Annotated in this window: 83 protein-coding genes, 1 tRNA gene, 1 pseudogene and 1 CRISPR repeat array (1 of these 86 cut by a window edge); of the genes and pseudogenes, 55 read left to right on the top strand and 30 right to left on the bottom strand. The window is 68.8% G+C overall.

The genetic code is table 11. The features are described 5' to 3' along the window. From ACFPUZ_RS07795 to ACFPUZ_RS07820, 6 genes are all read left to right on the top strand, one after another. Nucleotides 1-467: the 3' end of an alpha/beta hydrolase-fold protein gene (locus tag ACFPUZ_RS07795; protein ID WP_377001297.1), read on the top strand. The gene continues 1,447 nt to the left of window position 1, outside the view; only the last 467 of its 1,914 coding nucleotides appear in the window; the start codon falls outside the window, past its left edge; the stop codon is at nt 465-467. Nucleotides 468-469: 2 nt separating this feature from the next. Then, on the top strand, nt 470-958 hold the full coding sequence (locus tag ACFPUZ_RS07800; protein ID WP_377001299.1) for a hypothetical protein: 489 nt from the start codon (nt 470-472) through the stop codon (nt 956-958). Between the two features lie 15 nt (nt 959-973). Beyond that, the gene (locus tag ACFPUZ_RS07805) at nt 974-1,882 is read left to right on the top strand and encodes a cutinase family protein (protein ID WP_377001301.1); all 909 of its coding nucleotides are present in this window, start codon (nt 974-976) and stop codon (nt 1,880-1,882) included. Nucleotides 1,883-2,054: 172 nt separating this feature from the next. Then, on the top strand, nt 2,055-3,926 hold the full coding sequence (locus ACFPUZ_RS07810; RefSeq protein WP_377001303.1) for a FadD32-like long-chain-fatty-acid--AMP ligase: 1,872 nt from the start codon (nt 2,055-2,057) through the stop codon (nt 3,924-3,926). 100 nt (nt 3,927-4,026) lie between these two features. Next, nucleotides 4,027-8,790: a beta-ketoacyl synthase N-terminal-like domain-containing protein gene (locus tag ACFPUZ_RS07815; protein WP_377001305.1), complete on the top strand. Its 4,764-nt coding sequence runs from the start codon at nt 4,027-4,029 to the stop codon at nt 8,788-8,790. A 3-nt stretch (nt 8,791-8,793) separates the two neighbouring features. Continuing rightward, nucleotides 8,794-10,344 carry an acyl-CoA carboxylase subunit beta gene (locus ACFPUZ_RS07820; RefSeq protein ID WP_377001306.1) on the top strand — a complete coding sequence of 517 codons (1,551 nt, stop codon included), beginning with the start codon at nt 8,794-8,796 and terminating at the stop codon, nt 10,342-10,344. Nucleotides 10,345-10,559: 215 nt separating this feature from the next. Here ACFPUZ_RS07820 and ACFPUZ_RS07825 read toward each other — a convergent pair whose 3' ends face one another. The 5 genes from ACFPUZ_RS07825 to trmB are packed head-to-tail and all read right to left on the bottom strand — an operon-like array spanning nt 10,560 to nt 15,590. Further along, nucleotides 10,560-10,916 carry a DUF3054 domain-containing protein gene (locus ACFPUZ_RS07825; protein ID WP_377001308.1) on the bottom strand — a complete coding sequence of 119 codons (357 nt, stop codon included), beginning with the start codon at nt 10,914-10,916 and terminating at the stop codon, nt 10,560-10,562. Further along, on the bottom strand, nt 10,913-11,842 hold the full coding sequence (locus tag ACFPUZ_RS07830) for a lysylphosphatidylglycerol synthase transmembrane domain-containing protein (protein WP_377001310.1): 930 nt from the start codon (nt 11,840-11,842) through the stop codon (nt 10,913-10,915). The genes ACFPUZ_RS07825 and ACFPUZ_RS07830 overlap by 4 nt, the downstream gene beginning before the upstream one ends. 1 nt (nt 11,843) lies before the next feature. Further along, a complete protein-coding gene (locus tag ACFPUZ_RS07835; protein ID WP_377001312.1) occupies nt 11,844-14,081 on the bottom strand; it encodes an MMPL family transporter in 2,238 nt (745 codons plus the stop codon). Nucleotides 14,082-14,092: 11 nt separating this feature from the next. Then, the gene (locus ACFPUZ_RS07840; protein ID WP_377001314.1) at nt 14,093-14,770 is read right to left on the bottom strand and encodes an NYN domain-containing protein; all 678 of its coding nucleotides are present in this window, start codon (nt 14,768-14,770) and stop codon (nt 14,093-14,095) included. A 49-nt stretch (nt 14,771-14,819) separates the two neighbouring features. Further along, nucleotides 14,820-15,590: a tRNA (guanosine(46)-N7)-methyltransferase TrmB gene (gene trmB, locus ACFPUZ_RS07845; protein ID WP_377001316.1), complete on the bottom strand. Its 771-nt coding sequence runs from the start codon at nt 15,588-15,590 to the stop codon at nt 14,820-14,822. Between the two features lie 120 nt (nt 15,591-15,710). Between trmB and ACFPUZ_RS07850 the strand changes: the two genes are divergently transcribed. The 3 genes from ACFPUZ_RS07850 (at nt 15,711) to ACFPUZ_RS07860 (ending at nt 19,067) form a co-directional block, all read left to right on the top strand. Further along, nucleotides 15,711-16,739, top strand: coding sequence for a hypothetical protein (locus tag ACFPUZ_RS07850; RefSeq protein ID WP_377001318.1), 1,029 nt, complete (start codon nt 15,711-15,713; stop codon nt 16,737-16,739). Then, a complete protein-coding gene (locus tag ACFPUZ_RS07855) occupies nt 16,740-17,117 on the top strand; it encodes a hypothetical protein (RefSeq protein ID WP_377001319.1) in 378 nt (125 codons plus the stop codon). It begins immediately after the preceding gene. Nucleotides 17,118-17,237: 120 nt separating this feature from the next. After that, on the top strand, nt 17,238-19,067 hold the full coding sequence (locus ACFPUZ_RS07860) for a phosphoenolpyruvate carboxykinase (GTP) (protein WP_377001321.1): 1,830 nt from the start codon (nt 17,238-17,240) through the stop codon (nt 19,065-19,067). Between the two features lie 65 nt (nt 19,068-19,132). On the opposite strand, the gene ACFPUZ_RS07865 is transcribed toward ACFPUZ_RS07860, so the two are convergent. Next, nucleotides 19,133-19,891, bottom strand: coding sequence for a class I SAM-dependent methyltransferase (locus ACFPUZ_RS07865; RefSeq protein ID WP_377001323.1), 759 nt, complete (start codon nt 19,889-19,891; stop codon nt 19,133-19,135). A 22-nt stretch (nt 19,892-19,913) separates the two neighbouring features. Here ACFPUZ_RS07865 and ACFPUZ_RS07870 point away from each other — a divergent pair, with 22 nt between their 5' ends. Further along, nucleotides 19,914-21,032, top strand: a complete 1,119-nt coding sequence (locus ACFPUZ_RS07870) for a glycosyltransferase family 4 protein (protein WP_377001325.1) — start codon at nt 19,914-19,916, stop codon at nt 21,030-21,032. Here ACFPUZ_RS07870 and ACFPUZ_RS07875 read toward each other — a convergent pair. Both ACFPUZ_RS07875 and ACFPUZ_RS07880 read right to left on the bottom strand, forming a co-directional pair. After that, nucleotides 20,977-22,419: an MmpA family trehalose lipid delivery protein gene (locus ACFPUZ_RS07875; protein ID WP_377001326.1), complete on the bottom strand. Its 1,443-nt coding sequence runs from the start codon at nt 22,417-22,419 to the stop codon at nt 20,977-20,979. The genes ACFPUZ_RS07870 and ACFPUZ_RS07875 overlap by 56 nt on opposite strands. Then, nucleotides 22,420-23,496 (bottom strand): porin PorA family protein, encoded by a 1,077-nt coding sequence (locus tag ACFPUZ_RS07880; RefSeq protein ID WP_377001328.1) that lies wholly within the window; start codon nt 23,494-23,496, stop codon nt 22,420-22,422. A 161-nt stretch (nt 23,497-23,657) separates the two neighbouring features. Here ACFPUZ_RS07880 and ACFPUZ_RS07885 point away from each other — a divergent pair. Continuing rightward, nucleotides 23,658-24,536 (top strand): annotated as a pseudogene (locus tag ACFPUZ_RS07885) (acyltransferase family protein); the annotation flags it as partial. On the opposite strand, the gene ACFPUZ_RS07890 reads toward ACFPUZ_RS07885, so the two are convergent. The 3 genes from ACFPUZ_RS07890 to ACFPUZ_RS07900 are packed head-to-tail and all read right to left on the bottom strand — an operon-like array spanning nt 24,527 to nt 28,350. After that, nucleotides 24,527-27,646 carry an alpha-(1->3)-arabinofuranosyltransferase domain-containing protein gene (locus ACFPUZ_RS07890; RefSeq protein WP_377001330.1) on the bottom strand — a complete coding sequence of 1,040 codons (3,120 nt, stop codon included), beginning with the start codon at nt 27,644-27,646 and terminating at the stop codon, nt 24,527-24,529. The pseudogene ACFPUZ_RS07885 and the gene ACFPUZ_RS07890 sit on opposite strands and share 10 nt — an antisense overlap. 3 nt (nt 27,647-27,649) lie before the next feature. Next, on the bottom strand, nt 27,650-27,847 hold the full coding sequence (locus ACFPUZ_RS07895; RefSeq protein WP_377001332.1) for a DUF2613 domain-containing protein: 198 nt from the start codon (nt 27,845-27,847) through the stop codon (nt 27,650-27,652). Nucleotides 27,848-27,858: 11 nt separating this feature from the next. Beyond that, nucleotides 27,859-28,350, bottom strand: a complete 492-nt coding sequence (locus ACFPUZ_RS07900) for a universal stress protein (RefSeq protein ID WP_377001333.1) — start codon at nt 28,348-28,350, stop codon at nt 27,859-27,861. A gap of 46 nt (nt 28,351-28,396) precedes the next feature. On the opposite strand from ACFPUZ_RS07900, the gene ACFPUZ_RS07905 reads away from it, so the two are divergent. The 3 genes from ACFPUZ_RS07905 to ACFPUZ_RS07915 are packed head-to-tail and all read left to right on the top strand — an operon-like array spanning nt 28,397 to nt 31,632. Beyond that, nucleotides 28,397-29,548 carry a glycoside hydrolase family 3 N-terminal domain-containing protein gene (locus tag ACFPUZ_RS07905; protein ID WP_377001335.1) on the top strand — a complete coding sequence of 384 codons (1,152 nt, stop codon included), beginning with the start codon at nt 28,397-28,399 and terminating at the stop codon, nt 29,546-29,548. A gap of 51 nt (nt 29,549-29,599) precedes the next feature. Further along, a complete protein-coding gene (locus tag ACFPUZ_RS07910; protein ID WP_377001336.1) occupies nt 29,600-31,297 on the top strand; it encodes a VanW family protein in 1,698 nt (565 codons plus the stop codon). Then, the gene (locus ACFPUZ_RS07915) at nt 31,297-31,632 is read left to right on the top strand and encodes a DUF2200 domain-containing protein (RefSeq protein WP_377001337.1); all 336 of its coding nucleotides are present in this window, start codon (nt 31,297-31,299) and stop codon (nt 31,630-31,632) included. The genes ACFPUZ_RS07910 and ACFPUZ_RS07915 overlap by 1 nt, the downstream gene beginning before the upstream one ends. Nucleotides 31,633-31,804: 172 nt before the next feature. Here the strand turns inward: ACFPUZ_RS07915 and ACFPUZ_RS07920 are convergent. Beyond that, a tRNA-Gly gene (locus ACFPUZ_RS07920) sits at nt 31,805-31,878 on the bottom strand. An 83-nt stretch (nt 31,879-31,961) separates the two neighbouring features. Here ACFPUZ_RS07920 and dcd point away from each other — a divergent pair. Both dcd and ACFPUZ_RS07930 read left to right on the top strand, forming a co-directional pair. Then, the gene (dcd, locus tag ACFPUZ_RS07925) at nt 31,962-32,531 is read left to right on the top strand and encodes a dCTP deaminase (protein WP_377001439.1); all 570 of its coding nucleotides are present in this window, start codon (nt 31,962-31,964) and stop codon (nt 32,529-32,531) included. A gap of 99 nt (nt 32,532-32,630) precedes the next feature. Next, nucleotides 32,631-33,953 (top strand): UDP-glucose dehydrogenase family protein, encoded by a 1,323-nt coding sequence (locus ACFPUZ_RS07930; RefSeq protein WP_377001339.1) that lies wholly within the window; start codon nt 32,631-32,633, stop codon nt 33,951-33,953. Here ACFPUZ_RS07930 and ACFPUZ_RS07935 read toward each other — a convergent pair. After that, the gene (locus ACFPUZ_RS07935) at nt 33,950-35,155 is read right to left on the bottom strand and encodes a YibE/F family protein (protein WP_377001341.1); all 1,206 of its coding nucleotides are present in this window, start codon (nt 35,153-35,155) and stop codon (nt 33,950-33,952) included. The two genes, ACFPUZ_RS07930 and ACFPUZ_RS07935, sit on opposite strands and share 4 nt — an antisense overlap. 33 nt (nt 35,156-35,188) lie before the next feature. On the opposite strand from ACFPUZ_RS07935, the gene ACFPUZ_RS07940 reads away from it, so the two are divergent. Next, nucleotides 35,189-36,160, top strand: a complete 972-nt coding sequence (locus tag ACFPUZ_RS07940) for an LLM class oxidoreductase (protein ID WP_377001343.1) — start codon at nt 35,189-35,191, stop codon at nt 36,158-36,160. Here the strand turns inward: ACFPUZ_RS07940 and ACFPUZ_RS07945 are convergent. Both ACFPUZ_RS07945 and ACFPUZ_RS07950 read right to left on the bottom strand, forming a co-directional pair. After that, on the bottom strand, nt 36,144-37,394 hold the full coding sequence (locus ACFPUZ_RS07945) for a pyridoxal phosphate-dependent aminotransferase (RefSeq protein ID WP_377001344.1): 1,251 nt from the start codon (nt 37,392-37,394) through the stop codon (nt 36,144-36,146). The genes ACFPUZ_RS07940 and ACFPUZ_RS07945 overlap by 17 nt on opposite strands. 16 nt (nt 37,395-37,410) lie before the next feature. Next, nucleotides 37,411-38,037 carry a DUF1707 SHOCT-like domain-containing protein gene (locus ACFPUZ_RS07950; protein WP_377001346.1) on the bottom strand — a complete coding sequence of 209 codons (627 nt, stop codon included), beginning with the start codon at nt 38,035-38,037 and terminating at the stop codon, nt 37,411-37,413. 117 nt (nt 38,038-38,154) lie between these two features. On the opposite strand from ACFPUZ_RS07950, the gene ACFPUZ_RS07955 reads away from it, so the two are divergent. Then, nucleotides 38,155-38,949, top strand: a complete 795-nt coding sequence (locus ACFPUZ_RS07955) for a CPBP family intramembrane glutamic endopeptidase (RefSeq protein WP_377001347.1) — start codon at nt 38,155-38,157, stop codon at nt 38,947-38,949. Between the two features lie 3 nt (nt 38,950-38,952). On the opposite strand, the gene ACFPUZ_RS07960 is transcribed toward ACFPUZ_RS07955, so the two are convergent. Continuing rightward, nucleotides 38,953-42,003, bottom strand: a complete 3,051-nt coding sequence (locus tag ACFPUZ_RS07960) for a (Fe-S)-binding protein (protein WP_377001349.1) — start codon at nt 42,001-42,003, stop codon at nt 38,953-38,955. Nucleotides 42,004-42,610: 607 nt separating this feature from the next. Here ACFPUZ_RS07960 and cas3 point away from each other — a divergent pair. From cas3 to ACFPUZ_RS08005, 9 genes are all read left to right on the top strand, one after another. Beyond that, complete coding sequence (gene cas3 / locus ACFPUZ_RS07965) at nt 42,611-45,391, top strand: CRISPR-associated helicase Cas3' (RefSeq protein ID WP_377001351.1); 2,781 nt, start codon at nt 42,611-42,613, stop codon at nt 45,389-45,391. Next, complete coding sequence (gene casA / locus ACFPUZ_RS07970) at nt 45,388-47,061, top strand: type I-E CRISPR-associated protein Cse1/CasA (RefSeq protein ID WP_377001353.1); 1,674 nt, start codon at nt 45,388-45,390, stop codon at nt 47,059-47,061. The genes cas3 and casA overlap by 4 nt, the downstream gene beginning before the upstream one ends. Continuing rightward, on the top strand, nt 47,058-47,699 hold the full coding sequence (gene casB / locus ACFPUZ_RS07975; protein WP_377001355.1) for a type I-E CRISPR-associated protein Cse2/CasB: 642 nt from the start codon (nt 47,058-47,060) through the stop codon (nt 47,697-47,699). The genes casA and casB overlap by 4 nt, the downstream gene beginning before the upstream one ends. Before the next feature lie 15 nt (nt 47,700-47,714). Beyond that, nucleotides 47,715-48,848: a type I-E CRISPR-associated protein Cas7/Cse4/CasC gene (gene cas7e / locus ACFPUZ_RS07980; protein WP_377001357.1), complete on the top strand. Its 1,134-nt coding sequence runs from the start codon at nt 47,715-47,717 to the stop codon at nt 48,846-48,848. Nucleotides 48,849-48,850: 2 nt separating this feature from the next. Continuing rightward, a complete protein-coding gene (cas5e, locus tag ACFPUZ_RS07985; protein ID WP_377001359.1) occupies nt 48,851-49,549 on the top strand; it encodes a type I-E CRISPR-associated protein Cas5/CasD in 699 nt (232 codons plus the stop codon). Continuing rightward, a complete protein-coding gene (cas6e, locus tag ACFPUZ_RS07990; RefSeq protein WP_377001360.1) occupies nt 49,546-50,196 on the top strand; it encodes a type I-E CRISPR-associated protein Cas6/Cse3/CasE in 651 nt (216 codons plus the stop codon). The genes cas5e and cas6e overlap by 4 nt, the downstream gene beginning before the upstream one ends. Nucleotides 50,197-50,199: 3 nt before the next feature. Next, on the top strand, nt 50,200-51,144 hold the full coding sequence (gene cas1e / locus ACFPUZ_RS07995; protein ID WP_377001362.1) for a type I-E CRISPR-associated endonuclease Cas1e: 945 nt from the start codon (nt 50,200-50,202) through the stop codon (nt 51,142-51,144). Continuing rightward, on the top strand, nt 51,141-51,476 hold the full coding sequence (cas2e, locus tag ACFPUZ_RS08000) for a type I-E CRISPR-associated endoribonuclease Cas2e (RefSeq protein ID WP_377001363.1): 336 nt from the start codon (nt 51,141-51,143) through the stop codon (nt 51,474-51,476). Before cas1e ends, cas2e begins: the two co-directional genes overlap by 4 nt. 66 nt (nt 51,477-51,542) lie before the next feature. Continuing rightward, nucleotides 51,543-55,233: direct repeats of the CRISPR family, unit length 28 nt; unit sequence GTGCTCCCCGCGCCAGCGGGGATGAGCC. A 78-nt stretch (nt 55,234-55,311) separates the two neighbouring features. After that, nucleotides 55,312-55,740, top strand: coding sequence for a pyrimidine dimer DNA glycosylase/endonuclease V (locus ACFPUZ_RS08005; protein ID WP_377001365.1), 429 nt, complete (start codon nt 55,312-55,314; stop codon nt 55,738-55,740). A 112-nt stretch (nt 55,741-55,852) separates the two neighbouring features. Here the strand turns inward: ACFPUZ_RS08005 and ACFPUZ_RS08010 are convergent, their stop codons facing one another. Both ACFPUZ_RS08010 and ACFPUZ_RS08015 read right to left on the bottom strand, forming a co-directional pair. Next, nucleotides 55,853-55,996, bottom strand: a complete 144-nt coding sequence (locus ACFPUZ_RS08010; protein ID WP_377001366.1) for a hypothetical protein — start codon at nt 55,994-55,996, stop codon at nt 55,853-55,855. 185 nt (nt 55,997-56,181) lie between these two features. After that, nucleotides 56,182-57,582, bottom strand: coding sequence for an FAD-dependent oxidoreductase (locus tag ACFPUZ_RS08015; protein WP_377001367.1), 1,401 nt, complete (start codon nt 57,580-57,582; stop codon nt 56,182-56,184). A 325-nt stretch (nt 57,583-57,907) separates the two neighbouring features. Here ACFPUZ_RS08015 and ACFPUZ_RS08020 point away from each other — a divergent pair, with 325 nt between their 5' ends. Genes ACFPUZ_RS08020 through ACFPUZ_RS08050 form a run of 7 tightly spaced genes read left to right on the top strand, consistent with a single transcriptional unit; the run spans nt 57,908 to nt 64,325 of the window. Further along, entirely contained in the window at nt 57,908-59,581 is a 1,674-nt protein-coding gene (locus tag ACFPUZ_RS08020; protein WP_377001368.1) for a nitrite/sulfite reductase, read from the top strand. After that, entirely contained in the window at nt 59,578-59,826 is a 249-nt protein-coding gene (locus ACFPUZ_RS08025) for a hypothetical protein (RefSeq protein WP_377001370.1), read from the top strand. Before ACFPUZ_RS08020 ends, ACFPUZ_RS08025 begins: the two co-directional genes overlap by 4 nt. Continuing rightward, a complete protein-coding gene (locus ACFPUZ_RS08030) occupies nt 59,823-60,587 on the top strand; it encodes a phosphoadenylyl-sulfate reductase (RefSeq protein WP_377001372.1) in 765 nt (254 codons plus the stop codon). Before ACFPUZ_RS08025 ends, ACFPUZ_RS08030 begins: the two co-directional genes overlap by 4 nt. Further along, a complete protein-coding gene (cysD, locus tag ACFPUZ_RS08035; protein WP_377001373.1) occupies nt 60,584-61,498 on the top strand; it encodes a sulfate adenylyltransferase subunit CysD in 915 nt (304 codons plus the stop codon). Before ACFPUZ_RS08030 ends, cysD begins: the two co-directional genes overlap by 4 nt. Beyond that, nucleotides 61,498-62,766 (top strand): sulfate adenylyltransferase subunit 1, encoded by a 1,269-nt coding sequence (locus ACFPUZ_RS08040; protein WP_377001375.1) that lies wholly within the window; start codon nt 61,498-61,500, stop codon nt 62,764-62,766. Before cysD ends, ACFPUZ_RS08040 begins: the two co-directional genes overlap by 1 nt. Further along, the gene (locus tag ACFPUZ_RS08045) at nt 62,766-63,407 is read left to right on the top strand and encodes a sirohydrochlorin chelatase (RefSeq protein ID WP_377001376.1); all 642 of its coding nucleotides are present in this window, start codon (nt 62,766-62,768) and stop codon (nt 63,405-63,407) included. The genes ACFPUZ_RS08040 and ACFPUZ_RS08045 overlap by 1 nt, the downstream gene beginning before the upstream one ends. A 9-nt stretch (nt 63,408-63,416) precedes the next feature. Further along, a complete protein-coding gene (locus ACFPUZ_RS08050) occupies nt 63,417-64,325 on the top strand; it encodes a sulfite exporter TauE/SafE family protein (protein ID WP_377001377.1) in 909 nt (302 codons plus the stop codon). A gap of 81 nt (nt 64,326-64,406) precedes the next feature. On the opposite strand, the gene cobA is transcribed toward ACFPUZ_RS08050, so the two are convergent. Beyond that, on the bottom strand, nt 64,407-65,135 hold the full coding sequence (gene cobA, locus ACFPUZ_RS08055; protein WP_377001379.1) for a uroporphyrinogen-III C-methyltransferase: 729 nt from the start codon (nt 65,133-65,135) through the stop codon (nt 64,407-64,409). Then, entirely contained in the window at nt 65,132-65,644 is a 513-nt protein-coding gene (locus ACFPUZ_RS08060) for a hypothetical protein (protein ID WP_377001380.1), read from the bottom strand. The genes cobA and ACFPUZ_RS08060 overlap by 4 nt, the downstream gene beginning before the upstream one ends. Nucleotides 65,645-65,773: 129 nt before the next feature. Here ACFPUZ_RS08060 and ACFPUZ_RS08065 point away from each other — a divergent pair, with 129 nt between their 5' ends. The 4 genes from ACFPUZ_RS08065 to ACFPUZ_RS08080 all read left to right on the top strand — a co-directional run bounded on the left by ACFPUZ_RS08065 (nt 65,774) and on the right by ACFPUZ_RS08080 (nt 70,436). Beyond that, the gene (locus tag ACFPUZ_RS08065; protein ID WP_377001381.1) at nt 65,774-67,372 is read left to right on the top strand and encodes an AbgT family transporter; all 1,599 of its coding nucleotides are present in this window, start codon (nt 65,774-65,776) and stop codon (nt 67,370-67,372) included. A 15-nt stretch (nt 67,373-67,387) separates the two neighbouring features. Further along, complete coding sequence (locus ACFPUZ_RS08070; protein WP_377001383.1) at nt 67,388-68,740, top strand: M20 family metallopeptidase; 1,353 nt, start codon at nt 67,388-67,390, stop codon at nt 68,738-68,740. Between the two features lie 290 nt (nt 68,741-69,030). Continuing rightward, nucleotides 69,031-69,846, top strand: coding sequence for a hypothetical protein (locus tag ACFPUZ_RS08075; protein WP_377001385.1), 816 nt, complete (start codon nt 69,031-69,033; stop codon nt 69,844-69,846). Between the two features lie 11 nt (nt 69,847-69,857). Beyond that, nucleotides 69,858-70,436, top strand: coding sequence for a nucleosidase (locus ACFPUZ_RS08080; RefSeq protein WP_377001387.1), 579 nt, complete (start codon nt 69,858-69,860; stop codon nt 70,434-70,436). Here ACFPUZ_RS08080 and ACFPUZ_RS08085 read toward each other — a convergent pair. The 3 genes from ACFPUZ_RS08085 to ACFPUZ_RS08095 are packed head-to-tail and all read right to left on the bottom strand — an operon-like array spanning nt 70,393 to nt 75,660. Further along, a complete protein-coding gene (locus ACFPUZ_RS08085) occupies nt 70,393-70,974 on the bottom strand; it encodes an FAD-dependent oxidoreductase (protein ID WP_377001388.1) in 582 nt (193 codons plus the stop codon). The two genes, ACFPUZ_RS08080 and ACFPUZ_RS08085, sit on opposite strands and share 44 nt — an antisense overlap. After that, a complete protein-coding gene (locus ACFPUZ_RS08090; protein WP_377001389.1) occupies nt 70,974-72,383 on the bottom strand; it encodes an AI-2E family transporter in 1,410 nt (469 codons plus the stop codon). Before ACFPUZ_RS08090 ends, ACFPUZ_RS08085 begins: the two co-directional genes overlap by 1 nt. Before the next feature lie 7 nt (nt 72,384-72,390). Continuing rightward, entirely contained in the window at nt 72,391-75,660 is a 3,270-nt protein-coding gene (locus ACFPUZ_RS08095; RefSeq protein ID WP_377001391.1) for a bifunctional proline dehydrogenase/L-glutamate gamma-semialdehyde dehydrogenase, read from the bottom strand. Between the two features lie 407 nt (nt 75,661-76,067). On the opposite strand from ACFPUZ_RS08095, the gene ACFPUZ_RS08100 reads away from it, so the two are divergent. The 7 genes from ACFPUZ_RS08100 to exaC all read left to right on the top strand — a co-directional run bounded on the left by ACFPUZ_RS08100 (nt 76,068) and on the right by exaC (nt 84,200). Beyond that, nucleotides 76,068-77,015 (top strand): hypothetical protein, encoded by a 948-nt coding sequence (locus ACFPUZ_RS08100; protein WP_377001393.1) that lies wholly within the window; start codon nt 76,068-76,070, stop codon nt 77,013-77,015. Nucleotides 77,016-77,044: 29 nt separating this feature from the next. Next, nucleotides 77,045-78,103: a DUF4272 domain-containing protein gene (locus ACFPUZ_RS08105; RefSeq protein ID WP_377001394.1), complete on the top strand. Its 1,059-nt coding sequence runs from the start codon at nt 77,045-77,047 to the stop codon at nt 78,101-78,103. Between the two features lie 177 nt (nt 78,104-78,280). After that, nucleotides 78,281-80,146 (top strand): molecular chaperone DnaK, encoded by a 1,866-nt coding sequence (gene dnaK, locus ACFPUZ_RS08110; RefSeq protein ID WP_377001396.1) that lies wholly within the window; start codon nt 78,281-78,283, stop codon nt 80,144-80,146. Further along, nucleotides 80,146-80,805, top strand: coding sequence for a nucleotide exchange factor GrpE (grpE, locus tag ACFPUZ_RS08115; RefSeq protein WP_377001398.1), 660 nt, complete (start codon nt 80,146-80,148; stop codon nt 80,803-80,805). The genes dnaK and grpE overlap by 1 nt, the downstream gene beginning before the upstream one ends. A gap of 111 nt (nt 80,806-80,916) precedes the next feature. Continuing rightward, entirely contained in the window at nt 80,917-82,110 is a 1,194-nt protein-coding gene (dnaJ, locus tag ACFPUZ_RS08120; RefSeq protein WP_377001400.1) for a molecular chaperone DnaJ, read from the top strand. 24 nt (nt 82,111-82,134) lie between these two features. Next, complete coding sequence (locus ACFPUZ_RS08125) at nt 82,135-82,548, top strand: heat shock protein transcriptional repressor HspR (protein ID WP_377001402.1); 414 nt, start codon at nt 82,135-82,137, stop codon at nt 82,546-82,548. 131 nt (nt 82,549-82,679) lie between these two features. Then, on the top strand, nt 82,680-84,200 hold the full coding sequence (exaC, locus tag ACFPUZ_RS08130; protein WP_377001404.1) for an acetaldehyde dehydrogenase ExaC: 1,521 nt from the start codon (nt 82,680-82,682) through the stop codon (nt 84,198-84,200). Here exaC and ACFPUZ_RS08135 read toward each other — a convergent pair. After that, on the bottom strand, nt 84,170-85,330 hold the full coding sequence (locus ACFPUZ_RS08135) for an alpha/beta hydrolase (RefSeq protein ID WP_377001405.1): 1,161 nt from the start codon (nt 85,328-85,330) through the stop codon (nt 84,170-84,172). The two genes, exaC and ACFPUZ_RS08135, sit on opposite strands and share 31 nt — an antisense overlap. After that, nucleotides 85,330-85,569, bottom strand: coding sequence for a hypothetical protein (locus ACFPUZ_RS08140; RefSeq protein WP_377001407.1), 240 nt, complete (start codon nt 85,567-85,569; stop codon nt 85,330-85,332). Before ACFPUZ_RS08140 ends, ACFPUZ_RS08135 begins: the two co-directional genes overlap by 1 nt. 91 nt (nt 85,570-85,660) lie before the next feature. On the opposite strand from ACFPUZ_RS08140, the gene ACFPUZ_RS08145 reads away from it, so the two are divergent. Continuing rightward, nucleotides 85,661-86,464 carry a carbon-nitrogen hydrolase family protein gene (locus tag ACFPUZ_RS08145; protein WP_377001409.1) on the top strand — a complete coding sequence of 268 codons (804 nt, stop codon included), beginning with the start codon at nt 85,661-85,663 and terminating at the stop codon, nt 86,462-86,464. On the opposite strand, the gene ACFPUZ_RS08150 is transcribed toward ACFPUZ_RS08145, so the two are convergent. Further along, nucleotides 86,447-87,601 (bottom strand): FAD-binding oxidoreductase, encoded by a 1,155-nt coding sequence (locus ACFPUZ_RS08150; protein ID WP_377001411.1) that lies wholly within the window; start codon nt 87,599-87,601, stop codon nt 86,447-86,449. The genes ACFPUZ_RS08145 and ACFPUZ_RS08150 overlap by 18 nt on opposite strands. Nucleotides 87,602-87,791: 190 nt before the next feature. Between ACFPUZ_RS08150 and ACFPUZ_RS08155 the strand changes: the two genes are divergently transcribed. After that, on the top strand, nt 87,792-88,604 hold the full coding sequence (locus tag ACFPUZ_RS08155; protein WP_377001412.1) for an IclR family transcriptional regulator domain-containing protein: 813 nt from the start codon (nt 87,792-87,794) through the stop codon (nt 88,602-88,604). On the opposite strand, the gene ACFPUZ_RS08160 is transcribed toward ACFPUZ_RS08155, so the two are convergent. Both ACFPUZ_RS08160 and ACFPUZ_RS08165 read right to left on the bottom strand, forming a co-directional pair. Next, nucleotides 88,597-89,997 (bottom strand): amidase family protein, encoded by a 1,401-nt coding sequence (locus tag ACFPUZ_RS08160; RefSeq protein ID WP_377001414.1) that lies wholly within the window; start codon nt 89,995-89,997, stop codon nt 88,597-88,599. The two genes, ACFPUZ_RS08155 and ACFPUZ_RS08160, sit on opposite strands and share 8 nt — an antisense overlap. Further along, nucleotides 89,990-91,339 (bottom strand): MFS transporter, encoded by a 1,350-nt coding sequence (locus tag ACFPUZ_RS08165; RefSeq protein ID WP_377001416.1) that lies wholly within the window; start codon nt 91,337-91,339, stop codon nt 89,990-89,992. The genes ACFPUZ_RS08160 and ACFPUZ_RS08165 overlap by 8 nt, the downstream gene beginning before the upstream one ends. A 268-nt stretch (nt 91,340-91,607) precedes the next feature. On the opposite strand from ACFPUZ_RS08165, the gene ACFPUZ_RS08170 reads away from it, so the two are divergent. The 5 genes from ACFPUZ_RS08170 (at nt 91,608) to ACFPUZ_RS08190 (ending at nt 95,136) form a co-directional block, all read left to right on the top strand. Then, complete coding sequence (locus ACFPUZ_RS08170; RefSeq protein WP_377001418.1) at nt 91,608-92,030, top strand: RidA family protein; 423 nt, start codon at nt 91,608-91,610, stop codon at nt 92,028-92,030. Between the two features lie 85 nt (nt 92,031-92,115). Then, a complete protein-coding gene (locus ACFPUZ_RS08175; protein WP_377001440.1) occupies nt 92,116-92,922 on the top strand; it encodes an ABC transporter ATP-binding protein in 807 nt (268 codons plus the stop codon). Next, nucleotides 92,919-93,563: an ABC transporter permease gene (locus ACFPUZ_RS08180; RefSeq protein WP_377001420.1), complete on the top strand. Its 645-nt coding sequence runs from the start codon at nt 92,919-92,921 to the stop codon at nt 93,561-93,563. The genes ACFPUZ_RS08175 and ACFPUZ_RS08180 overlap by 4 nt, the downstream gene beginning before the upstream one ends. Then, complete coding sequence (locus tag ACFPUZ_RS08185; RefSeq protein ID WP_377001422.1) at nt 93,560-94,225, top strand: ABC transporter permease; 666 nt, start codon at nt 93,560-93,562, stop codon at nt 94,223-94,225. Before ACFPUZ_RS08180 ends, ACFPUZ_RS08185 begins: the two co-directional genes overlap by 4 nt. Next, entirely contained in the window at nt 94,222-95,136 is a 915-nt protein-coding gene (locus ACFPUZ_RS08190) for an ABC transporter substrate-binding protein (RefSeq protein WP_377001424.1), read from the top strand. Before ACFPUZ_RS08185 ends, ACFPUZ_RS08190 begins: the two co-directional genes overlap by 4 nt. A gap of 145 nt (nt 95,137-95,281) precedes the next feature. Here the strand turns inward: ACFPUZ_RS08190 and ACFPUZ_RS08195 are convergent, their stop codons facing one another. Both ACFPUZ_RS08195 and ACFPUZ_RS08200 read right to left on the bottom strand, forming a co-directional pair. Further along, nucleotides 95,282-96,349, bottom strand: a complete 1,068-nt coding sequence (locus tag ACFPUZ_RS08195; protein ID WP_377001425.1) for an LLM class flavin-dependent oxidoreductase — start codon at nt 96,347-96,349, stop codon at nt 95,282-95,284. After that, nucleotides 96,346-97,509, bottom strand: coding sequence for an NAD(P)-binding domain-containing protein (locus tag ACFPUZ_RS08200; RefSeq protein WP_377001427.1), 1,164 nt, complete (start codon nt 97,507-97,509; stop codon nt 96,346-96,348). The genes ACFPUZ_RS08195 and ACFPUZ_RS08200 overlap by 4 nt, the downstream gene beginning before the upstream one ends. A 147-nt stretch (nt 97,510-97,656) precedes the next feature. Between ACFPUZ_RS08200 and adhP the strand changes: the two genes are divergently transcribed. The 3 genes from adhP (at nt 97,657) to ACFPUZ_RS08215 (ending at nt 101,932) form a co-directional block, all read left to right on the top strand. After that, the gene (gene adhP, locus ACFPUZ_RS08205; RefSeq protein WP_377001429.1) at nt 97,657-98,688 is read left to right on the top strand and encodes an alcohol dehydrogenase AdhP; all 1,032 of its coding nucleotides are present in this window, start codon (nt 97,657-97,659) and stop codon (nt 98,686-98,688) included. A gap of 39 nt (nt 98,689-98,727) precedes the next feature. Then, the gene (locus tag ACFPUZ_RS08210) at nt 98,728-100,071 is read left to right on the top strand and encodes a sodium/glutamate symporter (protein WP_377001431.1); all 1,344 of its coding nucleotides are present in this window, start codon (nt 98,728-98,730) and stop codon (nt 100,069-100,071) included. A 127-nt stretch (nt 100,072-100,198) separates the two neighbouring features. Further along, nucleotides 100,199-101,932: a hypothetical protein gene (locus ACFPUZ_RS08215; protein ID WP_303377245.1), complete on the top strand. Its 1,734-nt coding sequence runs from the start codon at nt 100,199-100,201 to the stop codon at nt 101,930-101,932. Nucleotides 101,933-102,221: the final 289 nt, after the last annotated feature.

Consider the following 102,221-nt stretch of genomic DNA (forward strand, 5'->3'; position numbering starts at 1 on the left):
CCACCATGGCCGCCTGGGGCACCGCCAACTGGGAGCGCGGCCCGCTCGGCTACCCGACGGGCGCCCCGCGCGACGTCAACGGCGGCCAGGTGCAGGAGTTCCAGAAGGGCGCGGTGGTGACCAACTCCACCGGCCGGGCGAACCTCGTCCACGGCGCCATCGGCGCGAAGTACAAGGAGCTCGACACCGTCTCCTCCCCGCTGGGCTTCCCGAAGGGTCCGGAGCGCCCGATCCGCGGCGGCGCCTTCCAGGAGTTCGACAACGGCAACATCTACTGGTCCGCCGCCACCGGCGCGCACTACATCAAGTACGGCGACATCTTCCGTCACTGGGGCGGCCAGGGCTACGAGCAGGGCAAGTTCGGCTTCCCCACCGCCGACCACGCCGCCATCCCGGCCGGCGGCGAGATCGTCGAGTTCCGTAACGGCACCATCAGCCAGGTCAACGGCACCATCAAGGAGGGTTAGGCATGCGTCACGGAATGCTCGCCGCCGTCCTCGTCGGCGCCCTCGCGCTCACCGCCTGCGGGGACGCCACCGTGGACAACAACACCACCACCGCGACCTCCGTCCCGCCGCTCACCCGGGCGCCGAAGGAGAGCGCGTCGACCGAGACGTCGACAAGCAAGGAGACCACCACGCGCCCGCGCCCGGCGGACCCGCAGCCGCAGGACCAGGGTGCCCGCGAGATCGACGAGGTGCCGGAGGTGGCCGTGCCGCGGACCGCCGCCGACGTGAACTACCTCGGCGAACTCAGCGACGCCGACATCGACGTCAAGGGAGTCGAGGACCAGCTCATCGGCACCGCGGGTACCGTGTGCGAGGGCGGGGACAGCGAGCTCAACCGGGCCACGCTGCCCGCCGTCGCGGGCCAGCTCATCGAGCAGGGCCGCACGGACAAGAGTGTCGAGGAGGTCGCCGACATCATCGAGGCCGCCGCGACCAACGCCTACTGCTAAACGGAAGTTCTCCCCATGCGCAAGATCCTCACCATCCTGGCGGTACTGATCCTGGTGCTCCTCGTCGGCGTCGGAACCTTCCGGTTCCTGCAGTCCGGCAAGGACGTGCCGCTGCCGCCGGGCGTGCCGCAACCGACGGAACTGCTCCAGCCGGAGTGGTGCCCCGACGTTGAGGTCATCGCCGCGCCGGGTACGTGGGAATCCGCCGCCGGGGACGACCCGATCCACCCGACGGCGAACGAGTGGAGCTTCATGCTCTCGATCACCCGGCCGCTGCAGGAGCGATTCCCCGCCGAGGACGTCAAGGTGTGGACCCTGCCGTACACCGCGCAGTTCCGCTCCATCCAGGCGCAGCACGAGATGACCTACGACGATTCCCGCCAGGAGGGCCAGTCCGTCCTGGAGACCGAGATGGTCACCATGCACGACGAATGCCCGTACACCGACTTCGTCCTCGCGGGATTCTCGCAGGGCGCGGTCATCCTCGGGGATGTCGCGCACCAGATCGGCCAGGGCAGCGGCGTCGTGCCGGCCGACCGCATCAGGGGTGTCGCCCTGGTAGCGGACGGCCGGCGCGAGCCGGGTGTCGGCCAGGTGCCCGGCACCCAGGTCGCCGGGGTCGGGGCCGAGGTCGCGCTCCAGCCGCTCAACCTGCTCGTGCAGCCGATCGTCCCCGGGGCCACCATGCGCGGCCCGCGCGTGGGAGGGTTCGGTGAACTGCAGGACCGCGTGTGGGACATCTGCGCCCCCAACGACAGCATCTGCGATGCCCCCCGGCAGATCGGCAACGCACTCGAGAGGGCGCAGGCACTCGCCTCCGCCAACGGCGTGCACGCCCAGTACGCCTCCAACCCCGACGTCATCCCCGGGACCACCACCAACGCCTGGATCACCCAGTGGGCCACGGATCTCATCAACCGGTGATCCCGTGCCCCGGTTCGGGTGGCCCCACGGTACGCTGTTTGGTAACGGAACCATCACGAACCGAGACTAACTAGACATGTGCCTGCTCTGTTAGGTTTGGCACGAAGAGATACAGCGCACACACACTTCCACCCGCGGACCCTCCAACCCCGGGTAGACCACGAGGAGAAGCATGGACCTGCAAGCGGCGATGAACCAGTTCTTCAACGACAAGGGCGAGATCGTTCTGGCACCTCAGCTGACCCTCGCGGGTCTGGCGGAGCTCATGTATCAGGGAGACCTCCAGCTCGGTGGCGGAGAACGACAGTGCCTGCGTTTCTGGGACTTCTCCGAATCCCGCGAGGGGACCCCGGTCGACTTCACCCGCACCGAGATCAACACCCGCATCAAGGCCGTCGCCGCGCGCCTGCAGCAGGTGGGCAAGATCGGCGACCGCGTCGCCATCCTGGCCAACAACTCCCCGGAGTACATCTTCGGCTTCATCGGCGCCCTCTACGCCGGCATGACCCCGGTGCCGCTCTACGACCCCTCCGAGCCGGGTCACGCGGACCACCTCAAGGCCGTCTTCGCCGACTGTGAGCCCTCCTTCGTGCTCACCAACACCGGATCCGCCGCCGCCGTGCGCGAGCACTTCGCCGAGATCCCCTCCCGCGAGCGCCCCCGCATCCTCTCCGTGGACTCCCTCCCGGACACGCTGGCCTCCTCCTACATGAACCCGATGATGACCCTGCAGGGCCAGCAGCTCATGGCGTCCATGTCGACCATGCCGGTCGATCAGCCCGCCTTCCTGCAGTACACCTCCGGTTCCACCCGCGTGCCCGCCGGCGTGCAGCTGACCAACCGTTCCATCCTCACGAACGTGCTGCAGATCTTCACCGCCGCCCGCCTGCGCATGCCGCTGCGCCTCGTGTCCTGGCTGCCGCTGCACCATGACATGGGCATCATCCTCGCCCTCTTCGTCACCATCCTCGGCCTGCCGAACGAGATCATGGCCCCGCGCGACTTCATCCAGCAGCCCAAGCGCTGGGTCGACCAGCTCAACCGCCGCGATTCGGACGAAGGCGTGTCCGTCTACACCGTCATCCCGAACTTCGCGCTCGAGCTGGCCGCCCGCTACGGCCGCCCGCAGGAGGGCGAGACCCTCGACCTCTCCGCCATCGACGGCGTCATCATCGGCTCGGAGCCGGTCACCGAGAAGGCCCTGACCACCTTCACCGAGGCCTTCGGTGAGTTCGGTCTCAAGTCCAACGTCCTGCGCCCCTCCTACGGGCTGGCCGAGGCTTCCCTCCTGGTCACCACCCCGCAGGCCAAGGAGCGCCCGATCGTCTCCTACTTCGACCGCGAGCAGCTGGCGGCCGGTGTCGTCGAGCTGGTGGAGAAGGATTCGGAGAAGGCCGTCGCCTTCGCCTCCAACGGCCAGGTCGTGCGCCCGCAGTACCTCACCATCGTCGACCCGGAGACCCGCGCCGAGCTGGCGGACGGCCAGATCGGCGAGCTGTGGATCAAGGGTGAGAACCTCGCCGCCGGTTACCTGGGGCGCGAGGCGGAGACCGCCGAGACCTTCGCCAACACCCTCGGTGAGCGCCTGCCGGAGTCCCGCGTCGACGCCGACACCCCCGACGAGGGTTGGCTGGCCACCGGTGACCTGGGGGCGATCGTCAACGGCGAGACCTACATCACCGGTCGCCTCAAGGACCTCATCGTCATCGCGGGCCGCAACCACTACCCGCAGGACATCGAGTTCACCGTCATGAACGCCTCCGATCACGTCCGCCCGGACTCCCTGGCAGCGTTCTCCGTCACCCCCGACGAGGACGCCGCGGACTCCACCGAGCAGCTGGTGCTCGTCATCGAGCGCGACGACCGTGCGGACGCCTCCGGCGATGCCGCGGCCGTCGAGAAGATCCGGGGCGCGGTCACCGCGGCCCACGGTGTCACCCCGGCGGACATCCGCTTCGTCGGCCCCAACGAGATCACCCGTTCCACGGCCGGCAAGATCGCGCGCCGCGTCATCCAGAAGGCCTACCTCGCCGAGCGCGCCTAATTCCCGGCCTCCGGGTGTAACAGAAAGGGCCACACTGTCGATAGAAACCAGTACGTCCTGACAGTGCTGGACCAATAACAGGAAAAGGAATACCGCATACATGTCTGAGAGCCAGGCCTCCGCGACGATGAGCGTCGAGCAGCTGCGCGGGTGGCTCCGCGACTGGGTGGTGGGAGTCACCGGGCTGGCGCCCGAGGAGATCACCGACACCAAGCCGATGGAGAACTTCGGGCTCTCCTCCCGCGATGCGGTCGTCCTCTCCGGCGAACTGGAGAACCTGCTGGGCGTCCAGCTGGATGCGACCATCGCCTACGAGTACCCGACCATCCAGGCCCTCGCCCAGCGCCTGGCCGACGGCGAACCCGCCGCCCGCACGCGGCCCCGGGTCCGCTACACCGGCGGTACCGAGCAGACCCCGGGCACCCACGACATCGCCATCATCGGCATGGCGGGGCGTTTCCCCGGCGCCGAGAACCTGGCCGAGTACTGGGCCATGCTCGTCGAGGGCCGCGACGGCACCGGCGAGCTGCCCATCGGCCGCTGGTCGGAGTACGCCTCCGAGGAAGTCATGGCCGCGAAGATGGCGGAGCAGACCCTCACCGGCGGCTACCTCACGGACCTCTCCACCTTCGACGCCGAGTTCTTCGGCCTCTCGCCGCTCGAGGCGGCCAACATGGACCCGCAGCAGCGCATCATGCTCGAGGTGGCCTGGGAGGCGCTGGAGAACGCGCACCTGGCGCCGAACTCCCTGCGCGGCGAATCGGTCGGCGTCTTCCTCGGTTCCTCCAACAACGACTACGGCATGCTCATCACGGCCGACCCGGCCGAGGCGCACCCCTATGCGCTGACGGGCACGGCCAGCTCGATCATCCCGAACCGCATCTCCTACGCCTTCGACTTCCGCGGCCCCTCGGTCAACATCGACACGGCCTGCTCCTCGTCCCTCGTCGCGGTCCACCAGGCGGTGCGCGCCCTGCGCGACGGCGACGCCGACGTCGCCCTGGCCGGTGGCGTCAACATCCTCGCCTCGCCCTTCGTCACCACCGCCTTCGGTGAACTGGGCGTGCTCAGCCCCACCGGGCACATCCACGCCTTCTCCGATGACGCCGACGGCTTCATCCGCTCCGACGGTGCCGGCATCGTCGTGCTCAAGCGCGTCGCCGATGCGCTCGCCGACGGGGACGAGATCCGCGCGGTGATCAAGGGTTCCGCCGTCAACTCCGACGGACACTCCAACGGCCTCACGGCCCCGAACCCGGACGCCCAGATCGACGTCCTCGCCCGCGCCTACGCCGACGCCGGGGTGGACCCCCGCGACGTCGACTACATCGAGGCCCACGGCACCGGCACCATCCTCGGCGACCCCATCGAGGCGACCGCGCTCGGCGCCGTCCTCGGCGAGGATCGTGAGATGTCCCGCCCGACGCTGCTGGGCTCCGTGAAGTCCAACATCGGGCACTCGGAGTCCGCGGCAGGTGCGGCCGGCCTCATCAAGGTCGTCCAGGCCATCGGCGAGGGCGTCATCCCGCCGTCGCTGCATTTCGACGCCCCCAACCGCTACATCGACTTCGACGCCGAGCGCCTCGAGGTCGTCGAGGACCCGCGCGAATGGCCCGAGTACTCCGGCCGTCGCATCGCCGGTGTCTCCGGCTTCGGCTTCGGCGGCACCAACGCCCACGTCGTCGTCGCCTCCTTCGACCCGGCGGACTATGAGGACGCCCCGGCCCGCGAGGCCCAGCTGCCCGGCGATTCGGTGCTGCTGCCGGTCAGCGGCCTGCTGCCGTCTCGTCGTCGACAGGCGGCCGCCGACCTGGCCGAGTTCCTGGAGGAGCGTACCGACGCCGACCTCGTGCCGCTCGCCCGCTCGCTGGCGCGCCGCAACCACGGGCGGTCCCGCGCCGTCATCACCGCGGCCACCGTCGAGGAGGCCTGCAAGCGCCTGGGCCAGGTCGCGGAGGGCAAGGTGTCCATCGGCATCGCCGCCGCCGACGCCCCCGCCGCCGCGGGCCCCGTCTTCGTCTACTCCGGATTCGGCTCCCAGCACCGCCTCATGGCCAAGGAACTCGTCGCCGCCTCGCCGCTGTTCCGCGCGCGCCTCACGGAGCTCGACGAGCGCGTCCGTTTCGAGTCCGGCTGGTCGCTGCTCGAGCTTATCGACGACGACGAGCAGACCTACGACACCGAGACCGCGCAGGTCGCCATCACCGCCATCCAGATCGCGCTGACGGATCTGCTCGCCGCCTTCGGCGCGCGTCCCGCCGCCGTCATGGGCATGTCCATGGGTGAGATCGCCGCGGCCTACGCCGCCGGCGGGCTCAGCGCCGAGGACGCCCTGCAGATCGCCTGCCACCGCGCCCGCCTCATGGGCGAGGGGGAGAAGTCCCTGCCCGAGGACCAGCTCGGGGCGATGGCCGTCGTCGAGCTGTCCACCGAGGAGCTCGCGGGCCTCAACGCGGAGGAGTTCTTCGCCGACATCGAGCCGGCCGTCTACGCCGGGCCCGGGATGACCACCGTGGGTGGACCGCGGGACCAGGTGACCGCGCTCGTCGAGAAGCTCGAGGAGGAGGGCAAATTCGCCCGCCTGCTCAACGTCAAGGGCGCCGGACACACCTCGGCCGTCGAGCCGCTGCTCGGCGAGCTCGGATTCGAGACCGCGGGCATCAGCCCGCATCCGCTGCACACCCCGCTCATCAGCTCCGTCGACCGCGGTGTCATCCACCAGCCGGGCGCGACCGTCCACGACACCGACTACTGGCTGCGCATGACCCGCCAGGCCGTCGAGTTCCAGGCCGCCACCGAGCAGGCCTTCGCCACCGGCCACACCACCCTCGTGGAGATCGCCCCCAACCCGGTCGCGATCATGGGCATGATGAACACCGCCTTCAGCGTCGGCCGCCCGGACGCGCAGCTGCTCTTCGCCCTCAAGCGCAAGGTGAGCGAGGTCGAGTCGCTCCGCGACCTGCTGGCCAAGCTCTACGTCGAGGGCGCGCCCGTCGACTTCACCCTCATCCACGGCGCGGGTCCGGTCCTGCCGGCCCCGTCCATCACGTGGAAGCACCAGCGCTACTGGACCAACGCCCGTCCCGCCAGCCACCGCACCGCGGATCTGCCGGGCCAGCGCGTCACCCTGCCCAACGGCGTCGTCGCCTACTCGACGACCGCCGACCTCGTGCCCTCCGCCCTCGCCCTGCTGGAGCGGGCCGCCGAGGCGGTGCAGCCGGGAGCCCAGCTCGTCGCGGCCGAGGAGCACCAGATGCTGCCGGTCAACGGGGAGATCACCACCGTGGTGGACCGCAGCATCGGCGGCCTCACCATCACCGTCCACGGCGTCAGCGACACCGGCGCCACCACGCTGCTCGCGGAGGGCTTCGCCACCGCCCTGGCCCTCGGCGCCCCGAGCACCATCCCGGGCGTGCAGGCCCCGCAGGCCGCCGAGCCGGAGGCCGAGCTGGAGATCGAGGAGGTCCGCTGGGACCCGAGCTCCGGCGAGAGCGTCGAGGACCGCCTGCGGGCCATCGTCTCGGAGTCCATGGGCTACGACGTCGATGACCTGCCGCGGGAGCTGCCGCTCATCGACCTCGGGCTCGACTCCCTCATGGGCATGCGCATCAAGAACCGGGTGGAGAACGACTTCCAGATCCCGCCGCTGCAGGTGCAGGCGCTGCGCGACGCCTCCGTCGCGGACGTCGTCCGCATCGTCGAGGAGGCCGTCGCCGGGCAGCAGAACAGCACCCCGCTCATCACCGCGCCCGTCACCACCCCGAGCGAAAACGACGACGCCCCCCAGGGCGTGGGCGTGGCCCCGCGCGATGCCGCCGAGCGCATGGTGTTCGGCACGTGGGCGAGCATCACGGGCAAGGCCCCGGCGGGTGTCACCAGCCCGCTGGCGTCGATAAGCGAGGACACCGCGCGGCAGATCGCGGAACGACTCTCGGAGCGCGTCGGCGCGGAGATCGACCCGGCGCTCGTCGCCGAGGTGGAGACCCTCGAGCCGCTGGCCAACATCATCCGCGAAGCCCTGGAGACCGAGGTCGAGGGCAACATCCGCGTCCTGCGCGCCCGCCCGGAGGGCTCGACGAAGCCCGCCGTGTTCATGTTCCACCCCGCAGGCGGCTCCTCCGTGGTCTTCCTGCCGCTGGCCCGGCGCCTGCCGGAGGACGTCCCCGTCTACGGCGTCGAGCGCCTGGAGGGCACGCTCGAGGAGCGGGCCGCCGCCTACCTCGATGAGATCCGCGAGTTCTCCGAGGGCCACCCCGTCGTTCTCGGCGGCTGGTCCTTCGGCGGCGCCCTGGCCTACGAGGTCGCGCACCAGCTCAAGGACACCGACGTCGAGATCGCCTACATCGCGCTGCTCGACACGGTGCAGCCCTCCGAGCCGATCCCGGACACGATGGAGGAGACCCGGGCGCGCTGGCAGCGCTACAGCGACTTCGCCAAGAAGACCTACGGCCTCGACTTCCCCGTGCCCTTCGAGCTGCTCGAGACCGCCGGGGAGGAGGCCATGCTCGGCATGCTCGAGCAGTTCCTGGCCACCACCGACGCCTCCGAGCACGGCCTGGCCGCCGGCGTGCTGGAGCACCAGCGCGCCAGCTTCGTGGACAACCGCATCCTCGACCAGCTCGACTTCGCCCGCTGGGCGGAGGTCAAGCTGCCGGTGCTGCTCTTCCGCGCGGAGGGCATGCACGAGGGCGCCATCGAGCTGGAGCCGCGCTACGCCCACATTGACCCCGACGGTGGGTGGTCGGCTATCGTGGACGACCTTGACATCGTCCAGCTCAAGGGCGATCACCTCGCCGTCCCCGACGAGCCGGCCATCGGCGTCGTGGGCGCGCACATGGCCAAGCGGATTGATGAACTGGAGTGATCTGTGACTGACACGTCCACCGCCGACAAGCTCGCGGATCTGCGCGCCCGCCTCGACCGGGCGCGCGACCCGGGCAGCGAGCGCGCCCGCGCCAAGCGGGACGAGGAGGGCCAGACCACGCCGCGTCAGCGGATCGCCGCGCTTCTCGACGCCGGCTCCTTCGTCGAGATCGGCGCCCTGGCCAAGACGCCCGGCGTCGAGGACGCCGTCTACTCCGACGGTGTCGTCACCGGCTACGGGCGTATCGACGGCCGCCCGGTGTGCATCTACGCGCACGACAAGACCGTCTACGGCGGCTCCGTCGGCGAGACCTTCGGCCGCAAGGTCGTCGAGGTCATGGAGATGGCCATCAAGATCGGCTGCCCCATCATCGGCATCCAGGACTCCGGCGGCGCCCGCATCCAGGACGCGGTGACGTCGCTGGCCATGTACTCGGAGATCTCCCGCCGTCAGCTGCCGCTCTCGGGCCGTAGCCCGCAGATTTCCATCATGCTGGGCAAGTCCGCCGGCGGCGCCGTCTACGCCCCGGTGACCACCGACTTCGTCATCGCCGTCGACGGGCAGACCGAGATGTACGTCACCGGCCCGGCCGTCATCCGCGAGGTCACCGGCGAGGACGTCACCTCCGCGGAGCTGGGCGGGGCCCGCCAGCAGGAGCTCAACGGCAACATCTCCGCCGTCCTGCGCAGCGAGGAGGAGGCCTTCGACTTCGTCCGGGACCTCCTCGACCACCTGCCCCTGACGTGCCATGACCCGGCCCCCGTCTTCGCCGCGCCCGCCGACGAGGAGGTCGCCGAGGCCCCCGAGCTCGACGTGTTCATGCCCGACGACTCCAACGCCGGCTACGACATGCTCGACCTGCTGCCGCTGCTCGGCGACGACGACAACCTCGTCGAGATCCAGGCCAACTACGCCCCGAACCTCATCACCGCCTTCGGGCGTATCGACGGCCGCGCCGTCGGCTTCGTCGCCAACAACCCCATGCACTTCGCCGGGTGCATCGACGCCGACGCCGCCGACAAGGGCGCCCGCTTCATCCGCATCTGCGACGCCTACAACATCCCCCTCGTCTTCGTCGTGGACACACCCGGCTACCTGCCCGGCGTGGAACAGGAGAAGGCCGGGCTCATCCACCGCGGCGCCAAGCTGGCCTTCGCCCTGGTGGAGGCGACGGTGCCGAAGATCACGCTCATCGTCCGCAAGGCCTACGGCGGTGCCTACGCCGTCATGGGCTCGAAGAACCTCACCGGCGACATCAACCTCGCCTGGCCCACCGCGCAGATCGCCGTCATGGGCTCCGCCGCGGCCGTCGTGATGATCCAGGGCAAGCAGCTCGCGGCCGCCCCGCCCGAGCAGCGCGATTACCTGAAGAAGCTGTTCATGGACTTCTACGACGAGAACATGACCAGCCCCTATGTCGCCGCCGAGCGCGGTTACCTCGACGCGATGATCCAGCCGCGGGACACCCGCCTGGCGCTGCGGAAGGCGCTGCGCCAGATGGAGACCAAGGTCCAGGAGGACCTGCCCAAGAAACACACCATCATGCCTATGTAACGGAACGGTCACTGTGCAACGATGTACTGGTTGTACACGCTCGTAGACCGCTAAAGGAGACCTCCCCATGCTGAGCACCGCTGCAGACCTGATCACCGACATCCTCGGTCTGTTCTTCATGATCGTCAACCAGATCGCCCACTTCAAGGGCTAGGTCGACGACCGGTCACCGCCTCCCCACCGCACGGTGGGGAGGCGGTTTCTGCTTCCCGGGGTCAGAAGCGGCGCGCGACGGCACGCCAGCCGAGCAGCAGCAGCCCCGACATGAGGGTGGCCACGAGAATGAAGGACCAGTGCGGCAACGCGCCATGGCGGAAGGCCCAGATCCCCAGCCCGGTGATGACGGTGATCGCCCAGGTGAGCACCCCGGCGGGGAAGGGGCGGTGCGCGTCGAGCTTGAGGCCGAGGATGAACGCCCACGACACCAGGACGCCCACCAGGAAGGGCCACCACGTCGACAGCCAGCCGGCGACGTTGAGGGGCATCTCCTCCGTCTGGTGCGCGATGCGGGCGAGGAGGGCGAAGAGGGCGATGGCGACGATGTCGCTGAGCAGTGCGGCGGGCCGTGTCATGCCCTCCACCCTAATCCGTGGCGTGCCTGGTACCAGAAGTAGAGCACCCAGCCGAGGGCGGTGATGAGGGCGAAGGACACGAGCCGGTAGACGAGGGCGGCGCCGGTCGCGTCGACCGCCGTCATGCCCGCGGCGACGAGGGTGGCGATGATCGCCGCCTCCACCGTCCCCAGCCCACCCGGGGTGACCTGCGCGGAACCGGCGATCTTGGCGGTGGTGTAGGCCAGCAGCACGCCGGCCACGGCCGGGGCGGAACCGGTCACGGCCCACACGCAGAGGTAGAGGGTGAGCACGTCGGCTGCCCGGTTGAGCAGCGACCACCCCGCCACCAGGGCGAAACGGCCCGGGCTGAGGCGGACGGACCCGAGCTCGCCCACGGGGAGCCGGCTGGTGAGAGCGCTCAGCTTCGCGGGGTGGTTGCTCGCCCACCACAGGCCGCCGGAGAGGGCGGCGGTGAGCGCGAGGGTGAGCAGGAGCGACCACACGTTGACGTCGGCGCCGAGGAAGAACACCCCGGCCAGGCCGATGACGACGAGCCACATCGTCGACACCGCGGAGCTGAGCACGAAGAACCAGCCGCACAGCAGGCGGCTGGCGCCCCAGGACCGCTGCATCTGATAGGTGAGCACCGCCGAGAAGGCGGGCCCGCCCGGCAGGGAGGTGGACCAGGAGTTGGAGGCCAGGGTGATCACGGCGGTGTGGCGGAGGGGGATGCGGGTGCCGCCGGCGTCGAGAAGCAGGCGCATGACCTCGGCCATGGCGAGGATGGACACGAGGGCGGCGAGGATGGCGGCGAGGACGCCGCCGGGCGCGGCGTCGCGGAGCCGGCGCGCGCCCTCGCCGAGGAAGGGCAGCTGGTCGCGGAAGAGCACGGCGAGCACGATGAGCACCGCCAGCGGCGCAAGCCACCGTACCCAACGCCACATGCTAGCGGTCCCGGTCGGCCGCGAGGCGGGCCATGAGCTCCGGGAAGGGGATGAGCTCGCCGTCCTGCGCCGCGGTCCGGCCGCCGCGGGCGGCCTCGTCCTCCGGCGTATCGACGACCTCCCCGTGGCCCATCTTCGCGTAGGCCTTCTTGACGAAGCCCGGGGCCCACCAGTTGTCCTCGCGCAGCAGGTGCATGACGGCGGGGACCAGCAGCATGCGGATGATGGTGGCGTCGATGGCCAGGGCGAAGATCATGCCGAAGGCGATGTACTTCATCATGACGATGTCGGAGAATCCGAAGGCGCCGGCCACGACGATCATGATGAGCGCGGCCGCGGTGATGATCGACCCCGTCTGCGCCGTGCCGTAGCGGATGGCGTCGTCGGTGGACAGACCCCGGTCGCGGGCCTCCACCATGCGGGAGACGAGGAAGACCTCGTAGTCCGTCGACAGGCCGTAGACGATGGCCACGATGAGCACCAGCACCGGCGACATGAGGGGGCCCGGGGTGAAGTGGAACAGCCCCGCCCCGACGCCGCCGACGAACATGGCGGTGAGGATGCCGAGGGTGGTGCCCAGCCCGAGGATCGTCATGATGATCGCCTTGGCGGGCAGGATGAGGGAGCCGAACACCAGGGCCATGAGGAGGAAGGTGGCCACGACGATGTACAGCGCCATCCACGGCAGCCGCTCCAGCAGTGCCTCGATGGACTCGATCTCCATGGCCGGGGTGCCGCCGATGTGGACGCTCACCCCCTCCGGCACGTCGAGGGCCCGCAGCTGATCGACGACCGCGCCGTTGAGATCGCGGTCGATGATGCCCGCCGAGAGCACCGTCGTCCCGTCCACGGTGCCGTGGTCCGGGGTGAAGCGGGAGCTGAGGCCCTCGATGTCGCGGACCTGCACGAAGATGTCCACCAGCTGCTGCTCGGTGGCGTCGGTGACCACCAGCTTCACGGGCTCCGTGCGGAAGGCCGGGAAGGTGGCGTTGAAGTCGTCCTGCGCGACGCGGACCTCGTTGCTCGGGGGGAGGTAGGTCTCGTTGATGCCGCCGAACTTCACGCCCGCCAGGGGCAGGGTGAGCGCGATGAGCACCCCGGCGACGCCGATGGTGACCAGCTTGGCGTGCTTCATCGCCCAGCCGGGGATGCGGAACCAGACGGTGTCCTCGAGGCGGCGGGCGGTGCGCTTGGTGCGGCGCACGGTCCACATGTCGATCCGGTGCCCGAGCAGGCCGAAGAGTGCGGGCAGCACCGTCACGGAGAGCAGCGCCGCCAGGCCCACAGCGGAGATCGCCCCGTAGGCCACCGACTTGAGGAAGGCCTGCGGGAACACCAGCAGGCCGGAGAGGGCCACCGCCACCATCGCCGCGGAGAACACCACCGTCTTGCCGGCCGTGGCCGTCGTGGTGCCCACCGCGTCGCGGACGGTGGAGCCCTTGTCCAGCTCCTCCCGGAAACGGGAGACCATGAACAGCCCGTAATCGATCGCCAGGCCCAGACCCAGCAGGGTCACCACGGACTGGGCGAAGACGTTGACCTGGGTGAGGCCGGCCAGCACGGAGAGCACGCCGAGGGAGCCCGCGATGGAGAGCACACCGACGATGAGCGGCATGAACGCCGCCACCGCCGAACCGAAGACGAAGAGCAGCAGGACGGCCACCACCGGCAGGGCGATGACCTCGGCGCGGACGATGTCCCCGGCCATGCCGTCGTCGAGGGAGTCCGCGACGGCCGTGGCCCCCGCCACGCGGGTCTGCACCTCGCCGGGCAGGTCGGCGACCAGGGAGTCCTCGATGGCGCGGAAATCACGCAGGGTCTGTTCCCCGTCGCCGCGCAGGCCGATGGCGGCGAAGGCGCGGGTCCCGTCGTCGTTGATCAGCTGCGCGTTGCGGGTGTCGAAGTAACTCGTGATGTGCGAGATCTCCGAGGGGTGCCGGGTCTTCAGCTCCTCCAGGTGGGAGGCGATGGCGCCGAAGGTCGCCGGGTCGTTGAGGCTGCGGCCGGCAGGCGACTCGAAGAGCAGGATGACGTCGCCGGAGTTGTCCCGGCCGAAGACCTCCTGCTCGATGTGCGCGGCCGCCGTGGAGCTGGAGCCGGGGTCGTCCCAGCCCTCCTGGCTCATGCGCTCGGCCAGCTGGGTGCCGAAGATGGCGTACACCGCCAGGATGGCGGCGATGACGATGAGCGGCACGATGCGACGGTGCCGGTGGGAGAAATGTCCCCACTTCTCGAACATGGGCGGCGCTCCTAGTGGTGGCGACCGGCGAGCAGCGCCGACAGCGGGCGGAAGGGCTGCAGCCAGGCACCCTCGTCGGGCAGCTGGTCGAGGCTGATGCGGGGGAGCGGCTCCCGGAACACGCCGGTGATCTCCTCCAGATCGACGAACTCGATCGTCTCGGAGGCGACGGCCCACGAGGCGTGCTCGTGGAAGCCGATGACGGTGACCGGCAGCCCCTCGGCGGCCAGTTCCTCGAGGGTCTCCTTGAAGTTCTGTCCGTCGGCGGAGGCGACGACGAGGCCGCGCAGCACGCCCTCCGCGTGCCGACGCCGGATGTGCGCCAGCATGTCCGGGTCGACGTCGGAGTCCTCGTCCGTCTTCGGCTTGGCGAACACGGCGAAACCGACGTTGCGCAGCGCCTCCACCCACGGCCGGATGACATCCGCGCCACCCGGCGTGACGTTGGTGAACACGGTGGCCTCCGCCTCGACCCGGCGGCCCGCCTCCTGGCTGAGCTGCCCGGCGCGGGTGAGCAGCCAGCGGCCGATGGCGTCGAAACGCGGGCGGAAGGCGGCGGTGGGCCGGCCGCCGAGGATGGCGCCCAGGCCCATGTCCAGGTTGGGGGCGTCCCAGACGAGCAGCAGGTTCTCCGGCCCGGGGGCCTCCTGCGCGCCGTAGTGATGGGTGGATTCGTGCAGATCGCTCACGGGGGGACTCATTTCGGTGCTATATGGAGATAGGGGGAGAAATCAGGAATTAACGGCGCTGCCACAGGAACTCGGTGATGGTGTGGTCCTTGTCCAGACCCTTGCCCTCGAACTTGGTGATCACCTGGCGGTCCACCAGCTGCGGGCACTCCGCCCACGGCCACTCCCGGTACTCCAGGAGCGGCTCGGAGTGGACGAGCTCGCTGATCCACTCGGCGTAGCCCGCGTGGTCGGTGGCGACGTGGAGCACGCCCCCCGGCTTGAGGCGGGTGGCGATGAGGTGCAGGGTGCCCGTCTGAATGAGCCGCCGCTTGTGGTGGCGGGCCTTCGGCCACGGGTCCGGGAAGAAGATGCGGACCCCGTCGAGGGAGGCCTCCGGCAGCATCCGGGCGAGCACCTCGACGCCGTCGCCGCGCACCATGCGGATGTTGTCGATACCACCGCGCACCACCGCACCGAGCAGCTTCGCCAGCCCGGGCTTGTACAGTTCGACGGCGATGATGTTGGTGTCGGCCTCCAGCGGGGCCATCGCGGCGGTGGAGGTGCCGGTGCCGGAGCCGATCTCCAGGATCGTGCGTGCACCGGAGCGGCCGAACCATTCCTCCAGGTCGATGCGTTCATCGGCGAGGACGCGGCCCAGGCGGGGCCAGTTCTCCTCCCACATCTTCTCCTGGTTGTCGGTGAGCGTGCCGCGGCGGAAACTCACCGCGCCGAGGCGCGGGTAGGCGCGTCCGTCGTCGCCGAAATCGGTCTGCAGGGGGCGGCCGGCCGGCAGGTCGCCGAGGGGTCGCTGGTCATCGGGGAAATCAGAAATAGACATTGCTCATATTCTCCCCCTGTGATGGGCAAACTTCAATTTTCCGGCCTCCGGTTGCGGGGGAGGTTGTGCCGGGTGATCATGGGCGCATTGACTCAGGGGGGAGCGGTGGAGACTCCGGACATGTTCATCCGCGCGGCCGACTGGGCGCAGGCGCGGGACTTCGGGTGCCCGGTGGGACTGCACCTGCGGCGTGTCCTGCTCGATCTCACCGGCCCCCCGCGCGTCGGCGCCTGCACCCTCGCCGGCCCCGTCCCCCTGCCGCCCTGGCCGGTGCGGGAGGTCACCGTCACGTGGCCGGGGCTGGCGGCGGGCGTCGACATCGTCGTGTTCCTCCACCCCGGACCGCTGCCCGCGGCCGTGCGCTCCCGCCTGCAGGCCGGCCCGCCGGCCGTCCTCGTTCTGCCCGCCCTGCCGGAGGTCATGCCCGAGCTGCCGCTTATCGACGCCCGCGTCCCCCTCCTCGCCGGCGAGCTCCGCGCCCTGGCCGCCCGGCACCCGGCGGTCGCCCCGGCGCTGCTGGACATCGCCGGGCCCGCCCCGGCGCCGCGTCCCCGCCCCCGCGTGGCGGTGATCAGCCCGCACCCGGTGGAGGTGGCGCTGCCGGGCTGCGAGATCGTCAGCGGGGATCCGCACGTCGACGTCGTCCTCGCCGTGGCCCCGCCCGGCGGGTGGAGCCCGGCCGATCACCCCACCCTGCGGGACGCGGCCCGCCGCGCCGGGCGGCTGGTGTCCACCGCGCCGCTGCCGGCAGACGTCCCGGGCACCCTCGTCCCCGCCGGGGAGTCGTGGTCCCGGGCCTGCCAGCGCGCCCTGCGGCGCCCGCCCACCCTGCCCGATCCGCGCCCCGGGACGTGGCTGCGGGCGATCGACCTCCTCGAGCGCCGCCGCCCCGGGGACCCGGGGCAGCCGCCGGTGTTCTGGGAGGTCATCGCGCAGGCGCTGGTGTTCGGGGCCCTCGCCGGGCTGGCCGCCGCACAGGTCGGCCCGGCGGTCGGGGTGGGAGCGGCGCTGACGGTGGGCGGGATGCGGTGGTGGACGGGGCGTCGAGAAGCACGGCGGGCGTGGCTCCGGGAGGAGAACGCCCGCCTGCGCGCCGTCCCGCGCGCCCCGACCCGGTGGGTGCGTAGACAACTGGCGAAGGAGATGTAGATGTTCCACGGACTGGAAGGACTCGACGGCGGCGGGGAGCTGCGTCTGGAGCTCGGTGATGACCAGTTCCTCCTCGCCGGGGAGGCCGGGGAGGCCGTCACCCTCGCCGACGCCGGCGGCACGAGCGTCTACGCGGACCTCGACGGCGACGGCATCATCGACCACATTTCCTCCGTCCACGCGGACGGGGGTTTCGACGTCTTCACCGCCGACCCGCACCGGGCGGCCTGGGGGTTGGCCGTGTCTGACCCCGGGAATCCGCCCCGCGAGGCAGCGGCCGCGTGGGGATTGGCCGGGGAAGCCACCCCCGAAAGTGTGCACGCCACGCCCGGGGAATCACCGGAAAAGACCGGGTGGCATCGGATCGAACACGGATAAAGGGCCTGGTTATGACATGTGACACTACTCGCTTAGCCGGTGGGGCCGCCGTGAGAGCGATTTAATGGATAACCTGTAAAGAGGAAACTCTGCCGAGTATCGCAAACGTCAGGAGAACATATGACCACCGAGATCAAGGGCCTCGTCGGCCCGGCCCCGACCGACAACGAGAAGCTCCTCTCCTGGATTGCCGAGGCCGTCGAGCTCTTCCAGCCGGAGAAGGTCGTCTTCGCTGACGGCTCCCAGGACGAGTGGGACCGCCTCACCGCGGAGCTGGTCGAGGCAGGCACCCTCATCCGTCTCAACGAGGAGAAGCGCCCCAACAGCTTCCTCGCGCGCTCCAACCCGGACGACGTCGCCCGCGTCGAGTCCCGCACCTTCATCTGCTCCGAGAAGGAGGAGGACGCCGGCGTCACCAACAACTGGGCCGACCCGGCCGAGATGAAGAAGGAGATGACCGAGGTCTTCCGCGGCTCCATGAAGGGCCGCACGATGTACGTCGTCCCGTTCTGCATGGGCCCGATCACCGATCCGGATCCGAAGCTGGGCGTGCAGCTCACCGACTCCGCCTACGTCGTCCTCTCCATGCGCATCATGACCCGCATGGGCGCCGAGGCCCTGGCCAAGATCGGCACCAACGGCGATTTCGTCCACGCCCTCCACTCCGTCGGCGCCCCGCTGGAGCCGGGCCAGGAGGATGTCGCGTGGCCGTGCAACGACACCAAGTACATCACCCACTTCCCGGAGACCAAGGAGATCTGGTCCTACGGTTCCGGTTACGGCGGTAACGCCATCCTGGCCAAGAAGTGCTACGCCCTGCGTATCGCCTCCGTCATGGCGAAGGAGGAGGGCTGGATGGCCGAGCACATGCTCATCCTCAAGCTCAACTCCCCGGAGGGCAAGAGCTACCACATCGCGGCCGCCTTCCCGTCCGCCTGCGGTAAGACCAACCTCGCCATGATCACCCCGACCATCGAGGGCTGGACCGCCGAGGTCGTCGGCGACGACATCGCCTGGCTCAAGCTGCGCGAGGACGGCCTCTACGCCGTCAACCCGGAGAACGGTTTCTTCGGTGTCGCCCCGGGCACCAACTACGCCTCCAACCCGATCGCCATGGAGACCATGGAGCCGGGCAACACCCTGTTCACCAACGTCGCGCTGACCGACGACGGAGACATCTGGTGGGAGGGCATGGACGGCGAGAAGCCGGCCCACCTCATCGACTGGCTGGGCAACGACTGGACCCCGGAGTCCGGCACCAAGGCCGCGCACCCGAACTCCCGCTACTGCGTCGCCATCGAGCAGAGCCCGGCCGCCGCGCCGGAGTACAACGACCCGCAGGGTGTCAAGATCGACGCCATCCTCTTCGGTGGCCGCCGCGCCGACACCGTCCCGCTGGTCACCCAGGCCTACGACTGGGAGCACGGCACCTTCATCGGCGCCACCATGGCTTCCGGTCAGACCGCCGCCTCCGCGGAGGCCAAGGTCGGTTCCCTGCGCCACGACCCGATGGCCATGCTGCCGTTCATGGGCTACAACGCCGGTGACTACCTGCAGCACTGGATCGACATGGGCAAGGACGGCGGCGACCGCATGCCGGAGATCTTCCTGGTCAACTGGTTCCGCCGCGGCGAGGACGGCCGCTTCCTGTGGCCGGGCTTCGGTGACAACTCCCGCGTGCTCAAGTGGGTCATCGACCGCATCGAGGGCAAGGTCGGCGCCGAGGAGACCGTCGCCGGTCAGACCGCCCGCGTCGAGGACCTGGACCTCACCGGTCTGGACACCCCGCTCGAGGACATCAAGGAGGCCCTGTCCGCCCCCGCCGCCGACTGGGCCCGCGACGTCGCCGATGACGAGGAGTACCTCGCCTTCCTTGGCCCGCGTGTTCCCACCGAGATCCACGAGCAGCTGGGTAAGCTCAAGGAGCGCATCGAGGCGAACAAGAGCTAGTTCGTCCCGCGTCTGAACTTCCACCCCCCAGGTCGACTCCGGTCCCTGGGGGGTGGAGTGTTTTTTCAGTCCTTCCGCAGGACCACCACGAGGTTGGACACGAGGAACTCCCGCAGCCCCGGCACGCGCACCAGCCACCACGCCCACGACGGGTGGTAGCGGGGGAAGGCCAGCAGCAGCCGCGCCCCCTCCACCTCCCGGGCCCAGCGCAGGCCCGCCGCGGCCGAGACCGCGAACAGCGACTCGCCCCACACGTTCTTCGGGTCCCGGCCGTGACGGGTCGCGTATCGACGCCGCGCGAACTCCCCACCCACGTAGTGCTCCCAGATACCGGTCTCGTGCCCTCCGAAAGGACCCAGCCACACGGTGTAGCTGAGCACCACCAGCCCGCCGGGGCGGGTGACGCGCAGCATCTCGGCGCCCATGTCCCAGGGGGCGGGGACGTGCTCGGCGACGTTGGAGGAGTAGACGAGGTCGAAGGAGTCGGCGGCGAAAGGCAGCTCCTGGCCGTCGCCGCGCACCGCGCCCGGCACGGTGATCCCGGCGGCGGCCATCTCCCCCACGGAGGGTTCCACAGGCACGTACCAGGCGCCCCGCGCGGCGAAGGCCGCGGCGAAGTAGCCGGGTCCGCCGCCGACGTCGAGCACCGAGCGCCCGGACAGGGGGGTGCGGGTGGTGTCGGTGCTGAGGGCGTCGAGAAGCGCTGCGGTGTCCTCGGCCAACGGCCGGTAGAAACGCGCCGGATCCGCCTGCTCGAAGCGGAGGGAGCGCAGCAGGGACCAGGAACGGGCGAGGGTCGCGAGACGGCGGGTACGGCGGAACACACCCTGTAGGCTAGTCCGGACGATGAAGATCCTTCTGTTGTGCTGGCGCGATTCGACCCACCCGCAGGGCGGGGGCTCCGAACGCTACCTCGAGCGCGTCGGGGAGTACCTGGCGCGCCGGGGGCACGAGGTGGTCTACCGCACCGCCGGGCACACCGACGCGCCCCGGCGCAGCCGCCGCAACGGGGTGCGCTATTCACGTTCCGGCGGGAAGTTCTCGGTGTACCCGCGGGCCTGGTTCGGGATCCTGCTGGGGCGGGTCGGGGTGGGCACCCTCGGGGACATCGACGTGGTGGTGGACACCCAGAACGGCATCCCCTTCTTCGCCCGCCTGGTGAGCAACGCCCCGACGGTGCTGCTCACCCACCACTGCCACCGCGAGCAGTGGCCGGTGGCCGGGGCGCTGCTTTCTCGGGTGGGCTGGTTCCTGGAGTCGCAGGTGGCGCCGCGGGTGTACCGGGGCGCGCCCTATGTGACGGTCTCGGAGTCCTCGAAGGCGGAGCTGATCGGCCTGGGGGTGGCGGAGGAGAGCATCGAGATCATCGGCAATGGCGTCGATCCCGTGCCGGCGGAGGTGCCGCAGCTGCGCCGCGCCGCAGGCACGACCCACCTGGTCACGCTCAGCCGGCTCGTGCCGCACAAGCAGATCGAGCACGCCATCGACGTGGTCGCCGCGCTGCGGGACCGCGAGCTGGTCCTCGACGTCATCGGCTCCGGCTGGTGGGAGGAGCGGCTGCGGGAGCACGCGCGTCGGCGGGGGGTGAGCGACCGCGTCATCTTCCACGGCCAGGTCACCGAGGACTACAAGCACGCCCTCCTGGCCCGCGCCGACGTGCACCTCATGCCCTCCCGCAAGGAGGGCTGGGGGCTGGCGGTCATGGAGGCCGCGCAGCACGCGGTACCCACCCTCGGCTACCGCTCGGCCGGCGGCCTGCGGGACTCCATCGTCGACGGGGAGACCGGCGTGCTCGTGGACACCCCCGCCGAACTCACCGTGTGCACCGCGCGGCTTCTCGACGCCCCGGAGCTCCGCGCCCGCCTCGGCGCAGCCGCCCGCGAGCGCGCCCGGGGCTACTCCTGGGAGCTCACCGGCGCACGCTTCGCCGCACTGCTGGAGCGAGTGGCAGCGCCAGCCAGCTGAGGAGCAGCGTCAGTCCGAGGGTGCGGGAGCGCGGTGCGGCGGTGGTCTCGGTGACCTCCCCCTCGGCGACGATCAGCCCCACGCCGAGCTCGGCGAGGCGCTCCAGGTCCCGCTCCTCCCACGCCTCCTGGGAGGCGGTCCAGCGGGGGGTGGGGGCATCGACCACGACCCCGTCGACGACCAGCGCCCCTGATTCCACCGTGGACAGGGCCTTGCTGAGGGGGTGGATGATGACGGTGCCGTCGGCCCGGCGGGCGAGCGGCGGGGTGTCGACCAGCAGGACGTCCCGCCCGGCGGCGCGCTCCACCAGGGAGGCGTCCACGGTGATCTCCTGGGGGGCCAGCGGGGCCAACGCCAGCGGGGCGTCCGGCACCTGCAGCAGCGCCAGGGCCAGGGCGCCCGCCGCCCAGCGGTGGGTGAGGGCGGCCGCGGCGGCCACGTAGGCGGGCAGCGCGAGGGCGCTGAACTTGCTGGCGTCGCGCAGCAGCCCCGCGCCGGGGACGTGCGCCACCACCCAGGTCAGCGCCTCGGGCCACAGCCAGGCGAGCAGCGCCCCGCCGAGACCGAGCCCCGCGATGAACAGCAGCGCGCGCGGCACCCGGCGCGCCCGGGTGAGCAGCACCGCGAACAGGAGCACCCCGCAGAGCGCGAAACCGAGCTCGCGGGAGGCGGGGACGGCCGCGGCGTTCCAGATTCCGCCCAGCCCGAGGAGAGAACCGGCCGTGGTGGCGCCGGCCTCGGCGCGGGGGGCGAAGGCGGCGACGGAGGCGGCGCTGGCCGCGGCGTCGCCACGCAGCAGGCCGGGGAGCAGCCACGGCAGGCAGCAGGCCAGCCCGAAGGCCAGGGTGGACACGCGGTGGCGCGCGGTGCCCACTCCGGTGAGCAGCGCGAGCAGGGCGCCGGTGGGGGTGAGCGAGGCGGCCCACAGGGCGATCCACTGCAGGTTCGTGCGCCCCGTCAGCCCGGCGGCGGCGATGAGCGGGAGCAGCCACGCCGCGATGACCAGCGACCAGTGCCCCTGGAGGAGGCGCTCCACGGTGAAGGGATTCCACAGTGCGACGGTGAGGGCGGCGAGTGTCGGCACCCGCCCCGCCCCCTGGAGGCGGGCGAGCAGCACCGCGCCATACGCCCCGGCCGCGGCGCCCGCGACGAGCAGCAGGCGCGCCACCCAGGAGGCGGGCACCACCTGACCCAGCAGCGCCAGGAGGCCGTCCTGGGGGACGTTGCGGCCCGGCAGGTCACCCGTGCCCAGCGCCCCGGCGGACAGGGCCGGGGAATCGAGGACGAGCATGTCGCGCAAGGCGAGCTGTCCGGGCCACAGCAGCGGCCACAGCAGGGCGCCGATGAGGATCCCGGCCCACAGCGGCGCCCAGTGCAGCCGGGGCACCTAGCGGCTCCGGCGCTCGCGCAGCAGCAGGACGACCGCCCACAGCGCGGCGAGCAGCGCCAGCGCCTTGCCCAGCACGGCGAGGATCTGCAGGCTGCGCAGCGTCGTCAGCACCGAGGAGGCCTCCGCGCTCTGCTGCGCGATGGTGGCGTCGTCCCATTCCGAGACGGTGTGGTAGATCGTGTAAGCGGGGTCCGGGGCGAAGGAACGGTGGGTGGTCTCCTCCTCGCCCGCGGCGAAAAAGAGGTGGTACTCGGCGCGGATGTCGATGATGGTGCCGGTCTCCGGCTCCACCCACACGCGGCGGTCCACCGCATAACTGGGGATCCCGACCGCGGAGTCGGCGAGGTGGTCGAGCAGGCCGTTGACCTCGGCGGGCATGCTGATGGCGCGGGAGGAGGTGCGGTCCATGTGCCGGTCGTCGAGGCGGTGGTGGAACTCGAAGGTCTCCACCCCGTGGTGCTCGGTCTCACCGACGTAGTCGAGCAGCAGCGGCTCCTGGGCGGTCATGTCGAACCAGGGGTAGGACTGCCGGGCGGTGGGGAAGGGGAAGAAGTACTGCAGCCCCTCCCGGACGAAGGGTTCGGAGGCCATGCCGCTGGCCAGGTCCGGCACCGAGATGCTCATCTGGCTGACCGGGGTGCCGACGGGGAAGGTCGAGCGGGCGTCGAGAAGCACGGAATCGTGCATCTCCGTGAGGACGTCCTCGCCGAAGCGCACCTGGATGACCGCATCCGCCTGGACGGCGTCCGCGGTGTCGGACTCACTGGTGGTCAGCGCGGTGACCTGGCGGGAGGGCACGGTGAGCACATAACAGGCGTACGAGGCCGGCAGCGGGGTGGAACCCTGGCATTCGGGCCGGTCCCGGTTCGCCGCGGGAATACCCTGGGAGCCGTCGATGGGGGCCAGCAGGCTCATCGTCTCGTTCGGGCGGGTGGAAAACGTCAGCGACTGCCCGACGTCGAGCGGGCGCAGCAGGGCGATGACGGCCGGAGGCACGGCCGAGGAGAGGACGAAGAGCAACGCGGCGATCAGCAGCAGCTGGATCGGACGACGTCGGAACAAGCTCTGTGACACGGCTCGGGTCCTCTTCGTTAAAATCGCCGGGAAAGGAGGTGGTCCGCGTGGTTGTCGCAGCGGATTCCGTTCCCGTTTCCTCCACAGTCTACAAACCCGGCCACCTGCCCGGGCTCGAAGGCCTGCGGGCCGTCGCGGCCCTCGGGGTCGTGCTCACCCACGTGGCCTTCCAGACGGGCCTCGACCCGGCCACCCCCGCGGGCGCCGTCCTCGCCCGCTTCGATTTCTTCGTGCCCGTCTTCTTCTCCCTGTCCGCGTTCCTGCTGTGGCGGGGGCACCACGCGGATCGTCGCTTATCGACGCACACCCGCTACCTCCTCCGCCGCGCCGGCCGCATCCTCCCCGTCTACCTGGCCTGCGTGGTGGCGGTCATCCTCCTGCTCCCGGAGGCGGCGCGGATGAGCGGCGAGCAGATTCTGGCCAACCTCACCCTCACCCAGGTCTACTGGGCCGACGGCCTGGCCCCGGGGCTCACCCACCTGTGGTCGCTGAGCGTGGAGGTGGCCTTCTATCTGGCGCTGCCGCTGCTCGCGCTCACCCTCGGCCGTCTGCCCCGGCGCGGGCGGATCCTCGCCATCCTGGGGCTGGCGGTGCTGTCCCTGGGCTGGGCGTATCTGCCCTTCGTCGTCGACGATGCAGAGGTGAACCGGCAGATCTGGCCCCCGGCGTACGTGGCGTGGTTCGCGGTGGGCCTGCTCGCCGCGGAGTTCGAGGGCCGGGTGCCCGCCGGGCTGACCCGGGCGCTGCGGGTGCGCTGGGTGTGGTGGGCCCTGGCGCTGCTCATCGCCTGGGTGGCCGGGCAGGAGTGGTACGGCCCGCTGGGGCTGACCCACCCGGAGCCGGAGGAGTTCGTGCGCCGCGTCCTGGCGGGCACCCTCTTCGCCGCGGTGCTCGTCGTGCCGGAGGCGCTGGCGCCGGGGACCCGCTGGCTGCGGCACCCGGTGACCCAGACGCTGGGGCGCTGGTCCTACTCGATCTTCCTGTGGCACGTGGCCCTGCTCTCGCTGGCCTTCCCGCTCCTCGGCCGGGACTATTTCTCCGGAGGCTTCTGGCCGGTGCTGCTGGTGACACTCGGGCTGACGCTGCCCGTCGCGGCCGCCAGCTTCGTCTTCCTCGAGGAACCCGGGAAGAGGCTGGTGAGGGCCGCGACGAGCAGGAGCGCCAGCACCACCGAATCCCCGGCGTAGTCGCCCACCGGCCACGGACCGCGCGCCAGCCAGGCGCCCGCGGTGCCCACCAGCGCCCCGGCCAGCAGCCCCGGGGGAATGAGGGTGAAGCGGCACACGGCCAGGGCGAGGGCCGCGGCGAGCAGCCCCGGCCACCCGGCGAGCACTACTGCGCTCAGCGCGCCGAGGCCCAGCAGCCAGGGGCTGGCGGTGGCCCGCAGGCTCTCCTCCCGGCGCCGCGAAAGTGCCAGGACGGCACCGGCGGCCAGGGCCACCAGCAGGGCGAGCGCCCCGCCGCCGAAGAGCAGCTGCCGGTAGAGGCGGTCGGGGGCGAAGCTGAGATCCACGGTGCCCGCGGCGCCGGCGGGGACGCGGAAGGCCTGGGTCGCGGCGTCGACGGTGACCGGTTCCAGCTCCCGCTCGCCCAGGGTGGCCCGCAGGCCGGGGTGGGCGGCGCGGCCGGTGATGAGCAGCCGATCCTCCTCCGCGGCGCGCACGGTGCCGTCGCTTCCCTCCCAGGCGGGGGAGGGGGAGAAACCCTCGGTGGTGAGGGTGACCCAGGTGGCGTCGGTACGCAGGGTGTGGCGGCCGGGCGCGAGCTCCACGACGTCGCCGGGGGAGTACGCCGTGCCGTCGAGGGTGAGGTCGGCATCGGCGTCGACCTGCAGCGTGAGCGGGCGCGGCGCGGTGAAGGCGCGGATGAGGTAGCCGGTGTCCAGGGTGAGGCGCTGGAAGAGGAACTGCTGCACGTCCGGGGAGGTGTCCGGGACGGTGACGATGCGTTCCAGCGGGTGCCCGGCGATGCTCACCTCGGCGATGCCGACCGCGTCGCGCAGCTGCAGGCGCAGGGCATCGTGAGTGCCGTCGAGGGTGAGCGTGGTGGGTTCCGGGCCGAGCTCGACCTCCCGCCCGTTGATCTCCAGGACCGAGTCCTCGGTGGTGCTGACGGTGACGACCGGGTCGCGCAGCGGCTGCTCCGGGAGGAGTTCCAGCCACTGCCCCCGCGCCGGGCCGGGCGTGGGCCACCAGGCGGTGTCCTCCACGCCGTCGACGGCCGCGGTGGGCGAACGCGCCGGGTCGGCCCCGCCGAAGCTGGTGGCGTCCGAGGCGGAGGAACTGGCCCGGACCTGCCCGCCGGTGGATTCCACCCGGGTGAGGGGACCTGCGGAGGGGTAGTCGGGGACGGCGTTGCGCACGTCGGCGCCCTCGGAGAGCGCGGCCAGCGGGGCGGAGACCGGGCCGGTGAGGGAACCGTAGTTGCGCACGGTCAGGGCGGGGGTGTCGGTGACCACCTCGGCGCCGGCATCGACGAGCACGCGCGGGCCGGGGCCGTGGAGCATGTCGAGGACCGCGAGTGATTCCCCGCCCCCGGCCACCCGCACCGGCTCGGCCGCGCTGAGCATCATGTCCGCGTGCGGGTCGAGGATGAGCACCTCCACCTCGCCGAAGCGGTGCCGCTGCGCGTCCAGCGGTCGCAGGTCCAGCTCCCGGCCGTCCTCCAGGTCGTGGCGGTGCAGGAGGGCACCGATGCCGAGGCGTCGGAGCGATTCCGCACCCGCCACCGGATCGTGGTGGAGCACGGCCAGCACCCCGTCGAGCCCGCGGATCGCCTCCGGAGGGACGAGGGGGACGGCGTCGCGGACGGCCCAGGGGACGTCGAGAAGCGGCTGCGCGGGTTCATCCCGCGTCCACCCCCACGTCTGCCGGGCGAAACTGGCCTCCGGGACGATGAGCGTGCGCGTGCCGGCGGCCTCGCGGTTGAGCAGGTTCGTCGCCTCCTGCCAGTAGCCGGGCACATGGTCCCAGGTCCCGCGGGGCAGCAGGCGGCCCGACCAGGCCGGGGCCAGGGCGGCCACGCCGAGGACCAGCACCAGCGCGGCCGCCGCTTCTCGACGCCCCGCCGCCCGCGGCAGGTGCCCGCCCAGCCCGGCCAGCCCGACGAGCAGCGGAATGCGCACGAGGGGGTCGAATTTGTGGAGGTTGCGGAAGGGGGCGAGGGGGGCGTCGAGAAGCTCCAGCCACGGGGCGGCGAAAGGCCCGTGCGCGGCCCCGAGGAGGGTGACGCCCACGAGCAGCATGCCCACCCACAGGCCGCGGTGCGGGGTGGAACGCAGGGTGAGCCCCGCCAGGCCGAGGGCGGCGACGGCGGCGGTGAGCAGCACGAACGTCGGCGAGCTGACGAGGAGGAACCCGGCCGTGCGTTCGGTGTCGACGAAGGGCGCCCAGCTGGTGGTGCCGCGCAGGATCTCGATGAGGTTGAGCCAGCGGGTGGTGACGAAGGAGGATTCGATGTAGTCCGTGAACGGCGGGGCGTGGCGTCCGAGGATGAGCAGCGGCCCGATCCACCACGCGCTGACGGCGGCGCAGGCGGCCAGCCAGCCGAGGGCGGTGGGCAGCGCGCGGGCGTCGCGACGCAGCAGGCGCCAGCCGAGGACGAGCCCGGCGGGCAGGCAGGCGGCGAGGGTGGCCGTGGCGTTGACCGCCCCCATGAGCGCGACCGGGAGCACCGCGGCGGCGACCGCACGCAGCCCGAGGCGGCCGAGGAAGGGCAGGATCACCCACGGCGCGAGCATGACCGGCCACGTCTCCGAGGAGATCGTGGTCAACGTGCTCATCGTCCGCGGCGAGAGGGCGAAGAGGAAGGCGGCGAGCACCTGGAAGGGGAGCGTGCCGGTGCCGGTGCGGCGCAGCAGCAGGAGGAAACCCGAATAACCCACCCCCAGGACCAGCCACCACCACAGGCGCTGGGCCAGCCAGTCGGGCAGGGGATCAGTGAGCAGGAAGAACGCGCCGTGCGGGAACAGGTAACCGTAGGCCTGATTCTGCAGCTGCCCCAGCGTGAACGTGTCCGTCCAGGCATGCGTGGCCTGGGCGAGAAAACCGTGGGGGTCGGCGGTGAGATCGTGCTTGGTGTCGGCGGCGACCTGGCCGGGCTGCTGCAGGAGGCTGATCAGCCCCAGGATGATCCAGCCGAGAAGGTGCATGGATTAGCCGCGGGTGCCGTACTCCGGGCCGCCCAGCAGAGCCTCGTCCGCGGGCACGGCGTTGCCCTGCGGGACGGTGTCCTGGCCGGAGAAGGAGGCGATTCCGATCACGGAGACCACGCCCAGCGCCACGCCGACGACCGCACTGGCGATCACGGAGCTCAGCGAGCGACGATCAACGGATCCGGAAGAGTAGGACATGGCCCCTGATGCTACTCCCCCGACACCGGCGGAACAACGAGCACCGGGATGCCCGCGTTGTGCAGCACACCGTCCGACGTGGAGGACTGCCACAGGGACTTCCACCGGCTCGCCCCGCGCGAGCCGGTCACGATGACATCCGGGCGCAGCTCCTGCGCCGCCTCGCAGATCGCCGACCACACCGTGGTGTCCGCCTCGACCAGGTGGGCGCGGGCCTCCAGCCCGAGTTCCACGGCCCTGTCCACCCCGGCGCGGCAGGTGTCGCGGGCGCGGAGGTAGGCGGCGTCGTCCTGCTCGGCATCGGTCACCCACTCCGCCTGGTGCAGGCCCGAGACCCCCACCGCGCGGGCGGCGGTACGGTGCACGGGCTCCCACGCGGTGAGGATCTCCACCCGGCGTGGGAGCAGCAGCCGGGCCGCGTACTCCAGGGCGTTCCGGGACTCCGCGGACCCGTCGAAGGCGAGGAGCATCGTCGGCTGGCCAGGGGAATGTGGGGAGGTCATGAGGCCACTCTAACGGGCTGTCGGGCAGACTGTTAGGGTGCGCCACGTGACCCTTCTCCGCTTCGTCTCCGCCCTCCTCGCCGCCGGGTGCCTGGCCGCGTGCGCAGCGGGGTCGGGGGAATCTGCGGCGCCCAGTTCAGTGGCCAGTTCGGCGCCGAGTTCGGCGGCGAGTGTTGAGAAGACCCCCGAGGACATCGCCCGCCAGCGCGTGCCGCAGGAACAGCGCGCCAAGGCCGCCTCACTGCTCGTCGTCGGCGTGGACAATTACGACGACGCGCTGTGGAAGCTGCAGCAGGGGGTCGGCGGGATCTTCATCACCAGCTGGGCGAACCCGGAGCTGCTGTCCACCGAGGGGCGCAACATCGTCGCGCTGCGCCGCGAGATCGGGCGGCCGTTCTCCGTGTCCATCGATTTCGAGGGCGGACGGGTCCAGCGGCACGCGGGAATCATCGGGCCCCGTCTGTCGCCCCGCGAGATGGCGGCCACGATGAGCCCCGAGCAGGTGGAGAATTACGCCCGTGAGCTGGGGAATTCCCTGCGCTGGTACGGGGTGACGGTGGATTTCGCCCCGGTCCTCGATGTCGACGCCCACGGTCTCGAGGTGGTCGGCGACCGCGCCTTCTCCCGCGACCCGGTCGTCGCCGGCGATTACGGGGCCGCCTTCGCGCGCGGCCTGCGGGCGGCGAACATCACGCCCGTGTTCAAACATTTCCCCGGTCACGGTCAGGCGAGCGGGGACACCCACCATGAGCTGGCGGTCACTCCGCCGGTGGGCAGCGTCGTCGAGCATGATCTCCCGCCCTACGCCACCGCGCTGCCCGAGGTGGACGGATCAGTCATGGTCGGGCACATGGTCGTCCCGGGGCTGGGCGACGGGCACACCCCCTCGAGCCTCGACCCCGCGGTGTACGAGCTGCTGCGCTCCGGCGATTACCCCGGTGGGCGGCCTTTCGACGGGGTCGTCTACACCGACGATCTCACCGGGATGCGGGCGATCACGGACCGCTACACGCTGCCGCAGGCGGTTGTCGCGGCGGTGCGTGCGGGCGCCGACCAGCCGCTCTTCTCCTCCGGCGGCGCCCTCGTCGCCGCCATCGACGCGGTGGATGCCGCCGTCACCGCCGGGGAGATCCCGGCCGCGCGTCTCGACGCCGCCGCCTACCGCGTGCAACTGCAACTCCTGCAGACCGGTAGTTGATTCTGCCCCGCAAAGTAGGCAAAGACACGCGCGGCCACTAATGTGGCCAGTGTGAGTGAGTCAAACAGCCAGGACAGCGGCGGAAAAGGCCTCCGGATCGCCCTGGGGGCGGTCGTGGGCCTGTTCGCGCTCTTCGGAATCATCTACGCGGTGGACTACGCCCTGACCCAGGGGGACGTCCCGCGCGGCACCACCGTCGGTGGCGTCGACATCGGCGGGATGGAGCCGGCGGAGGCGCAGGCCGTCCTGGAACGGGAGCTCGGCGGCAAGGTCCACGAGCCCGCCACCGTCCGCGCCGGCGAGCGGGAGGCCACCTTCGTGCCCGCCACCGCGGGGCTGTCCATCGACTACGCGGAGACGGTCGCGCAGATCGGCACCGAATCCCTCAACCCCTTCCTCCGCCTCGAGGGCCTCATCGGTTCCGGGCGGGAGGCAGACATCGTCTCCCGCGTCGACGACGCCGCCCTGGCACCGGAGCTCGAGCGGCTCCACGCCGAGCTCAGCGCCGCGCCGGAGGATGGCGTCGTCGAGCTTATCGACGCCCGCGTCGCCGTCACCGACCCCGTCAACGGCCACGAGATCGACCCCGCGCCGCTGCGCGAACGCGTCACCGCCGACTGGCTCGACCCCGCCGGCGTCGAGGTCGAGGCCACGATCACCCCGCCCGCCATCGACGAGGCCGCCGTGCGCAAGGTCGCCGAGGGGGATGCCGCCGCTGCCGTGGCCGCTCCCCTCACCGTCACCGGCCGCGACGACATCAACGGCGTCATCGAACCGGCCCGCATGGGCGAGGTGGTCACCTTCGTGCCCGTCGACGGGGCGCTGCAGACCGAGATCAACACGGAGGCCGCGCAGGGCATCCTCGCGGAGAAGCTCGGTGAGACCGAGGCCCGCAAGCAGAACGCCCTCATCGACTTCTCCGGCGGATCCCGCCAGATCACCCCCAGCGTCGACGGTGTGAAGATCGACTGGGAGGCCACCCTCGAGGGCTTCCGCGAGCGTGTCCTCGCCTCCGGGGACGAACGCACCTGGGAGGCGGTCTACGAGGATGACCCCGCCACCTTCACCACCGAGATGGCCCAGACCGCGACCTTCGACCAGGTGGTCGGTGAGTTCAGCACCTCCGGTTACTCGGCGGCGTCGGGGGTCAACATCTCCCGGGTCGCCTCCATCGTCAACGGGGCCATCGTCGCGCCCGGCGACACCTTCTCCCTCAACGGCTACACCGGCCCCCGCGGCGCCTCCCAGGGCTATGTCGAATCGGGCATCATCATCAACGGTCGCGCCGGGGAGGCTGTCGGCGGTGGCATCAGCCAGTTCGCCACCACCCTCTACAACGCCGCCTACTTCGCCGGCATGCAGGACGTGGCGCACACCCCGCACAGCTACTACATCTCCCGCTACCCGGCCGGCCGCGAGGCCACCGTCTTCGAGGGCGCCATCGACCTGCAGTTCCGCAACAACTCGCAGTACCCCGTGCGCATCGAGACCGCCGTCGGCGGCGGCGACGTCACCGTCCGCCTCACCGGCGTGAAGACCGTCACCGTCGAATCCGTCAACGGCGGCCGCTGGGCCCCCACCCAGCCCCGCGAGCAGACCGTGTCCGGCAACGACTGCATCCCCTCCGGCGGTATCCCCGGGTTCACCACCTCGGACACCCGCATCATCCGCGACCTCTCCGGTGCCGAGATCTCCCGCGAGACGCAGACCACGCGTTACGATCCCCAGCCGATCGTGAAGTGCTCCTGATGTCCCGCGTCTTCGCCTACCCCTGGACCGACATCTACCGCCTCTACGTGCAGAAGGTGGAGCGCAAGGGCCGCACCGTCGAGGAACTCGATGAGGTCCTCGGCTGGCTGACCGGCTACACCCCTGCGCAGCTGCGGGAGTTCGGCGGCGACCTGCGGGCCTTCTTCGCGGAGGCACCGGCGATGACCCCGGACGTCGATAAGATCACGGGCGTCGTGTGCGGCGTGCGTGTCGAGGACGTCGAAGACCCCCTCATGCAGCAGATCCGCTGGGCCGACAAGCTTGTCGACGAACTGGCCAAGGGCAAGGCCGTCGCCAAGATCATCCGGTCCTGAGCCGCCCGTCCGGCTGACTTCGGTGGGGTTCCCCAGGAGGGTACTGAATTCGACCGCTGGGGTCAGCCCGGCGGGCGATCGGGCAAAGCCCTCTGCTACCTTCCTTGCTACCACTCCGGAAAATGGCAGCAAAAAGCCCCACCTATCATTACTGATGGTGGGGTATTCCCGGTGGAGCCGGCGACGAGAATCGAACTCGCACTCTCAGCTTGGGAAGCTGATGTTCTACCACTAAACTACGCCGGCAGCTGCGCGGGTGGCGCTACCGGGGAAGTCTAGCACCGGGGTGGGGGCCGCCGGGAAATCGGCTGGTCGGTATGCTCGAACTCGTGCTTCTCTCCGACCGTGACATCCGTTCCGCCATCGATTCCGGTGCGCTGGGTATCGAGCCCTACGAGGCCGACAACGTGCAGCCCTCGAGTATCGACGTCCGCCTGGACCGGTTCTTCCGCGTGTTCAACAACTCCAAGTACACGCACATTGACCCGAAGCTGCAGCAGGACGACCTCACCAGCCTCGTCGAGGTGGCGGAGGGGGATGCCTTCGTGCTGCATCCGGGGGAGTTCGTCCTGGCGTCGACGCTGGAGAAGTTCACGCTGCCGGACAACCTGGCCGGGCGTCTCGAGGGCAAGTCCTCGCTCGGGCGGCTGGGGCTGCTCACGCACTCCACGGCAGGCTTCATCGATCCGGGCTTCTCCGGCTACGTCACCCTGGAGCTGTCGAATGTGGCGAACCTGCCCATGACCCTGTGGCCGGGGATGAAGGTGGGGCAGATGGCGATCTTCCGGATGTCCTCGCCCGCGGAGGTGCCCTACGGCACCGGGTCGCTGGGGTCGAAGTACCAGGGGCAGCGGGGTCCGACGCCGTCGCGGGCGTATCTCAACTTCCCGCAGGGTTAGCGGCTTATGGCGACAAGTGCCACCCCCGCCTCCCCCCAAAAGACGACATTCAGTTTCAGTTAAGCCTGCGTTCATTCTGCGCCGGTACAAAGGGCAGTTATGCGTATGACTGTCATCGGCACCGGATACCTGGGTGCAACCCACGCGGCCTGCATGGCTGAGCTCGGCCATGAAGTGCTCGGCGTGGATGTGGATTCCGCCAAGATCGAATCGCTGAAGAACGGCGTCGTCCCGTTCTTCGAGCCCGGTCTGCCGGACGTTCTCTCCCGCAACCTGGAGTCCGGTCGCCTGGATTTCACCACGGACTACCAGCGGGTGGCGGAGTTCGCCACCGTGCACTTCCTCGGTGTCGGTACGCCGCAGGAGCGGGGCTCCTACGCGGCGGATCTCACCTACGTCTACGCGGTGATCGAGGATCTGGTGCCGTTGCTGGAGGGGGACCACATCATCTTCGGCAAGTCGACGGTCCCCGTCGGCACCGCCGACAACCTGCAGAAGCGCGCCGATGAGCTGTGCCGGCCGGGCACCACGGTGGAGATCGCCTGGAACCCGGAGTTCCTCCGTGAGGGCTTCGCCGTCCAGGACACGATCACCCCGGACCGCATCGTGCTCGGCGTGCGCTCCGGCGAGTCCCGGGCCGAGGAAGTGGCCCGCGAGGTGTACGCGCAGTCCATCGCGGACGGCACCCCGTTCCTGGTCATGGACCGCGTGACCTCGGAGCTGGTCAAGGTCTCGGCGAACGCCTTCCTGGCCACGAAGATCTCCTTCATCAACGCGGTCTCGGAGATCTGCGAGATCGCGGGGGGTGATGTCACCAAGCTGGCCGACGCCATCGGGCATGACGACCGCATCGGCCGTAAGTTCCTCGGCGCGGGCCTCGGCTTCGGCGGCGGCTGCCTGCCGAAGGACATCCGCGCCTTCATGGCCCGGGCCGGTGAGCTGGGAGCAGACCAGGCGTTGACGTTCCTCCGGGAGGTCGACGCCATCAACATGCGGCGCCGCGACCGGGTCGTGCAGCTGACCCGCGCGCTGTGCGACGGCAACCTCCTGGGCCACCGCGTCACCGTGCTGGGCGCCGCCTTCAAGCCGAATTCGGATGACGTGCGGGATTCCCCGGCGCTGTCTGTGGCCGGATCGCTCTCCCTGGCCGGCGCCGATGTCTCCGTCTTCGACCCGAAGGCGATGGACAATGCCCGCAAGGTGTTCCCCACCCTCGGCTATGTCGACTCCGTCGAGGAGGCGCTCGAGGGGGCGGATGTGGTCGTGCTGGCCACGGAGTGGCAGGAATTCCGCGATCTCGACCCGGAGGCCGCCGGTGAGCTGGTGGCGCGCCGGGTGATAATTGACGGCCGTAATGTTCTCGACGTCGATAAGTGGCGGGCCGCGGGCTGGAACATCCAGGCCCTGGGCCGCACGCTCTAACGCCGCGCCGGCACCGTCCACGCCGCGATGAGGGTGGTGAGCGGTACGGCGAGGGTGAGCGCCAGAGCGCCGATGCCCGAGCGCAGCAGCTCGGTGGCCACGATGTCGCTGGTCAGCGTCTGAGTGAGCGGGCGCTGCGCCACCGAGATGAGCAGCAGCAGCGGCAATGCCGCGCCCGTGTAGGTGAGCACGAGGGTGTAGACCATCGAGGAGATATGGTCGCGCCCCACCTTCATCGCCCCGAGGAACAGGCGCCAGGGGGAGGCGTCGGGGTCGAGGTCGGAGAGTTCGTTGACGGTCGAGGCCTGGGAGATGGTGACGTCGTTGAGCACGCCGAGGGCGCCGATGATGAAGCCGCACAGCAGCAGCCCGACGATGGACACCTCCGGCAGGTAGAGCAGGATGGTGAGGTTGTCGTCGGAACCCAGACCCCGCAGGTGGGTGGAGTCGATGGCCAGGCGCGCCAGGCCAGCGGCGACGGCTAACGCGATGAGTGTGCCGGCCAGCGCCGAGGCTGATTTCCAGTTGAAGCCGTGCACGAGCGGCACGACGATCATGAGGATCGCCGCGCCCGCCACCAGCGCCAGCGCCAGGGGATCGCGGCCGTGCAGCAGCGCGGGCAGGAGGAACACCGCGATGCCCACCAACGTGAGCAGCAGCCCGGCCAGCGCCCGCACGCCGCGCCAGGCGGCGAAGACGATGATCATCAGCGCGATGAGCACGCCCCACACCGTCAGCGGCACGGCGCGCTGGAAGTCGCCGAAGGTGTAGACGGTGCCCTCCGGGGTCTCCGAGGAGGTGAGCAGGATGGCATCGCCCGCGGCCAGCTGCGGCTCGCCGGGCAACCCGAAATGGACGAGCTGGGTGCGCCGCCCCGCGTCGGGACCGGAGGTGATCTCGACGAGCGAGCGCTCGCAGCGCTGATCCGAGTGTTCCAGGGGGACGACCGGGGAACCGTCGAAGGCCTGGCCGGTGGAGGGGGAGGTGCAGGCGGCGGCGTCGACAAGCAGCACCTCGCCGCTTACCTGCGTGTGGTTGAGGTTGAAGGTCGTCGCGAAATCGGGGCTGACCTGGGGATCCTCCTGGGGTGGCCAGAGTCGCCACAGCCCCACCACCGTGGCCAGGAGAGCCAGGACGAGGAATCCGAGGAGGACCTGTCGCCAACGGGACGGGGCGGTGTCGCGTGCGTGGTGGGAACCCATGGTTCTGCACCCTATCGCGGATAGCATGTGTGTATGAGTTCGCCCTTCTCGCTTTCCGACGCCCCCGTCACCTCCCTGCCGGGCTTCCGGAGGGTGTTCCCCCGCGGGCGTTTGACGCTGGGGATCGCGCTGCCCCTGGCGTCCGGGGACCCGGAGGCGCCGGGCGTGGATCTCGCCCGGCAGGTGGAGCTGGTGCAGCGTGCGGAGCAGGGAGGGTTCGCGGCGGCCTGGCTGCGCGACATTCCGCTGCGGGTGAGCGATTTCGGCGATGTGGGGCAGGTGTGGGACCCGTTCACGTACGCGGGGTACCTGGCGGCGTCGACCAGCGAGATCGCCCTGGCCACCGGGGCGGTCGTGCTGCCGGTGCGCCATCCGCTGCACCTGGCGAAGGAGGCGGCGAGCATCGACCATCTCAGTGCCGGCCGGTTCCTGCTGGGCCTGGCCACGGGCGACCGGCCCGTGGAGTACAAGGCCTTCGGCCTGGAGGAGGGGGCCCGTGCGGAGGTCTTCCGCGAGCACCTCGACGTGATGAACCAGGCATGGACCACCGAACGACAGGGAATCCGCTGGTCGAAGGGGCGCATGTGGGGCGGGGACATCGTGCCCAAGCCGCTGGCGGTCCGGCCGCCGGTGCTCACCGTCGGCTCCTGCCTGCAGTCGATGGCGTGGCACCGGGAACACGCCGACGCCCACGTCACCTACCACCGGCCCCTGCCCACCCAGCAGAAGTACCTGGCCGAGTGGCGTTCCGCGGGCGTGGACAAGCCCTTCGCCATGCAGATCGCCCTCGACCTGCACCGGGATCCGGACGCGGAGGCCGGGCCGATCAAGTTCGGGTGGAGCGTCGGCGCGAAGGCCCTGGTGCGCATCCTCCGGCAGCTGGAGGACATGGGGGTGGACCACTGCCTGCTCGGGCTCAAGAGGGGGACCCGCCCGGCCGATGAGGTCCTGGAGGAGCTCATCGATCAGGTGGTGCCGGAGTTCTCCGCTACTGCTTGTAGCTGACCAGGAAGTTGCCCAGGCGCTCGATGGCGTTCTCCAGCTGGGAGGCCCACGGCAGGGTGACCAGGCGGAAATGGTCGGTGTGCGGCCAGTTGAAGCCGGTGCCCTGGACGAGGAGGATCTTCTCGGCGCGGAGGATGTCGAGCATGAGCTTGGCGTCGTCGTGGATCTCGTAGACGTTGGGGTCCAGGCGCGGGAAGGCGTAGAGGGCGCCCATGGGCTTGACGCAGCTCACGCCGGGGATCTCGTTGAGTTTCTCGTAGGCGATGTTGCGCTGGTTGAGCAGGCGCCCGCCCTCGCCGGTGAGCTCGTAGATCGACTGCTTGCCGCCCAGCGCCACCTGGATGCCGTGCTGGGCAGGCACGTTCGGGCACAGACGGGTACCGGCGAGGAGCTCGAGGCCCTCGATGAAGCCGCGGGCGTGGTCCTGCGGGCCGGTGAGCACCATCCAACCGGCGCGGTAGCCCGCGACGCGGTAGGCCTTGGACAGGCCGTTGTAGGTGATGGTGAGCAGGTCCGGGGCGAGGGTGGCCAGGGAGATGTGCTCGGCATCGTCGTAGAGGATGCGGTCGTAGATCTCGTCGGCGAGGATGAGCAGCTCGTGCTCGCGGGCGATGTCGACGATCTGCTCGAGCACCTCCCGCGAGTACACCGCACCCGTCGGGTTGTTCGGGTTGATGACGACGATCGCCTTCGTCCGCTCCGTCACCTTCGCGCGGATGTCCTCGATCGAGGGGTTCCAGTCGTCCTCCTCGTCACACAGGTAGTGCACCGGGGTGCCGCCGGACAGCGAGCAGGCGGCGGTCCACAGCGGGTAGTCCGGGGCCGGGATGAGGACCTCGTCGCCGTCGTTGAGCAGGGCCTGCATGGTCATGGTGATGAGCTCGGAGACACCGTTGCCCAGGAAGACGTCCTCGACGTCGAAATCCGGGAAGCCCTCGATGACCTCGTAGCGGTGGAACACCGCGCGGCGCGCCGGGATGATGCCCTTCGAGGTGGAGTAGCCCTGGGAGGTCGGCAGCGCGGCGATCATGTCGCGCATGATGACGTCCGGGGCGTCGAAACCAAAGGTCGCCGGGTTACCCGTGTTGAGCTTGAGGATGTGGTGACCATCCGCCTCCAGGCGCTCCGCCTCCGCGGATACCGGGCCGCGGATCTCGTAGAGGACGTCCTTCATCTTGTTCGACTGATCGAAGGTACGGCGAGGTCGGCGGACGGGCGGGGGAGTGTCGGTCATGGCCTACATGTTGCCACTACTTCCGGCCGCGCTCCAACGCCCGGTTGACGAAATTCATCGCGTTGTTCGTCAGTTCGGTGGTCTGGGCGCGGCGTTCGACCCGCAGCGCGGCCAGCTTGTCCTGCTCAGCGAGGCGCAACTCCGCGGCGCGCAGGCGCTCAGCCGTGCGCAGCTCCTTGATGCGCTGCTTATCGACGGCCCGTGCACTCGGCACATGCCAACTCTCCGGTCCCACCTTGAGCACGTACAACAACAGCCACAACGTCGGGATGAGGAACCACAGCAGCCCCGCCACCGGCGTCACCGAGGAGAGCAGCACGGTGCCGACGGTGACGCCGATCGTCGACAAGCCCATGATCCCCAGACGCACCTTGCGTCCCTCCCGGAAGGCGGACTCGATCTCCTGCGCGGAGTAGAGCTTGCTCACCTCCTGCGTATTCCCGTGAAACTGCGGGATATCGACGAACAGCGGTTCCAGTTCGCCGTACACCTCCGCCTGCGCAATCACCTGGCAGCGCTCGTCGTACTGATCGACCGTGAGACGCCCCTCCGCGAAGGCACGCCCCAAGGTCGACATCGCGGAGCTGCGCTCCGCATCGCTCAGTCTCATGTCCGGCCGATTCGTGGGGTACCTCAGGTTCATGACCTCAGTCTAATGATTCCGGCGGCACCTGCCTTCAGGGAAGACCCCGATTTCAACGCCCCACAATGGGGAGCTCTACCGATACCGGTCGAAGCGAAGAAATGCCAGGATGAAACCATGACATCCCGACTCGCCGCACACCTCACCACCTGGAAGGCCTGGTACGCGATCTTCGCGGTCCCGGCCTTCATGCTCGCCAGCCTCGTCGTCATCGGCGGGCCGCTGCTCACGCCCGTGTCGTTCCTGCTGTTCGCGTTCCTGGGCCTGCTGTTCATCGCGCTCGCTTCTCGACGCTGGCCCTCCTCCGCCGACCTCGCCCTCCGCCGCGGCCTGACCAGGCGGGATCTGCTCATCATCGGCGTCGCCTGGGCCGTGAGCCACGCCCTGTTCTGGGCACTCGGACGCGGAGCCGGATCTCAGACCGGGCGCGCAGAACAGCTGTTCTCGGAGATGGGCCTGGACGGTCCGCTGCTGCCCGCCGCAGTGGGCCTGCTCAGCGCCGTGGTCCTCGCCCCCGTCTGCGAGGAGATCCTCTTCCGCGGAACCATGCTGCGCCCCATCCACGACGCCTTCGCACGCCGCGGCAAGACCTGGTGGGGAGTCGCACTGGGCATCCTCGCCAGCACCGTCGTGTTCGCCATGCCCCACCTGGCCGAGGACTCCCTCAACCGCATGACCCTGGCCTACCTCATCACCGGCGTCAGCTTCGGCCTGGTCTACGTACTCACCGGATCAATGACGGCCGCCATGATCGCGCACTCCCTCCAGAGCGTCACCGCCTTCGCCCAGGTGCTCTGGTTCGGGCACGGCGACACCACCGTGCATCCCGTGCTGTGGGCGCTGGTCATCACCAGCCCGGTGATCGTCTACCTCAGTGCGCAGCTGCTGCGGAAAATTCTGCCGCAGCGCTGACTCTCAATCTGAGGCCTCGTCCTGGTCATTAGGGAGGTGGGGACGGGCCGCGCCGGGGGCCGGGGGTGCCGCCGGGATGGGGGACGCAGGCACAGATGCGCCCGGGGCTGTAGGCACAGCACTTCCGGGAGCCGGAGGCGTTGCCGGTACAGGAGGCACCGATGCGCCAGGAGCTGGGGGCACTGCACTTCCCGGAGCAGGGGGTGCTGCGGGAACTGGGGGAACTGCAATACCTGGAGTAGGTGGCACCGATGCGCCAGGAGCTGGGGGCACTGCACTTCCCGGGGCAGGGGGTGCTGCGGGAACTGGGGGAACCGCAACACCCGGAACAGGCGGCACCGATGCGCCGGGGGCTGGGGGAACTGCACTTCCGGGGGCCGGAGGCGTTGCCGGTACAGGAGGCACCGATGCGCCCGGTGCTGGGGGCACTGCACTTCCCGGAGCAGGGGGTGCTGCGGGAACTGGGGGAACCGCAACACCCGGAGCAGGCGGCACCGATGCGCCCGGGGCGGGGGGCGTTGCGGGAGCAGGTGGCACCGAAGCGCCAGGGGCCGGGGGCACTGCGCTTCCGGGAGCAGGAGGCGCTGCCGCAACAGGGGCCGCAGGAACCGCAACACCCGGAGCCGGAGGGACGGATGCGCCCGGAGCGGGAGGCGTTGCGGGAGTCGGGGGAACAGCACTTCCCGGGGCAGGAGGCGCTGCCGGAGCTGAGGCAACGGCTGCGCCGGGAGCCGGAGGCACTGCGCTTCCGGGAGCAGGAGGTGCTGAGGGCGCTGCGGGAACCGCCGCACCCGGAGCAGAAGGAGTCGCGGGGGTCGCCGGTGCCACCGGGACAGTAGCCGGGGCAGTCGGCGGGGCATCGTTCGCCTCATCTTCTGGCGGCGCGGCTTCGACTGCAGGGCTGCGTCGCGGGCGGATGACGTCACCGAGGAAGTGGGGGGTGCGGGGGGCGGGCAGGTGGCCGTCGATAAGCACGGAGTCGCGGAGCATCTGGGCGACGTCGCGGACGGCGGGGCGGTCGGCGCTGTCGTCCAGGGCCTTGACGCCGCCGGTGAACATGGTGTTACAGAAGGGGCAGCCGGTGGCGATTTCCGCGGCGCCGGTGGCCAGGGCCTGCTCCGAGCGGAATTCGTTGACGCGGCGGCCGATGGTCTCCTCCATGTACATGCGTGCGCCGCCGGCGCCGCAGCAGAAGGCTTCGTCGCGGGAGGGGGAGATTTCCACGAGGGAGGCGCCGGTGGCCGCGACGAGTTCGCGCGGCGGGTCGTAGACCTGGTTGTGGCGGCCGAGGAAGCAGGGGTCGTGATAGGTCACGGGGCGGCGGTGCTCGGGGCCGCGGGGGACGGGCTGCAGCAGCTTCTCGCGGACCAGGCGGTTGAGAAGCTGGGTGTGGTGGAAGACGTCGAAGTGGCCGTCGAAATCCGGGTATTCGTTGCGGATGGTGTTGAAGCAGTGCGGGCAGGTGGTGATGATCTTGCGTTGACCGGCGGGAACGCCCTCGAAGACGTCGTTGAGGGTGGCGATGTTCTCCGTCGCGAGCATCTGGAAGAGGAACTCGTTGCCCGCCCGGCGGGCGGGATCACCGGTGCAGGTCTCGCCGGTGGACAGCACCGCGAACTTCACGCCCGCGGTGTGCAGCAGCTCGACGACGGCGCGAGTGGTGCGCACGCCATCGTCGTCGAAAGCGCCGGCGCAGCCGACCCAGAACAGGTACTCGGTGTCGGTGAGGTCCGCGATGTCGTCGCCGACGACGGGAACGGGGATGCCGTCGGCACGCGCGGCGTCGACCCAGGAGGCACGGTCCGCCTTGTTGCGGCCCCAGGGGTTGCCCTTGGCCTCGAGGTTCTTGAACAGTCCGGTGAGTTCGGAGGGGAACTCGGAATCCGCCAGCACCCGGAAGCGGCGCAGATCGGCGACGTGATCGAGGTGCTCGATGTCCACCGGGCACTGGTCGACGCAGGCGCCGCAGTTGGTGCAGGCCCACAGGACGTCGTCGGGGACGACGCTGGTCATGCTGAGGACGTCGAGATCCGCGTGCGGGTTGAGGGCGGCATCGCGGATACCGGTCATGAGCAGCTTGGGGTTGAGCGGCTTGTCCGTGTTCCAGGCGGGGCAGAGATCCTGGCAGCGGCCGCAGTCGGTGCAGGTGGAGGCGTCGAGAAGCATCTTCCACGAGGCGTCCCCGAGCGTACCGACGCCGAGCGAGTCCTCCTCCTCGGTGTTCTCCAGCGTGAGCATCTTCCCGCCCGAGGTCATCGGCTTGAGGCGGCCGAGCGCCTTCCGGCCGTCCGGGTTCGTCTGGAAGAAGATGTTGAAGTACGACAGGAAACGGTGCCAGCCCACGCCCCAGTCGAGGTTGCGCGCCATGAGCAGCAGGAAAACCATGCCGCCCAGCAGCTTGAGCAGCGCGAACACCGACACCATCACCGGCGAGGCCGGCAGCAGCGCGGCCAGATGGCGCGAGAGTGCATCCGCCACCGGATGCCCGCCCCCGAACGTGGCGATCTTGCCAGCCTTCACCAGCAGCATGCCCAGGCCCTCGATGAGCACGATCGCCTCGATGGCGCGCGCCGCCGTGGAGTTGGAGCCGAAGAAACGCGAGGTCCGCGACTCCGTCCCCTGCCGCAGCCGGATGATGATCAGCGCGATGATGCCACCGATCGTGCCGACCGCCAGCACCTCCTCCACGAAGCGGTACACACCCCACGACCCCAGCAGCGGCCACCCGCCCGCCGGATTGAACGTCTGGATATACGCCTCAAACCACACCAGCACACCGAAGAGGAAACCCACCATGACCAGCCAGTGCGCCACATTGACCACCGGCCGCCCCTTGAAATGCGTGTGCCCGAAGACCTCAATGACCACGCGCGACAGACGTTGCCACGGGTTGTTCGTCCGCCACCCCGCGGGCAGCGGCTGCCCCGCGCGGACGAAACGGAACATCTTCAGCGCCGCCCTCAGGAAGAGCAGCCAGGCAGGCAGGGACAGAACAATGCCGAGCACACCCAGCGCAATCGTGCTGGACGAGACGGCCTGGTCAACCGGGATCATGCGCCCAGTCTAAAGGCAGGGTCGGACACGACCCGCTTCGCGGCTAATCGACGCCGCGCGCGGTCACACCACTCCCGCTGCTCAGGCGCGGGATCGGTCGGTGGGGAGAGGTGAAAGATAGTGGTGTGTCGAGGTCCTCCGGGGAGTGGTGGGAAAGGTCGATCAGGCTGGACGGTTGGCGTGGTGGCCGACGGGAGCCCCGCTGGCGCGGGGAGAGAGGCCGTTGGAAGACGAGCGTCACATTGATGTGGGCTCAAGCCTGCTGGCGCAGGCCATGTTCACCGTCCAAAAACAGGGTATCACTGAATACATCCATGTGGCGTTCATGAATTCTGGTTCTAGTAAGCTCAAGTTGCGCGGAGCCTCATACCGAAGGCTGCACGGGCAGGGGTGACGGATAGCGGGTAAGTGTTCCGAAAGTCTGAGACTGTTACAGATAAGAGTTTTCTGTAACAACTGGGGCCGATTCGTGAAGGATAAGGCGTGGTGCTTGTTGTTGGGGGTGGTCTCCCCATGAGATATCAGATGTTCTCGCAGGTTTCGCAGTAGCTTCGGAGCTATGGGTCATCAATCAATCCCTCCGCTGAGCTCAGGGGTAGCAGAGGCCATGGCCGAGTTTCGGCGAGGTGCCTCAGCGGCCCTGGCGAGCTTGTGGGCCAAGCTCGATGAGGAGGGGGAATGGATGTCGCTTCCGCAGCACCTCGTCGATACGGCCTGTGTCGCGGCGCTGCTGTGGGATGAATGGTTGGCCGACTCGGTGAAAAGATCGTTGTGTCGGGCCACAGGTCTCGGAGAGGGACAACTCCGCTCGGTGCTCGTGTTTCTGGCGGGCGTGCACGACGTCGGCAAAGCGACCAGGACTTTCGTGCACAAGGCGCAGTTCAGTGAACAAGGGGCGAGCATTTTCGATGGCATCGAGAGGGAGGGACTGTCACTGACAATGTCGCGCCGGGAGGCGGACGCAACGGCCTTCCAGCACGGGCTGGTGGGCGAAGTCATCGTCGAGGAGTGGCTATCTCAACGGGGGTTCAGGGTCGCTGGGTTGGCATCCGTGGTCGGAGCGCACCACGGAATCTCCACCGAGGCGGGCGTGCGGGGTAGGGCGGGAAGGATCGTCCGTTCATATCCACCGGAATGGCGGGCCGTGCACGAGGAAATTCTCGACGGCATGGCCCGCGCTTCTGGGTTTGAGGAGGTACTCCCGCTCATGCCGGAACAGTTGAACCCGGAGGTCACGATGCCACTGGTGGGGCTGGTCATCATGGCGGACTGGATCGCTTCCAATCAGCACGCGTTTCCTCTGGCGGAGGGTGGGGACCTGCTCGAACGTGTGAGGTGTGGATATCGCGATGTGGAGCTCACTGCCCCCTGGCGGGTAGCGGTTGCGGATAAGGGCACTCCCGATGACTTCTTCCGGACCACTTTCGGCTGGCCAGCCGAGTTCATGGCACGGCCCGTCCAACGCGCGGCATTGGAGGCGGTCGAATCGGCCGAGGGTGCCTGCCTGCTCATCATCGAGGCCCCCACCGGGGAGGGGAAGACGGAGGCAGCCTTAGCCGCCGGGCAGCGGCTAGCCGCAGACTTGGGGGCGCAGGGCCTGCTGTTGGCGGCCCCGACCATGGGCACGTCGAATGGCCTGTTTCCCCGCGCCCTCGAGTGGGCGGAGCGAAACACCGCGGAAGGTGAAGTCACCTCCATGAACCTGGTGCACTCCCGGAAGCTCTTTTCCCAAGACTTTTCGCGGCTCAAGGTGGCGGGAGTCGGGACCGATGAACCTGGACACGGCTCTGTCGTGGCCAGGAACTGGATGCAAGGGCCGAAGAAGGCCATGCTCTCGAACTTCGTCGTTGCCACGGTGGACCAGGTGCTACTCATGGCGCTGCAGATGCGGCATTCGATGCTGCGCCATATCGGACTGGCGGGCAAAGTCATCATCGTCGACGAAGTGCATTCCTACGACCTGTACATGACCAGCTACCTGCAGATGGCATTGAAATGGCTGGCCCGGTACGGGGTGCCCGTGATCCTTCTCAGTGCGACTCTCCCGAAGGAGACGAAGAAGTCACTGGTGGAGGCTTATCGTTCGCAGTTCAGCCACGAGCCGATCGAGGACATGTCGGAGGCCTATCCGCTACTCACGGTCGTCGATAAGAAGGGCGTCCGGGAGGTGGAGGTGGAACCCCGTCCCACGGACATGGAGGCGAGTATTTCGGTCATTCCCGAAGGGCCTGAGGCATTGGGCACTCTCGTGGACGACCTCATTGCCGATGGTGGATGTCTGCTGATCATCTGTAATACCGTGCGCAGGGCCCAGGAGACGTACCGGGAATTCAGCACGACATATCCGGGTGAGGTGGAACTGCACCATAGTGCGTTCATGGCTGCGGAACGTGCGCACAAAGAGGATGCGCTCCGCGTGGCACTGGGTCCCGACAGCCATAGGGGAGCTGGTCGGCCCGAGCGATGCCTCATCGTGGCCACGCAGGTGGCGGAGCAGAGTCTGGACATTGATGCCGATGTGCTCATCACGGACATTGCCCCAATGGACCTGCTTATTCAGCGCATCGGGCGTATTCACAGGCACCGCCGCCCTGACGAGGATCGCCCGCCGAAACTACGGCCTGCGCAGGTGTACGTGCGTGGCATCGTGCAACGTGAACCGTTCCCCCTACTCGAGGGAGGCAGTGCCGCGATTTATGAGCCGGCGATTCTCATGTCGACGCTGGCGCATCTCCCCGTTGCTTTTCGACGCCCCGATGACATCTCGTCACTCGTACAGGCGACGTATTCGCCCGGCTTTGTTCCTCCTGCGGATTGGGCAGTCGAGTATGCGAAGGCCAAGGCCACCATGCGGAAAAACATGGATCGTGCGGAGAGTCGGGCGTCCACCTTCCAGATCCCCATCCCGGAGCTCGCGAGCGAGCTGGGGCAGTTGTTCGAGCGCTACCACTCGTCCATGGAGAAGCCACTGCTGGGGGAAGAGGCGGGTGCTGCGCAGGTGCGCGACACGGAGCCGACCTTTGAGGCCATCCCGATCATCGGCACGGACTACGGATACCGCCCGCTGCTTTCTCTCGCCCGCAACGATTCTGCGGTGGATCTGGTGGACGACTTCCCTCCCGAGCACTCGATGGCCTTTCACCTCGCCTCCTCCGTGCTGCGCCTGCCGCCACGACTGGCTCGCGGCGACGCCTTCGAAGGAAATATCACGCGATTGGAGCGGGACACACCCGCCGGCTGGGAACACCATCACCTGCTCAAAGGAAAGGTGGCACTCCGGCTCGACGAGAACGGCGAAATCGACCTCAATGGCACCGTCCTCCGCTATTCCTCTGAATTCGGACTGGAAACGCTTGATTCTTCACCTGCAGATAGGAGCAACACATGAATTCACCCCCTAGTTTTTCTTTACTTACCCAACCGTGGATCCCCTGCGTCATGGTGGATGGGCGCAATGAACTCCTTAGCATCCGGGATATTTTTGACGGCCGACACGACGTGGCAGTGATCCGGGGAGACTCCCCGGCGCAGGATTACGCCGTCCTCCGGGTGCTTCTGGCCATCTACTGGCGGGCCCACCACGCGGAAACCCACGTGAGCGCCGGCGGAACCTTCATCTTCAGTGACTGGTTCGGTCGCACGGCGGAGAACCTGGGACAGCCGGACGACCTGGTGGGTAACTACCTCGACGACTATGCCGACCGCTTCGACCTACTCCATCCCCAATTGCCTTTCATGCAGGTCGCTGACCTGCATACCGAGAAGGACACTCGACTTCCTGTGCAGCGTATCGTCCCCGAAGCTGAGGGGCACTACTTCACCATGCGGGCCGGACGCGCACGAGAGTCTCTGGATTTTGCCGAGGCCGCGCGGTGGCTCATTTACACCCAGGCCTACGACTATTCCGGGATCAAGTCGGGGGCCGTCGGTGACGAGCGGGTCAAGGGTGGGAGAGGCTTCCCCATTGGAACCGGGTGGACCGGACGCACCGGAGGGACCGTCGTCGTGGGCGACAACCTCCGGGAGACATTACTGCTCAACACCACGCTGGAAGCGTTGGCCGATGTCACCGACCGACCTGTGTGGGAGCGGGAACCCGATACGGCAGCGGAGCGTCACATCCCCCCGCCAACAGGGGCAGGGGAATCAGCGATGCCCCAGGGGCCGAGTGATCTCGCCACGTGGCAGGGGCGCCGCATCCGGTTGTTCACAGAATCGGGCAAGGTAACGGAGGTGCTCGTCACTAACGGCGACCGTATCCCTGACGCCGGCGCCAATGTACTCGGTGACCCGATGACGCCCTATCGATACAGCAAGAACAAGTCCAAAAAGGATCTGCCGGTTCACTACGCACTCCCTTTGGATCCGAATCGGACGATGTGGAAGTCCCTGGAGCCATTGATTTCCCTGGATCGGGATCCGGGGTTCGACGGCAAGAATGTGGCGCCTCAACGCCCGAAAAACTTATCTCAGCTGGCAGTTCTCGCCGAGAAGCGGGTGGTTCGCCCGGTGCTCAATGTCCAGATGGTGTCTGTGGATTACGGGCCGCAGGATTCTTCGGTGGCCACCACCGTGACCAGTCATCTCGATATCCCTCTCGCGTTGCTGGAGCCGGAGGCCGGGGACATGAGGGCGGATGTCATCGATGTCGCCAGCTCCACCCTGCAGGCCGCCATCGCACTCGGGCAGTTCGCGGGGAATCTCCTCGAAGCTGCTGGCCGTCTCTATGAATTCCAGGCCGATCCCACGGACGCCATCCTCACTGAGCTGGAACCAGAATTCTCCCGCTGGCTCCGCAGTTTCGAGGCAGACCGCTTCGAAGAGCAGGCCGGGACGTGGCAGAAACAGCTGCGGGAGATCATTCTCGAGCGAGCCGCAGAAATGATGCGCGGGGCCGGCCCCAAGGCGCTTGTCGGCCGTGAGATTAGCGACGGTCGGGACGGGGCAAACACAAAGATTCTGTCCGCCGGATCCGCGCACCGGATGCTGCAGGCACGCCTGAAGAAGATGCTCACATATATCGACGACGAAGAGCCTGACAAGGAGACCAATCGATGACACAACCCACCATTGACGTGGCTGAGCGGGACACGCTGTTCAACGCCATCGGCACCACGGTAGCGCGGCTGCAGTCGCAGTTTCTCGGCGACCAGGGGGATCTGCTGAAGACCCAGGCCCGAGGAGAGCTGGCGGAACTTCGTCGCCGCGCCGGGCAACCGATCGATCGAGACCCCCTCTCCCTGGAGAAGACCCTTCTCGTGCTGTCCCCGACGCTCAACGAGAACTCCCTCGGACGCGGTGACGCTCCGTCCCCCTCGGAGGAGGCCGCCTTCCACGCGCTGACGCTGTTTGCCTTGCACATGCAGAGCGCGACCCGCCCCATGCACGTGCCGAAACAGTCCTTCGCCGCCGCATGTGGTCGCCTCTACGCGCTCAGCGATTCCGCCTCTCTCAAGCCGCGTTTCGACGCCCTGTTGCTCGCCCGCTCCTCGCGTGCACGGCTGTCCCACATGAGGTCGATGATCACGCTGCTGCGCGGCAGCCAGCTGGGTTTCGATTATGCGCGGTTCGCCAGCGACCTTCGGGCTCTCGACAGCGCCGACAAGCGTTCCGGCGTCCTCCTGCGCTGGGGGCGCGACTTTGCCATGGGCCGATTCCATACGGCCGATGACACCTCAACCTCCGACAACAACTGACCCGAAAGGAACACCATGTCCCTCATCATTGACATCCACGCCCTGCAGACCCTTCCCCCCAGCCTGATCAACCGCGACGACACCGGAGCTCCCAAGAGTGCTGTCTACGGTGGCGTTCCGCGCCAGCGGGTGTCCTCCCAGTCCTGGAAGCGGGCCATTCGAAAGGACTTCCAAAAGAGCTTTGACCCTGCCAGCGTTGGGTACCGCACCAAGCATGTTGTGGAACTCGTGGTTGACAAGATGCTGGAGATCGACAGCGAGGAGTGGAACGACGAGAGCGCCGCGGAGCGTGTGGCCCAAGCCTTCAAGTCCGTGGGCATCAAGCTCACGGAACCGAAAGTGAAGGAAAATGTCGGCGGGGAAGAGAAGGAGCGGATATTCCAGCAGGCCGGCTACCTGCTCTTTCTCAGCCCGCGACAAATTGAGCAACTCGCGCAGGCCATCGTTAAAGCCGAGGGGAAGAACTTAGGAAAGGGCGACGTAAAGAAGCTTCTCGACACTGAACACAGCGTTGACATCGCGATGTTCGGTCGCATGGTCGCCGATGATGCCGCCTTCAACGTCGATGCCTCCGTGCAGGTGGCGCACGCCATCGGAATCCACGAATCAGAGCCGGAGTTCGACTTCTTCACCGCAGTTGATGACGTCGTAGAGAACCATGACGAGACCGGGGCCGGAATGATGGGCACGGTACAGCTCATGTCTTCGACGTTGTACCGCTTCGCCACTCTCGACGTGGAGTCTTTGGCGGAGAATCTTGGTGATCGCGAGGCAGCAGTGACGGCGGCGGTGGCGTTCGTGCGTAGCTTCATCACCAGTCTGCCGACCGGTAAGCAGAACACCTTCGCTCACAACACCCTCCCAGAGCTGATCTACGTGGCGGTTCGTGAAGATCGATCCATTTCACTGGTCAACGCTTTCGAGAACCCGATCTCCGGGGACAACAACACAGGGCGTCGCCTGGCCGGCGCCCAGGCACTGGCTGCGGAGGAAAGGGACATTGAGAACCAGTACGGTTTCCGTCCCACTCAGGCCTTCGTTGTCGGCCTCGGAGGTCTGGAGGAACCATTCGCGGACATCGCGACAGTCACCACGCTTCCCGATCTCGACGCACAGGTGCGCGATGCGATCTCCGGAGCGGGTGCCTGACCATGGCCCATTCACTCCTCCTCCTTCTGAAGGGGCCCATGCAGTCATGGGGTGACTCCAGTCGCTATAAACAGCGCACCACAAACCCGGTGCCGACGAAGTCCGGCATCGTCGGGCTGCTCGCGGCGGCCCAGGGACGCCGACGGACTGATCCCGTGGAAGACCTGGCGGAACTCACCCTTGCGGTGCGAGTCGACCAACCGGGAAGCCTGTTGCGCGACTATCAGACGGCGATGGCAGAGGGTGCGAAGCACGCCAGCCTGGTCACTCGGTACTACTTGTCTGATGCGGTTTTCGTCGCTGCCGTGGAAAGCCCGCACCGTGAGATCGTCGATGGCCTGGCTGCGGCTCTCCGCAATCCCCGCTATCCGCTCTATTTGGGACGACGTTCCTGTCCGGCACCGGTGAATCTGGTGCTCAAGGTGGTGGACAAGCCGGGGGTGGAAGCCTTGCATGCGGAAGAGTGGCACGCCTCTCAAAGCCACCGCAAAGCCCGGGCCAAGAGCGTCGAGCTTCCGATCTACCGTGATGCCCGACCTGGCGAAACAGGGATCGCGCGTCAGGATGTTCCTGTATCCTTTTCGCAGGAACACCGCGTGTACAGATGGCGGAACGTCGTCCTCGAAGAATCAGGTGTCAAGGTCAGCAATGACCTGGGGACGTCGGTCGATCCCTTCTTTGAAACGGTGATTTCATCATGAGCACACTGACCCGTATCTATCTGAATCCGCGCAAGCGAGACGGGCGGAAGCTTCTGACTAATCCGGAGGCGATGCATGCGGCTGTCCGCTCAGCTTTTCCTCCGGACATTGACACCACAGAAACGCGGGTGCTCTGGCGTATCGACTCGCAGGGGGATGAGCATGTCCTCTACATCGTCGGGCCAGAGAAGCCGGATGCATTGCATATCGTCGAACAGGCCGGCTGGGATACTCGGCCCCCGCAGAGTGCTGACTACCAGCGACTGCAAAGTTCGTTGATGAAGGGACAGCATTGGCGTTTCGGACTCGTCGCCAATCCCATTGTGTCAAGGGCGGGAGAGCGTGGCACCCGCGGCAAGCCGTTCGCACTCGTCACCGCGGAGCAACAGCTTGCCTGGCTCGCAGATCGCGGGCCCGCCGCGGGTTTCAGGTTGCTCGATGACGCCAGGGTGACCGGGCGTGAACGCCTTGTCTTCAATCAGCGAAAGGCAAGCGGAACCCGTCGTATTACCGTGGTGACTGCCCGATTCTCCGGAACGCTCGAGGTGACTGACGCGGAGGCACTGCGCGCCACGCTCAATCAGGGAATTGGACGGGCCAGGGCGTATGGCTGTGGCCTGCTGACTTTGGCCCGCATCGGGGCGTAGACGATGGCGAATCCGAGCGAAGTGCCCATCGTCCGCAAGGAACTCGCGCGCGTCGATAAGCGAATCAGCTTTCTGTACGTCGAACGAGCCGTCGTCAATCGAGACAACAATGCACTGACCATCTCGGATCAGCGAGGGTCCGCCTACGTCCCCGCAACGGCGCTGGCGGCACTTCTCCTGGGGCCAGGCACCCGCGTCACGTACGCAGCCATGGCTTTGCTTGGCGACGTCGGCGTGTCGGTTGTCTGGACCGGAGAGAAGGGAGTTCGCTACTACGCGCACGGGCGCCCTCCTGCGAAGTCGTCACGCAATGCCGAAGCACAGGCAGCCATCGTCAGCCATCAGCGCCGACGTCTCGCATGCGCACGCGAAATGTATTCCATGCGGTTCGCCGACGAGGACGTTTCTGACGCCTCCATGTCTCAACTGAGAGGGCGCGAAGGCGCCCGCATGAAGAAGATCTACGCCAAAGAGGCGGAACGCACGGGAGTGCCGTGGACTCGGCGCAGCTACGACCCGAACGACTTTGATTCGGGCGACCCCATTAACAGGGCATTGACCAGTGCAAGTGCGGCTTTGTACGGCGTCGCACATGCGGTAATCACTGCGCTTGGCTTCGTTCCATCCCTGGGCGTCATTCACAACGGCACAGATCGAGCATTCGTCTATGACATCGCTGACCTGTACAAAGCCGACATCTCCATTCCGGCGGCATTCGACGCGGCTGCAGAGGCGGGATTTGATGCAGGCTCAGATGTTCGCCGCCGAGTGCGCGACAAGGTTGTCGAGTTTCGACTCATGGAGAAAATGGTGAGGGATCTCCATCGACTCATGCGGACGGAGGAGCAGCCGGACGCCTTCGATGTTGAGTTGATGCTGTGGAACGAACTGGAGGTCATTTCCTCCGGTATCAACTGGGCCGAGCCGGAGGGAGTGGACACGACGTGATCGTCCTGGTGGTAACGGCCTGCCCGGCAGGCCTACGTGGAGACCTCACGAAATGGCTGGCCGAGATTTCCCCGGGAGTGTTTGTGGGCCGACCAACCGCGAGGATTAGGGACCTGTTGTGGGAAAGGACCGTTGAGCTGAGCAAAGACGGACGCGCTTTGTTGGTTTACAGTTCCAACAACGAACAGGGAATGGAGTTTCGAACTCACCGACACGATTGGAAGCCCACCGATTTCGATGGATTGGCACTCATGGTCCGACCCGACAAGCGCCAGTCGACGCGCCGAACGGGATGGAGCAGCGCCCGTCGGATGCGAAGTAGTCGCCGCTGATCGAGAAACTTGACACAGTTGTACCCATAGCGACCTACTGGTTAGCATCAGTGCAGCTCACCAAGTGTGCTCCCCGCGCCAGCGGGGATGAGCCCTCACACCCGCCCAGGCTCACACCCGGGTAGGTGTGCTCCCCGCGCCAGCGGGGATGAGCCCCCATCCCCGAGGGGTGGGTCACGATCTCCGACGTGCTCCCCGCGCCAGCGGGGATGAGCCGCATACACATCACCTTATAGCCCCTGGCACGAGGTGCTCCCCGCGCCAGCGGGGATGAGCCGTTGTGTCTTGAGCCAATCCCACTTGGCAACAAGTGCTCCCCGCGCCAGCGGGGATGAGCCCCGTCGACGGTCACCCTGTCAAGGTCATCGGCGGTGCTCCCCGCGCCAGCGGGGATGAGCCCTTATCCGACCCCACGCCCGACGCCTCCGCATGGTGCTCCCCGCGCCAGCGGGGATGAGCCCAGGCCCCCGCCCGCCGCCGCGCTGCCAATTGCGTGCTCCCCGCGCCAGCGGGGATGAGCCCCGGCGACTCACTACGCGGGGTCGCCCGCACCCGTGCTCCCCGCGCCAGCGGGGATGAGCCGATGGCCATTGACGTCGTGGTCCAGGCGACGAAGTGCTCCCCGCGCCAGCGGGGATGAGCCCAAGGTCGCCGGCCTCGTCGGCCTCGGGGAGCTGTGCTCCCCGCGCCAGCGGGGATGAGCCCCCCTCCGCCGGTGTCGCCCTGTCGGTGGGGGAGTGCTCCCCGCGCCAGCGGGGATGAGCCACCTTCGATGGTGAGGGTGCCGTTTTCGTCGGCGTGCTCCCCGCGCCAGCGGGGATGAGCCAGTCGGCGCCGGCCAGCCCTTCGGGGTAGAGCATGGTGCTCCCCGCGCCAGCGGGGATGAGCCCCCGCGTTGACGCCTGGCCCCACGGTGCCGCCGGTGCTCCCCGCGCCAGCGGGGATGAGCCCTGGCGCGCGGCCAGGTGCTGCAGTCCGGCAAGGTGCTCCCCGCGCCAGCGGGGATGAGCCCGCGGTGACGTGCTGCGGCCCGAGATCCCCGGCGTGCTCCCCGCGCCAGCGGGGATGAGCCCCACCAGACCGCGAGGGCGTCCATCATCTCCTCGTGCTCCCCGCGCCAGCGGGGATGAGCCGTGATAATGGGCTTCCCGCCCACCACCGGCGCCGTGCTCCCCGCGCCAGCGGGGATGAGCCGTCCCGGCGGAAGGGCATCGGCGGGCACGATGAGTGCTCCCCGCGCCAGCGGGGATGAGCCCCCCCACCAGTGACACGAACCGCCCCCACAGGGGTGCTCCCCGCGCCAGCGGGGATGAGCCCTGTCCCGTGCAGGCGGTTTGTGTGGGGCATGAGTGCTCCCCGCGCCAGCGGGGATGAGCCCAGCAGTGGAGACTACCGACTCCACACCGGCGGGTGCTCCCCGCGCCAGCGGGGATGAGCCCCGTCTACGGCGGAATCCGCAACGCCTGGAACAGTGCTCCCCGCGCCAGCGGGGATGAGCCCACGTGCTTCACCAGCGCCTCCGCCGTATCCAAGTGCTCCCCGCGCCAGCGGGGATGAGCCCACGTGCTTCGCCAGCGCCTCCGCCGTATCCAAGTGCTCCCCGCGCCAGCGGGGATGAGCCGTGGCTGGGCGCACCCGGGTTGCACGTCACCAGGTGCTCCCCGCGCCAGCGGGGATGAGCCCGCGGCCACGCTGCGGGCGGCCGATGCTACCCAGTGCTCCCCGCGCCAGCGGGGATGAGCCCCGCGCGTGTTGGCGTCCGAGACAATGCGGATGGTGCTCCCCGCGCCAGCGGGGATGAGCCGTGCTTCCCGACGTTCTCCCGAGCCGCGAGGAGGTGCTCCCCGCGCCAGCGGGGATGAGCCCTGCGGGCCGCCATCACCGATCATGACGCTGACGTGCTCCCCGCGCCAGCGGGGATGAGCCGCCCGAACCCAGGGGTGCATATGCCCCATTTTCGTGCTCCCCGCGCCAGCGGGGATGAGCCGCCGGGGTCCTCCCCGCCGGGCACACATTCCGCGGTGCTCCCCGCGCCAGCGGGGATGAGCCCAGCACCGGTGATTACCGACTCCACGTCGGCGAGTGCTCCCCGCGCCAGCGGGGATGAGCCGAGAACGTCACGATCTGGGAATGGGAGCCGCCTGTGCTCCCCGCGCCAGCGGGGATGAGCCCCCCGTCCCGGTCAATGTCGGGGTGCAGGCCGCGTGCTCCCCGCGCCAGCGGGGATGAGCCCGCCTCGAGCAGGGTTTCCGAGTTCTTCGCCGCGTGCTCCCCGCGCCAGCGGGGATGAGCCGAACGCGATTTCACGGATCGTCGGCCCGGGCGTGTGCTCCCCGCGCCAGCGGGGATGAGCCCCAACCGAAATTTCGGGACAGCCGTGGTCACGCGTGCTCCCCGCGCCAGCGGGGATGAGCCCCGCGCGTGTTGGCGTCCGAGACAATGCGGATGGTGCTCCCCGCGCCAGCGGGGATGAGCCGTGCTTCCCGACGTTCTCCCGAGCCGCGAGGAGGTGCTCCCCGCGCCAGCGGGGATGAGCCCTGCGGGCCGCCATCACCGATCATGACGCTGACGTGCTCCCCGCGCCAGCGGGGATGAGCCCACCGGCTCGGGGGCGGCGATCTCCTCGAGGCGGTGCTCCCCGCGCCAGCGGGGATGAGCCGCCAACGCTCACCGGGCGGGACGGCCACCTCAGGTGCTCCCCGCGCCAGCGGGGATGAGCCGGGTCAGAAGGGCGGTTCATCGTCCTTGCCCTGGTGCTCCCCGCGCCAGCGGGGATGAGCCGAACCTGCAGCACTTCGTGTGGCGAGCACGCGCGTGCTCCCCGCGCCAGCGGGGATGAGCCGTTGACCCCGGTAGCAAAAGCGATGGCGATTAGGTGCTCCCCGCGCCAGCGGGGATGAGCCCGCGGCCGAGCGGCTGGGGCTGCAGGGAATCCAGTGCTCCCCGCGCCAGCGGGGATGAGCCCTCGTCCCTCGCGGGGCTTTTCGGGTCGGGCTTGTGCTCCCCGCGCCAGCGGGGATGAGCCCCGTGTACAACGTTCCCGAAAACGCCGCGGCAGGTGCTCCCCGCGCCAGCGGGGATGAGCCGGACTTGATACCCCATGAGCCTCAAAGCCATGCGTGCTCCCCGCGCCAGCGGGGATGAGCCGAAGAAGGTCGATGTCGCCCCCACAGGCGGGAAGTGCTCCCCGCGCCAGCGGGGATGAGCCGCGCACCGGCTTCGCAGTGAGTGCCCGCAGGCGGTGCTCCCCGCGCCAGCGGGGATGAGCCCGTCTCCGGAGATCACACGCCACCGGGCTTCCCGTGCTCCCCGCGCCAGCGGGGATGAGCCCTTCACCGACACCGCCCAGACCATCGCCAACAAGTGCTCCCCGCGCCAGCGGGGATGAGCCCTACAAGATTCCCTACCCGGTCGCCGGTGACCCGTGCTCCCCGCGCCAGCGGGGATGAGCCCCCCTCGACCTCCCCGGCATCACTGACCCTGCAGTGCTCCCCGCGCCAGCGGGGATGAGCCGAAACCCCACCACCGTCACAGGTTAGAGGGGTCGTGCTCCCCGCGCCAGCGGGGATGAGCCCTCGGTGTTGCGGGCGTCCACGTTGGAATAACGGTGCTCCCCGCGCCAGCGGGGATGAGCCGTCCCTGCTGAAGGCGGTCTCCCTGGTCCCGTTGTGCTCCCCGCGCCAGCGGGGATGAGCCGACCACGGTGCCGGCCTGCCCATTGACCGACTGGTGCTCCCCGCGCCAGCGGGGATGAGCCGTGCTCCTGGTAGTGCGACCAGCCGCCGCGCATGTGCTCCCTGCGCCCTCCGGAATCCCCCTGCAGTAGCCTCAGGGAATGAGACTGTGGTCGCTGCATCCCCGGTATCTGGACCAGAAAGGCCTGGTGGCGTGCTGGCGTGAAACACTGCTGGCCCAGAAGGTTCTCGCAGGTGACACCCGTGGCTACCGGAACCATCCGCAGCTGACGCGCTTCCGCACCCAGGATGATGCTCTCCTGGCTGTGGGTGTCTACCTGCGCGGTCTGCATTCCGAAGCCGTGGTCCGGGGCTATCACTTCAATGCGGCCAAGATCTTGCGCCAGGGTTCTGCGCCGCTGATCGATGTCACGCGCGGCCAGATGGACCATGAACTCGGTCATCTGCGGGCCAAGCTGATGGAACGGGCCCCCGAGAGAGTTGCTGTCCTTCCGGTACTCGAGGACGTCGTGCCTCACCCGCTGTTCCGGGTGGTTCCTGGACCTGTGGAGCACTGGGAACGGGTGTAGCCACCCCCAACGCACCTGTCCCCGGCTCCTCCGCAGGGAGGGCCGGGGACAGGTGTCTCGGATGCTGGATTAAAGATGACGGGCAGACGCTGGGTCTGCCCGTCACCGGGTGTTACATGGCCGACATGATCCAGATGATCAGGGCGATGATCGCCAGGACGCCGACGATGGTCCAGATGAGTCCGCTACCGCGCATGATGATGCTCCTTAAGTATTTGCTTGTTGTTCGGTCGTCCTTAAGGGTAACAGTGATCACATCAACGGTGCGCTATCTGGGGGGTTGCTGTGCGGTAACAATTTGCTAAAGCGCTCGTTATCGCAGGTCAGGCCGCTCGCGCCGAAATGCAATACATGCGCCACCCGGCATGTCGCCGCATGCGTGCCCGGCCATGCGGGCGTCGATAAGCGTTCTCTCAGCCGCGCTTCAGTGGACTGTGCTTCCTAGACGTGCACGGGAGTGACGTGTGCCTGGGCGACCATGTCCTCCCACTCGACGATCTTGCGGCGCTCGCGGCCCTCGATGCCGGACTCCTCGCCGAGGCGGCGCTCCTCGGCGTCGAGGCGGTACCACCCCTCCCAGGTGGTGACGGGGATGCCGCGGGCGTCGAGAAGCTCGAGGAGGGCGTCGTCGGACGAGGCGGGCGCGGCGAGGCGACCGGCGGCGGCATCGGCGAGCAGGAGATCGGTGGTCTCCTTGGCGTCGGACTTCGTGTTGCCGATGAGCCCGATGGGGCCGCGCTTGATCCAGCCGGTGGCGTAGAGGCCCGGGACCGGGGTGCCGTCGACGTCGAGGACGTGGCCGCCGTCGTTGGGGATGACATGCTCGACGTGGTTGAACGGCACGCCGGCGATCGGCTCGGAACGGTAACCGACGGCGCGGTAGACCGCCTGCACGGGCCAGTCGGTGAACGTGCTGGTGCCGCGGACGTTGCCGGAACCGTCGAGTTCGGTGCGCTCGGTGCGCAGTCCGACGACGCGGCCGTCGTGGGTGAGGATCTCCACGGGGGACTCGAAGAGGTGGATCTGCAGCGAGTGCGGGGCGTCCTTGGGCTCGCGCAGCGCGTAGCCCTCGAGGATCTGGCACACCAGGTCCTGGGACTTCGAGGCGCCGCGGGCCTCGATGCTGGCCTCGTCGTAGTCGATGTCCTCCGGGTCGACGATGACGTTGACGGTGGGGGAGTGGTCGAGCTCCTTGAGCTCCTGCGGGGTGAACTTCGCCTGCGCGGGGCCGCGGCGGCCGAAGACGTGGACCTCGGTGGCCTGGTTGGTGCGCAGGGTCTCGTAGACGTTCTCCGGGATCTCCGTGACGTTGAGCTCCTCGGCGGTCTTGGCCAGGATGCGGGCGACATCGAGCCCGACGTTGCCGACGCCGATGACGGCGACGGACTGCGCCGACAGGTCCCAGGTGCGGGGGAAATCGGGGTTGCCGTCGTAGAAGCCGACGAAATCGGCGGCGCCGTGGGAACCCGCGGCCTCGACGCCCGGGATGTCCAGGTCGCGGTCGGCCAGGGCGCCGGTGGCGAACACGACGGCGTCGTAATGTTCCTGCAGCTCCGCCACCGAAACGTCGCGGCCGACCTCGATGTTGCCCAGCAGGCGGATCTCCGGCCGGTCGAGCACCTTGTGCAGCGAGGTGATGATGCCCTTGATGCGCGGATGGTCCGGCGCCACGCCGTAGCGGATGAGGCCGAAGGGGGCGGGGAGCCGCTCGATGAGGTCGATGCGGATGTCGCGGCCGATCGACGCGGCGTTCCGGGCGAGCAGATCGGAGGCGTAGATGCCGGCGGGCCCGGCGCCGATGACGGCGACGCGGAGGGTGTTCTCGGGAAGGGGGAAGCTCATGGTGTCCTCTCGGGCGATCTCTAGACTGACTGGTCTGTGAAACTAGCAGGGATCGGCAGATCCGCAAGAATTTGGCCGCCTTTCATTCATTGTTTTCTGCATGAAAACCGGGCCCAGAATTCCATTCAGTGCATAAAAGTCGAAGATAAATGCAGTACGCAGGGTTTTCTTCCGCCGCTTAGGCCACCCTCTCCCCACTCTCCATTGTGATGAACCAAGTTGTCTGCTTGACTCCCTGTCAACGGCCCGGAAGGGCAAGTGTCGGGCGTCGATAAGCGGCCGGACACTGAATGAAATAGACAGATCGGTACAAGAGGAGCGAGCCATGACAACGGCCACCACCACGCGCCGCCCGCGCACCCGCAAGCCGGAAGGGCAGTGGAAGATCGACGGCACCGCGCCGCTCAACCACGTCGAGGAGGTCAAGCAGGACGGCGAGGTGCTTGACGTCTACGACCGCGTCATCAACATCTATTCCCAGCAGGGCTTCGACTCGATCCCGGCCGACGACATCGCCCCCCGCTTCAAGTGGCTCGGGCTGTACACACAGCGCCGCCAGGACCTCGGCGGCGAACTCACCGGCCAGGTCCCCGACGCCGAACTGCAGGACAAGTTCTTCATGATGCGCGTGCGTTTCGACGGCGGCCTGGTCACCCCCGAGCGCCTCCGCGTCGTCGGCGAGATCTCCCGCGACTACGCTCGCTCCACCGCCGATTTCACCGACCGCCAGAACATCCAGCTCCACTGGCTGCGCATCGAGGACATCCCCGCCATCTGGGAGAAGCTCGACACCGTCGGGCTCAGCCCGCTGCTCGGCTGCGGCGACGTCCCCCGCATCATCCTCGGCTCGCCGGTCGCGGGCGTGGCGGCGGAGGAGATCATCGACGCCACCCCGGCCATCGAGCGCATCCAGCGCGAGCACCTGCCCAACCCCGAGTTCCACAACCTGCCGCGCAAGTTCAAGTCCGCCATCTCCGGGCACTCCCGCCAGGACGTCACCCACGAGATCCAGGACGTCGCCTTCATCGGCTCCGTCCACCCCGAGCACGGCCCCGGTTTCGAGTGCTACGTCGGCGGCGGCCTGTCCACCAACCCCATGCTGGCGCAGTCCCTCGGCGCCTGGATCCCCCTCGACGAGGTCCCCGACGTGTGGGCCGGCGTGGCCGGCATCTTCCGCGACTACGGCTACCGACGTCTGCGCAACCGTGCCCGCCTCAAGTTCCTCGTGGCGGAATGGGGCGTGGAGAAATTCCGCGAAGTTCTCGAAACCGAGTACCTCGGGCGCCCGCTCCTCGACGGCCCCCACCAGCCGATCAACCCCGGCTACCGCGACCACATCGGCATCCACCCCCAGAAGGACGGCCGCTTCTACCTCGGCGTCAAGCCCACCGTCGGCCACACCACCGGGGAACAGCTCATCGCCATCGCCGACGTCGCCGAGCGCTTCGGCATCAGCCGCATCCGCACCACCGCCGAGAAGGAGCTGCTCTTCCTCGACGTCGAGCGCACCGACCTCACCGCCCTGGCCGCCGCCCTCGACGAGACCGGCCTGTACTCCCGGCCCAGCGAATGGCGCCGCAACATCATCTCCTGCACCGGCCTGGAGTTCTGCAAGCTGGCGCACGCCACCACCAAGGCCCGCGCCGTCGAGCTCGTCGACGAACTGGAGGAGCGCATCGGCGACATCGACGTCCCCGTCCGCATCGCCCTCAACGGCTGCCCCAACTCCTGCGCCCGCACCCAGGTCGCGGACATCGGCTTCAAGGGCCAGACCGTCACCGACGCCGAGGGCAACCGCGTCGAAGGCTTCCAGGTCCACCTCGGCGGCTCCATGAACATCGGCGCCAACTTCGGCCGCAAGCTGCGCGGACACAAGGTCCTGGCCACCGAGGTCGGCGACTACGTCACCCGCGTGGTCACCCACTTCAAGGAGCAGCGCACCGCCGACGAGACCTTCCAGGAATGGGTCCAGCGCGCCGCCGAGGAGGACCTCACATGAGCTTCCGCCGCGCGCCCAACCCCAACCGCAACCACCCGCTGCACTGCCCCTGGTGCGCCGGGGAGGAACTCTTCCCCGACGAGGCCGACGACTTCGCCTGGCGCTGCCGCGACTGCACCCGCATCTTCTCCGTCCGCTACCACGGCCAGGACGACCCCGAACACCGCCCCGCCCCCGCCCCCTCCACCAGCGAGGCCATCCAGGCCTCCCTCCACCGACACGGCCACCAGGAGGTGACCCGATGAACCTGCTCACCGTCCACGTCCGCGATCCCCAGCTCAGCCCGGCAGGCCCCACCACCACCGGTGACCTGCCGGAGGAGGTGCGGGAGGAGAACGCGCGGCTCGTCGAGAAGCACGCCGCCGAGCTTGACGACGCCCCCGCCGCCACCATCCTCGCCTGGGCCCGGGAGCACGCGCCCGGCCGCCTCGCGGTGACCCTGTCCATGGAGAACACCGTCCTCGCCGAGCTCGCCGCCTGGCACCTGCCCGAGGCGGACCTGCTCTTCCTCGACACCGGCTACCACTTCCCGGAGACCCTCGACGTCGCCGCCGCCGTCGACGCCCGCTACCCGCAGACCCTCGTCACCGCCCGCCCCACGCTCACCCGCGCGGAGCAGGACACCACCTACGGCGCCCAGCTCTACCGGCGCAACCCCGCCGCCTGCTGCCGCATGCGCAAGGTCGAACCCCTCGCCGTGCACCTCACCCCCTACGCGGGCTGGATCACCGGACTGCGCCGCGCCGACGGCCCGACCCGCGCGAACGCCCCGGCCCTCAGCCTCGACGCCACCGGCCGCCTGAAGATCTCCCCGCTGGTCACCTGGTCGATGGAGGACACCGACCGGTTCATCGACGAGCGCGACCTCATCATCCACCCCCTCACCCGCCAGGGCTACCCGTCCATCGGGTGCGCCACCTGCACGCTCCCCGTCGCCGACGGAGAGGACCCCCGGGCCGGCCGCTGGGCCGGCAACGCCAAGACAGAATGCGGACTCCACTCATGACCACTGCACTTTCCACCCGACTCTCCCCCCACCTGCAGGACCTGGAGAACGAATCCATCCACATCCTCCGCGAGGTGGCCGGGCAGTTCGACAAGGTCGGACTGCTGTTCTCCGGAGGCAAGGACTCCGTCGTCGTCTTCGAGTTGGCGCGCCGGGCCTTCGCCCCCGCGGCCGTCCCCTTCGAACTGCTCCACGTGGACACCGGCCACAACTTCCCCGAGGTCATCGAATTCCGCGACCGCCTCGTCGAGCGCACCGGCGCCCGCCTGCGCGTCGCGGCCGTCCAGGACTGGATCGACCGCGGTGACCTCGTCGAACGCCCCGACGGCACCCGCAACCCCCTGCAGACCGTCCCCCTCGTGGAGACCATCGCCGAGCAGGGTTACGACGCCGTGCTCGGCGGCGCCCGCCGCGATGAGGAACGCGCCCGCGCCAAGGAGCGTGTGTTCTCCGTCCGTGACTCCTTCGGCGGCTGGGACCCCCGCCGCCAGCGCCCCGAGCTGTGGCACCTCTACAACGGCGGCCACCTGCCGGGCGAGAACATCCGTGTGTTCCCCATCTCCAACTGGACCGAGGCCGACATCTGGGAGTACATCGGGGCCCGCGGCATCGAGCTGCCCCCGATCTACTTCGCCCACGACCGCGAGGTCTTCCCCCGCGACGGCATGTGGCTCACCGCCGGCGACTGGGGCGGCCCCCGCTCCGGCGAGGAACCCGAGATCCGCCGCGTGCGCTACCGCACCGTCGGCGACATGTCCTGCACCGGGGCGGTGCTCTCCGAGGCCTCCACCATTGACGAGGTCATCGCCGAGATCGCCACCTCCACCCTCACCGAACGCGGCGCCACCCGCGCCGACGACCGTCTCAGCGAGTCCGCCATGGAGGACCGCAAGAAGGAAGGCTACTTCTGATGTCCACCTCCACCATCCTGCGCACCCGCGAAACCCTGCGCCTGTGCACCGCCGGCTCCGTCGACGACGGCAAGTCCACCCTCGTCGGCCGCCTGCTCCACGACACCCGCTCCGTCCTGGCCGACACCCTCGCCTCCGTGGAGCGCACCTCCGCCGACCGCGGCTTCAACGGCCTCGACCTCTCCCTCCTCGTCGACGGTCTGCGCGCCGAGCGCGAACAGGGCATCACCATCGACGTCGCCTACCGCTACTTCGCCACCGACCGCCGCACCTTCATCCTCGCCGACACCCCCGGCCACGTGCAGTACACCCGCAACACCGTCACCGGCGTCTCCACCTCCCAGGTGGTCGTCCTGCTTGTCGACGCCCGCCACGGCGTCGTCGAGCAGACCCGCCGCCACCTCAGCGTCGCGGCGCTGCTCGGGGTGCGCACCGTCCTGCTCGCCGTGAACAAGATCGACCTCGTCGACTGGTCCGAGGAGGTCTTCCGCGAGATCGAGTCCGAGTTCCGCGCGCTCGCCGCGGGCGTGGGCATCGAGGACCCCCACGTCATCCCCGTCTCCGCCCTGCTCGGCGACAACGTCGTCGAGCCCTCCCGCAACCTGCCCTGGTACACCGGCCCCACCGTCCTCGAGCTGCTCGAGACCGTCGAGGTCCAGCGCGGCCGGGCCCACGACCTGGGCTTCCGTCTGCCCATCCAGTACGTCATCCGCGAGCACGCCACCGACTACCGCGGCTACGCCGGGCGCATCGACGCCGGGACCGTTGCCGTCGGCGACACCGTCCACCTGCCGGAGGGCCGGACCAGCACCGTCACCCACATCGACACCGCCGACGGTCCCGTCGAGGCGGCCGCCGCCGGGGACTCCGTGGTCCTGCGCCTGGCCGATGACATCGACCTCATCCGCGGCGATCTCCTCGCCGGCGCCGACCGTCCCGCGCCGGTGCGTTCCTTCGCCGCCACCGTCGTCGGCCTCTCCGAGCGCAACCTGCGCCCCGGTGATCCCGTGAAGGTCCGCTACGGCACCTCGCTGGTCCGGGGTCGGGTGGGCGAGGTCGAGCGCGTCCTCGACATCGACGGCCTCTCCGACGACATCGCGCCCGCCGCCTGGGGCCTCAACGACATCGCCCACGTGCGTATCGACGTCGCCGCCGACCTGCCCGTCGAGCCCTACGCCGCCCGCGGCGCCGTCGGCTCCTTCCTGCTCATCAACCAGGCCACCGGCGACACCCTCGCCGCCGGCCTGGTCGGCCACCGCCTGCGCTGATGACCGCGCTGCTCACCCTCTCCCACGGCTCCCGCCACCCGCGCGCCGCCGCCGGCATCGACCGCCTCACCGCGGCCGCGGGGGAGAGGCTGGGCGTCACGGCCCGCGCCGCCCACCTGGAGTTCAACTCCCCCTCGCTCACCGACGCCGCCGTCTCCCTCGCCGCCGCGGGGCACCGCACGGCAGTAGTCGTGCCCCTGCTGTTCACCGACGCCTTCCACGCCCGCCACGACGTGCCCGCCGCACTGGCCGCCGCCCGGGAGGCCAGCGGCCTCGACCTTCACCCCGCCGCCGGACTGGGCACCGGCGAGGACATCGCCGATCTCCTCGCCGCCCACACCCGTCCCGCCCCGGGCCGCAGCCTCACCCTCGCGCACGTCGGATCCTCCGATCCGGCGGCGGAGGAGGCCGTGGCGGTGCTGGCCGGGCGCGTGGCCGCCCGCCTCGGACGTCCCGTGGCGGTGCACCGCGCCACGGGGTCTGTGGTGGAGGTGGAAGGGGAGACGCACCTCATCCCGCTCTTTGTCACCGAGGCCCTGCTCCTCGACCGCCTGCTCACCCCCGGCGTCAGCGCCGATCCTCCCCTCGGCGCTGCGCTGGCCGACATCGTCGCCGCGCGCCACCGTGCCGCCCTCACCTAGGACCCCACCATGACCACACTTCTGCTCATCGCCCTCGCGGGACTGGCCGCGCAACTTGTCGACGGCGGACTCGGGATGGGTTTCGGCGTCACCTCCACCACCATCCTCATCGCCCTGGCCGGGCTCGGCCCCGCGCAGGCCAGCGCCGTCGTGCACACCGCCGAACTGGGCACCACCCTGGCCTCCGGCATCTCCCACTGGCGCTTCGGCAACGTCGACTGGAAGGTCGTCCGGCGCCTGGCCATCCCCGGCGCCATCGGCGCCTTCGCCGGGGCGACCGTCCTGTCCAACCTGTCGACGGAGGCCGCCGTCCCGCTCACCGCCACGATCCTCAGCCTCATCGGCGTCAACCTCGTGTGGCGTTTCTCCCGGGGCCGGGTCCGGCGTGTGGCCGGCGGGGAACACTCGCGGGGCTTCCTCGGCGGGCTGGGGCTCTTCGGCGGTTTCATCGACGCGTCCGGGGGCGGCGGCTGGGGGCCGGTGACCACCTCCACGCTCATGACGCTGGGGCGCGCGGAGCCGCGCCGCATCGTCGGCACCGTCAACACGGCGGAGTTCCTCGTCACCGCGGCCGCCACCCTCGGCTTCGTCCTCGGCCTCTGGGATGACCTGGTGGCCAACCTCGCCGCGGTCGGCGCACTGCTGCTCGGCGGCGTCATCGCCGCGCCGCTGGCCGCCTGGCTGGTCACCCGCATGAACCCGACCGTGCTCGGCGGGGTCGTGGGCACCCTCCTCGTGGCGATCAACCTGCCGAAGGTGCTGCCCGTCGGCTGGGTCGGCGTGCTCCTGGTGGTGCTCGTGGGCCTGGCGCTGTCGTGGGTGGGCTACCGGCGGGCCGCCCAGGCGCGGGCCGCACTCGGGGAGCCGGTCACGGGTTCGAGCAGCGAGCCGCAGGGCCAGGAGGTGCGGGTGCTGTAGTAACCGTTCGTGTGGGGGGTGTGCCCCCACGACAACACCCCAGGTCGCCAGGCGCCTGGGGTGTTGTCACACGAACCGTTACTACAGCCCGGCGACGTCTCCGATGACGTAGACGGCCGGGGAGGAGATGGCGTGCTCCTCCATCGTCCGGGCCAGGGTGCCCAGGGTGCAGCGGACACTGCGCTGCTCGGCGGTGGTGCCCTCCTGGATGACGGCCGCCGGGGTGAGCGCGGGCAGGCCGGCCGCGAGGAGCGCCTCCGTGATGGCGGCGACATTGCGCACGCCCATGATGACGGAGATCGTGCCGCCCGCCCGGGCCAGCGCGGCCCAGTCGACGAGCGAATCGGGATGCCCCGGGGGCAGGTGGCCGGAGACGACCGTGAAGGAGTGGACCACCCCGCGCTGGGTGACGGGGATGCCCGCGGCAGCGGGCACGGAGATCGCGCTGGTCACCCCGGGGACCACGGCGCAGGGGATGGCGTGCGCGCGGCAGGCCTCCACCTCTTCGTGGCCCCGGCCGAAGACATAGGGGTCACCGCCCTTGAGGCGTACGACATGGCGGCCGGCCCGGGCGTGCTCGACGAGGAGACGGTTGGTCTCCTCCTGCGCGACCTGGCGGCCGTAGGGGAGCTTGGACACGTCGATGACGGTCTTGTCCGCGGTGTCGCAGAGCTGTCCGAGGTCGTCGGTGGGGCCGAGGTGGTCGGTGAGGATGACATCCGCGTCCTGCAGGGCGCGCATGCCGCGGAGGGTGATGAGGTCCCACGCGCCGGGACCGCCGCCGACGAGGGTGACGTGACCGGTACTCACATGCACACCGGGACGCCGCGGGAGGAGAGCTCGACAGCGGCCCAGTCCGTGGAGCGGGAGGCGCGGGCGGTCCAGCCCTGCCACGAGGTGACGGCGACGCCGCGGGCGGCGAGCAGCTCGAGCAGGCGCGGCGGGGCGTCCTGCGGGCGCTCGGGGAAGACGGCGGCGGTGATCTCGGCGGAGGCCAGGGCCGCCCCGGTGAGGGTGGCGGTGTCGGTGTCTGCCAGCGCCTGGGCGTCGGGGGTGACCACGGCATCGTAGAGCTCGTGGAGCTCGTCGAGGGTGACGTCGCGGCCGGTGCTCACGTTGCCGATGAGGCGCAGGCGCGGGGCGCCGCTACCGCTCGGGGTGGAGCTGATGAGGCCGGCGGGGGCGGTGCGTGAGGTGATGAGGTCCACGAAGACGGGGGCCTGGTGACGGGTGGTGAGCAGGCTCTCGGCGAGGCACATGCCGGAGGCTCCGTCGCTGATGACTGCGATGCGCAGGGGCCGCTGTGCGGGCTCGGGCATGGTCTCTTCCTCTCTGTAGACTGAACTGTCTATGAACAATAGTACAGAGCGGTCTATCGGGCAACGGGGCCCGCTCTTTTCTTGCAAACGTGCGTGCATCGGAATGTGATCTGTGCAACGGTGTTTGGTATGACCGTGAAGACCACCGACCCCAAGCGGGGCGGCCTCGGCGACCGGATCCTCACCGGTATCGAGACGCTCGGCAACAAGCTTCCCGAACCATTCACCCTCTTCCTCGGGCTGTTCCTCATCACCGGCGTCGCCTCGACGCTCATGGCGATGCAGAACATCGAGGTCGCTGTCCCGGGTTCCGAGGAGGACCTGGTCATCCGCGGCCTCTTCACCGGCGAAGGCCTCACGTGGCTGACCACCACGATGGGCGCCAACTACATCGGCTTCCCGCCGCTGGTCACCGTGCTGCCCATCCTCCTGGCCACCGGCGTGGCGGAACGCACGGGCATGCTCTCGGCGCTCATCCGCAAGCTCTTCGGCTCGGCCAAGAAGTGGATCCTGCCCTACGCGGTCGGCGTCGTGGGCGTCACGGCCTCGATCATGGCCGACGCCGCCTTTGTCGTCGTCCCGCCGCTGGCCGCCATGGTGTTCAAGGCCGCCGGCCGGCACCCCGTCGCCGGCCTGCTCGGCGGTTTCGCGGCCGTCGGCGCCGGCTACTCCACCTCCCTGTTCCCGACCAGCCTCGACGCCCTGTTCGCCGGCATCACCAACGCCGTCATGGAGACGCTGCCCGGTATCGCCACCACCGAGGTCAACCCGGTCTCCAACTACTACTTCAACATCGTCTCCGCCCTCATCCTCGGCCTCATCGCCGGATTCATCACCGACCGCGTCCTCGAACCGCGCATGGTCCGCCAGAACGTCCCCGCCGAGGAGACCCTCGCGGAGGGCGAGGACCCCTCCCAGCGCGGCGACCGTGACTCCGAGGGCAACGAGCTCTCCGCTGAACTGAGCCGCCAGGAGACCCGCGGCCTGTGGGCCTCGCTGGTGGCGGCGCTGCTGCTCACCGTCCTGTTCCTGTGGGCCTTCCTCCTCCCCACCTCCCCGTGGCGCAACGAGGACGGCGGCTTCCTCCCGCAGTCCCCGCTGCTGCAGTCGATCGTCTTCATCGTCTTCGCCTACTTCATGGTGCTGGGCATCGTCTACGGCCTCTTCGTGGGCACCGTGACCTCGGTCGGGGACATCGTGGAGATGATGGGCCTGGCCATCAAGGACATGCTCAGTTTCCTCGTCCTGGCGTTCATCCTCGGGCAGTTCGTCGCGCTCTTCGCCTGGACCGGTATCGGCACGTGGACCGCGGTCAAGGGGGCGGCCTTCCTCGAGGGCATCGGGCTCACCGGTTTCGGGGCCATCCTCGCCTTCATCGTGCTCGCCTCGCTGCTCAACCTGCTCATCATCTCCGGCTCGGCGATGTGGACCCTCATGGCGGCGGTCTTCGTCCCCATGTTCGCGCTCATCGGTTTCGAGCCGGCCTTCACCCAGGCGGCCTTCCGCGTCGGCGACTCCGCCACCCAGGTGATCACCCCGCTCAACCCGTACATGATCGTCATCCTCGGCCTGCTGCGCCGCTACGAGCCCGCGGCCGGCCTGGGCACCCTCATGTCCCGTCTGCTGCCCTTCGTCATCCCCTTCTGGCTGGCCTGGGCCTCGTTGCTGGGGGTCTGGTATTTCTTCGACCTGCCGCTGGGCCCCGGCGCCGCGATCTTCCTCAACTAGGTAGCGTGACAAGCGATGACTTCTGCTCAGCCACCCGCCCCGTCCACCGCCTTCCTCGACCACGCCGCCGCCGGTATCGCCGCCCGTATGTCCGAGGTGGCGGCCCCGGAACCGCCGCTTTTCGACGCCTACGCGGCGCAGGAGGAGGCGTGGAGGGTGGCGTCGATAAGCGCGGAGGCGCTGGAGCCGGCACTGACCGCCCTGCTGCGCGACCTGCACGCCCACCCCGAACTCGCCTTCGAGGAGGTGCACGCGCAGGCCGCGCTGACGCGGCTGCTCGCGGAGCGCGGATACCGCGTCGAGCAGGGCGTGCATGAGGTCGCCACCGCGCTGCGCACCTCCTGGACCGCGCCCGGGTTCGACCCCGGCCGCCACCGCACCGTGGCGATCATGGCCGAATACGACGCCCTGCCCGGCATCGGGCACGCCTGCGGCCACAACATCATCGCCGCCGCCGGGGTCGGTGCCTTCCTCGCTGCCGTCGACGCCGCGCAGGCCGCCGGCGTGACCGGGCGGCTCGTGCTGCTGGGCACGCCCGCCGAGGAGGGGCACTCCGGGAAGGAGTACATGATCCGCGGCGGCATGCTCGACGACATCGACGTCGCCGTCATGGTGCACCCCTTCGGCTATGACATCGCCAGCCACCACTGGCTCGGCCGCCGCACCCTGCAGGCCACCTTCCACGGACACGCCGCCCACGCCAGTTCGCAACCCTTCATGGGACGCAACGCCCTCGACGCCGCCACCCTGGCCTACCAGGCGATGGGGCTGCTGCGGCAGCAGATGGCGCCCTCGGACCGGCTGCACGCCATCATCAGCGACGGCGGCCACCGACCCTCCGTCATCCCCGAGCGCGCGGCGCTGGACATCTATGTGCGCTCCCTGCTCACCGACTCCCTCGTCGACCTGTCCGCGCGTGTCGACGACATCCTCGACGGCGCCGCCCTCATGACCGGCTGCCGCGTGGAGAAGACCTGGGACGTCCACCCCGCCACCCTGCCGATCCGCAACAACGAGGCCCTCGCCGCGCGGTGGGCCCGCACCCAGGGGCTGCGCGGGCGCCTGGCCATGCCCGCCGGGGTGGTACCGGATTCGCTGGCGGCGTCCACCGATTTCGGCAACGTCTCCCAGCTGGTGCCGGGCATTCACCCCATGATCAAGGTCGCGCCGGCGGACGTGGCGCTGCACACCGCCGATTTCGCCACCTGGGCGGCCGGCGCCGAGGCCACGCGCGCGGCCGTCGATGCCGCGGCCGGGTTGGCGCAGGTCGCCGTCGACGTGCTTGCCGACGACACCCTCGCCGCCGCCGCCCACGCCGAGTTCGCGGCCGCCGGGGGACGCTTCAGCGTGGCGGAGGAGCTGGGGTAGGGGCGCCTCAGTTCTTACAGGGGCCATGAGTACTTCTCGGTGGTTTGAACCACCGAGAAGTACTCATGGCCCCCGAAAGAGCGGCTTTTCCGCCCGGAGGGAACCATGGGCGCCGGGGAGCAGTCCAATAGTGGGGAAGAAATCACACGAGGGGGCGGGAGAAGGGCATGGGGGACATCGGGGCAGTGCTGGCCCGCTGCACCAGAAGAAGCGACGGGCTGCTACTTCGTAGCGAGCAGACACACCTGCCAGACGTATCAGCAGTCCTGCGCACGCTGGAGAGACACAAGGTGATCGTGCGGTTGGAGCGGGGCGTGTACGTCGAGGCCGAGACCTATGCAGCGCTGAAGCCATGGCAGCGCTTTGACCTGCAGGCAAAGGCGTTGGGTTTGGCCTCTGGGCGGGTGCTCGCCGGCTACTCGGCTGCCGCGGCCTGGGGGTTGTGGAGATATTGCTCGGTACCCCGGCAGCAGATGCTGTATCGACGCAACGGCGGGCGCCCCCGGCGGGGGATCAGGGAGATCCACCACAATCTCGCGGACGCGGAGGTCACCGGCACCCACTTTCGGGCCACCACAGTGCCACGCACCATCGCTGACCTCACCCGGATCCACGGCTTCGGAGCCGGATTCGTCGCCGCGTGCAGTGCGCTGCGGCAGAAGCTGCTCACCCGCGAGGCGCTCGCGGCCTACGACACCACCGGCAAGGAGGGCCTGGCGCACTGGCCGCTCATCGTGGAGAAGGCGACGGACCAGGTGGAGTCGGCGCTCGAGGCGGCGTTTCTGGCGCAGGCGGTGTTCTTCGGGGACTTCACCCTCACCCCGCAGGTCAGGGTGCGGGGGAAGAACGGGACGGTCTTCCTGGTGGACTTCCAGGTCGACGGCACAGACAAGCTGGTGGAGTTGGATGGGCGGGGGAAGTACGGGGATTCCGCGCAGGAGCAGGAGTTCAATCTGCAGAAGGAAAAGGACAGAGCCGACAACCTGCCCACCCAGCCCGAGCGTTTCGGGTGGTCGGAGGTGATGAGTCTGCGGGCGTACCGGTCGCTGCTGCAGCGACTGGGGTTGGAGGCCCGCCGGGATCTGCCGCAGATTCACCGCGAGTAGGATCTGAGCCCATGAGCATTCTCTTTGTCGCCGCCGTGTCCGAGGAAGCCGCCCACCTGCCGGAGGGGGCGGATCTGCTGGTGACGGGGATCGGCACCCTGCCTGCCGCGATCGTCCTCACGGAGGAGCTGTGCGCGCGCCGGGCGGACGGCACGCTGCCGGAGCGCATTATCAACATCGGTACGTGCGGAGCGCTGCGCGATGAGATCCCCAACGGCGTCTACGAGATCGACCGCGTGCACAAGCACGACTTCAACGTCGAATTCACCTCCGATATCGCCGGAGATGCCCTGCCGCGCGTGATCACCCCCGCGGTCACCGGGCTGTTTCCGACCGGGCAGCTGGCCACCGGCGACACCTTCGTCGAGGATTCCGTCACCCGCGAGCGCATCGCCCGGGTCGCCGGGCTGGTGGACATGGAGGGCTACGCCCTCGCCGCCGTCGCGGGGCGTTTCGGCATCCCCATCACCCTGCTCAAGCAGATCAGCGACCGGGCCGACGAGGAGACCGCTCCCGAATGGGCGGATGCGGTGGAGGGCAGCGCGCTCAAGCTGGCGGAGGCCGTCGAGCGGCTGCTTGCTGCGCTGTGACCCAGGGACGCAACTCTGCCTCGATCTGGTCGCAGGAGAGCCCCGCGAGCAGGCCGCGCGCCACCGCGTCACCCATGACCAGCGCGACGTCGGTGCTGTAACCGGTCAGCGGCCCGCAGGCGGCGGCCGCGTCCCCGATGAGCATGACATTCCCCGCCGACCAGCGGGGGAGGTGAATCTGGGCGTTCTCGCGCGGCCGCTCCAACCCGATTCGCGCGCGGGTGGGTGAATCGATGCCGTCGGCGCCGAGTACGACATCGTGGCCCGCGTGGCTCACGGTCTCGGCCCGCACCCCGTAGTCGATGTCCCCGACCTCCCGGGCGAGCATCTCCAAGAGCTCCCGGCGCAGGATCTGCTCCTCCACCTGACAGCCCAGCTCCGCCAGCACCGTCCGGCCCCGCTCGCGCACGGTGACGAAGGAACCCTCGGTGCGCATGGCCGGCGCCTCCTCCACGATGCGGACCTCCCCGCCGAAACGGCGCAGGACCAGCGCGGCACTGAGGCCGGCCGGTCCTGCCCCGATGACGAGGACGCGCACTAGGAGGGATCCGCGGAGTTCACCATCCGCCAGCGCGGCGAATCCTCTTCTTCTCCGGTGACGACGTCGTCTGCGTCGTCGTTGTTCTTGCGCCGCCCCAGAGTCGGGGTCATGGTGACCAGGCGTTCGCGCACTGCGGTGAAGGCCTCCCACGAGGTGAGGTTGGAGCCCTTGGCGGTGGCGATCTCGATGTCGTCGATGGTGATCTCGCCGGCGCGCAGGGCGACGAGCTCGGAGTGGTAGCGGAACCACACGGCCGCGACGGCGGCGATCGGCACGGCCAGGAAGGCGCCGATGATGCCGAAGAGCGTGGAGCCGAGGGTCACCGACAGCAGCACCACCGCGGCGTGCAGGTTCATGGCCTTGGACTGCAGCACCGGCTGGAGGATGTTGCCCTCGATCTGCTGGACCGCGATGATGAGCAGCAGCACCAGCAGCGCGTTGGTCACGCCGTTGGAGACCAGCGCGATGATGACCGCCAGGGCGCCGGCGGTGAAGGCACCGACGATGGGGATGAAGCCCGCGAAGAACGTGATCACCGCGAGCACGAAGGCCAGCGGCACACCCAGCAGGACGAGGCCGATGCCGATGAAGAGGGCGTCGACAAGCGAGACGATCGCCTGCGTGCGGATGAACCCGGCGAGCGTGTTCCAGGAACGCGTCATCACCTCGGTGAGGTGCCAACCGGCGTTCGAGCCGGTGAAACCGCGCATCCACGGCAGGAAACGGTCCCCGTCCTTGAGGAAGAAGAACGTGAGCACGAGCATCACGACGATGGTCACCACGATCGACGTCGCCGCCCCGAGCCCGGTGAACACTCCGGATGCAATCTGGGAGGAGCGTTCCTGCAGGAAGCCGGTGATGTCGTCGAGCACCTGGTCGAACTGGGAGGTGTCGACGTTGAGCGGCGGCCCCTGCACCCAGTCGGAGAGCTGGTTGAGGCCGTCCTGTGCCTGCTTCACCAGCGCAGCTCCCTGATCGCGGACGATGGGGGCCATCGCGGCGAAGATACCGCCGAAGATGGAGAAGAAGCCCACCAGCGTGACCACCGTGGCCAGCGCGGCGGGGAACTTCAGCTTGTCCCGGAGGAATTTCACCGGCGGCCACAGCACGGTGCACACGAGCAGCGCCAGGAGGATCGGCAGCAGCCCGGCCCACACGAAGCCGAGGATCTTGCCGAGGATGTACGCCGCCACCACGAAGATGATGAAGCGCAACGCCCAGCCCGCGGCCCAGCGACCGTCGCGGCCGATGAAGACCGCGCGGTCGGTGACGTCCGGGGCGTCATTGGGGGAGGTGGCGTCGCGGGGTTCGTCGGACAGCTCGGCGTAGTCCGCGACCATGTCGGTGAGGTCGCGGGGATCGGTGCCCGCGGGGCCCGGTTTCTGGGGATCGATAGGTGTGCTCATCAGAACTTCATTCTGCCCCAAAAACCGGCCTGTTGTGTAGCACCCCGAAACGGTGCAGCGTCACGGTGAGCGACTGCTCGAGGAGGAAGGGCAGGAGCTCGCGGCGGCCGTCGGCCAGCACGGGCCCGTCGAGGACGACCGCACCGGCCGCTGCGGCCCGCTCGTAGACCTCGTCCGGCACCGTCCCGAGGGCCCGGATCCGCCCGCCCGGGCGAAACTCCAGGTCCTCGCTTATCGACGCCCCCGCCCGCTCCGCCGCCAGCCGCAGCCGCCACAGGTCGCGCTCCGCCGCCCCCTCGCCGACGTACACCGGCAGGGGGTCGGGCAGCGGGCGGTAGCGGAAGATGTTGGCCTCGCTGCGCAGCCCGGTGAGGTCGTGCTCCCGCGAGAACTCCTCGCGCCACGCCAGTTCGTCGAGCTCCGCGGCCTGCCGCAGCCAGGGATCGGCCGGCGCCTGCGCCAGCAGCTTCTCGACGCCCGCGCTCAACTGCACCTGCGCATGGTCGAGGTCACCGTCGGACCACGTGCCCAACTGGGCGACATAGTTCGGGCCCCCGGCCTTGGCGCCGGACCCGATGACCGAGTCCTTCCAGCCGCCGAAGGGCTGGCGCTGGACGATGGCGCCCGTGATGCCCCGGTTGACGTAGGCGTTGCCCACCTCGACGTGCTCGCTCCAGTAGGCGATCTCCTCCTCGTCGAGGGAGTGCAGACCGCCGGTGAGGCCGAAGCCGGTGCTGTTCTGCCACTCGATCGCCTCCTCGAGGGAGGAGGCGTACATGATGCCCAGGACGGGCCCGAAGCATTCCGTGCGGTGGAACCACGACCCGGGGCGGACGTTGTCGCGGATGCCGGGGGACCAGAACTTACCGGCGACGTCGAGACGCACGGGCTGGAGCAGCCAGGATTCGCCGTCGTCGAGACGCGTGAGGCCGCGCTCGAGTTTCTCGCCGGGCGGCTCGATGAGGCCGTTCATGGTGGTGGCGATGTCGGTGCCGGGGCCGACGCGGAGGGTGGAGACGGCGTCGACGAGCTGCTCCCGGATACGGCGGGATTCCCCCGCCTGGCCGACGAGGATGAGCAGCGAGCTGGCGGAACACTTCTGTCCCGAGTGCCCGAAGGCGGAGCGGTAGATGTCGGCGACCGCCAGGTCCGGGTCCGCGGCCGGGGTGACGATGATGGCGTTCTTCCCGGAGGTCTCCGCGCTGAGATTCATGCGCGGGTTCCACGAGCGGAACAGCTCCGCGGTCTCCGAGGCGCCGGTGAGAATGACGTGGTCGACGTCCTCGTGGGAGATGAGACGCTGCCCGGCGGCGGCCTCATCCGCGCGCAGGAACTGCACCAGATCCTTGTCCAGGCCGTGGCGCTCGAGCCCGCGGTGCACCGCCGCGACCATCACCTCCGCGCACGCTTCGGTCTGCGGGGCCGGCTTGATGATCACCGCCGACCCCGCCGCCAGGGCCGCCGTCACGCCGCCCGCCGGAATGGCGACGGGGAAGTTCCACGGGGGAACCACCACCGTCAGCGCATGGGGGGTGAAGGTGGAGCGGGTGCGGTCGAGGTTGCGCGCCTGCTCTCCGTAGTAGGCGGCGAAGTCGATGGCCTCGGAGATCTCCGGATCCGACTGGTCGACGGTCTTGCCCGCCTCATGCGCCATGATCGTGAGCAGCTCGCCGCGGGCCGCGGCCAGCTCATCGGCGATGCTCTCCAGGACCTCCGCCCGCTCGTGACCGCTGCGGGCCGCCCAGGCGGGGGCCAGCTCGCGGCCGCGGTGGACGGCGGCGTCGACGACCGCGGGATCCGTCACCTCCTCCGCCTCCAGCACGTGCGGTGCGGCGGCGAGGCGCTCCAGCGCCCACTCGCGGTTGGTGCGCAGGGCCGGGTCCGTGTCCGGCTCGTTGCGGAAGCGTCCCTGCACCGTGCGACCCGTTTCGGTGAGGCGATTCTGGGTCCGGCGGGGTGCGGTCGCGGAGGGGTCGCGGGCGGCGTCGATGAGCGCCTGCTCCTGGGCGGACATCCCGTCGCCCGGGGCGAAGAGCGCGTGCAGGAAGTTCTCCTCCGCCGCGTTCTCCTCCAGGCGGCGGACGAGGTAGGAGACGGCGACATCGAAATCCTCGCGGTGAACGACCGGGGTGTAGAGGATCATGCGGCCCACGACATCCCGCACCGCCTGCTGCTGCGCCGGGGACATGCCCTGCAGCATCTCCGCGTCGATCTGCCCGGTGACACCGCGGGCGGTGGCCAGCTCCCAGGCCAGCGCGACAGAGTAGAGGTTGTGGCTGGCCACGCCGATCCGGACATGCGGAGCGAACTCCGGGGTGAGGATGTAATCGAGCAGCCGGATGTAGTTGGCGTCGACCTCATGCTTGGTGGCGTACGGGGCCTGCTCCCAGCCGTGGCTCTCCGCCTCGACCTTCTCCATCGAGAGGTTCGCGCCCTTGACCAGGCGGATCTTGATGGGGGTGGGGCGGGTGCGGGCCCAGTCGGCGAGCTCGACGAGGGCGTCGAAGCTGTCCGGCAGGTAGGCCTGGAGGACGATGCCGGCCTCGAGGTCGCGGAACTCGTCCTCATCCAGGAGCTCGGTGAACAGGCGGATGGTGAGGCGGAGATCCTTGTACTCCTCCATGTCCAGGTTGATGAAGGTGCCGGATTCGCGCGCCGCCCGGTACATCGGGCGCAGCTGCTCCTTGAGGCGGAGGAGGTTGCCCTCCAGGTCCCAGGGGTTGAGCTGGGCCACGAGGCTGGAGGCCTTCACCGACACGTAGGTGACCTTGGGATTCGTGATGAGCCGGAGCGTGCGCTCCGCACGCCGGGTCGCCTCGTCATCACCGAGGACCGCCTCCCCGAGGAGGTTGAGGTTGAGCTGCGTGCCCTCGGCGGCGGCCGAGTCCAGCAGCCGGTCCAGGGCCTTCCCGTCCGCGTCGAGCACGAGGTGGCCGACCATCTGGCGCAGGCGTGCGCGGGCTACGGGCATGACCACCTGCGGCAGCAGCGGTCCGACGATCCCGCCCAACCGGAGGGCGGTCTGGTTGAGGCGGCCCAGGAAGACAGGGGCACCGTCGAGCTGGCGCAGGGCCCGGGCGGCGGTGCGGTTGTCTTCGGGACGGGCCACCCGGTCCACGAAATCCATGGTGAAGCTGACGCCGGCCGGATCGCGGACCAGGTCGGCGAGGCGTTGGGTCGCGGAGGACCCGTCGGTGTGGGAGGTGGCGGCGAGCCAGTCGCGGGCGCGGGAAACGGCGGGGTCGAGCACCTGCTCGACGGAGACAAGCTGGGACATCAGGGGTTCCTTCCGGTGGGTGTGTGCTGGGCGGGGGATGCTCAGCCGGCCACCGGGGGTCGGTCACTGACGTGGCGGGTGCGCGCGAACTGTGAATTCACCGGCGGTCCCTTTCTCCTCGGTCCGGCAGCGGGGTGACGCTGCGGACAACACTGTGGGGAATGTGATGAGGATTACTCTCACTGCTGGTCAGTATAGGGGTTGGGGTGACCATTCGGAACGTGCCCCGGAGGGGGTTGTAGTAACCGTTCGTGTGAGCGTGATTTCCAGGTATGCCGACCTGGGCTTTCTCCTCGCGGGAGGAGCCTGACACGAACGGTTACTCGCAGGCCGGGCGGGGCGGGCGCGGCCGTGAGAGACTGAGGCCCGTGAACCAGGTTGGGGGGCCGGTCATCAGCACCGGGGACGTGTCCAAAGCTGAACGCCAACGCATTTTCCGGGAGTGGAAGCGCGGTGAGTACGTCCGACTCGCGCGCGGACTGTTCATTCTGCGCGCCGACCTCGAAGCTCTCAGTCTCCCGGAGGAGCTGATCCTCCGCGTGGTCGTGCATGCCTGCGCGGCGCCGAAGTCCGTGGTCAGCGGGCGTTCGGCCGCCCTACTGTGGGATATGCCCATTGTGGAGTCGCCCGCGCGTTTCCGTGAACACAAAGTCGAGCTGACCTCGGAACGGGCTCGGGCCCGCACCACCACGGCCGTGACGTTCCGGTTGCTCAGCGGGTCCTACGCCTCCGCGGTGGAGGAGAAGTCCACTGACTTCGGCACCGTCCGCCTCACCGATGCCCTCACCACGGCCCTGGACCTGGCGCGGTGGGCCACCGAAGGGGAGGCGGTGCGCGCTCTCGACCACGGCCTCCAGCATGAGCTCTTCGCCCTGGCGGATGTGCGCACCCGGGTCGCGGAGATGAGGCGGCTGAGCGGGTGGGAGAAGATCCGGCGGGCGGCGCTGCTCGCCTCGCCCGGTTCGGAGAGTCCCCGGGAGACGGACCTCAAGCTGCTCCTGCATGAGCTGGGCCTGCCCGCTCCGTGGCAGCAGGTGGACATCTTCGCCCGTGGCGGGGCATGGATCGGGCGGGCGGACTTCTTCTTCCCCGAGCTGGCGCTCGTCATCGAATACGACGGGCGGGAGAAGTATCAGCTCGACCCCGATGACCCGCACGCCACCCGGGCGAAAGAGCATGAACAGGGTGAGCAGTACCGCATCAACGGGATCATCCCTCTCTACGTCTGCGATGAGACGCTCCGCGACGGCACCGCGGCCGAACTCATCACGGAGCAGGTGCAGCAGTTGCACGGCAAAGTGGCGCCGTACCCCGAGCACCGCTGGTCCGGCGGGCACCCGGCCTGGGAATGCTGAACCGCCCGACCTCTGGTTGCATGGGGGCCATGGATGTCCTCGCCTTTTCCACCGAGACCGCCCCGGCCGACGTGCCGGGGCCGGTTGAGGTGTTCACGCACCCACGGGATATCGCGGTGTTCGTCGAGGAGGCGTTGCGCGATCTGGCGGAGGCGGGCCTGCAGGTCACCGGCCCCGACGTCGCTGAGGTTCATCCGTTGGCCCGCCACATCTCGCGCTCGCAGGTCGTCTACCGGATGGCGCGCGACGCGGACTACACGGCCCGGCAGCTCGTCGAATTCGCCGTGAACGGGCGGTACTGGGTGTTCCGGGTGGGCAACGGTCCCTTCCGCAACCTGGACGGGGAGAATCTCGCCGCGCCGGGCCAGGGGGTGAAGGTGCCGGTGCATCTCGATGCTTATCGACGTCGCCAGAAGAACCTTCGCACTCTGCGCCAGGCCGGGCTGGAGCTCAATGAGCAGATCCCACTCATCCCGGCGGAGGGGGAGGTGCGGCTGCGGGACCATGCGCAGGTGGTTTACCGGCTCGGGGCGCTGGCCCTGGTGGTCGATGCCGCGCGGTCGGTGGGGGAGGGGGTACTGCCCCAGGCCGATGACCTCGTGGCCGCGGAGGCGTTGGCGGGGCCCTCGCTGACGGAGCGGGAACGGGGCTTCCTGGCGGAGCTCGGGACCTTGCGCGCGGCGGCCTTCGCGGGAGTGCAGGTCGAGTGCCCGACGGCGTTGCAGGCGGAGGCGGAGCTGTTCCGTCGTTCCGCCCGCGCGGTGGAGGCTCTGGCCTGGGCGGCGCAGCTGCTGGATCTCCCACCCCAGCGCACCCGCGCGTGGGATTTTGACGTTCGGGAGTGGGCCGGTGAGGCCGCGCCGGAACTCGAGGGGGAGACGACCGCGACGCTGCTCGCACGCTCGCCGGGCCTGCGGGGAGTGACGCAGATTCTCGAGGCCTTCGACCTGGTGCACATCCTCCACCACGGGCTCGAGGACCCCGATGCGGAGACGGATATGGCCGGGATTGCGGGGCAGTGGACGAAGGCCCTCGCGTGGATCTGCTGGCCGACGGGCGCCTGGGGCGAGGCGGAAAGGCTCCTCTGAGCTGGGGAAAAAAGAAAGTTGAGCGGATCGGGAACAACCTTGGATGGTGGCCCGTTGTACAGAGTGTCAGGTTGAGTGCTCCAGGCTCAAGGGTTCTGGTACGTTGGTCTCCAGAAGTTGAGCCGACGGCAGTCAACCTCAAGTACATCCCTTAAACAATCAGGAGGAAACACACACATGGGACGCGCAGTAGGAATTGACCTCGGTACCACCAACTCGGTGGTCTCCGTGCTCGAGGGTGGCGAGGCCACCGTTATCGCCAACTCCGAGGGCTCGCGGACGACCCCGTCCGTCGTCGCCTTCGCCAAGAACGGTGAGATTCTGGTCGGTCAGCCGGCCAAGAACCAGGCCGTCACCAACGTCGACCGCACCATCCGCTCGGTCAAGCGCCACATGGGCACCGACTGGACCGTGGAGATCGACGACAAGAAGTACACCCCGCAGGAGATCTCCGCCCGCACCCTCATGAAGCTGAAGCGCGACGCCGAGGCCTACCTGGGTGAGGAGATCACCGATGCCGTGATCACCGTCCCCGCCTACTTCGAGGACGCACAGCGCCAGGCCACCAAGGAGGCGGGTCAGATCGCCGGCCTCAACGTCCTGCGTATCGTCAACGAGCCCACCGCGGCTGCTCTGGCCTACGGTCTGGAGAAGGGCGACAAGGAGCAGACCATCCTGGTCTTCGACCTCGGTGGCGGTACCTTCGACGTCTCTCTGCTGGAGATCGGCGACGGTGTCGTCGAGGTCCGCGCCACCGCCGGTGACAACCAGCTCGGTGGCGATGACTGGGATCAGCGCGTCGTCGACTGGCTGGTGGAGAAGTTCAAGGCCACCAACGGCATTGACCTGACCAAGGACAAGATGGCCCTGCAGCGTCTGCGCGAGGCCGCCGAGAAGGCCAAGATCGAGCTGTCCTCCTCCCAGCAGGCCACCATCAACCTGCCGTACATCACCGTCGACGCGGACAAGAACCCGCTCTTCCTCGACGAGACTCTGTCGCGCACCGAGTTCCAGAAGATCACCCAGGATCTGCTGGACCGCACCAAGGAGCCGTTCAACCAGGTCGTCAAGGACTCCGGTATGTCCGTCTCCGAGATCGACCACGTCGTGCTCGTCGGTGGTTCCACCCGTATGCCGGCCGTCACCGATCTGGTCAAGGAGCTGACCGGTGGCCGCGAGCCGAACAAGGGTGTCAACCCGGACGAGGTCGTCGCCGTCGGTGCCGCCCTGCAGGCCGGCGTGCTGCGCGGTGAGGTCAAGGACGTGCTGCTTCTCGACGTCACCCCGCTCTCCCTCGGTATCGAGACCAAGGGTGGCGTGATGACCAAGCTCATCGAGCGCAACACCACCATCCCGACGAAGCGTTCCGAGACCTTCACCACTGCCGAGGACAACCAGCCCTCCGTGCAGATCCAGGTCTTCCAGGGCGAGCGCGAGATGGCTTCCGCCAACAAGCTGCTCGGTTCCTTCGAGCTCGGTGGCATTGCCCCGGCGCCGCGCGGCGTGCCGCAGATCGAGGTCACCTTCGACATCGACGCCAACGGCATCGTCCACGTCACCGCCAAGGACAAGGGCACCGGCAAGGAGAACACGATCAAGATCCAGGACGGCTCCGGCCTGTCCCAGGAGGAGATCGACCGCATGATCAAGGATGCGGAGGTCCACGCCGAGGAGGACAAGAAGCGCCGCGAGGAGCAGGAGACCCGCAACAACGCGGAGTCCATGGTCTACCAGACCCGTAAGTTCCTCGAGGAGAACTCCGACAAGGTCTCCGAGGACATCAAGACCAAGGTGGAGGACGCTGCGAAGGAGGTCGAGGAGGCACTCAAGGGCGAGGACCTGGATGCCATCAAGACCGCCGTCGAGAAGCTGTCCACCGAGTCCCAGGAAATGGGCAAGGCCATCTACGAGGCCGAGGCCAACGCCGGCGCCACCCAGGCTGATGCGCCGACCGAGAACGCCGACGACAATGTCGTCGACGCCGAGGTCGTCGAGGATGAGCCGGAGGCCACCGACGCTGAGTCCGGTGAGGAGAAGAAGTAGTGACCCATCCCAACCAGATGCCCGACAACCCGGGCGATCCGGAGCACACCGACCCGGAGGCGACCTCGGCTGACCGCGCCGAGGCCGCCGCCGAGGAGGCTGCCCGCGCCCAGGATGCCGATCCGGAGGTGACCCCCGACGAGGAGTCCGCGGAGATCGACGCCCAGCTCGAGGCCGAGATCGAGGAGGCGCTTGCCGACATCGATCCCGACTCCGACGGCGACGGTGTGGTCACCGACGTGGAGGCGCAGCTCGCCGAGCGCACCGAGGACCTGCAGCGCGTGAGCGCGGAGTACGCCAACTACCGTCGGCGCACCGAGCGTGACCGCCAGGGCATCATCGACGCCGCCAAGTCGTCGGTGCTGGCCCAGCTGCTGCCCATCCTCGATGACCTCGAGCTGGCACGCCAGCACGGTGACCTCAACGAGGGCCCGCTCAAGGCCTTCGCCGACAAGTTCACCGACACCGTCACCGGGCTCAAGCTGATCCCCTTCGGCGAGGAGGGCGAGCCCTTCGACCCGGAGATCCACGAGGCCGTTCAGGATCTGTCCTCCGGTGAGGACAAGGCCCTCGGCACGGTGCTGCGCCGTGGTTACCGCGTGGGCGAGAGGGTGGTCCGCAACGCGATGGTCATCATCGCGGACCCCTCCGCGAAGTAGCGGGATCTCCCGCGTACCTGCACCGCCGTCCGAGACGCACCTCCAGTCGCCCTCGGGCGGCGGTGCCCCGTTTTCATCATCGACACTCATCCCGAAAGGAGGAGATGCCCAGTGACCGTTCAACGTGAATGGGCAGACAAGAACTACTACGCGGATCTGGGGGTCTCCTCATCCGCGTCCGCCGAGGACATCAAGAAGGCCTACCGCAAGCTTGCCCGGGAGAATCACCCGGACAAGAACCCCGGTGACAAGTCCGCGGAGGAGCGCTTCAAGAAGGCGGCCGAAGCCTACGACGTCGTGGGCGACGAGGCCAAGCGCAAGGAATACGACCAGCTGAAGTCGATGCTGCGCTCCGGCGGTGGCCTCGGTGGCTTCGGCGGAGGCGGAGGTGCCGGGTTTCCCGGCGGGTTTCGGCAGACGCAGGAAGGATTCGACGCCTCGGACATCTTCGGAGGAGGATCCGGTGGAGGATTTTCTGCGGACGGCGGTCTGGGCGATATCTTCGGTGGCCTTTTCAACCGCGGCGGCGCTCCTCGCCACACAGCTCGGCCGACGCGGGGCGCCGACGTCGAAACGGACATCACCCTTGACTTCCGGGAGGCGGCCAAGGGCACGACGATCCCGCTCCAGCTGACCGGTGACGCCCCGTGCAACACCTGTCACGGCTCGGGCTCCAAGTCGGGTAACCCCGAGACCTGCGCCGTGTGCAAGGGCTCCGGTTTCACCTCGGAGAACCGCGGGGCCTTCGGGTTCAGCGCGCCCTGTGCGAACTGCTCCGGTACCGGCCAGGTCATCACCGACCCGTGTGTCACATGCCACGGTTCCGGCACCGTCCGCCGTACCCGTTCGCTGACGGTCCGCATCCCCGCGGGCGTCATCGACGGCCAGAAGGTCCGCCTCGCGGGCCAGGGCGAGGCCGGGCCGCAGGGCAAGCCGGCGGGTGATCTGTTCGTCACGGTTCATGTGCGTGACGACGCCGTGTTCACCCGCTCCGGCGACGACCTCGAGGTCACCGTCCCGGTGTCCTTCGCTGAACTCGCGCTCGGGGACACCATCACGGTGCCCACCCTCGACGCGCCCGTGCGCGTGAAGGTGCCGGCCGGGACCCCGAACGGCCGCACCCTGCGGGTCCGGGGACGTGGCGTGCCCCGCAGTGGGGACAGTGCGGGTGACCTCATGGTCACCGTCGAGGTCGCGGTGCCGAAGGATCTCGACGCCGCCGCCACCAGTGTCCTGCGCGAGTATGCGCAGGCGGAGAAGGATTCCGGTTTCAACCCGCGTGCCGGGTGGGCCGGGAACAAGTAGCACCGGAAAGGAGGTGTACGGACCATGAGAAAGGACAAGTCCTCGACGGAGGATCTCGGCGAGGTGTTCGTCATCTCTGTCGCGGCCGAGCTCGCCGGCATGCACGCCCAGACCCTGCGGACCTACGACAGGATGGGTCTGGTCACGCCGGAGCGGACCACCGGCGGCGGGCGTCGTTACTCCCGGAAGGACATCTCCCTGCTGCGCCGCATCCAGCAGCTCAGCCAGGAGGAGGGGGTCAACCTCGCCGGCATCAAGGCCATCATCGAGCTCTCCGAGGAGGTCGACCGCCTCCGGGCCGAGGTGGAGGAGCTCCGCGTCGAGCGGGAGCGTTCCTCCCGCCCGCGGGGTGAGCTCGTCCACGTCCCGCGCTCCACGGCGCTGGTGATGTGGGAGCCGCGACGCGGCCGGCTGCGACGACATCAGGATCAGCGCTGAGACTACCCACGCCCACCCGGAGACCCGGGTGGGCGTGGGTCTTTTCAGGGGCCACCGCAGATCTTCACAAAAGTGGCGCGGATCACTGTATGGTGTGGTGCAGACCACTTCCTCCCGTGAAAGGACACACCATGACCGTGTACGCGAACCCCGGTACCGAAGGCTCGATCGTCACCTACCGCGAGCGCTACGACAACTACATCGGCGGCGAGTGGGTGGCTCCCGTGGACGGCGAGTACATGGACAACATCACCCCGGTGACGGGCGAGGTGTTCTGCCAGGTCGCCCGCGGCAAGGCGGCGGACATCGAGCTCGCGCTCGACGCCGCCCACAAGGCCGCCCCGGCCTGGGGCCGCACCTCCCCGGCGGAGCGCGCCCTCATTCTCCACCGCATCGCCGACCGCATCGAGGAGCACCTCGAGGAGATCGCCGTCGCCGAGACCTGGGACAACGGCAAGGCCGTCCGCGAGACCCTGGCCGCCGACATCCCGCTCGCCGTCGACCACTTCCGCTACTTCGCCGGCGCCACCCGCGCGCAGGAGGGGCGCCTCTCGCAGATCGACCACGACACCGTGGCCTACCACTTCCACGAGCCGCTGGGCGTCGTCGGCCAGATCATCCCCTGGAACTTCCCGATCCTCATGGCCACGTGGAAGATCGCCCCGGCACTGGCCGCGGGTAACGCCATCGTGCTCAAGCCGGCGGAGCAGACCCCCGCCTCGCTGCTCTACCTGGTGGAGATCATCCAGGATCTGCTGCCGGCGGGTGTCCTCAACATCGTCAACGGCCTCGGCGAGGAGGCCGGCGTGGCGCTGTCGGGCTCCGACCGTATCTCCAAGATCGCCTTCACCGGTTCCACCGCCGTGGGCAAGATCATCAACAAGGCTGCCGCCGACCGCATCATCCCGGTCACCCTCGAGCTGGGCGGCAAGTCCCCGTCCATCTTCTTCCCGGACGTCATGGACAAGGACGACGCATTCCGGGACAAGTGCCTCGAGGGCTTCGCCATGTTCGCACTCAACCAGGGTGAGGTGTGCACCTGCCCCTCCCGTGCGCTGGTCCACGAGTCCATCGCGGATGAGTTCCTCGAGCTCGGCGTCGAGCGCGTGAAGAAGATCAAGAAGGGCAACCCGCTGGACACCGAGACCCAGATGGGCGCGCAGGCCTCGCAGGAGCAGATGGACAAGATCACCGAGTACCTGGAGATCGGCCCGCAGGAGGGGGCGGAGACCCTCACCGGCGGCAGCATCAACAAGATCGAGGGCCTGGACAACGGCTTCTATATCGAGCCCACCGTCTTCCGCGGCACCAACGACATGCGCATCTTCCAGGAGGAGATCTTCGGCCCGGTCCTGTCGGTGGTCACCTTCAAGGACTTCGACGAGGCCATCCAGATCGCCAACGACACCAACTACGGTCTCGGCGCCGGAGTCTGGTCGCGTGACGGCCGCACCGCCTACCGCGCGGGCCGCGAGATCCAGGCCGGCCGCGTGTGGGTGAACCAGTACCACAACTACCCGGCCCACGCCGCCTTCGGCGGGTACAAGGAGTCCGGCATCGGCCGTGAGAACCACCTCATGATGCTCGCCCACTACCAGCAGACGAAGAACCTGCTTGTCTCCTACTCGGACAACGCGCTCGGCTTCTTCTGAGCCCACCCGTTGAGCAGCCCCAGCAGCACGGGATCCTCCCAGTAGCTGCTGTGGTCGCCCTCCCGATCGCCCGGCCAGACCCGCGCCCCGAACTCCGGGGATGTCGGGTCTGTCCCGTGTACGCCGGCGGGCAGGGACACCGGGTCGGAAGGGTGCGTCATGGCGTGGATCTGCGGGTCCTCCCCGAGCAGCGTCAGCTCCGCCGCGCTGTTCACCCCCACCCCGGGGCTGCCGAGGAACACCAGGTGATCGGCGTAGAGTCCGCCGCCCGCCGCGGCCGCCCGCCCCGCCACCACTGAGCCGTAGGAGTAGCCGACGACCACCCGGCGCTGCCCGGGGAAGCGGCGGGTGAGTTCGCGCTGGAAAGCCTGCAGTTCCACCCCGGCCCGGCGGGCCGGTTCGTGCGCCAGCGCGGGCCCGATTCCGGCGGGGGCGCGGTAGCCGAGCCACAGCACCGTGGCCCCGCCCGTGGCCTGGGAGATGGTGCGCGCCCGCTCGAGGTGGGTCGGCAGGTGCCCGGGGTCGGAGGAACCGACGCCGGCCACCACCGTGGTCACCGATGCAGCGTTCTCCAGATCGCCGACGGCGGCGACGAGGTGGCCCTCGCCGATCTCGAGAACCTGCACGTCCGGCGGCAGATCGAGGGGGTGGGCGAGCATGTTGCGCTCGTGGATCGCCGCGAGGCCCAGCGCCGGGGAATCCGCCAGACGCTGCTCCGGGGCGGGCGCGTCCGGAGTGCACAGCAGGTCGATCTGCCGGGCACAGGTGTGGTCGAGCAGTTCGCCCAGGGAATGCAGGTCCCGCAGGAAGAGCGTCACCAGGGAAGAGGAGCCGGCGACGCGGTCGGCGAGGATGATCGCGCGGCGGCCGGCGGCGTCGAGCTCCTCCTGCAGGCGGGCCGTCACGTGCAGCACCTGGGCCACGCGCAGCATCTCCTCCGGGGGCAGGCTGAGGGGCCGGGCGAGCAGGTGCAGCCGGGAGACCGCGGCCTCGGCGGCCGCGCCGGAAAACCCGGTGCCGGGCAGGTCCTCGAAGGTGCGCGACAGCCAGGCGTGCTGTTCCGTCAGCCAGCCGGCGTCGACTCCCAGGAGGTGGGCGGTGTGGCGGAGGGAGGGGGCGTCGAGAAGCATCAGAAGGCGGACCTGTCGACGACGTCGACGCGCTCGACGAAGCGGCGCACGTCCGAGACGTGGTCGCGCAGCAGCGACTCGGCGTGGCGGTGGCGGGAATCCCAGGAGGCGGCGGCCCGCCCCAGGGCGGCGGCCGTGCGGGAGCCCGGCGGCAGGGACGGGGAGGAGGGGGCGGTGGTGCGGCGCAGGAGCGTGAGCAGGTGATCGGCGGTGGCGGAGGTGAGCTGCAGGTGGTCCATGCCGCCAGTGTCGACCACGGCGGCCGATCTGCCAACCATGGGGCGGCGCCGCCTGTGGATAACCCGGAGTTATCCACATAGTGTGGGTGCCATGAAGATCGCCGTCGTGCAGATGACCACCGGACCGGATAGCGTGGAGAATTTGGCCCACGCCCTCGGCAAGCTGGAGGAGGCCGCCACGCAGGGGGCCCGCCTCGTCGTCTTCCCCGAGGCCACGAGCCAGGCCTTCGATTCCGGGCGCCTCGACACCCAGGCCCAGGACCTCGAGGGACCCTTCGCCAGCGGACTGCGGGAGGCGGCCCGCGCGCACGGGGTGACGCTCGTCGCCGGTATGTTCCGCCCGGCGGACACCGTCGAACGCGAGGGCAAGACCATCGAGCGCGTGTACAACACGGCGCTTATCACCGGCCCCGACATCCACCGCGGCTACGACAAGATCCATACCTTCGACGCCTACTCCTACCGGGAATCCGACACCGTCAAACCCGGCGCGGAGCTCGTGCTTTTCGACGTCGAGGGGGTCACCGTCGGCGTCGCCACCTGCTACGACATTCGTTTCCCCGAGCAGTTCCGCGACCTCGCGCGGCAGGGCGCCGAGGTCATCGTCGTGCCCACCAGCTGGATGGACGGCCCGGAGAAGCTCTACCAGTGGCGTACCCTCACCGCCGCCCGCGCGCTCGACTCGACCTCGTGGATCGTCGCCGCCGGGCAGGCCCGCCCGGGCGGCGCGGAGATGGCCGGGCAGGCGACCGGGCCGACCGGCATCGGGCATTCGTGCGTGGTGGGGCCGACGGGGCGTCGAGAAGCGGAGGCCGGCTACGAGCCGGAGATCATCGTCTACGACCTCGACCTCGAGCAGGTGGCGAAGGCGCGGAAGTCACTGCCAGTCCTCTGAGTTCTCCCAGGCCTCGGCCTGAATCTGCGCCGCGGGCGTCCCGCCTTCGACGAGCTTCTCGACGCTCGCCCGCACCTTCGCCGCATCCCCCACCACCAGCACATCGCGGTCCGCCCACGCGCCGTAGGAGGCGACGAGCTCACCGACCTGCCCCGTCTGCTGCAGGTGCAGACCATAAGGCGGGCGGGAGGACTCCGTCGCGCCGACCCACCACGCATCCTCCGCGTGCTCCACGACGGGGACGACCGAGAGCCAGTGGCTGACCAGCGCCAGGTTCCACAGCCCCATGAGGTCGTAGAGCTCCCCCGGGTACTCCGCGGCGAAGAACAGGTGCACGCGCGGGCGGTGCTCCCAGGTCAGCATGTCGAAGAGCAGCGCGCGCAGGGGAGCCAGGCCCGTACCGTGGGCGATCATGAGGACATCCCGCTCGCCCGTGACCGTCAGCGTGCCGCGGGGCTGGCCGAAGAGCCAGTAGTCGCCGGGCTTCGGGGTGGCCAGGAGCTGGGAGATGTCCGAACCCTCCAACATGCGGATGTGGAACTCCAGCTGCCCGAAGTCATTGGTGGGCAGCGCGGGGGAGAACATCCGCCACACGCCCGGCAGATAGGAGGTGGTGACGGGCAGGTGCTGGCCCGGCCGGTAATCGAGGGGCACCCCGGCCTCCAGACGCACGACGGAGATGTGCCGGGTGCGGCGCTGCACCCCGAGCACCTCCGCGGACGATGCCGGGGCGATCCCCTCCGCATCGGCCTCCCGCGCGGCGGCGGCCATGACGGCGCACACCGTGTCCAGGGCGCGCGAGGCGGCGTCGGCGTGCGGAAAGTCCAGGGTGTGCAGACCGTGCGACAGAGCGGCGGCGAAGGCCGGGTAAATGTCCGCCGGGAAACCATGACGACGATGATCGCGCCCCAGATCCTGCAGGCGCCCGAGGATCTCCGCGGGCACCGCACCCGTGGCGGGGGTGCGCTCGAGGACCCAGGCGCAGGCGGCCGCCAGCTCGAGATGTGTGTGGCGCAGGGAAATGGGAAAGACCTGCCGGGACTCCAGAACCTCCTGGTAGAGGCGCTGCTGGACGGCATCCCGGAACTCGTCGCTCCGCGCGCGGAGGGTGCTGCCGGTCTCGCTCAGGGTCTGCATGGGTTCCATTGTGCCCGGAGTCTCGGTCGGTAGGCTCCGGGCGACGCCTGCATCGGGATCCTGGGCTAGGGAATGGGTGTTGGTGACCAGCTGAGGAAGGCCGGCATGAGGGGCCTGGCCAGGAACTCAACGTGGGGAACGCTCCGTGCTACGGTAGTTCAACTGTTGAACGAGCGAGTTGGGAGTAGCCATGGGAAGGGCCACCGGACATGTCGAAGACAGTCGGGCCGCGCGGGAGCTCGCGGGGATCAGTCCGTCCGACTACTCCGAGGCGCTGGAGCGTGGGCTGGCCGTGTTCGAGGCCTTCAAGACCCCCAGTGCTCAGCTGACGCAAGCTGATGTCGCCCGCACCCTTGATCTGCCCCGAGCGACGGTTCGTCGGACACTGGTCACGCTGACTCATCTGGGGTACCTGGCAGTGGAGGGTCGGACGTACCATCTGACCCCCAAGGTGTTGGACCTTGCTTCTGCATACCTCATTAGCAACCCCATCACGAGGATTCTCCAGCCGCTCTGCGAACGAGTTGCCAATGAGTTCGGTGTATCTTCCACAGTGGCAGTGTTGGACAAGGCAGATGCCGTCATGATCGCGCGAGCACTCCCGGAGCAGTCGGTCACGTTGGGCGTCGGATTGGGGTACAGGGTGCCGGGCCCCCAATCAGCCCTGGGACGCGTCCTCCTCAGTGTCCTCGATGAAGCGGATCGCCGAGAACGGATCATCGCATCACTGACAGACATGCAGGAAGAGGACATGGAGAAGGAAGTGTCCCGGATCCAGAACGCCATAGCTGGTGCAGCCAGTGACGGATTCTCCTACGTGGCTGATGAGGTAGATCTGGGCTTTCACTCGGTGGCGGTGCCTCTGCTCCGGTGGGACGGCGCACAGATTGCCGCACTCAATGTGGGGACTACACCGGACAAGATTTCGGCGGTGGAGATGACTGGGCCCGTGCGGGCGCGTCTGCAGGAGATTGCCCGCCAGGCCCAGCCGCAGCTCATCTGATGGTCTGGTGGCTGCGCGTGTGCAGCGGCCAGTCCAGATCAATACCCCGTTCTTGCTCCAGCAACCCGGCGAGGGCGAGCACTCGCCAATCATCGAAACGTTGCCCGATGATTTGGACCCCGAGGGGAAGGCCATCGGCCATTCCGAAGCACACAGACGCGGCCGGCTGTCCGGTCTGATTGAACCAAGCCGTGTATCCGGCGTTGATGAACGGATGAATCGGATCGATTCTTTCATCCGCAGCGAGCTTGGCGTCGGGCACAACCGGTGCGATGACGAAGTCGTAGGCGTCCAGGGCCTGCTGCACCTTCATTTGTGCACGCATGACGTCACTGTGGGCCCGGTAGGAATCAGTCGCGCTCAGGTTCTTGGCGCCTGCGGCCCATTGGCCAAGTTCCGGCAGAATCATCGCATCTCTGGTTCCTCCGAAGGCTTCCAGTTCCGCACAGAGTCGGATCTGGAATGTGCGCTCGAGCATCGCCAAGGGATCTTCCTCGAACAATGTGGGAATCTCCGACACGGAGGCACCGTACGAGCTCAGCAGCTCAGAAGCCCGAATCACCGGTTCCAAAACCGTGTCCTCCGCCGCAGTGCCGCAACCGAGATCGGAAAGCACTCCGATTTTGAGCCCGTTCAGTCGTTCGAGGGGCCCTGAGTATGCTCCGGTGTCCTTCGGGAGGGAGAACGTGTCGGCTCGGTCCGGTTGCCCGATCACGGCGTGTAGCGCTGCGACATCCGCCACGCTGCGCCCCATCGCGCCGGGAGAGCGGATGGTATTCGGGGGAGTGTGAGCCACCCTTCCCTGCGTGGGTTTCAGAGCCACGAGGCCGCACCTCGCGGCGGGGATTCGCACCGAGCCGGCAAGGTCTGTGCCCACTGCCGCAGTTCCGATGCCGGCGGCCAGAGCTGCACCTGCGCCCGCGCTCGAACCTCCGGGGCTGAAGTGCAGATCCCAGGGATTCCGCACGATGCCGTACAAGGATGACTGTCCTGTGATGGCCATTCCGGAATCGGGAGCGGTGGTCTTCGCGAAGATGACCGCGCCTGCCTGCCGCAGACGGGCGGCCGGCGGTGAGTCCTTCTCCGCAATCGGGACATCCGAGTAGAGGGCGGAACCGAAGGTCGACTGAGTCCCCTTGAGATCGATGGCATCCTTGACCGTGACAGGGATCCCATCCAGAGGTCCTCGTGACATGCCGGTTTCCCAGCGATGGGCAGATTCTCGTGCGGCCTGCATCGCGCTGTCTGGATCGCACCACGCGATGGCGTTGATCTTCGGGTTGATCTCTTCCATGTGGTCCAGCGTCTCTGCCATGACATCGACCGGGCTCAAGGCGCCGGTGGCGAAGGCCTCCGACAACTGCTGGATGGAGTGCGGGCTGGAATTACTCATGATTCAAAGCTCCAATTTCGTTTCTCTGGGATGGCACGGGTGCCTTGTCGTCGATTGCTTCCACGCGTGTCGCATTCCCGTCGTTGGCACAGGCCAGCGTGATGGCGCCAATCACCGCGACCAGGGCGAAGCCGTAGAAACCCCACGGAATGACCAGGCCAGCGGAGACCAGAAGGCCACCGAGAATGGGGCCGCTGATGGCGCCGAGACGGCCGACGCCGGCAGCCGCGCCGAGGGCGGTGGGACGGATGTGCATCGGGTGGCTGGAGGTGACGAACGCGTACACGATCACCTGCGCGTTCGGGGCGAAGAAGCCGGCTACCGCAACGACGAGATAGATCCACACTCCGCTGTCGACGCTCATCAAGGCGAGGAACACGGCGGACAACGCGAACCAGATGATCGCCGCTGTACGGGGGCTGAACCGGTCTGCCACTCGGCCGGAGACGAACAGGCCGAACATCGTGCCGATGTTCAGGACCGCGAGAAACGCCACGGAGGAGCCGAGGCCGTACCCCGCCGAGTTCATCATCGACGGCAGCCAGGTGCTGAGTCCGTAGACAAGCAGGAGGCCCATGAATGATGCCACCCAGATGGCCACGGTGTTCCGCAGATAGTTCCGGGAGAACAGCATTCTTCCGGGCGCCTTCTGACTGGTTGCGGGGGTAGGAGGCGCGGTCACCGTGTCCAGGCCATAGCGCCGTGCAATGTCGTCGGCCTCGTCGAGACGCCCCCGAGAACGCAGGAACGCCGGCGATTCCGGCAGGTAGCGCAACATCAGTGGAACGAGAATGATCGCGGGCAGTCCACCGATGATGAACAGGGAACGCCATCCGTAGGACTCCAGAAGGAGCATTCCCATGACCGATGCCATGATGGCGCCCGAGTTGTAGCCCACGAACACCAGGGAGTTGGCGAAGCTGCGTCGGGTGGGGGAAGCGAATTCCGTCATCATGAGGATGACCATCGGCAGACATGCTCCGAGGCCGAGTCCGGCCAGGAACTTCAGGAGCCCGAAGATCTCGGGGGTGGGGGCGAACCCACCTGCAGTGGTCAGGATGGAGAATCCGATCACTGAACCGATGATCGTCATTCGCCGACCCACCCTGTCCGCGAGTGGCCCCACCATGAGTGCGCCGATGGCCATGCCGATGAGGCCGAAGGTGGCGATGGTGGTGGCGACTTCCGTGCTGAGCATCCACGACGGGTCATTACGCAAGGACGGGAGCGTCACTCCCATGATCACCAGGTCGTAGCCGTCGAGGAATGCCGCCCCGAGGCACAGCCAGGGAAGCAATCTGGCGTTGGGGTGAAAGATCTTCTGACGCGTGACAGTTTTCATTGACCCTCCTTCTGAAAGAGTTCGATTATTGAACGAATGTCCAACAGTAGGACAAGTATGGGGTGCGGTTGTGATCTTGTCAACACCAAACCGTCGGTGAGACTCCGGGCACATGGTTTCGGGCGAGGTTGGGCGCCCGGGATTCCCTGCAACTCCCATCGCGCGCGAGAAAATATCCTCGGCGACCACCCACCCGCATCAGTAGGGTTGCGCTACGGCCCGCTTTCACGGAGCCGCCGCAGAACGCCACAACGATGGAAAGGTCCCCATGAACACAACGCCGACGAGCGCCGTCACGTCCGTCATGCCGTCCCAGCTGCCCGCCGGGCCGGCGGAACGCACCGTCTACTCCTATGGCGTCCGGGCGGGCGATGACCTCCATATATCGGGCATGGTCGCCTTCGACTCTGAGGCGAACATCGTCGGGGAAGGCGATATAGAGGCGCAGACCGAGCAGGTTTTCCGGAACCTGCAGGCGGTGGTCGAGGAGGCCGGGGGAACGATCAACGACATTGTCTCCACCACCACCTACCTCACGAATGTCGCCGACGCCCCCGTCATCAGCGCCGCCCGCGCCCGATATTTCACCGGGGCGGTCCTGCCCACCCACACCGTCATCGGGGTGGCCGCGCTGGCCCGTCCGCAGTTCCTCCTGGAAATCTCCGCCGTGGCGTACCTGGGCCCGCGCTAAACCGCGCTAAGCGGCACAGCCCCTTCAGAACCCGGAATGATGACTAAGCTTGCATGGATACGCCCCCGACCCGGAGGAGCCCGCGATGATCGAGTTCGACCGCGTCACCCGCACCTATCCCGGTAGCGCACACCCGGCGGTCGAGGGCTTTTCCCATCGCGTGGAACCCGGCTCGACCACGGTGTTCGTCGGCCCTTCCGGCTGCGGGAAGACGACGCTGCTGCGCATGGTCAACCGGATGGTGCCGGTGGATTCCGGCACCGTCCGCGTGCGCGGGGAGGATGTCGCGAGCGTCGATCCGGTCCGTCTGCGCCGCTCCATCGGCTACGTCATGCAGCATTCGGGCCTGATGCCGCACCGCACGGTGCTGGACAATATTGCGGACGTCGCGAAGCTGAGCGGCACCCCCCGGAAGGTAGCCCGCGAGCGGGCCGAGGAGCTGCTTCGCCTCGTTGGCCTCGACCCTGACCTGGGGAAACGCTACCCCGCGGAACTCTCCGGCGGGCAGGCCCAGCGCGTGGGGGTGGCCCGTGGGCTGGTCGCCGACCCGGATATTCTCCTCATGGATGAGCCCTTCGGTGCGGTCGACCCCGTCGTGCGCCGCGGCCTGCAGGAGGAGATCCTCGCGCTCCAGGAGCGGATGGCCAAGACGATCCTCATGGTCACCCACGACATCGACGAGGCCTTCCTCCTCGGCGACACCGTCGTCCTGCTCGGCGAGCAGGCGCGCATCGAGCAGGTGGGCGCGCCCGAGGAATTCCTCACCGCGCCCGCCAACGAGCGCGTCCGCGAGTTCACGGGCGCCGAGGGCCGGGCGCTGCGCGTCGAGACCCGCGACGGGCGCGAGCTCGTCGTCGACCGCCGCGGCCGGGTACGCGGGGTGCTGGAATGAGGTGGGACTGGGTGCTCGCCAACGCCCCCCGAATTGGGGATCTCGCGTGGGCGCACTTCTCGCTTTCGTGGCCGGCCATCCTCGCCTCCTTCCTCATCGCGTTGCCCCTCGGCTGGGCCGCGCACCGGCACTCGGTGGCCCGCGAAGCCATCGTCGTGCTCAGCGGGCTGCTCTACGTCATCCCCTCGTTGGCGTTGTTCGTGGTCATGCCGTTGGTGCTGGGTACCTCGATCCTCTCGCCGCGCAACGTCATCGTCGCCATGACGCTTTACGGCCTCGCGCTGCAGGTCCGCGCCACGGCGGACGCCTTCGACACCGTGCCGGGGGATGTGCGGCAGGCGGCTATCGCGACCGGCTACCCCGCCTGGAGGCGGGTCCTCCGCGTGGAGCTGCCGCTGGCCGGGCCGGCGCTGTTGGCGGGCATCCGGGTCGTCGCGGCGTCGACAATCTCGCTGGTCTCGGTCGGCGCGCTCATCGGTGTCGCCTCGCTGGGCACGCTGTTCACGGAAGGGTTCCAGCGTTCCTTCCCCACGCAGATCATCGTCGGGCTCGTGGGTACGGTGCTGCTCGCCGTGCTTATCGACGCCGCCCTCGTCCTCGCCGGACGCCTCCTCATGCCCTGGACGCGGAGGGTCGGATGAATCAGCTCGCGCCCACGTGGGCCTTCCTCTCCGACCCTGATCGCCTGCCGCTCATCCTCGGGCGCACCCTCGACCACCTCGGATATACGGCCCTGGCCGTGGGGCTGGCGCTTCTTCTCGCACTGCCGCTGGGTCTGTGGGTGGGGCACACGCGCCGGGGTGCGGACGCGGTGCTCGCCGTCTCCGGGGCGCTGCGCGCGCTGCCGTCGTTGGGCCTGCTCACGTGGCTGACCGTCTCCTTGTCCATGGGCGTGCGCCTGCCCCTGGTGCCGGCGACGATCGTGCTCATCATCCTCGCGGTGCCGCCCCTGCTGGCGGGAATTGTCGCCGGGATGGTGGCCGTGCCGCGGCACGTCGTCGATTCGGCCCGGGCCACCGGATATAGCGAGGCGCAGATCCTCCGGCGGGTGGAGATCCCCCTCAGCCTGCCCCTCATGATCGGGGGACTGCGCTCGTGCGTGGTCCAGGTCCTGGCCACCGCCACTATCGTGGCCTACATCGGGTTGTCCGGTCTGGGTCGCTTTCTTATCGACGGCCTCGCGCTCCGCGACTATCCGCAGATGCTGGCCGGGGCGGTGCTGATCACCGTGCTGGCGCTGGTCGTCGACCTCCTTCTTGCTCTTGTTCAGAAAACACTGCAACCGAAAGGACGTGTGTCATGAAACTCCGCGTCGTCACCACCCTGTTCGCCCTCTCCGCCCTCGCGCTGAGCGGCTGCTCCGCCGGGGATGACCCGCTGGCCACCGAGGGGAGCGAGGCCATCACCATCGGCACCGCCAACTTCCCCGAGTCCGAGATCATCGGCCAGATCTGGGCCGCCGCCCTCGAGGACGCCGGCTTCGACGTCGAACTCAGTTCCGGGATCGGTTCTCGCGAGGTGTACCTGCAGGCGCTGGAGGAGGGGAGCGTCGACCTCGTGCCCGAGTATTCCGGCAACCTCGCCCAGTACTACGGGGCGGAACTGGAGGTGGGTGCCACCTCCGAGGACGTTCTCGACGCCCTCCGGGACGTGCTGCCGGAGGGCCTGAGCGCCGGGGACCTCGCCGAGGGCGAGTCGAAGGACTCCTACCGCGTCACCCGCGCCCTGGCAGACGAGCATGGCCTCGCCACCCTCGGTGACCTGGCGAAGCTGGACCAGGTGCGCATCGCCGCGAACCCCGAGTTTGCCGAGCGCCCCTACGGCCCGCCCGGGCTGGCCTCCGTCTACGGCGTCGACGAGGACACGATCTCCGTCGTCCCGATCTCCGACGGCGGCGGCCCGCTCACCATCGCCGCGGTCGTGGAGGGCACCGCTGAGGTCGCCGACATCTACACCACTTCTCCGCTGCTGGATTCCGCCGGCAACGAGGTCGACCTGGTCACCCTCGAGGACCCCGCCCAGCTCATCCTCCCGCAGAATGTCCTGCCGCTCATGCGCGCCGAGGCCATCCCGCAGGAGGCGCTCGACGTCATCAACGGCATCTCCGGGAAGCTGAGCACGGACGTCCTGGTGGAGCTCAACCTGCGCAACATCGGTAAGGAGAAGGCCGAGCCGAGCGCCATCGCGCGTGATTTCGTGGCCGACAACGCGTAGGGATGGGCCCCACCGACAGGCATATCACCCGATAGATAACGCCCCATGGGTAGAGCGAGTGACGGGAGCCGCGCGGGCGCCCGCCACCCGCTCTACCCATGGGGTGCTACTCCTGCCGTGATATGCCTTTCGGCGCGGCGCGGGCTCAGCCCACCGGGTAGCCCTCTACGCGCCCCTCGGTGGCCGGACGCCAACCCAGCGCGGGAGCGACGTGCTCAGCGAAGGCCTGCAGGATGGAGAGGTTGAGATCCACGCCCATCTGGTTGGGGATCGTGAGCATGAGGGTGTCCGCGGCCATGACGGCGGCGTCCGCCCGCAGCTGCTCGATGAGCACGTCCGGCTCCGCCGCGTAGGTCCGGCCGAAGGTGACCGGGGTGCCCTCCCCGAGGGAGCCGATCTGGTCGCGGCCGGTGGCCTGCATGCCGAACATCTCGCGGGAGCGGTCGTCGACGATGGGGAACACGGAGCGTGACACCGACACCCGCGGGGTCCAGTCGTGCCCGGCATCGGCCCATTCCGCCCGGTAGCGGGCGATCTGCTCGGCCTGCAGGTCGCCGAGGGAGGAGCCGTCGGCCTCGGAGACGAGGGTGGAGCTCATGAGGTTGACGCCGTCGCGCGCCGCCTGCTCGGCGGTGGCGTGGGAGCCGGCGCCCCACCACACGTGGCGGCGCAGCCCGGGGGCGTGGGGGAACACCGGCAGCGGCGTGCCGGGCTGGTACATCCGCGGGTACTGCTGCTCGGCGGGGGCGGCCTCGGCGACGGCGTAACCGTCGATCGCGGAGAGGAACTGCTCGAACTTGGCCCGCGCCAGGTCCGCGCCGTTGGGTTCCGCGGCGTGGTAGCCGAAGGCCTCCCAGCCGCGCAGTGCGGGCTCCGGTGATCCGCGGGAAACTCCGAGGGCGAGGCGTCCGTCGGAGAGCAGGTTGAGGGCGGCGGCCTCTTCGGCGAGGTAGAGGGGGTTTTCGTAGCGCATGTCGATGACGCCGGTGCCCACCTCAATGTGCTTGGTGGCGCCGACGATGGCGCCCAGGAGGGGCATGGGGGAGGCGCCCTGCGGGGCGAAGTGGTGGACGCGGAAGTAGGCGCCGTTGACGCCGAGCTCATCGGCGGCGATCGCGAGCTCGAGCGCCTGCCGCAGCGTGTCGGCGGCGTCGGGGCCGGGCTGGTTGCCTATGGCGTAGTGGCCGAAGCTTAGGAATCCGAAGGCTTTCACGCGGCTGATTCTACTTTCTGCTGGAGGATGCGGGAGGCGCGGCGCCCGGCGAGACGACCCGCCCGGGTGGCGCCGACGGTGGAGGCGGTGGAGCCGTAGCCGACGAGGAGGATGCGGTCGTCGGCGGCCGGGGTGACTTCGTCGAGCATGCGGATGCCGCCCTCGCGCCCGCGCAGTCGCAGTGGGGCGAGGTGGCGGAAGGCGGGGCGGAAGCCGGTGTTCCAGAAGATGACGTCGACGTCGAGTTCCGTGCCCACCGGCAGCGGGTCCCAGGACGCGGGGACCTGCAGTTCCTCGCTTCTCGACGGCCCGTACCCCGCCGCCTGCTCACTGAGCGGGCGGCCGAACACGACGCCGTGTTCGGTGATCCGGTCGAACATGCCGCGGGAGACGAGGGTGCCGTCGTCCACGCCCCGCAGGTAGTCCGGCAGTAGGGGGATGCCGGTGGTGCGGACCACGGAGGCGGGGCGCTGACCGGCGAAGGTGCGTTCCCGCACGGCGTTCTCGACGGCGAGGCCCCAGCCGGCGTCGAATTCGCGGCTGGTGAAGTTGGGCGGGCGGTGGGTGGCCCAGATGGTCTCGGTGACTGGGGCGAGTTCGAGGAGGAACTGCACGGCGGACAGGCCGCCGCCGACGACGAGCGTGCGTTGCCCGGCGAAGTCCTCCTTGCGGACGTAGTCCTTGGTGTGGAGCTGGCGCCCGCGGAAGGTCTCGATCCCGGGGATATAGGGGATGAAGGGGTTGTCCCAGGTGCCCGTGGCGTTGAGGACGAGGTCGGCGGTATATTCGCGGCCGTCGAGAAGCGTCACGGTGAGGTGGCGCGACCCGGGGACGGGGGCGACGCGGCGGACCGGGGCGGGGCGCTGGATCTGCAGGTCGAAGGTGTCTTCGTAGCTGCCGTAGTAGTCGGCGACGAGGCGGGAGGCGGGGGTGCGGGGGTCGGGGCGGTCCATGGGCAGGCCCGGGAGGTCCGCGATGCCGTGGGCCTTGCCGAGGGTGAGGGAATCCCAGCGGTGTCGCCAGGCGCCGCCGGGTCCGTCGTTGGCGTCGAGGATGAGGATGTCGCCGTCCGGGCCGAGGGTGTGGCCGCGACGGCGGAGTTCGTGGGCGGCCGCCAGGCCAGCCTGGCCGGCGCCGATGAGGATGGCGCGATAGTGCATGGGCCCACCCTATCATGTTTGGTGACATATCAACAACGGGGGCGGATCTGAATGTTTGGTGAGAATTGAAAAATGTGATGGCCGTCATAGAAAAACCTCAGTAGTGTGGCGGGCACCACATTCCCCATCCTTCCGAAAGGAACCACCATGTCCGCACCCTCTGCATTCCGCGCCGCTGTCGTCGATAAGTTTGGCCCCGAGGTCACCGTCCGCGAGGTCGACCTGCCCCAGCCCGGCCGCCACCAGGCGCTGGTCAAGCTCCAGGCCTCCGGCATCTGCCACACCGACCTCCACGCCGCCGAAGGCGACTGGCCCGTCAAGCCCGAACCGCCCTTCGTTCCCGGGCACGAGGGTGTGGGCGAGGTCGTTGAGCTCGGTCCCGGCGACCATGACGTGAAGGTCGGCGACATCGTCGGCAACGTGTGGCTGTGGTCCGCCTGTGGAACGTGTGAGCACTGCCGCACCGGCTGGGAGACCCTGTGCAACGAGGCCGAGTACGGCGGCTACACCGTCGACGGCTCCTTCGGCGAGTACATGCTCGTCGACACCCGCTACTGCGCCCGCATTCCGGAGGGCTCCGACCCGGTCGAGGTCGCCCCGATCCTCTGCGCGGGTGTGACCGTCTACAAGGGCCTCAAGGTCGCCGAGACCCGCCCCGGCCAGTTCATGGTCATCTCCGGCGTCGGCGGCCTCGGACACATCGCCGTGCAGTACGCCGTGGCGATGGGCATGCGCGTCATCGCCGTCGATATCGCCGACGACAAGCTCGAGCTGGCCACCCGCCACGGCGCGGAGTTCACCGTCAACGCCAAGCATGCCGACCCGGCCGAGGCGGTCCAGGAATATACCGGCGGCGGCGCGCACGGCGTGCTGGTCACCGCCGTGCATGAGGCCGCCTTCGGGCAGGCCATCGGCATGGCCCGCAAGGGCGGCACCATCGTCTTCAACGGCCTGCCGCCGGGGAACTTCCCCGCCCCGATCTTCGAGATCGTCTTCAAGGCGCTGACCATCCGCGGCTCGCTCGTCGGTACCCGCCAGGACCTGGCCGAGGCGCTCGACTTCTACGCCCGCGGCATGATCAAGCCGACCGTCTCCGAGTGCTCGCTCGACGACGTCAATGCGGTTTTCGAGGAGATGCGCCACGGCAAGATCGAGGGCCGCATGTCGATCCGCTACTGAGTGCATTGTGGTCATACCTACTGCCTTATGGTGGTGGGTATGGACTACACCCCCTACAGCCTGCTTATCGACGTCGGCTGGATCTCCCTCCTCATGATCATCGGCAACCTGCTCCGGCGGAAGATCCCGCTGTTCCAGAAGCTGCTCCTGCCGGCGTCGATCACCGCCGGACTCCTGGGCCTGGCCTTCGGCCCCCAGGTGCTCGGGTGGATCCCCTTCTCCTCCCACATCGGCACCTACACCGGCATCCTCATCGCCTTCGTCTTCGCCTCGATGGCCTACGGCATGGACCTCACTCCCTCGGTGCGCACCGGCGCCCGCCAGATGTGGTCGTACTCCACGGGCATGTTCCTCGGCCAGTGGGGGCTGTTCATCCTGCTCGGCGTGTTCCTGTTCAAGCCCTTCTTCGGCACCGACGACTGGTTCGGCATGATGCTGCCCGTGGGCTTCGTCGGCGGTTTCGGCACCGCCGCCGCCGTCGGGCACTCCCTCGAGGAGGCGGGTGCCGTCGCCGCCAGCTCCCTCGGTTTCACCTCCGCGACGGTGGGCACGCTGGCGGCCATTGTCGGCGGCCTCATCTTCGCCAACTGGGGCATCCGCACGGGACGTGCCTCCACCATGCCGGGTGAGCTGCCGTGGGACCTGCGCTCCGGTTACATCGACAACGTCAAGGAGCGCCCGTCCATCGGTCGCGCGACGACCAACCCCTCCTCGATCGAGCCGCTGGCCCTCCACCTGGGCTTCGTCCTGCTCACCGTGCTGGTCGCCTACCTGGTCAACGGCGGCATCAACGACCTCTTCCCGAGCGTGTCCATCCCGCTGTTCGCCATGTCCTTCGTCATCGGCCTGCTGGGCCGGGGGCTGCTCACCGGCGTCGGGCGCAAGGACTTCCTGGACAAGAACACCGTCAACTCCATGTCCGGTGCCGCGACGGACTACCTCATCGCCTTCGGCGTGGCCTCGATCGTGCCTGCCGCAATCGCCGACTACTGGCTCCCGCTGCTCGTCCTCTTTGTCCTCGGCGTCGTCTACTGCGTCTGCATCTTCTTCTTCCTCTCCCCGGAATTCTTCGGTGAGAAATGGCTGGAGCGCGGCATCTTCTCCTGGGGCTGGGCCACCGCGGCCGTCGCCACGGGCATCGCCCTGCTTAAAATCGTCGACCCCAAGCTCAAGTCGGGCACCCTCAACGAGTACGGCGTGGCCTATGTTGGCTTCGCCCCCTTCGAGATCGGCATGACCATCCTGGCGCCCATCGCGGTGCTGGCGGGCCTGACGGCCGGGCTCGGTTGGGCCTCGCTGCTCATCGGCGTGGCGGTGATTGTCGTCCCGATCATCACCAAGAAGACCCCGGGGGCGGAGAAGCGGGCGGCCGCCTCGGCCTGATGATCGGCTGAGAAATGCCGGTCCGGCCGCTGCGGAATAGTGTGGACAACATGTTAGGGTGAGCGCGTTCATGCGGTGAGCGATGCTGTGACGTCGCACACCGCTTCGCTTCACCTGAGGAGAATCCATGATTCGCCGCCTGGCCACCGCGCTCACCGCGACGGCCCTGCTCTTCGGGCTCGCGCTCCCCGCGTCGGCCGACCCCGCCGCGGGACCTGAGCGTGCGCAGATCGCCGCACAGAGCGAGTTTGAGCGGGCGCCCACCGTCATCGCCGTTGACCGAGCCACCGGCCGACCCGTCTCGGACGCCGCCTACAACGTCCAGGTGAACAACCTCATCACCGGGGAGCAGGGCACGCCGAGCGGGCCCTACAGCGTCAGTGTCGATGGCGCCTGGATCGCCCATGATGTCGCGTTCTCCTTCCCGGATGGGCTGCGGGATGGCGTTCCCGTCGATCAGTTGGTGCTGACGGAGGTCAACCCGCCGGACGGCTACCTCCCCGTCGCAGAGCCGATCACCCTCACCGCCACCGTCAACGGGTGGCAGGCCACCGGACCGGTCCTGGAGGTCGCGCCGAACGTCTTCGTCATCGAGTACGACCGCGATGACGCAGGGCAAGGCGTGCCCGGCACCGAGGACAATCCCATCGTCCTCGAGCAGCGTCACTATCCGACGTTCGTGGCCGTCGACGCCACGACGGGGCAGACCCTCTCCGGCTCCTACTGGGGTGGCGAGTCGTGCACCCGCTTCAACAATGATCCGGACTGGACCTGCACGTCGCTCGATGACTATCGCCTCCACATGGACCGGGACGGTCGGATGCTCACCAGTAAGATCGACATGGAGTTCGACGCCCCGCACAATTTCGAGCTGATCAACCGCATGGCTCCCCCAGGCTGCCGCCTCAAGGACGAGTCCGTCTGGTGGAAGGCTGATGCCGAGGGTGCCAAGGTGTATGGCGGCGGCGTCTACCAGCTGGGCGAGACCCGCGAGCGGGTCGACGCCGACGGCAACGTCTTCCGCCAGACACTCATGGCCATCCCCTTCGACTGCGAGAACCCGACGCCCGTGTGCACGGCCGCTGATCGCCCGGTGCACGAGGTGGCCGCCGGCTCGCGCTATGACCAGGGCGAGCGCGGTACCCTCGGGGCCGGCCCGAGCGTGGTCCGCACCGACACCTCGGGCCGCATCGTCAGCGACTCCCTGTGGAGCATCGACGTCTACTGGCAGCCCGCCGCAGGTGCTCCCTGGGAGCAGATCGCAGCGGAGCAGGCCATCGAGCTGCCCGATGACGGCAGCGCCTATACCCGGGATGTTTCCGTCAGGCAGGAAGGTAGATTCGTCTCCGTCTTCCGTGAGCTCCGCGCCGCACAAGGGACCACCCTGCGCGAGCGGACCTATGTCTTCGAGGGGGACTCCGCGACCGGCTGGACCGGCACGGAGGGTGCCACCGTCGCCTTCGATGCCGCCACCGGTGAGATCCAAGTGATCCGTCCGGAGCAGCCGCCCGCGCAGCCCACCCTCTACCGCGTCAACGGCGGAGACTGGGCGATCGGCGAGCCCCTCGGGGGCCCGGCCTGCCAGCCGACCCCGCCGCCGGGTGGATCCTCCCTGTGGCCGCTGCTGCTCGTGCCCCCGGCGCTGAACGCCTCGAGCAACCCGGGTCCGGCGACCCCGGAGACTGTCGCGACCCCGCAGCCGCAGCCGCAGCCGCAGACCCAGACCCAGCAGCAGCCCCAGCCGACGGCAGCCCCGCAGCGTGAGCTGGCCCGCACCGGCGCGGATGTCGAGGTGGTCCTGGCCCTGGCGCTCGCTGCGCTCGTGGCCGGTGGAATCCTGGTGCGCCTGCGTCGCGCGTAGCTGACAAATCCGTGCGGCGATGGCTCGCATCGTCGACGACAACTACAACTGCTACTGTGCCCGCGACATGTGGGCCGAGGTCGACGGTCAAGGCGACAAGGTTGCTAGTGGGCTTAAAGATGCAGGTCCCTGATGTGTTTCGATGGTTGTGGAGGAACTCTCATCTTCACATTTGGGGCTCTTCACGATTTAGAGTGCGTTGATCCGGTTGTGCAGCTGTCCGGAGTGGATCAGGGACCGCAAGATGTAGTGGTCGAGGTTGCGGAACCCCAGGGCGATGCCGCGTAGA

Source organism: Corynebacterium nasicanis, from assembly GCF_042658165.1.
GTDB classification, from domain to species: Bacteria; Actinomycetota; Actinomycetes; order Mycobacteriales; family Mycobacteriaceae; genus Corynebacterium; species Corynebacterium nasicanis.

What these genes read in the sequence shown, in the direction of transcription:
- ACFPUZ_RS08160 (WP_377001414.1), bottom strand. Translation starts at nt 89,997, where the DNA reads ATGAGTAATTCCAGCCCGCACTCCATCCAGCAGTTGTCGGAGGCCTTC.
- casB (WP_377001355.1), top strand. Translation starts at nt 47,058, where the DNA reads ATGACACAACCCACCATTGACGTGGCTGAGCGGGACACGCTGTTCAAC.
- ACFPUZ_RS07900 (WP_377001333.1), bottom strand. Translation starts at nt 28,350, where the DNA reads ATGACCTCCCCACATTCCCCTGGCCAGCCGACGATGCTCCTCGCCTTC.
- casA (WP_377001353.1), top strand. Translation starts at nt 45,388, where the DNA reads ATGAATTCACCCCCTAGTTTTTCTTTACTTACCCAACCGTGGATCCCC.
- ACFPUZ_RS07850 (WP_377001318.1), top strand. Translation starts at nt 15,711, where the DNA reads ATGTTCATCCGCGCGGCCGACTGGGCGCAGGCGCGGGACTTCGGGTGC.
- ACFPUZ_RS07950 (WP_377001346.1), bottom strand. Translation starts at nt 38,037, where the DNA reads ATGAACCTGAGGTACCCCACGAATCGGCCGGACATGAGACTGAGCGAT.
- ACFPUZ_RS08190 (WP_377001424.1), top strand. Translation starts at nt 94,222, where the DNA reads ATGAAACTCCGCGTCGTCACCACCCTGTTCGCCCTCTCCGCCCTCGCG.
- exaC (WP_377001404.1), top strand. Translation starts at nt 82,680, where the DNA reads ATGACCGTGTACGCGAACCCCGGTACCGAAGGCTCGATCGTCACCTAC.
- ACFPUZ_RS07825 (WP_377001308.1), bottom strand. Translation starts at nt 10,916, where the DNA reads ATGACACGGCCCGCCGCACTGCTCAGCGACATCGTCGCCATCGCCCTC.
- ACFPUZ_RS08020 (WP_377001368.1), top strand. Translation starts at nt 57,908, where the DNA reads ATGACAACGGCCACCACCACGCGCCGCCCGCGCACCCGCAAGCCGGAA.
- ACFPUZ_RS07805 (WP_377001301.1), top strand. Translation starts at nt 974, where the DNA reads ATGCGCAAGATCCTCACCATCCTGGCGGTACTGATCCTGGTGCTCCTC.
- cas7e (WP_377001357.1), top strand. Translation starts at nt 47,715, where the DNA reads ATGTCCCTCATCATTGACATCCACGCCCTGCAGACCCTTCCCCCCAGC.
- ACFPUZ_RS08125 (WP_377001402.1), top strand. Translation starts at nt 82,135, where the DNA reads ATGAGAAAGGACAAGTCCTCGACGGAGGATCTCGGCGAGGTGTTCGTC.
- cas1e (WP_377001362.1), top strand. Translation starts at nt 50,200, where the DNA reads ATGGCGAATCCGAGCGAAGTGCCCATCGTCCGCAAGGAACTCGCGCGC.
- ACFPUZ_RS08140 (WP_377001407.1), bottom strand. Translation starts at nt 85,569, where the DNA reads ATGGACCACCTGCAGCTCACCTCCGCCACCGCCGATCACCTGCTCACG.
- ACFPUZ_RS08040 (WP_377001375.1), top strand. Translation starts at nt 61,498, where the DNA reads ATGTCCACCTCCACCATCCTGCGCACCCGCGAAACCCTGCGCCTGTGC.
- ACFPUZ_RS08015 (WP_377001367.1), bottom strand. Translation starts at nt 57,582, where the DNA reads ATGAGCTTCCCCCTTCCCGAGAACACCCTCCGCGTCGCCGTCATCGGC.
- ACFPUZ_RS07830 (WP_377001310.1), bottom strand. Translation starts at nt 11,842, where the DNA reads ATGTGGCGTTGGGTACGGTGGCTTGCGCCGCTGGCGGTGCTCATCGTG.
- ACFPUZ_RS07815 (WP_377001305.1), top strand. Translation starts at nt 4,027, where the DNA reads ATGTCTGAGAGCCAGGCCTCCGCGACGATGAGCGTCGAGCAGCTGCGC.
- ACFPUZ_RS07800 (WP_377001299.1), top strand. Translation starts at nt 470, where the DNA reads ATGCGTCACGGAATGCTCGCCGCCGTCCTCGTCGGCGCCCTCGCGCTC.
- adhP (WP_377001429.1), top strand. Translation starts at nt 97,657, where the DNA reads ATGTCCGCACCCTCTGCATTCCGCGCCGCTGTCGTCGATAAGTTTGGC.
- ACFPUZ_RS07860 (WP_377001321.1), top strand. Translation starts at nt 17,238, where the DNA reads ATGACCACCGAGATCAAGGGCCTCGTCGGCCCGGCCCCGACCGACAAC.
- ACFPUZ_RS08095 (WP_377001391.1), bottom strand. Translation starts at nt 75,660, where the DNA reads ATGTCCCAGCTTGTCTCCGTCGAGCAGGTGCTCGACCCCGCCGTTTCC.
- ACFPUZ_RS07895 (WP_377001332.1), bottom strand. Translation starts at nt 27,847, where the DNA reads ATGTCCTACTCTTCCGGATCCGTTGATCGTCGCTCGCTGAGCTCCGTG.
- cas3 (WP_377001351.1), top strand. Translation starts at nt 42,611, where the DNA reads ATGGCCGAGTTTCGGCGAGGTGCCTCAGCGGCCCTGGCGAGCTTGTGG.
- ACFPUZ_RS07870 (WP_377001325.1), top strand. Translation starts at nt 19,914, where the DNA reads ATGAAGATCCTTCTGTTGTGCTGGCGCGATTCGACCCACCCGCAGGGC.
- ACFPUZ_RS07810 (WP_377001303.1), top strand. Translation starts at nt 2,055, where the DNA reads ATGGACCTGCAAGCGGCGATGAACCAGTTCTTCAACGACAAGGGCGAG.
- ACFPUZ_RS07835 (WP_377001312.1), bottom strand. Translation starts at nt 14,081, where the DNA reads ATGTTCGAGAAGTGGGGACATTTCTCCCACCGGCACCGTCGCATCGTG.
- ACFPUZ_RS08050 (WP_377001377.1), top strand. Translation starts at nt 63,417, where the DNA reads ATGACCACACTTCTGCTCATCGCCCTCGCGGGACTGGCCGCGCAACTT.
- ACFPUZ_RS08030 (WP_377001372.1), top strand. Translation starts at nt 59,823, where the DNA reads ATGAACCTGCTCACCGTCCACGTCCGCGATCCCCAGCTCAGCCCGGCA.
- ACFPUZ_RS08060 (WP_377001380.1), bottom strand. Translation starts at nt 65,644, where the DNA reads ATGCCCGAGCCCGCACAGCGGCCCCTGCGCATCGCAGTCATCAGCGAC.
- dnaK (WP_377001396.1), top strand. Translation starts at nt 78,281, where the DNA reads ATGGGACGCGCAGTAGGAATTGACCTCGGTACCACCAACTCGGTGGTC.
- ACFPUZ_RS07890 (WP_377001330.1), bottom strand. Translation starts at nt 27,646, where the DNA reads ATGCACCTTCTCGGCTGGATCATCCTGGGGCTGATCAGCCTCCTGCAG.
- cas5e (WP_377001359.1), top strand. Translation starts at nt 48,851, where the DNA reads ATGGCCCATTCACTCCTCCTCCTTCTGAAGGGGCCCATGCAGTCATGG.
- ACFPUZ_RS08180 (WP_377001420.1), top strand. Translation starts at nt 92,919, where the DNA reads ATGAGGTGGGACTGGGTGCTCGCCAACGCCCCCCGAATTGGGGATCTC.
- ACFPUZ_RS08005 (WP_377001365.1), top strand. Translation starts at nt 55,312, where the DNA reads ATGAGACTGTGGTCGCTGCATCCCCGGTATCTGGACCAGAAAGGCCTG.
- ACFPUZ_RS08215 (WP_303377245.1), top strand. Translation starts at nt 100,199, where the DNA reads ATGATTCGCCGCCTGGCCACCGCGCTCACCGCGACGGCCCTGCTCTTC.
- ACFPUZ_RS07940 (WP_377001343.1), top strand. Translation starts at nt 35,189, where the DNA reads ATGAGTTCGCCCTTCTCGCTTTCCGACGCCCCCGTCACCTCCCTGCCG.
- ACFPUZ_RS07935 (WP_377001341.1), bottom strand. Translation starts at nt 35,155, where the DNA reads ATGGGTTCCCACCACGCACGCGACACCGCCCCGTCCCGTTGGCGACAG.
- ACFPUZ_RS08025 (WP_377001370.1), top strand. Translation starts at nt 59,578, where the DNA reads ATGAGCTTCCGCCGCGCGCCCAACCCCAACCGCAACCACCCGCTGCAC.
- ACFPUZ_RS08175 (WP_377001440.1), top strand. Translation starts at nt 92,116, where the DNA reads ATGATCGAGTTCGACCGCGTCACCCGCACCTATCCCGGTAGCGCACAC.
- ACFPUZ_RS08145 (WP_377001409.1), top strand. Translation starts at nt 85,661, where the DNA reads ATGAAGATCGCCGTCGTGCAGATGACCACCGGACCGGATAGCGTGGAG.
- ACFPUZ_RS07960 (WP_377001349.1), bottom strand. Translation starts at nt 42,003, where the DNA reads ATGATCCCGGTTGACCAGGCCGTCTCGTCCAGCACGATTGCGCTGGGT.
- trmB (WP_377001316.1), bottom strand. Translation starts at nt 15,590, where the DNA reads ATGTCTATTTCTGATTTCCCCGATGACCAGCGACCCCTCGGCGACCTG.
- ACFPUZ_RS08065 (WP_377001381.1), top strand. Translation starts at nt 65,774, where the DNA reads ATGACCGTGAAGACCACCGACCCCAAGCGGGGCGGCCTCGGCGACCGG.
- cysD (WP_377001373.1), top strand. Translation starts at nt 60,584, where the DNA reads ATGACCACTGCACTTTCCACCCGACTCTCCCCCCACCTGCAGGACCTG.
- ACFPUZ_RS08090 (WP_377001389.1), bottom strand. Translation starts at nt 72,383, where the DNA reads ATGAGCACACCTATCGATCCCCAGAAACCGGGCCCCGCGGGCACCGAT.
- ACFPUZ_RS08210 (WP_377001431.1), top strand. Translation starts at nt 98,728, where the DNA reads ATGGACTACACCCCCTACAGCCTGCTTATCGACGTCGGCTGGATCTCC.
- ACFPUZ_RS08045 (WP_377001376.1), top strand. Translation starts at nt 62,766, where the DNA reads ATGACCGCGCTGCTCACCCTCTCCCACGGCTCCCGCCACCCGCGCGCC.
- ACFPUZ_RS08080 (WP_377001387.1), top strand. Translation starts at nt 69,858, where the DNA reads ATGAGCATTCTCTTTGTCGCCGCCGTGTCCGAGGAAGCCGCCCACCTG.
- ACFPUZ_RS08135 (WP_377001405.1), bottom strand. Translation starts at nt 85,330, where the DNA reads ATGCTTCTCGACGCCCCCTCCCTCCGCCACACCGCCCACCTCCTGGGA.
- ACFPUZ_RS08150 (WP_377001411.1), bottom strand. Translation starts at nt 87,601, where the DNA reads ATGCAGACCCTGAGCGAGACCGGCAGCACCCTCCGCGCGCGGAGCGAC.
- ACFPUZ_RS08155 (WP_377001412.1), top strand. Translation starts at nt 87,792, where the DNA reads ATGGGAAGGGCCACCGGACATGTCGAAGACAGTCGGGCCGCGCGGGAG.
- ACFPUZ_RS07855 (WP_377001319.1), top strand. Translation starts at nt 16,740, where the DNA reads ATGTTCCACGGACTGGAAGGACTCGACGGCGGCGGGGAGCTGCGTCTG.
- ACFPUZ_RS08105 (WP_377001394.1), top strand. Translation starts at nt 77,045, where the DNA reads ATGGATGTCCTCGCCTTTTCCACCGAGACCGCCCCGGCCGACGTGCCG.
- ACFPUZ_RS07930 (WP_377001339.1), top strand. Translation starts at nt 32,631, where the DNA reads ATGCGTATGACTGTCATCGGCACCGGATACCTGGGTGCAACCCACGCG.
- ACFPUZ_RS07955 (WP_377001347.1), top strand. Translation starts at nt 38,155, where the DNA reads ATGACATCCCGACTCGCCGCACACCTCACCACCTGGAAGGCCTGGTAC.
- ACFPUZ_RS08170 (WP_377001418.1), top strand. Translation starts at nt 91,608, where the DNA reads ATGAACACAACGCCGACGAGCGCCGTCACGTCCGTCATGCCGTCCCAG.
- ACFPUZ_RS08185 (WP_377001422.1), top strand. Translation starts at nt 93,560, where the DNA reads ATGAATCAGCTCGCGCCCACGTGGGCCTTCCTCTCCGACCCTGATCGC.
- ACFPUZ_RS08165 (WP_377001416.1), bottom strand. Translation starts at nt 91,339, where the DNA reads ATGAAAACTGTCACGCGTCAGAAGATCTTTCACCCCAACGCCAGATTG.
- ACFPUZ_RS07915 (WP_377001337.1), top strand. Translation starts at nt 31,297, where the DNA reads ATGTCCCGCGTCTTCGCCTACCCCTGGACCGACATCTACCGCCTCTAC.
- cas6e (WP_377001360.1), top strand. Translation starts at nt 49,546, where the DNA reads ATGAGCACACTGACCCGTATCTATCTGAATCCGCGCAAGCGAGACGGG.
- ACFPUZ_RS08070 (WP_377001383.1), top strand. Translation starts at nt 67,388, where the DNA reads ATGACTTCTGCTCAGCCACCCGCCCCGTCCACCGCCTTCCTCGACCAC.
- ACFPUZ_RS07945 (WP_377001344.1), bottom strand. Translation starts at nt 37,394, where the DNA reads ATGACCGACACTCCCCCGCCCGTCCGCCGACCTCGCCGTACCTTCGAT.
- ACFPUZ_RS08200 (WP_377001427.1), bottom strand. Translation starts at nt 97,509, where the DNA reads ATGCACTATCGCGCCATCCTCATCGGCGCCGGCCAGGCTGGCCTGGCG.